The organism is Aquimarina spongiae, from assembly GCF_900141785.1.
GTDB lineage: Bacteria > Bacteroidota > Bacteroidia > Flavobacteriales > Flavobacteriaceae > Aquimarina > Aquimarina spongiae.
On the sequence record NZ_FQYP01000001.1, the window covers coordinates 748,287 to 863,629 of the forward strand.

A 115,343-nucleotide genomic window follows, 5' to 3' on the forward strand; every position below is an offset into this window, starting at 1 on the left:
ACCTTCATCTTCAAAACCGAACCACTCATATTTCAAAATCATGATCAAATTAATGATCAACAACAGTACACTTCCTATGTATCCCAAAGAATATCCTTTTGCGCTTATAGCATCCTGTTGTTCGGGGTAAGCGATATCCGGTAAATACGAATTGTAAAATACCAAACTTGCCCAAAAACCAATCAATGCCAGATAATAGCACAACAATCCAAACCATAGATCTTCTAGAGAAAACCAATACAAGCCTATACATGATACTGCTCCCAGGTAACAAAAGAACTTTAAGAAATTCTTTTTGTTCCCTACATAATCTGCTATACCAGATAAAAGTGGACTGATCAATGACACCGTAAGAAAGGCTAATGCCGTTACATAGCTTATCAAGGAATCATTATTAAAATCTATACCTAGAAAGCGAACAGTATCACTAATGATGTTGTCTTCATCATCTCGTACTATGGTTAGTGCTCCCCAAAAGATGGGAAAGATGGCTGAAGATATGGTAAGATTGTAAACCGAATTTGCCCAGTCATAAAAAGCCCAGGCGTTAAGTAATTTCTTGTGTCCTTTGGGTAGTGATTTGCTCATATACTATAAAAAAACTGTTCTGAAAAGGTTCAGAACAGCTCCTAAAATAAGTATAATCTTTGTAAGTTGGTGTACTTAACAATTATTTAAACGTGGTTACCCCAAATTTTTTGGCTTCAGCTCTAGCGGCTGGAGCCCATGCGGTAAGGTTCGCAATACGTGTATCACTAGAAGGGTGCGTACTCATAAATTCTGGTGGTGCTTGTCCTCCACTATTGGCTTTCATACGCCTCCAAAGATTTGCTGCTTCGTCTGGATTATATCCGGCAATGGCCATCAATTGTATTCCTATGCGATCTGCTTCTGTCTCATGACTTCTGCTAAAAGGAAGCATCACACCAAACTGACTACCTAACCCAAAAGCTGTACCTACGATTTGCTGTGTTTGGCTGTCCTTTCCACTTACCGCTACCGCTGTGGCAGCGCCTGCTACTTGCTGTAACTGCCCTGCACTCATACGTTGTTGACCGTGATTAGCCAATGCATGAGCTACTTCGTGTCCCATTATCGCTGCGATACCAGTTTCACCCTTAGCAATAGGAAGAATTCCTGTATAGAACACTATTTTTCCTCCGGGCATACACCATGCATTAACGGTTTTATCATCTACCAGGTTATATTCCCATTGATAATCTTTTAAATACCCTGCATAACCGTTGGCATTTAACCATCGTTCTGAAGCTTTTGCTATTCTTTGTCCTACTCGCTTAATCATTTCTGCATCAGAAGTACCTTTTACCACCTTATTTTCACCCAAAAACTGATTGTATTGTTGAAAAGCCATGGGCAATATTTGCGAATTTGGCACCAAGGCAAGTGTCTTCTTACCGGTAAAAGGGTTTGTCGCACAAGACAAAAACAACAGTATTGTGCCTAAAAAAACTATAGATTTTCTAGTATTCATGATTTGTACAATTTTGAAAGATAAAATTACGAAAATCTCTACTCTCCACTTTACATATCCTTATATTTTTATTGCATTCCTTCGATAAAAGTATTAATCTATCGTTGAGATACACTTTTTGACGAGCATACAATCTATTTTTTGCATTTTCACTCAAAACAAAATATCACTTTTATACAACTCCATTAAGGTTTTACCACAATCAAAATCCGCTAAAATACGGTTTAACAAAAGTGTATTAACTTATTTATTTACAGGTATTTAATTGCATTTTTTTAAGTGTTTTACTCCTTTAACTTTCCGTGATTTACACATTTCAAAAACCGCTTTTTGACTCCCAAAATATCCATACATCTTATAGAAATTTGAACTATCCAAATGGTGCACAATTTGGGGTACAACAGAATTTCAGTATTAACATTTAATGAATTGTATTATGAGTTTATATCAAGAAGTATATCATGGAGAGTCTTTTAGTGAAGAAGACTTTTATGATGCAGTCCGCTACATTTTTCAACCAGAAATAGGAGAATCTACTACAGAAGAGATCGATGATTTTTTGATTGAAACGGTAAGTGAAATGACTCCTGAACAAGCAGAAAGTTTTTGGAAGAAAATCGGAAACTTTGCCAAAAAAGTAGGATCAGGTGCATTAAAAGTTGTCTCCAAAGTTGCTCAGCCCGTAGGTACTGCGGTAGGTGCAGCTTATGGTGTGCCACAATTGGGGGGAATGATTGGTGGACTAGCCGGAAATCTAGCAGGTGCAGGATCTAAGGCACTAGACCGAATTCCTGATTTTAAAACCCGCCGTAGACGAAGAAGAACATCTCCTCGAAGAAACAGAAGTTCCTACCGAAGAAGATCAAGAAGAAATCCAGAATTGAGAAATGCATGGAGACAAACTAGAAGAACCCTGGGAAGAGCTGGAAAACATGCACTTAGAGCTGCAAACCGATACGCCGCTCAAAACCCTGTTAGACCAAGGTATAGAGAGGATATAGAATCGTTTGAAGACAATACTCCAGCAGCACTATCTAATGTAGTCAATAGCCCTGGTTTTCAAGCCTTGTTGTTCGGAAGAACCAATGGTAACATTCCAACAGAAAATATCACAGAAAGCGATTACGATTTTCTAGAAGCTGTTGAGGCGATCAACTATCTAACAGAAGGTATCATTGCAGAATACTATGAAAATGATTTGTTAGAGGATGACGAATATCTTGTTGATGATTATGGAGAACTGGTAATCAATCACCCAGAAGAGCGAGAAGAAAGAATCGAAGCACTAATCGAGGAATATAGTGCCTAATCGTTAACCATAAATCCCTGGGAAAATGAATCCAATGATTGCTTTTCTAAAAAAACAAAAGCCTGAATGGGAAGAGTATTTGAATATGATAGAAATGATGAATGCAGAGCATTCTGATATCGATGAAGATGATGAAGATACACTTTCTGAAACCGCAGCCTCCAACAATACACATAAGGCGTACAAAAACAAGATCATCAAACTTAAAAAAACGCAAAACAAGCTGCTCCATATGATCGAAGATCTAAAAGCAGAATTAGAAGACGAGCAAGAGCTCACTGAAGATCTTGCAGAAGCTTTGGGCGCATGCCCAGAATGTTTTGGCGAAGATGATATGTGCTCCTACTGCAAAGGAGAAGGGTTACCAGGATTTTTTGTACCAGATTTTACGCAATACAACCGATTTGTAGCACCAGCTAACAAAAAATTCAGTAAGCATTACCGAATTAGAAATTAATAACTCAAATTTTTAAAATTATGTACACAATAGAAGATTATTATGACCTAGAAGATAATATCTTAATAGAAGATCTCCTTGATGACGATTTACTCGAGGATGATTATTACGATGAAGATCTTCTTGAAGATGACCTGTTAGATGACGATCTGTTAGAGGACGATTACGACCTCTTGGGAGAGGATTTTGACGAAGACTTTGACGAGCGACGTAGACGAGGACGTAGAGGAAGACGAGGTCGACGAGGGTTTAGAGGAAGAAGAAGAAGAATTCGACCTAGACACCCTAGAAGAACAAAACGTAGATCTAACTACGGAAAAAGCGTGAGATCACCACGATCTAATAGTAGTGTGGTCTCTAAGAGCGAATTCAAAAAATCGTTGGATGCCATTTCTAAAGACGTGAATTCTTTAAAGAAAAGTTCTTTAATCAATGGTAAAGCAATCAAATCACTTGATGGTAAATATACCGATGTAGTAAGCAACTTATCCAGAAAAGATAAAAACCAAACCAAAGTTTTAAAGAATATGCAAACCATGAGTATGCTAGGTTCTTTACTAAACAAACCAAAGTTTGATGAATCGAATCTGGAAATCAGATCCAATGATACCGGACCTGATACTATCGTAGAAAAATCAGATAACAAAACCGTAAAGTTTGATCAAACAATGAGTTTGTTATTACCAATGATGACTACAATGGGAGATGCAAGCACTGGTAAATCATCAAGTAGCGATATGATGTTACCCTTAGTACTATTAATGAGCCAAAAAGACGGAGACAGCAGTGATGACAGTCTTTTGCCTTTGGTAATGCTCATGACAATGAACAAATAATTTCTAACGTATAAGGGACTTGCTTTAAGTAATTCTACAATCAAGTCCCTTTTTAAAAAACTTATAACAATGGAAAATAGTTTATTGACAGGGTTTCTCTTTCCTAAAATAATCGCTGAGAACTACAATCTGGAGGATCAAAATAATTTTATCATCACTTCTTTTTTGATTGACAAGATGAGTGATAATAAAAGTTTCTCTATGATGTTTCAGTTGCTTACTGCAAAAAATGCAGAGACCAAAAAAGAGGAGCCTACGCTTGTAGTCACTAATCCAACGATAGACGTTCCTGCAGATCCACCAAAGGATGAAACTCCAGATCCTTCTGAAGATAAACCTAAGGAGGATGAGCCCAAGGACGATCAGCCAAAAGATGATCAGCCTATAGCTGGAGATGATACGACCAATGAAGATGTAAAGAAGACCGTCGTTGCCAAGTTGGATACTATTAATTCCTCTATCAACAAGAAGTTTTCTGAGATTAGAGGTCATGTAGAACCCATCAAAACGGTACATACAGAGGTAACCGAATTAAAGGGGTATATCACAAAACCAAAAGATACTTTTGAAAACCAGGAGATTGCTGCAGTGTTTGACGCAAAGGGTATTGATGTAAAGGAGTTTAGAAATTCGATGTATGTAGATTACATTAATGATGTGATAGAGGAGATCAAAAGTGATAAGTTTAAAACTAATCTTGAGAAAATTAGCAAAAGTAATGCAGAATTGGTTAAACCGATCAAAACCAGAGTGACTAAATTTTCTGTATTCTTCGACATAGATTTTCTAAAGAAACTTAAGGAAACTTTTGAGAGTACTTCTGATCTGAGCATGCAGGATATAAGAATTTTTATATCTAATGTGATTTCACCTTTACTAGACTTGGTAAGAGATATCAAATATTTTGATTTTCCTGAAACCGAAACCGAAGTTGCTCCAAAAGCAACTACTCCTAGAGTTACAAAGGCTAGTAAAACCAGTAAAACTAAAGTAACTACATAAAAATGGATCCACGTCTTAAACTTATAGTAAAAGGAAATCCCAACGAAGAGCTGCATTTGTTAATGAGGCTTAAGGATAAAAATGTTATCCCGCCTCATATCAAACTTATCTCTCAATTTGGTGATATCATAAGCTGCAGGATTTTACGAAAATACCTAATGGTAGTGTATGATCATGTGGCTACCCGAAGTCTTAAGGCGCCACAGGTAATTCCATTAAACAATTATAGTTCAGATATAAATGACGCCAGCGAATATTCAAACTTTGCTGGCAAACCTAGAGTAATTTCCAAAAGGAAAAGCAACGTTGTTTTTGGGATCATAGACTTTGGTTTTGATTTTACACATCCAGATTTCTTTGATCCCCTGGGCAACACTCGTTTTGAAAAAATATGGGCACAACCCCTCAAGAATAAAACCCCCAACAAATATGGATATGGTCAAGTATTTACGCAAAAGCAAATCGATCATGCATTAGATACTGCTACCCCCTTTAGGACGCTAGGCTACCATCCTGGACGTGGAGATTTATTAGGAAGAGGGATGCACGGGACTCACGTTTTGGGGATTGCGGCAGCCACAGGAAATGTAGGTAAGAAAGGACACGCTGGCAATAGTCCAATTGTAGCGGTAGATATGGGCTCTAATTACGTAAATGGTTCTGATTTGTCCCTGGGAGATTCAGTAAAGCTGATCGAAGGAATTGACTTTATATTAGAGCAGGCAGGAGATCGTCCTTGCGTGATCAATATGAGTCTGGGAGGTCACGGAGATGCACATACAGGACAGACCCTGGTAGAATTAGCGCTTAATAATGCGTTAAGAGAACGCGCCGGATTTGCCATTGTACAGAGTACAGGCAATTACTTCAAATCCAAATGCCACCATTCTGGTAAACTACTGCAAGATGATGAGAATGAAATCGAATGGATTTTCAAGAAAAGAGATCGTACGCCAAATGAAATGGAAATATGGTATGAGGCAGGAGACGAATTTGCAGTTGAAATCTATAACGATGATGACGAGTACATTGGTGGAACAGAAGCTTTTGAAGACGCTACCTTAAATTTTGACGGTTCCAAAAACGGAATTATTTTCCATCGTAAAAGTGAACCCAATACAGGTAAAAACCATATCAATATCATCCTGGCAGGTAGTCCGGCATCCAAACGATTGGTGGTAAAGATCATAGGATCCAAAATCAAGAACGGCAGATATCATGCCTATATTGAACGAGATGATCGTGGGCAATCGCATTTTCACGAATCTGATGTCAATACCAATCATACGATAGGATCTATTTGTAATGCTCCACTCACCATTACCGTAGGTGCCTATAATCAAGCTAGTCAAGGAAAGGAGCTAATGTCCTTTAGTAGCGCTGGACCCACATTAGATCATAGAACCAAACCTGAAATCGTAGCTCCAGGATCCAAAATCCCGGCGGCACGATCGGCATCAAAGTTTGAAAGCTATGCTTCAGGGATGCTAACCAAAAAGAGTGGATCGAGTATGGCTGCTCCCTTTGTAGCTTCATTGGTCGCCAAAATCCTTGAGCAGTATCCCAAGATCAATATCTATACGCTACGGCATTACTTGCTGAAGTTTTGTAATCCGTATCGAACAGAAAATACCACGGTAAAGAACAAATCAGGACACGGGGTAATTAATGAAAAAAAGTTACTGCTGGATCTAGCCAAAAAGAAAATACAGCATGAGAACACCAAGATATTACGCAAACAGAAATTGGTATAATAACGGGCATCATGAGTATGCCGAGTTAAATACCTCTCATCAGGTAAAGGAAATTCAGGCCTTTTTATTAAAAAAGGGCTATGATCTGGGACATTGGGGAGTAGATGGGGACTTAGGGTCGAAAACAAAAAAGGCCATATATGATTATTTTAGGTCTCATTTTGGCGCTTCTAATCCGACCTCTCCTTCTACTCCATCTCCAGGAGTTAATGCTCCACAAATCGTTCAAACGTTTAGTGAGATCTTTAGAAAGAAAGGATATACCTTTTACAAAGATGAGCTAAAACCCAATATCATCGGAGTGAGAAACTTGGATTCTACCGCCAATCTTTTTAACGATACCATGTATGTGATCTGGAAAGAAAATGGAAGATATCACGCCAAAACCTATCTTATCACCACAGATCCAGGAAGTGCTTTTTTGGGCAAACGTATGATCAATAAAAATGGTACGGCGATTCTCAAGGTGGGACAATACCTCAATACCTATAAATTAGGATTACATAGAGGAAAATATACCGCTCTGGTACAACGAGGTGGAAAGGTAACCGTATATCGAGATAAAAATCAGGATCATAAATTGGATTTTCATGGTGGAAAAGAATACACCGGGTATTTTGGCATCAACATTCACAAAGCTGGCAGAAACTCTATAGATGTAAATAGTTGGTCGGCAGGATGCCAGGTATTTAAAAAGTCCTCGGATTTTGACGAGCTCATCGCTCTTTGTAAAAAGGCGGAGCGTAGATATGGTAAAGGAACATGGTTTACCTATACCCTATTAGAAGCTAGTAAAGGAAAAGTTTTATAAACTCAAGAAAATGAAAACCATTTACACATATTATCCCAATTTACGACCAGGGTATTCAGATATCGCTGAGTTAAACACCAAAAACGAAATCAAAGAGATTCAAACCTATCTGCGACAAGCCGGTTTTAATATTGGTAATGCTGGAGTAGATGGAATCTTAGGAAAAAACACCAAAAGAGCTATATATGAATTCTTTATGAAGGAAATCGGTGGTAGTGGTACAGGCGGTGGCGGTGGAACAACCACTCCTCCCAACAATCGACCTACTACTCCAACAAATCCTGGAGCCAAAGTAAAACTTACTCTTGATGTGATGAGGAACGTTCGTTTCAGAAATTCTAATGACATCAACATCTTCTTTCAACAAACTACGGGACAGGATTTTGTGGATTTCTTCAGAAGTAAAGTAGGAGGACGAAATCCCTATTGGAAAAAAAGAAAAATTCCTTCTGGAATCACCTACAAAAAGAACTTCAACAACATATTCAATCAAATTCCTGTGCTATACGGGGAGCAAAGTATTAATCTATTTCAGTTCCTTGGATTGGTTTCAGCTATGATTAATGAAACCGGAGGTAAATTTAAACCTATTCGAGAATCCAATTGGGTTTCTTTATTAGGGAGATTGAAATATGCTTATGGCACCAATGGAGGTAAAAAGAAAAGCTACAATGATTCCAAAAGCGCAAAATCTGTACATCAGTTGATTCATGATCCTGACTTTGTAAGGGCACATAAAACACCAGGAGTACGATTGAGCTACCTAAGAAAATTTAACTGGAGAGGAAGTACCTTCCCTAAAGTTAGCCTAAATGATGCCGAAGTTGAATTTTTATGCCAATGCGATGTGTATAAATTCTCTGGTCTAGGGTTAATCCAAACCACCTGGCGTCCCGCATACAAAAGGATCATCAATTATGTATTGAACTATCGAGGGACTAATCCAAGAATCAACAATGTAAAAATGAACTGGAGAATCCACGGAAATGCCGATAAGGTTGCTGATTTATCCAAATACCAGGAATGGGAATACCTATTCCAAGAACCTGAAGTAGCTTCCAAAGCGGTATTTCTGCACAACCAAAGATCGCGATACCTAAGTTTTTCAGTATCCGGTTTATCCTATCAAAGAATGTTAGACAAAGCTGGAAACATCGGTTATCGTATTGGTGGCACCAAAAGAGCGCGTGACAAAGTCAGAAATCGAGTGGATCAAATTATCCAGGCGATGAAAAGAAGTGGAAGATAATATATAACTATCCTACAATATGTAACTCGGCATAATCACTAGGAACCACTAAGGTGTTTTCCTTGGCGTTATACTGAATACTATCTAGAGATACTTTAACATTGTCTATTTCTACTTCCTTGATTTTGAAAGGAAGTCCCACAAACTCAATTTTGATGGTTTCATATTCGGTAATAAAACTACCGGTTTTATGATGCTGTATAATGGCTTCGTTTTCTTTTCCGGTAAATGAGAAGCTTCTCAGGCTAAATCGACCTTTTGCATAATCATAACCGTCTTGGGCGTCTTCATAGACTTTGGATTCTTCTTTATTACCCAATTTGTAATATACTTCCAGTTTCAGCTGATCGATTTTCTTTTCGCCAACATACTGTTGTATAGGATATTTAGGAATAATAGCGCCTTCTTTTACGAATAATGGAATAATATCTAACTCCGCATCTACCCATTGCTCCATTCCTCCTTTTACATACTCTCGAGTCCAGTAATTATACCAATTCCCTCTAGGGATATACATACGTCTCCCTTTAGAATTAGGTTCTTGTACTGGGCAAACCAAAATTTGGTTTCCGAAAATAAATTCGTCCGTTCTATAATGTGTTTGTGGATCATTTTGATCGTATAGCACCAATGGTTTCAGCATCGGGATACCCTCTTCTGCATACTCCCAGAACATAGTATACAAATACGGCAATAATTGATAGCGCAGCTCAACAAACTTTCGAGTTACATCAACTACCTCATCTCCAAAAGTCCAAGGTTCTTGATTACCATGATCTCCAGAAGAGTGTGTACGACAGAACGGATGAAAAACACCTAACTGTATCCATCGAGCATATAACTCTCCGGTAGGATGTTCTGCAAAACCACCGATATCACTTCCTGTAAATGACATCCCGCTCATACTCATACGTTGTGCCTGAATATTCGCGATCCACAAATGCTCCCAGGTAGCTACATTATCTCCAGTCCAGGAAGACGTATAACGCTGTGCTCCGGAATAAGCAGATCTGGTAATGATAAATGGTCGTTTTGGATAGGCAAACTTCTTAACTCCCTCGTAGGTAGCTCGTGCCATTTGAGTTCCGTAGATATTATGGGCTTTTCTATGACTACAAGGGTTACCATCGTAATTATGACGTACATCATTTGGGAATGTTTTTCCTGGCACTTCCATCACGGCAGGCTCATTCATATCATTCCAAACTCCTTTTACTCCTATTTCTGCGATAATTTCTTTAAACAATTCTGACCACCATTCTCTTACCTTTGGATTTGTAAAATCCGGGAAAAAACATTCTCCTGGCCATACTTTTCCTCTCATATAGGGTCCATCGGCACGTTTACAGAAATAATCCTTTTCCATAGCCTCTTGATACACCCAATAATCATCGTCGATCTTTATCCCCGGGTCAATAATCACCACAGTTTTAAAACCATCTTCAGCCAACTCTTCGACCATACGTTTTGGTTCGGGAAAATATTCTTTGCTCCAGGTAAAACAACGGAATCCTTCCATATAATCAATGTCCAGATAAATAGCATCACAAGGGATTTGTAGTTCTCTAAACTTGCTCGTCACCTCTTTTACTTTACTCTCTGGATAGTAACTCCATTTACATTGGTGATATCCTAATGCCCATAGGGGTGGTAATTCAGGTTTACCGGTAAGGTCCGTATATCTGGTAATCACATTCTGCATATTTGGACCATAGAAGAAATAATAGTTCATTTCTCCTCCTTGTGCCCAAAAACTGGTTACATTTCTGCGTTCATTGCAAAAATCAAAGAATGTTCTGAAGGTGTTATCAAAAAAGATCCCATACGCTCTTTCTTCGTACATACCGATATAGAAAGGAACACTCTTATACAATGGATCTTGATCTTTACCAAAGGCATACTGATCGGTAGCCCAGTTTTCAATGCGTTTTCCTTTTAGATTCAAGTGCATTGGCTTATCACCCAAACCGTAGTAACACTCCCCTTGTGGAGCAGCTTTACTCATTTTTACAATGTTTCCACCGTATTCATAGCTTTGTTCCCAATGAAACCCCCAATCATCTTTACAAATTACATTACCTTCTAAATCAAAAATGGTGGTTTTCAGGTTATTTTTGTCTATATGCAATTGAATTCTAGCCGTGATCACCTCATAGTGCGTGTCCTTCTCTTCTACTTCTAATTTGCTATACCCTCTCGCTCCATCTTCACTAATCGCATAAGAAAAATCATTTTCAAAATTGTTATCGGTTGCGTATCGAAAACGTATAACACTACCCCGAATAATTGTGAGCTGTAAAATAACGCCATTTTCGGTAGTGAAGTTTAATTTGTCAACATTTTGAGAGAAGGAAACTATCTTGCCAGGAAACAAATTTCCTTTATGCTCTAATTCAGTATTGGTGATCATATGTATCTCTTTTGTATTGGACTTGGGATTATAAAAAAACGATATCTAAATCAAATTCGGAATCATTTTTACCACTATTTATTAAGAAAATTTTACGAAAACGTTTGAAACGAAAATTATTAACACTTGTTTAAAATGCTAACGGTTCCAAATTGTACTTTTTGGGATATCAACTACAATTATTTTCTATGTAATAATCTCAAAAATCACTGCTCCCAATGGTGGAATTGTGATCTCTGCGGAGTGTTCACGATAGTGCCAATGTTTATTTTCAATTTTGATTTCTTTGGTATTAGAAACCCCACCTCCTCCATAACTTCTTGAATCGCTATTAAACAATTCTTTTAGTTTCCCTTTTTTGGGTAGTCCTATTCTATAATTTGTTCTGGGGATGGGTGTAAAGTTGCAAACTGTAACGAGTAAATCTTCTTCCCTATTTCCTTTACGGACATAGGCAATCACAGAATTTTCATGATCATCGTAGGTGATCCATTCAAATCCGGATATGTCAAACTGTCTATCATATAGTGCGGGATAGTTTCTATATAGACCATTAAGATCGGTCACAACTTGCTTGATCCCTTTATGGAAATCATATTCTAAAATATACCAGTCCAAACTTTCCTGAAAATTCCATTCTGCATGCTGTCCAAACTCGGCACCCATAAACAGTAAGTTGGTACCCGGATGCGTAAACATATAACTATAGAGCAATCTGAGATTAGCAAACTGTTGCCACTCATCTCCTGGCATTCTACCTATGATACTTCGTTTACCATAAACCACCTCATCATGCGATAGTGGAAGCATAAAGTTTTCGGTAAAAGCATAGGTCATACTAAACGTAAGGTCATTCTGATGGTGTTTGCGATAAATAGGTTCCTTAGCTATATACTGTAGTGTATCGTGCATCCAACCCATCATCCATTTCATTCCAAAACCTAACCCACCTACATAGGTCGGTTTTGATACCATTGGGAAAGAAGTAGATTCTTCTGCGATCGTCTGTACATCTGGAAAACTGGCATAGACCTCCTGATTCAGGTCTTTCATAAACGAAATAGCATCCAGATTTTCCCTTCCTCCATACATATTGGGTTCCCATTCGCCGTCTTCACGAGAGTAATCGAGAAATAACATGGATGCTACCGCATCTACCCGTAACCCATCAGCATGATATTGATCCAACCAAAAGATAGCGTTACTAATCAAGAAGCTCCGTACTTCGTTTCTACCGTAGTTAAAAATGAGACTTTTCCAGTCTGGGTGATATCCTTTTTTTCTATCGGGGTGCTCATATAAATGAGATCCATCAAAAAAGCCTAGTCCATGTCCATCTTCAGGAAAATGAGAAGGCACCCAATCCAGGATGATTCCAATATCATTTTGATGTAATTTATCGACCAAGAGTTTGAACTCTTCTGGATATCCAAAACGAGAGGTTGGTGCAAAATACCCTGTGATTTGATACCCCCATGACGGATCATAAGGATATTCCATTACTGGCATCAACTCTACATGAGTAAATTGCATTTCTTTGACATAGGCGACTAATTCGTCTGCCATTTCGGTATACGAAAGGGATCTGTTCTCCTGTTCTTTTCGTCTCCAGGAACCTAAATGCACTTCGTACACCGAAAAAGGAGCATCAATCGCATTATGCTTTTTGCGTTTCTGCATCCACTCTTCGTCTTTCCAGGTATACGTATTATCCCATACTACCGAAGCCGTCTTTGGTGGGTGCTCACAACGTCTGGCATACGGATCTGCCTTTTCGGTTACAATACCATCGTTGTGAGAGTGTATTTTGTATTTGTACACACTTCCTTTTCCTGCACCGGGAATAAAACCTTCCCAAATTCCAGAAGCATCCCAACGCACACTTAATTGATGTTCCCCTTCTGTCCAATAATTAAAATCTCCAATCACCGACACCGATTTTGCAGAAGGTGCCCAAACAGCAAAGTAGGTTCCTTCTACTCCATCTAATGTGAGGATATGAGAACCAAATTTTTCATAAAGTCGATAATGTTTACCGGACTTAAAGAGGTCAATATCAAAATCTGAAAAGAGGCTATGTACAATTACTTTATTCATTAATATGGTTAGTGTTGTTCTTGTATCGTTTTATTCGGTCTAGGTGGAGTTGTTACTTGATTACAAATCCATCAGGAATCACCGATCTACTTTTGATTACGACTACTCCTTCTTTAATTACATAGGTCTCTTCTTCTCTATTTTCAAGATGTTCGCCACCTTCGATATGTACATTATTTCCAATTCGGGCATCCTTATCGATAATGGTATTTGAGATAAAACAACCGTCTCCTACGCCAATCGCAGGGATACCCTCATTTTTATTTTTGGTTAATTCTGCAATATCCTGGTAGGAATTACTACCTATCATATAGGTGCTTTTGATTACTGTATCTTTTCCGATTCTGGAACGAATTCCTATTACGGATCGTTCTATTTCTTTGGCATTAATGATACAACCTTCAGCGATCATAGAACGATTTAATGATGTTCCTGATATTTTTGAAGGCGGGAGAATTCTAGGGCGTGTCAACACACTGTCTGTGCTGCTAAAGAGGTCAAACTCTGGCACCTCGTCTGTCAGGTTAATATTGGCTTCAAAAAAAGCACCTACGTTCCCGATATCCGTCCAATATCCTTCATACTGATAGGCCAACACCTTATGCTTGTCGATAGACTGCGGAATAATCTCTTTTCCGAAATCGATAGCATCCGGGTTAGACAATAAAAGATCAAGCAACAACTGCTTGTTGAATATATAAATCCCCATCGAAGCTAGGTAATGTCTGCCTTCATTTTTCATTTCGTCACTTACCTCAGATTCTAAACCTGGTAACTTATCGGCACTAGGTTTCTCAATAAAGGACGAAATAAATTTTTGTTCATCGGTCTTTAGAATCCCAAACTCTGTAGCTTCTTTAGCTTTTACTGGTAAAGTAGCGATAGAAATCTCTGCCCCTTTGTTGATGTGATCATTGAGCATATCATCAAAATCCATTCGATACAATTGATCTCCAGAGAGAATCAACGCATATTCAAACTCATGATTCAACAAATGATGAATAGACTGTCGTACCGCATCTGCAGTTCCTTGAAACCAGGTTTTGTTATCAGGAGTTTGTTCTGCAGCCAAAATATCAACAAATGCATCACTAAAAGAACTAAATCGATAGGTGTTTTTGATATGTCTATTTAAAGAAGCAGAATTAAACTGCGTTAATACAAACATTCTTTTAATATCGCAATGGATGCAATTAGAAATAGGAATATCCACCAATCGATATTTACCAGCGATAGAAACTGCGGGTTTAGAACGTTTTTCGGTTAGTGGAAACAGACGAGTACCTTGCCCTCCTCCCAATATAATTGCTAAGACTTTTTTGTTGATCATTTTTGTGTAATTAGGGTTTTATAAATAGTCATATATTCTGTTGCAGACTGTGTCCACGAGTGGTCAATCTTCATAATCCGTTTTTGTATATCACGGTATCGCTCCTGATCTTTATATAGCTTCGCTCCTCTTTCTATCGAGTAGCACACATCCCATACAATGGCTTGATTATGGCAAATTCCAAATCCGTCCTCTCCTATATCAATAACGGTGTCCTTGAGTCCTCCTGTTCTTCGCACGATAGGTATTGCTCCATAGCGTAACGCATACATCTGGTTCAATCCACAAGGTTCTACCCGAGATGGCATCAGTAAAAAATCAGTTCCTGCATAGATGATATGAGATAGTTTCTCACTATACCCTATATACGCATTATACCTACCTACAAATTCTTCTTTTAATGCATTGAGTTGGTATTCTACCTCATCATGTCCTGATCCTAAAATCAATATATTCACATCCATATGCTTCAAAGTATCCCGAATGATACTGGGCAACAGGTCGGCACCTTTTTCTCCCACCAGTCTACCGATAAAACTAAATAGTGGTAAGTCTTTATCCAGATTAAACTCTGTACACAACCAATTTTTATGTTCTTTTCGACCCGAAACAACATTGCTTACCTTAAAATTTTTAAGAAGCATGGGATCCGTCTCTGGGTTCCAGGTTTCGGTATCGATACCATTGAGTACTCCAAAACACTTCGCCTTTTCGTGTCGTAACAATCCTTCTAGTCCACTAGCCTGCTCTTGCAACTCCTCCATATAACTTGGCGAAACCGTGGTCACTCTCCATGCACACTTAATGCCAGTTGCCAATGGATTGATTAGATTCCCCCAATCCAACAACCCGATATGATTTTTGTCAAAATCAGGTAAATAATGCAATTTATCATATGGGATCTGTCCTTGATACTGCGCATTATGGATCGTAAATATGCTTGGAACCCGATTTAATCGATGATAGTCAAAGGCATACTGCATCATAAAAGGAATCAATCCAGTATGATGGTCATGACAATGCACCACATCGGGTAACTGCTCCAAAGTATTCATCCAATGAATTGCCGCTAACTGAAAACTCAAAAACCGTTCTTCATTATCTGGGTGATCATATATTTCTTTTCGATCTAAAAGGTGTTCTATATAGATCAGAAATACAGTAAAGCCGAGATCTGGAGTAACTACTTTTCGTACTTCGTACTCCTTATCCTCATTACCAAAGCGTATTGATCCTTTATGGATGATTTCAAGTTCGGCATCATCAGTAAAACTGTTGCTGTAATATGGGACTATGGCTTCAACAGTATGATCTAGGTTTTGTTGATATTTGGGTAAAGCTCCTACAACATCGGCTAAGCCTCCAGCTTTTGCAATAGGATAACATTCGAAACTTATGTGAGTAATATGCATTAAAATTAAGCGTATTAATGTTGCATGAAAAGCGATTTTTAAAATCGATTAAAGCTATGAAAAACCACGTAAAAACGTGTTGTAATTATCATAAAAAGAAGCGGGATTAATAATTAAATAATAAAAATTTAACTCAAAAAATGCCTTTTTGTCATTGAAACTTAAAAATACGTTTAAATATCCTCAACGATCTGGCTTTTCCATCTTAAAACCAACGTTACCTCTACATCAACGATATTGCCATTTTTTAGAAAACAAATTATTGACTAAGAGTTAACTATAAAAAAAAGATGCTATCATCGTATTTGGTTGATAGCATCTTCTTTTCATGAAGTTGATAAGGAATTTACTCCTCGAATTCGTTAAAAGCATCAAAGTGATACATTTGTACCGATTCTGGTTTGATCACTTCAAAAGCTTTGGCTGCTTTTTGATTTTGCATCACATCGGCAGCAGCGTCTTTGGCCGATTTCATATCTGTCCAATACACAATATCCACATACTTTCCGTCTCCATTATATGCTGTAGTACGTTTTACAAATCCGTAGTATAGTTTCACCACATCATTAAGCGATGATAGTGCTTTTTCGACATCTTGTGGACTATATCCTGGATTCGCTTCAAATAAAACGACTTCTACTACATTAGGTTCTTGGAGGGTTTGCATAGATCTTGAATTAGGTTTAGTGGTACAATTAAATAATAGATTTACCATGATGATAAGAATTAACTTGTTCATATGAATACTTTCATCAAAACTAAATCAGGAGAATGACAACCCTATGTCAGTAGAATTTTAAGAAGAAGAATTATTTGTTCGATATTGTTGTAAACGCCTATTATAGTAGTCTTCAAGAGTAAAACGTTGCGAAGTAAAAATCTCATGGCATTCGACCAAACTCTCGATTCTATCGGTTCTAAATTCCCTATAATCTTTTCGTAATTTACAGTATGCAATTACAATCCATGTATTGTTGGTAAAATACACCCCTAGCGGTTCTATACGACGCTTACTTGCTTCTTTATTCATATTGGTATATGAAATCTCCAATACTCTAAAATCCGTAATGGCTTGCTGTATCACAGACAAAGTATTACTTGGATGTGCAGCTCGTCTGTTATAGGTAAATACCCTTTGATCCAACAACTCCAATTTTTGCTTTTGTGAGGTTTTGAGTACCGCAATTACCTTGTCGATAGCTTCGTGATAAGCATCTATCAAAGATTGATCATTATTGGTTTTGATAATTTTTGAAGCCGTTAGTAAAGCATTAGCCTCTTTTTCGGTAAACATTACCGGAGGTAAAGAATATCCATCTACCAAAAAATAGCCTGTGCCCGCCTCGGCTCCTATAGGTACACCGGCATCTGTGAGTGCCTGCATATCCCTATAGATAGTTCTAAGGCTCACTTCGAACTTATCTGCAAGTTCTGAGGCCTGGACGATCTTCTTGGATTGTAGTTTTACTAATATTGCCGTAAGCCGATGCAAACGTTTCATTATTCCCCTGTATTTTCTGGATTGGCGGTACTACCACCATCAATATCACTTAGGTCGGTTGCGTTATTGATAAAAAACTCGGCCTCACCAGCAGCTTCTTCCAATTGTTCATCTTCTTCTGCTACAAGTTGTGGATTCTGTTTTTTATCCCGTATCATTCCCCAAGTCATGATCAAACTGGTACCTATAATTACAAATAATAATACTCCTGGTTCAAAGCCTTCTACCATTGCTTCAGCAGGTATTGCATAAAACAAGAGTACGGTAATTAACCCTCTTGGTGCAATAAACAACTGCGGAAAGATATCTTTTCCTAAGAAAAGTCGTAACAACCCATAGCGAATGGCATATATTGATACCAAAATCAAGATACTGATCAAGGTTACTTTCAAACTCAATAAAGATGATAGTACGATAGTGATCCCAAAAATGACAAAGAATAAGGTACGAACCACAAAAGCAGTTTCGGCAGTGATTACATGCAATTCGTGATAGATATGCTTGGCTTTTTCAACATCCAAATACTCTTTAAGGGGGCCTTGAAAGAACAATTTCATATTAGTGATTACCAATCCAAAAATTAGGATAATGATTAACGAAGACATGTGCAATTTCTTACCGATCGCATATAGCAACAGCAATACCGCTATCAAAAGAAACAGCTTAACCTGACTTTTGATCTTCTGAAAAATCAGAATGATTGCATAACTCGCTACTATTGAAATCACAATGGTTAAGATCAGGTTCAAAAAGAATCCTCCTACTCCTCCACTTTCTGAAGGGTTTAATGTACCTGCCAGAAAATAGAATAACATGATTCCTAAGATATCAGAGAAGGTACTCTCATAAATATGAAATTCCTTTTTAGCTTCAGACAAACCTGAAACACTAGGTATGATGATCGCACTCGATAGTATAGACAAAGGTGTAGCATATAACCAGGCTGATTGCATACTCATATCCTTTACCAATGCTTTTAGAATTACTGCCGCAATAAAGGTCGAGGCAACTAATCCTATCAGTGCTATGGCCAGGGATTTCAGTATGGGTATCAGCTTATCTCGTTTCAGTTCTAACTCTAGTGCCGCTTCAAGTACAATCATAATCAACCCCACAATCCCCAATATTTCAAGCAACGGAAGGAAATTAAACATATCTCCTCCTACTGCTTTCAAACTATATTGAATAATAATCCCCAATACAATAAGCATTAATACCGCTGGGATATTAGTGCGTTTGGCCACTTCATTAAAAATGAAAGACAAAATAATAATCAGAGAGATCTCAATGATAACATTGTATGAAGAAAAAATTTCCATGCGTAGGTTTTAGGTTGTTGTTAGTTTGTTTAAACGATTGAAAAGATAGTAAATTATTTTAAGTAAAACCGATCTCTAGAGCTTTCTCTGTATCTTACTAAAACCTAGCATCAAACATCTTTTTTTGACCTTAATATTTATTTAACGGATTGTTATTTTAAAAGCTATATTTTTAGGATATCGACAAAAAAACAAAGCAACATGTCCAACGAATCCTTAATTATTCCTGAAAGAAGCAGAGATATTGGTGACTTTTTGGTAGGTAGACTTATTCCGTTTAGAAAAAAGCGAATGGTAGGTCCTTTTATATTTATTGATCATATGGGCCCTACAGAACTCAAAGAAGGGCATTATATGGATGTAGATCAGCATCCACATATTGGTTTGTCTACCCTTACCTATATGCTAGAAGGCGAGTTGATGCACAAGGATAGTATAGGTACCGAGCAACGCATCTCCCCAGGCTCTGTAAACTGGATGGTAGCGGGTAGCGGAGTTACTCATACTGAGCGTACTCCAGATGACTTGCGCGGGACTAATTTTACTGCACATGGTTACCAGATTTGGGTAGCATTGCCTGCAGACCAAGAAGAGATTACTCCAGAGTTTCATCATATCGATGGCAACGAACTTCCTTTTTGGAAAGATGGTAGCACGGAGTTTAGACTTGTAGCAGGGCAAGGATATGGTAAAACATCACCATTGCCTGTTCATTCTGATTTGTTTATGGTAGAGATAAAAACCACAGATTCGTATGAGCTTGCTATCAAAGGAGAACTACAAGGGGAAATAGGAATTTGTATTGTAAAAGGTAGTATCTCTGCATGTGATGATACTATTGAAGCCGGAAATATGTTGATTTCAAAAACTGAAGATAGCTGTACCATCTCCTTACACCCCAACACCCATGTTCTGTTGTTTGGTGGGGAGCCTTTTCCTGAAGAACGTCATATCTTTTGGAACTTCGTTTCGGCAAGCAAAGAAAAGATTGAGGCTGCAAAGGAGCGATGGAGAAACAAAGCATTTCCCAAAGTTCCTGGAGATGACTCGTATGTGGTGATGCCAGAGCCTAAGTTTTAAACAACACTTATAACTCTCTTCGCAATTCGTTGAGAGAGATATTGCTATTGATCAATCGGGTCACTACTTCCTCACGGAACTCATCCAGATCATCATAATCATAATACTTAGCCCATTTATGAGTTTCCAAAAGATTCTTGATTTGTTTGATCAGCTTTCGGGTAGCATCTGCAGATCGTAGCACGGCTACTTCATCATAGTCTGGATTGTCCTTGTGCTTGTAGCTTACCTTTTTGATTTCGAAATCCACGGAAATGTAATAAGCATCCACTTCAGGATCTAGATTCTCTCTGAAATCTGCCCAATCTGCATATCCTAATCGCAAATCATCGATTTCTGCCGGAAAATCAGATACCAAACGCCATTGGCACTTGGCGATCCTTCCCCAATGATTAGACATGCGGTAAACCCCATGTTTGGTGTAATAGTACGTACTTCCCGATTCGCTACGGTAATTCGGTTTTCTTCTGGTGATCTCACGTAAGGTCGCTCCTCTAAAAACGCAATACGTTTTATTAAAGAAATTATACCGCGTATACGACTTCTTTTGCTCTTGTTCTACTTGCTGTTCCAATGATTGTATTTTTCCCAGCCGCAAATAAATCACAAATTTTTGAAAATGTAAAGGCGAGTTTTTAACAAAATATCACCAATGCACGATGATGCTATGAATATTTACGCAATTGACTCAAAAAGGGGATTTTACCTGTACAGAATTGGTTATTACACTCTTTTTCAAAATGTTACCTTCACATATCTTTGTAACACTTTCCATAAAATTTAGAGTTAATTTTAGCCAATCTAAAAAGCATCTTGCACTACAATCACAAGATGCTTTTTTGATCGTTATCCTATACTTTGATTATAATGACTAGGACTTATTCAAATGAAATCTATAGGTCAGTCCTACTTTTACAAAGATATTTCCGGTCATTTCGGGATTGAGTAATGTACGTCCGTCCCCAAATTCGAATGCTGAAAGACGAAAAGGTAAGGTATCCCCTTCTTCAAAAACCTCGTAGGATGCTGTAGAATATCCAGTTTGAAGTTTCATCAACAGACTTTCATCCAAAAGCGCATATTGTAGATATGGACCGATTTCAATATTTGCCATTTGTGTGTATAACTCTGGTGCATTGTCTTGTCGCTCCAGACTAAAGGTTCTTACAAACGCCTGAAACGCTAATCCTGCTTTAAACTTTCCTCCTAAACGCCGGTTGATATCTGCATTGATCGGCAAGGTCGCCGATACCTCCCATTTTTGATCTTCGCTTTGATAATACAATCCAAGAATGGGAGTAAAAAAGGTACCAAAGCCTTCGCTACTGGCATAGGCTCCAAAACGATATTGTAAGTGTTCTGTTTTTTGATATTTCAGCAAAGCTAAACCACCGAAGAAGAAATGATCCCCATCGGTATGTAAATCCTGGCTCGCAATTTTAGGCAATAGCACATAGGTTCCAGACCATTTCTCGCCATGTTTGATATTCAATCCAGCTTTCAGTGTAAGGTTATTCAAAGAAACTTGATCTCCGTTAGGTACCAAATCCAATTGATGTTGTACATAATCCACACCCGTTATAATGGCAATCTTTTCATTCAGTTTTATAGGATACGTCAGACTCACATCCAACTGGGGTACATTAGTAGTGGCATCACTATTCTCAAATCCAGCATCCAGAATGGATCCATAACTTACTTTTACAATGTCTATATAATCTTGTGCTTTAATTGACGATGAGCATATTACAAAAAGTAATAAGAAGTATAATCGGTATTTCATAAAACGGGTTACAGTGATTTTTTATTCAATAGGCAAACAAGTATACAATATTTCTTTTGAATGTTGCCAAGTCATATCCCTCCAAAAAATCTTAAAATTAAGTAAATCATAGGCTACGCCAGTCCATATAACTGTATATTTAACACCAATAACTACAAACACAAATCATGTCACAACATCATAGATTTTACGCGTTCTTTACAGTAATTACCATCATCGCTTTAAGTTTCAGCTCTTGCGCTACGGATACTACACAACAGGATCTAAAAGCTGCGCTTACCTTTTATGCTTCGTTTGATCAAGGAACTGATGCTGATTTCGCCCTGGGTGATAAGCAATTATATACGGTGCCTTCTCGCCAAGCCAGAGACTCTGCAAAAGCGGGATTACACAAACCCGACATCAAAGTAGACAAAGGAAATGGTCGTTTTGGAGATGGTTTATTCTTTACAGAAAGAAGCAAAGGATACATCTACTACCCTAGTGAAAAGAATATCGCTTATAATACCAAGGACTGGAGCGGTGCCATATCGTTCTGGATGAAATTAGATCCTAACAAAGATTTGGAACCAGGTTATTGCGATCCGATACAAATTACTGATGTAAGCTATAACGACGCCTCAATTTGGGTAGATTTCACTAAAGAAAATCCGAGAGATTTCCGTTTAGGAGTTATAGGCGATCGAGCAGTTTGGAATCCTAATCCCGAAGGTCCGGATAATGAAAACCCTATATTTATGGAGAAACTGACCGGAGTAAAAAATCCTCCTTTCTCTAGTGAGCAATGGACGCATGTTTTGATTAATTTCTCCAATCTGAATACTCCAAATGGTAAAGCTAGTCTGTACTTGAATGGAGAGCACAAAGGAGCACGCTCTGATATTGCTACGCCTTTTACCTGGGATTTACCATTATCCAATATTTATTTAGGATTGGGATATATCGGCCGTATGGATGAATTATCTATTTACAACAGAGCCCTTACAGATAAAGAAATCAATGCCTTGTACCAATTAGAAAACGGAGTGCATTCCTTACTATAAAGCAGAAAAACTACTACATTTGTAGGCAACAACCACTAGTTACCGATTATGAAACGTAGTATACAACAATACCTAAAACTGCTTTGGCAATCTGTATTGTTTTGGTCTATAGCTATGGCCATGTATTCTATTTTTAGATACTACGGTATCGATGAAGAAGAAGGATTTACGGTGATTAGAGAGTATAGTGGGATCCAGGGTACTTTAAGAGCCCTTTTGGGATTCGGAACTATAGGAGCACTGCTAGGGATTCTATATGCCACTATTGATTTTGTGTTTGACAAATATGTAGCCAATCGAATACTGCTTTTTTATGATGTGCTTTGCAGAACATTCTTGTACTTTATCACCAGTGTTATCGTTTTTACGATCATCATGAACATTTTTTCTGAGCTATATGGCATCAATCTGGATACGCAACCAGGTTGGTGGCAACATAACAAATCCTTTTGGGCTACTATTCTCTATATGGTTTTGGTATCTTTTGTGTTTACATTTATCAACATTGCCAAAGAGAAATTCGGGAAAGGTGTGTTCCTAAAGATGTTGATGGGAAAATACAGAACCCCACAAGAAGAAAAACGCATCTTTATGTTTCTGGATTTAAAGGACTCTACTACGATTGCAGAAAATCTGGGACATTTTAAATACAGTCAGTTCATCCAGGATTGCTTTTACGATTTAAATGAAGTTGTACCGAAGTACGACGCTGAAATTTATCAATATGTGGGTGATGAAGCGGTGTTGAGCTGGTCGTACAAAAAGGGATTAGCCAATAACAACTGTGTGGATCTGTTCTTTGCATTTCAGCAGAAAAAACAGCGCAAATCCCAATATTATATGGATAAGTATGGTGTGGTTCCCGAATTTAAAGCCGGACTACATGGAGGTAAACTTATGGTGACCGAAGTTGGAGTCATCAAAAAGGAAATCGCCTACCATGGGGATGTGATTAATACTTCTGCTCGTATACAAGCCCAATGCAATAAACACAAAGTGCGTTTCTTAATTTCAGAAAAATTACTACAAGATTTGAAAATCAAAACACACCTCACTACAGAGTTTTTAGGAAGTGTGCTCCTAAAAGGAAAACAGGAAGAAGTAAAAATTCATACCATCAATAAGGTAGGATAATCCACCGTCCTTTTTATTAAAATACTGATTCTTAATTCGATACTACTACCCTTTCAAAAATGTGAATATCTATTACTATAAATCGTATTGCCAATAGTTGATATCCAGTATATTTGCCGCCCTAACAAATACAAAAAGAAATGAGTGCAACCTGGTACGAATGCAAGATAAAGTATAGAAAAATAGATGAGTCTGGAGCTCAAAAAATGACGACAGAACCTTATTTGGTAGATGCCATCTCCTATACAGAGGCCGAATCGAGAATCAACGAAGAAATGTCGGCTTACATCAGTGATGAATTTAAAATTACTAATATTAAAGTAGCCAACTTTGCAGAGATACATCCTTTTGAAAACTCGGATCGTTGGTTTAAATCCAAAGTATCGTTAATCGCTTATGATGAAGAAAGCGGTAAAGAGCGTAAATCAAACATATACCTGCTAATCCAGGCCAATGATGTAAAAGAAGCTTTTGACAATACCAATGTGGCCATGAAGAACACCATGGGAGATTATACCATCCCAGCCATTGCAGAGTCGCCTATTATGGATGTATTCCCTTATTTTTCTGGCGAAGAAGAAGATTTAGGAAAGATCGAACGATTTAATGCGATCAAAAACTCTGTTCCAGAAGTAGAAGAAAAGGTTGTTGAAGAAGTTAACGAAGTAACTGAAGAGCTAGTAGCAGAAGAAACTCAAGAAGAAACAGACGAAGCCATCGAATCAGAAGAGACTCCATTTATCGAAGAAGAAGAAACCGAATTTGTACCGGTAGCTTTTGACGAAGAAGAGTAAGCAATACAACACATAAAAAAAGAGGGCGTTTTCAAGCCCTCTTTTTTTTATACTATCTACGGTCGATCATACCGTCTTCTATATTCTTTCTCCATTTTGCAAGATCATCTGTTGCGGTTTGACCTCCTGTAACTTTTCTCGCTGATATGGATTTTAGAGCAAATTGCTCAAATCCTTTTAAACCCTTTTGTTGATGTTTCATGTGTATTAGTTTTTATGATAACTCAATGCTCCAGATGGGCACTGATCAATTTGGTTCATTAATGCTTCACTACTCGCGTTTTCTGGAGTGATCCATGGTTTTGCCTTGGGATCATACACTTCTGGTAAGGTCTTGACACATACCCCAGCATGAATACATTTCCCAGGTTTCCAAACAACGGTAATTTCACCATTGCTATATTCTTTTCTAATTTCATTTTCAGCCATAACAATAAGAATAAGACTTGATTTGTATAAATATACAGTTTATTTTGATCAATATCAATGTAACATTTTGGGCTTTACTTCTTCTAATACACAAACACCTGCACATGTCCAAAAAAAGGGAACTCATCATTGCATTGCGAATCTACATCCTTCTTTGGGTACTCGTTATTGGATTTTTATCCATCTACCTATTGCGATTCTCATCATTTAAAGAGACCAAAGATTCGTTAGCAGAACTCCTTACCGACGCTCCTTTTTTGGTAGCCATGCAAATACTCTTTGTATTGGTGTATTTGTGCTTTCTATTGATACGTTACTTTATTCGTATGTATAGTTCTCGTGGGTTACAGTATATGGGCAAACGATTGGTGCTAGGTATCATTCTTCCTATTCTACTGATCATAGGAGTTTTAAAAACCATTATATATGTCAACGGAAATGAAGATTTTGATTATACCTGGGATCAAACTGTCGAAAATACTACTGGTATTGCCACTAATCGCTATCAAATGGATGGAAAACATCGCGGAATGAGTGTATTTGGGTGGACCCATGATAATGAAGGTAGAATCGATCCACTTATCCAAAACAATATTGAATGGATCGCTGTTATTCCTTTTTTATATCAAAAAGATGAACGCACTGTAGTTATGCGTACTCCGGAAGCTATTGGCCAATGGTCCCGTAGAGATTCTGTTTTTCTATCTACCATAACTGAACTACACGATAAAGGATTGCACGTACAGCTTAAACCCCATTTATGGACTAGAGACGGTTGGAGATCCAATATCAATCAACAATCTGACGAAGATTGGGATTTATGGTTTGATAGTTATCGCAAAAACATGTTGCATTATGCTACTATGGCCCAACAAACCGAAGTAGAATTACTGTGTATCGGTACAGAGTTGCGTACCTCCTTAAAACACCAACCTGACCGTTGGAAAGCACTCGTAAAAGAAATAAAAGCAATCTATAGCGGTAAACTTACCTATGCCGCCAATTGGGATGGAGAGTATGAACTTATTGATTTTTGGGATCAATTGGATTATATTGGTCTGCAAGCTTATTTTCCACTTACCCAAAAGACCAATCCCGATTTAGCTACACTACAAAAAGGTTGGGAGCAACATATCCCTATGCTAAAATCCTTATCGCAACAACACAATAAACCTATTTTATTTACAGAAGTAGGCTACAAAAGTGAAGCCGCTGCAGCCATCAAACCCTGGGAATGGGGATCGTATCTCAGCATTTTTTACCAAAAGAAATCCGATCGTACTCAGCAACTGGCCTACCAAGCCCTATTTGATCAACTATGGAAAGAAGATTGGTTTGCCGGTATGTACATCTGGCAATGGAACACTCATACCGATCCATCCGATGCCGAAAACAGTCTTAATTTCTCACCGAGATTTAAACCTGCACAGAATACGATTGCCAGGGAGTATGGGAGGTAGTCCTTCGACTTCCACTTCGGCAGGCTCAGTGCAGCGGCTCAGAGACCTCCTTTTCGTCCCCTTCGAGAGCACTTCGACAAGCTCTGCATCACACCTCAGGGTACGAATTCACCGTGGGTTGAGCGGAGTCGAAACCCGGAATACACCCTTCGACTCCGCTCAGGGTTCGGCACCATCGAGGGCTGCCCTTCGGCTCCGCTCAGGGTTCTGTAGAATTCGAATTCGAAGTCTGAGCGGAGCCGAAGACTGAATATCTTTGCAAACAGTGTGATTCATTCTTGCATTCAGAAAGTTGATGTAACTCCCCCAAATCCCCGCGCATTAATGCTTCTTTTTTGGCTCTGCTCCACCCTTGTATCTGTTTTTCTCTGTAGAAAGCGGTATCGATACGGGAGTACTTCTCGTAGTACAACAATTTAACAGGTAGTCGTCTTTTGGTATGGTTAGCTCCTTCTCCATTCTGATGTTGCGTTAATCGCCTCTTTAAATTCTTGGTACTTCCTGTATAATAACTTCCATCACTACATTCTAAAATATATAGGTATCCCATGGTGTATTCGTTTTTGCAATATTAGGTGGTAGGAGTTTTATTTTTTGGAACTCCCGTTCGTCCCCTTCGAGAGCCTCAGGGGCCTTCCTTCAGTGAGCTCTGCCCACGCCTTCGAACCCTGAGACGCTGCACTGAGCCTGCCGAAGTGGAAGTCGAAGGGTGAACACTCATATTATCTGGACTTCGACTCCGAGAATCCAGAGCCTCGTCGAAGGGCAGTCCACCGGCGAATCCTGGTCTTGCCTGAAGGGGGTTCCTGAGCCTGGCGAAGGAGCCCCCCGAAAACAGGGTATGTTTTTTTCACGGAATATAGTGTTCTCTAGCCTGTAGGAATGCTACATCTTTGTATCAGTAAATAATTATAAAAACAACTAATCGCTAAAAATCATATCATGAAAAGATCTATTTTACATTTCGCACTTATCTTATTAATAGGATTCACTTTCTCTTGTAAAGATAACAACGCTGCAAAAGCAGAAGAAACCGCTACTGAAGAAACAACCACCAAAGAAGAACCGAAAAAAGAAGAAACAAAAGCAGAAGCTTCATCTGACAGCGGTACTCCGTCTTTTGGAGATGCCAAAGTACAAGAGTACGTAGACGCTTATGAAGCTTATATCGCAGACTATAGAAAAGCAGTAGAGAGCAAAGACATGACTGCTTTTGCAACATTAGGTCAAAAAGGACAAGAACTAGGAACCAAAGCCCAAGAATTATCAAGTAGTATCTCGGCTTCTGATGCAGAAAAGCTAAACGCTTATATGCTAAAGAAGAGTGAGGAAATTCAGGAATTATCTCAAAAGTTAATGCAATAATCGTTAGTAATAAATAGTTAGTTAGTTTAGGTTGCATTATTGTGTTGCTTAATGAAAACACCTCGTGAATGGGCATGAGGTGTTTTTTTTGTTATTAAATGCTGGGAACTACCCTTCTGCTCCGCTCACCCTTCGAGAGCCTCAGGGTCCGCGGGGTTCGGGACCACCGAGGGCTGAGGCTCTCGAAGCCCGGCAAGCTCAGCACACATCTCGAAGCCCGGAAGGCTCAGGGTTCGAAACGTTACCGAGGGTTGAGCGGAGTCGAAACCCGGAATACACCCTTCGGCTCCGCTCAGGGTTCGATAAAAAATCCACTGCCAAACCTTTCTTAAGAATTTCTAAAAACATCTGGTAACATTTTTAAAATACATCTAATTGATGTATACTAGCGGCCTATCAAAAGGTAATAGCAATGGAAGACAATAAAATGCTCAAGTATATTGATAAAGTATTAGAAAATATGCCCAATGACTGGTTGAATCTAACTACGCATCGACTAGATATTTATGATGAAAAATTGGCGAAAGTTCAATTCTTGGAGCAGTTTGAAAACTTGTTTAATAACAATACTACTGACTCATCGGCGCTAAGTGAATTACCTACGGCTTTTGACTATATTCGATTAGGGCATCCATTGTCTTGCGTACTAGAATGGGTAATTGCTCATTCAAACAACCTACAACCAGATAATGTGATCAGTTTTGGATCGAAAACGGTTCCAATCTTGGCCGTTTTACGAAAGAATTTATTAGACAATAAAAACACCCAGATCCTTTATACCGATAAACTACCAGAATCCTTTGACGCTGAAATGCTAAGAAACGTTTATGGGTATACATTTGAACTGAAACGTATTGAAGAAGCATCTTCGGTTTCGGCCTTCGATGGAAGTACCATTTTTGTTTCGCAACAAGACGAAATTGATACTATTGATCTCAACCCAAATATTGACTTTTATATCAATACTTATGAGGGTTTAGGAAGTCTTATATTGGTGAATGGAAAACAAAACGAAAGCTATATTTCAGAAATTCAACATGTTCGAAGAAGAGAGACTGTTGCAATGACGCCTGCCAATTGTTTTACCGCCTTAAAGCTTTTGATAGACAAGTCGAATTCAGAACCCCATAAAAGTGATCTTGACACCAACAAAACAAAGGTTTTGGGTGCAATTGCGACGGTTACCGGCACAGATACAAAAGCATTGGTAGGTTCTAGCGGGTTATCGATTCAATATGCCATTTTGATGGGACTCGTGGACTATGCCCTGGAAAACCATACTGGAAAGGATATCAAAATCATAGTTCCCCCAAATTGCTATGGTGGAACAAATGACCAGGCAAGACGTGTTGCTGCCTGTATTGATAATGTCGAAATCGTGGATTTACCCGTAGATAGTGGTAATGATATGGTAGAAAGTATTGATACGGTTTTAGCAAAAATTGCTCATCAAGATGCTGTCCCTTATATTATTGCTGAAATCCCAACCAACCCGAGGGTTGAAGTCCCTAATCTTCTAAAATTAAAAGAGGTATTAAGTGCTGTACGCAAGACAGCAAGTGGTACTACTGCCGTAGATCCGGTTTTTCTCCTGGATCAAACCTTTTGTCCTAATGTACAATTTTTGGGTGAAGGTGAAATACTCTCGACCGTGAGGACCATTTCTTTTTCTAGCGGTTCGAAATTTCCAAGTGGTGGACTATGTACCGCCGGCTATTGTGTAGGAAATACAAAAACAGACGCTTTGATGCATAAGATTGAAATGCATCTAGGGCTTTGTGATAACGAGGCTACACCTCTTCAATATGAAATATTGGCAAAACAATTGCCTTCTATGAATCAACGCATTCGTGATGCGTACAAAAATACTCGTGAATTTGTAAACTTTATTCATGATACTTTACCAGAAGCAAAAATCAATTTTGTTTCGGAAGCACTAGCTAATCAGGGTTTTACACCCTCTGTTTTTTCATTAGACCTTCCAACCAAAGGAGCTACTGATGAAGAAAAGGAAACGTATAAAAGAGCACTTAATCATAAATTAATCAATTTAATGATTACCGAAATCCCTAACGAAAGTAAATACTGTGTAAGCTATGGACAATTAAAGGGATGTTACTGGACCATCCCCGCTACATCAACCCAAGGGACAACCAAAGAAGGCGACAAAGATTATATTGCTCGTGTAGCCCTTTCTCCTAATATGAACCTCGAACGTCATAAAGAGGTGTTTGCGAGTTTTGTGGAGGGTATTTGATTACCCTTCGACCCTTCGAGTAGCCTCAGAGTCCGAAGGGTTCGGAACGCTAACGAGGGCTGTACTTCGACAGGCTCAGCACACTTCTCGAACCCGGTAATAAATTATTAAGACCCCGCAGCAACAGCTACTACCTGTGGTTGGGGTTGAGGTTGTGGGTCGGTTTCTTTTATAGATTCTTTTGGGAGTTCCCGTGTTAACCAACCGCTTCTTCCTGCGGTGGCGATGGCGTATGGTGTGATCCAGAATAGTGTAAATGCAAAGAACAAACTATATGGGTATGCCCAAAGAGATTCTGCAGCATTGTGTTTCTTGGCATAAAACAACGCTTGGATACTCGAGAATATTAATATACTAGCAAATGTAGACGTAAAGAATAATAAAGGATACGTGAGTATAAAAAAGAACATCAACAATAAAGCCGGGTATGCCATTACCATTTTTAACCACTGATTCAATAGTAAGATTCTGGCTCCTACTTTTGATCCTTCTCTAAAATCGGTAAACGCAAAACGACTCATAGCGATGTTCTCGCGAATGTTGCTTCGTTCCCATCGTATAAACATCTTATACAAGTTCTTATATTTTTCTGGAGTATTGGTATATACCAAGGCATTGCGCTGGAAGAACACCTTATACCCTTGCTTTAAAATCATATTGGTCATCGCACGGTCCTCTCCTATTTTTGAAACTTGCCCCAAAAAGGTCTGGGTGATCCATTGTTCTAAACAATTAAAAACAGCTTCTCTACGATAAGCAGAGAGGGCTCCTGGGGTACATAACACAGAACCAATGGTACTTTGTGCAGAACGGATAAACTCAAAACTAAAGGCAAAACTCACATTCAACATCCTTGGGATGAGGGCTTTTTCCTTGTTCAACACACGAACATTTCCTGCTACGGCTCCACATTTCTCGTTCTTTACAAAAGGTGTGGTCATTACACGTAGCGTATCCTCATCTACTATAGAATCACTATCAACTGTAATAAACACATCACCAGTACCTAATTTGAATCCGCGATATAGGGCATGTCTTTTCCCCATGTTTTTGGGTTGTTGGTAGATTGCCACTCGATCCCCTAACTCGTCTTTGGCTTTACACATCCATTGCCAAGTATCATCTTTACTACCATCATCGATAGAGATAATTTGCAGTTTTTCTACCGGATAGTCACTGGCTACCAAACTCTTTAGAGTTTTATACACCAATTCTCCTTCGTTATAGGCTGGGACAATTACCGTACAAGAAGGCAACTCTTCATCAGATACCGAGTTCATGGGTCTGTATCGAAGGTATAATCTAAAAATAAAGATCAAGAAAGCGACTTTGAGGGTAAGTAGTGTTAATCCAAGGATCATTAAAGCAATACCTGATGGGGTGTTCATTCTTTCCAGGCGAATAGCTTCAAAATATGGATTTAAGAAATAAAATAAAGAAACGGCTCCAAAGAGTAATATAAAAGTACCTAGCAGTAGGAAGTTCGGAGAAGCAGTTGAAACAAATTTAATAATACGGTTGGTTAATCTAGTTGCATTTGGTTTTGATCCCATGATGTGTGTTTTGGTTATTTCCTCCACAGCAAGACCAATATTGATACCATTTTACCGTATCCTTGAAAAACAAGGGATTATGAATAATGCCATTTTCAAAAGTGTTGATATTTTACACACATTAGGAGTAATTTCCCCACTTTTTTGGGGACACTTCCACTTCGACTACGCTCAGTGAGCGTTCCCTATTCGTGCACTCAACCGTACACTGAGCTGCACACTGAGCTTGCCGAAGTGGGAGCCGAAGTGTACATCTATTAGTAGAAAACATTCTGCATAAAAAAAGAGATAACTGTTATGATTATCTCTTTTCCATGGCGATATGCCATGACTTGGGTTGCGTCTACTTTTCATTTTGATTATGTGCGTCTACTGGGGTACATGTAGCACATCTTTTAGGGGTTACTACTTTATAAACTAAAATTATTTGCTATTTGCGCATGGCATATCTGGAAGCGCCGGGTAACTCACTTATGAAATTGAAAATGTTAGACATACTAATTCCGAAAATATGGTAAAAATTTCTCATGACGGTTTACTTTAAATTAATAATTATTTACACTGACTGTATTATTTATTGAAGGTATAATCTGGGGCATCTGGTGTTTGAATTATCAAACGAACTATACTTAAAATACTTATTCCGAATATATTGTGAAAGTTTCTCATAACTACATCTTTTTTGTTTCCTTGTAGTAAAGGTACCACCAGAATACAGTTGTTTTTGTAGTTTTTCGACGAATGGTTTTCTCGGATAGTTAAATGGTAAGAAGGCTTAGACTAATGAATTTAGCAATATTAAAAGCAATCTATAACGTCCCAAAAACACTCAGATTATGCGCTTTTACCGTTGGATTTACTTTCGGTAGTATTGGTGACTTCTTTGGCCCAGGCAATCGCCTCTTCCAAATTATCAAAACTTTGGAAGGTACTACGCATAAAGAGCTTTTCGATCAAAGAAGTGATAAAGCCTTTTCTAGAATAGGTAACGATAGCATACCCTTTTAGCTTATATTCACTTTTGAAGAATTTGATCCAGTCGCTGGGTTTTACTGAATATGAATGTACTCGATTGGCAATAAGTACCAGGTTCTCCCCTTTTTGATCATACAACTCGCTTAGCTCCTTCACCACCGGAGCCGCATGGTCGTCCCAGGTATACACCACTCCTTCTTTAATTTCAGAAACAATGTAAGTGCTAAACATGTAATAATCCCCCCAGGGGTATTCTAATATTTGTATAGCGTCGTGATAAAAAGAAGAGTCTTTTACAAATCCCATAGTACAATCATTATATCATTCAAAACATGGTTCAAAGCCTTTGAACTACAGAGAAGAATTAATTGGCTTCAAAATTACTGATTAATTCTTTCTAAAACCAAGGAAAAAGCCCCATTTCTCTAACTTAATTTTTCAGTAATAATCTGTTTCTTTGTACTATAGAACCAAACAATAGTTGATCAATGATGCAAAAACACCACAACCAAAAATGGTTTACTTTTATTTTATTGTGTACCGTTTGTTTTTTTTCTTCCTGTTCGCAAAACAAGAGTTCTTTTTCTAAAGAAGATCTAGAAGCTCAACAGGCTTTTATTGATCTTATTGATTTGACACATAACACAATTGATAAGACTGCACTTATTGATTCGATACGTACCATGAAACTCCCTGCAAAAGAGCAAATCGTTAAATCCTATGAAACTGGTGGTTATGTAAACAAACACATTACGATTAGCGAAGAAGAACGACGTATCTATATGTATCATGATATCATTGCACTTATTAATGTAAAAGCAAAACAGTGTTTTCTACCTTCGGTGGATCATAATTTTAATGCAGGAGATTTTATATATAACATAGAACTTTGCTTGGGTGGATTATATCCAAAAATAAAAGATGATTTTTGGGCCAAATTCACCAAAGGGTACCCCATTGATAGCCGGATATTTTCTGAAATAAATACACTGCTGGCTCCACATGGTTCAGAAATGGGGATTGTGCACCTTTATGATGATCAGTTTTATTTTATCTTTTTTGAAACCAAAAACAAACCAAAAGTATATGCCATTTTTGATCGTCTAGGTCTTCAAATCGGAGATCAAAACACGTTTTTTAAAGATTTTAAGAGAGATTAGCGCCCTTTTCTCTGATCTTTCTTCTTCTTTCATAAAATAAATCTTGAAAGAATTGGTTATCAATATATAGGAGTTCACAACCAAATCTAAGAAACCATGAATAAGCTATTCACTTTTTTAGGTATTGTTCTTATCACTTCCATGTTATTGTACTGTTCTAGTGACGACAACGCTACCCCAAATCCAGATCCCGATCCAAATCCAACTGATGCTACCACAACCTTGATTAGTACCCTAAGTGTACCTTGGGAAATCCTATGGGGGCCCGATAATTTTCTTTGGGTAACCGAGCGTAACGGACGCATTAGCAGAATCAATCCCGATACTGGTGAGCAAATAGAACTCATTCGTATTGCAGCTGTAGAACAAGTACAGGAAAGCGGATTGCTAGGTATGGTTTTGCACCCCAACTTTGATTCGAATCCTTTTGTATATGCAGTATACACCTGCCAAAGTGGTAATAATTTGTTAGAACGTTTGGTACGCTTTACCTATGCCAATAATACATTGTCTGATGAAACTACCCTACTGGATAATATTCCTGCAGCGGGAATTCATAACGGATCACGATTGATGATCACCAATGATCTGCATCTTTTGATGACCACAGGTGATGCCGGGAATACCAGTTTATCTCAAAACTTAAATTCTCTGGCAGGTAAGGTCCTAAGAATTAACCTAGACGGAAGTATCCCTGCTGATAATCCTTTTACCAATAGTTATGTATATAGTCTAGGGCATAGAAACCCTCAGGGCCTGGTACGACATCCTAACGGAAATATCTATAGTTCAGAACACGGTCCGCAAAATGATGATGAAATCAATAGAATTGTTGCCGGAGCCAACTATGGCTGGCCAGAAGTGATGGGGGTTATCAATACTCCAGCCGAAGAAGCCTTTGCGGCAAGCACCACGGTGACCGAGTCTATTTTTAACTGGACACCAACCATAGCACCATCGGATTTAGCGTTTTATACAGGAACTGCAATCCCGCAGTGGACAAACAAGTTTTTGATGACTGTGCTGAAAGATCAAAAAATTGTTTCCCTTACGTTAAGCGATGATGGCAATACGATAACAGAAGAAGAATCCTTTTTTACAGGAACCTTTGGCAGGCTGCGAGATATCGCCATATCACCAGGTGGTAGAATTTTTATTGCTACCAACGGGGATTCTTATGGAGATACCAGTGCTACCCATCGTATTATCGAGATCAATAGTATTCCTTAATCGTTATACCAAATAACAGCTCAGTTGTAAGTAAGTTGAATAAATTTTATAGCTTTAGAACATAATTCACCTAAAACCATTGCTATGAAATTTATTTTACCTCTAATCTGTTGTCTGTGTATACAATCTGCTGTTTATAGTCAAAATACTGGAAAATCGGCTATAAAAGATGCAATTACAGTTCGCAGAACCTATATAAATATCTCTGCAGTTTCGGGAGAAGTTATTGACTCTATTAATAAAATTGAAAATAGAGCAGAAAGATCTATCTCACTAAAGAAAGATATATCTCAAGAAGATTTCGATAAGTTATGCAAGAACTTAAAATGGATCAAAAAACTCGATATACCTTATCTATCAAACATTACTAGTTTCAAGAGCATTTCTAATTTAACCGCTTTAGAAGAAATCTCTATAACAAATAGAAGATACAATAATTCGGATCGGGTATCTTTCGATATGAAACTTTTGTCTAAAGCACAACATCTGAAAAAGCTTAAGCTTTCAGGTTCAGCATTTACGAACATCGAAAGCTTGACTTCTTACAATAACATCGATTTTTTGAGCCTAAGCTCATTAGATTTAGAACAATTAGCGTTTTTAAAAGGTATGTCAAACCTTAAAAAACTTTTTATTTCTGGTGGCAATAAAAGATTAATGGATTATTCACCAATCGGTAGCTTGCAAGGCCTCGTTACTTTAGACATTTCTCAAAATGCTAACGCAAATGCCAATTCTTTAAAATCAATAAGTACTATCAGTTCTTTGGAAGAAATGAGTATGTTTGGCATAAGTGAATTAACTTCTTTAGATTTTCTTAATGGCAATGCGAATTTAACCTCTGTAACCATTAAAGCATGTCATAAACTTACCGATATCAAAGGACTTAAAGAAAAGACAAAACTTAAAAAAATAAACTTACGCGATAATACTAATCTTGTAGACATTACTCCACTACAAAGTGTCACTAATCTGGAAAGTTTACGTTTGGATCAAACCGCTGTAGAGGACTTAACTCCATTAACAGATTTGACTAAATTAGATTTTATCGACTTATCAAATACCAAAGTCACTTCGGTAGCATCTTTGGCAAAGGCTCCGGTACTAAGAGGTCTGATCCTAAAAAATACAGGTGTAAGTGACATTTCCCCTTTAGCTAACAAAAAGACCTTAAGACAACTTAATATCGTAAATACCAATGTAGAAGACGTTTCTTCACTACATGGTAGTCATGAGTATTTATCATTATATGTTAACTCTAATTTTGATCAAAATCAACTTGACGAGTTAAAAAAGGCTATACCTAAGCTAAAAGTCAGAAAATAATAACGATCAACTGTACCCTTACTATTATACAATAGGTGTAGGACCACCACCTGTAGGAGGTGGTGTTTTTGATAAACCGATATCCTTTAAAAATTTATTAGAAAATAGCACTGCCATCTCTGGTGATAACAACCTAGCACGTTGTTGTTCCCATTCTTTGGCTTTGCTACCAAACATATGATCCACTAGCCCGGGGAATGTCCAGGCGGCATTCTTACCCCAATGGATGGTAAACGGAATATTGTTCTGTTTCAACACCTGTATCATTCGGGCAGAGAACTCTTTTAAGCTCATCAGCTTATTGCTTTTTTTCCATAATACACCATCGATCTCTATCACACAAGTAATAGGAAACTTGGTAAACGCCAGCGTCGCCTCCGATTTTTTTACAAACCGCATTGCAAAGATCCCAGGTATTGGCCCTTCGTTTTTGGTTAGATCCGTTAGGATTTTTAAGGCTTTGGAAGAATGTTTATGATCTACTCCAAATGAACAAGCAAAAGCCGGACCTTGATAAGGTGCATCCCAAAAGGTTTCGTAGAGCGTCCCTGTGGTTTCTTCGTTTACGTCGGGTAAAATAGCATTTTCAAGTCGTTTAATAAACCACGGAATAGCCTTGGGGAATCGTTCGCTGATTTTTATCAATAGATAAATCAAATCTCTGTAAATCGATTTTTCTATGGTCGTAAAAGGATCTGGATATGGTGTTCGATACGGCTTTTTATACATCGCCTCTACCACATATTGACTGTCATTTATATAGGGATTGATAAAAACCTTGTAATGATAAGGTCGAAGTGGTTTGCCCGCTTGATCTACTTCCCCATCAATCTTAAACGTTGAGTTTTTAAAATCCATGGTATCCGACAGCTTCAATGCGGTCTGCTTATCTATTTTACGTACATAACGTTTCAACAAAAAACGATTTTCGGCTTCTATTAATACTCCATGTATAAAACCAAAAGAGCCTAACCCCACAACTGCGGCATTAAACAATGCATCATCACGAATCACCCGAGCCTTGATTTTTTGCGCAAAACTATCCTTGAGCGCAGGTTTTGTTTTTCTTTCCAGGTACACGATATCGGTATCCTTTGGTCCTACAATCAAGTTCAACCCTACTACATAATCTTGTATGGATCCCACGTCCAAAGCCGAACCATGTACTCCTGTTGCTATGCAACCGGCAATGGTTTGCCCGTTACTTGCTCCACTGGTTTTTAAGGATTTACCATGAGCTCCTAATGCTTTTGATATTTCCTTGATAGTGTTTCCACACTGAAAAAAGAACAAATTACTATGATGATATGGACTACTGGAGTGTACCTCTCCTGGTTGCACGGGCAAGTCGATATTCATATGACTATTAAAATGCATTCGATCTTTTTGATGTGCGATGCTAGACATAGACCAGCGTGATCCATACGGTCTAAACCCGTGACCATTATTATGAGCTTCGGTGATTAATCGCTGAATTTCTTTGGCCGCATCATTATATCGGTCTAAAGAAGATGGCATATTGGCCTTACCTTCTAGTTCTGTTACTTGTAATAGTTTGAGTGGAAATGGGCCATTGCGGTGTAATGTATCCCATTGTGTTTTCTGAAAATCTTTTGTTGTAGCCATGGTGGATTTAGTTTTCGGTTTTTGCACATACATATTTGATCCTTACTTTACGCTTACTTCCAAAAGTGACAAGGTATAATAAGGACCCTCCAAAAGTGTTTTTATATTCTACAGAATGTAGCTCCCCAGAGGCACAACCCTCTCTTTGTGTTTTGAGGCCTATTCCATCGGTAATTACTCCAGACTTAACGATGGTATCCAAAACAATCACTCGCTGGTTGCGATATCCATCATCGCTATCATTATTCGGATCAGGATTGGGTACACTATTTACCCCTACTATTTTTACCGAATAGCATGAAAAACATAAAAACAGAAGTGCGGCTGCCAGAAACATCGGTAGCCTTTTTGAAGCTTTTGACGGTGTCATATACATGGTTATTAAGTTTTAAAAACAACGAACTCTACCCTATCCTTGCCGGAAAGAGTGCATATGACGATTATAAATGTGGAGTATTGCTGATAAAAATAACAAGAAATCAAATCATATAAAACGGGGAAACACCCCTAATTCTGAAATTTTTCATCGAGAGATTGGGGTTGTTGAGAGAAAATTATGTTGATCTTGGTATAATTTGACGATATTACCACAGTTTTTACAGTCACACATAGACAGGGAACCCAAAATGACAATTAATGTTCTTCTTAAAAATAGAATCCTTAAACACACCCTATTTTGGATCATTTATCTATTGATCTGGATCTTACTGGATGTCTTATACGGATTTTCTTTTGAAAGAGCCACATACAACTATTTAGGATGTATTATAGAAATCCCATTCTATTACATCCATATGTATTATCTATGGCCGAAGTTCATTTCCAGGAAGAAATACGCTACTTATTTTATCATTTTTATTCCACTTTTGGTCCTGAATTCTTGGTTGGTACTGTTACTTCGGTATTATTTGGTTTTTCCATATCTATTAGAGCTAACCAACCCTCCTAAAGACTTTTTTGCCTTGCCAAGAATTCTTGGGTTAGCTAGATCTATACTATTATGGTTCGGACCCCCTACAGCCATCAAAATCTTACAAGATCATTTTACGAATAAGATCAATATAGAACGTTTGGAAAAGGAGAAGAAAATTAGTGAGTTGAATTTTCTGAAATCACAAATGAATCCTCATTTCCTATTCAACACCTTAAATAATCTATATTCGCTTTCACTCAAAAGTTCTAAGAAAACACCACAGGCCTTATTGCAATTATCAAATCTGTTATCCTATACCTTATATGACGCTAGTGAGGATCAGATTTCTTTGGAAAAAGAAATACAACACCTTAACGATTATATCGAGCTGGAAAAATTGCGTTTTGGAGATCGCTTGAATTTACAATTGGAGATGGAGGGAGATTTTAGTAAGGTGATGATTACACCGCTGATCATCATACCGCTAGCAGAGAATGCGTTTAAGCATTGTGCCTTGAATGAAAGAGGAATTGTGGATATATCCTTTAAAATTGCTGTAACCCAAAACCAATTACAGATCAACACTGTTAATCCTGTGGCTAATGTGCCCAAAGAAGACCATAAAAATGGGATTGGTGTACAAAATTTATCCAAGAGATTACAGATTATTTATCCCCAAAAACATACCTTTAAATTAGAAGAAAAAGCACAAAAGTTCTATACAGAACTGTGCATTGATTTGAATAACGCATGAATTCGATACGATGCATTATAGTAGACGACGAACCTCTGGCACAAGATGTCATATCAGGGTATATCGCAAAATTGGAATTCCTTACCGAGGTAGGAAAGTTTGATGATGCCCTATCCGCTATGGAGTACCTAAAAGATGATCAGGTAGATATTATCTTTTTGGATATCCAGATGCCGATGCTTAACGGTATTAATTTTTTGAAGACCCTGTCCTACACTCCGCATGTAATTTTTACTACAGCGCATAGAAACTATGCCGTAGAAGGGTTTGAATTGAATGCTATAGATTACCTAATCAAACCCATTCCTTTTTATCGCTTTGTACAAGCTGTAGAAAAAGTAAAGAAACAGTACACTGTTACCGAATCCAGCACTGTAGATCTTCCGGAAGCTGCATTTTTTAAGGTGGATAACAAGAAAGTAAAAGTAAAATACACCGATATCTTGTTTATTGAGAGTCTTAAAGATTATATCAAAGTAGTGCTTACTAATAGATCATTCGTTACTTATCAAACCTTATCTGGTATTTTGGAAATATTGCCATCTAATCAATTCGTGCAAATCCATAAATCATACATTATCAATTTTCATTACGTCAACGCGATCGAAGGGAATACTTTGGAAATTGAACACCATAAGATTCCTGTTGGGAGAAGCTATCGCGAAAAAGCACTGCAAAAAATATACAATACAGGTGACAAAGGTTGGAGATCCTAGTCTAGCTTTTTTCTGTTAATTCTCCTTCCACTCGACTCCCACCTTTTTGGCAAAATCTTGTATACTAGAAAGTCCTATTGCTGCCCTACGTTGATTAACGGATCCTGGTTCTTGAATCTCATAAAAAATCTTATTACCACTATCATCATAAGTGATTTGACTTCCATACCGCTGCGCTTCTCCCTGATTGATGAGCATTCGGTCGATAAGCCTGGCATAGTGTTGCGCCTGAGATTCCTTTTCTAATACCGAGGCTTTTAACAATGGAGCATATTTCTGTTTGGTAGCAACAGAGGCATGCTGCAAAATTGCCCATTGCGCTGTATTCCCTAAGCGGCCTACCTCTGTTATTCCTAACCAACCATATTGCTCTAGAATTGCAATAAGTTCTTTTTCTAAGATTTGATCTTGTTTTTCTACGACTTCCCAGAAGTATTCCGTTTCGTGAGAGGTGGATCCATATTGCTCTTCTACATCTTTGTACATCTTCCGAAAAAATTGATCTTTCATAAAAAGAATTTTGAGCTTGGTTTTTAATGAATCTTTGCTTTGATCCTGAGATATCACATTTTGACTATGCACAGGTAAAAAGTACATGCTAGCTAATAGTACTATGATGATTGTTCGCATTTTGATTGATGTTATCTTCCCTTTGGGTATCGATTGATGTTTTTGTACTGCCACAATAAGTTGATGATATTCCATTGTTCGTTGGTTTTAACCAAGTGCAGATATTCTACCCAATTATCTGAAACGAGTTTAACCGTAGCAATACGATGATAGACATCTAAGATAATGGCTTGGTTAGAAGGCTTTGGAGGAAACTTGGTCCCTGATTTGTTCCAGGATTCTGCAAAGGATACCATTTCCTTATAAGTAGTCTCATGAATACTATCTTTCTTGGTTTTCCAATCATTACGGAACGTCCTTTTTGCTAAATCAGGATGAAATACGCTACTCATCAGCTCTGGTTTTAACTCCTGCAAGGCTATCAAATATCCCAATGCCTTTTCTTTGATCTCCAAACTATCTTTTTTTGAAACCGAAGGTGCTATTTTGATTGCACTAGGAGCGGGAAAATTGACATCTCCCAAGAGTTTTCCATCTTTATCGTATCGTTGAATATGTACTAGTTCTCCTTTATCATTAAATTGCTGCACCGCTTTGGCATATTTCCATTGGTTGTTCGTTAATTTTCCCTTTTCATCCTGATAAGAAAACTCAACGTGATTCCCATTTTGATCATACACATCGCTATAGGAGGCTACTCCCACATTGTTCGCAGTAATCTTTAATTGTTCATTTAAATTGTAATTACATTTGGGAGATCCATCTTTTCTGTAGAGAATTCCTGTAATCCCGAATTCGAAGTAGGGCGAAATATCCATAAGGGTATTCCCTAAATCATATCGTTTTTCTATGACCAGCTTCTTATTTTTACTCCATCTATAGGTACTAATATTCCAATTAGAGTTCATCGGTTGATCATTTTCATCATAAAAATCCAAAGCGTACTTAAATCCTTTTTTATCATAAGTATAAACCTCTTTATACACTCCGCGATCATTGGTCATTCGATTTCCATTGATATCAAAAAACATACGTGTTTCTGAATTGGTGTCGTAGCTAAAAACCGTTCTATATGCCCCAATAGTAGCCAATGGATGCCTCTTGATTCTATGATAATTATGATTAATGATTTCGGCCAATTGATTGTCTGCAGTATACTTGAAAACATAATGGGCACTACGTGCAGCTTCTTGGGCATCTATTTCATGAATTCCTTTGATATCTACATGAGGAGAAACGTGATTGTAGCGTAAGTTTCGGAAATATCGCTCTTGTAGGTTTTCTTCAGCATGTATAGAAAATACAGACAATAGCAACATGAATAAGGATATCATTTTCATACAGTTTTGTTTATCGTTAGTATTGATAAACACCAAAGTAGATGAATAGCAGCTGGCAATTAAACTTTTTTGCTCAACTACGATGTTGGTATCCTAAAAAATATCAATATCTCGATATCCTGTTAGATGCAGTGAACTTTAGTTTTATCGAGATCATAATGACGTTTGTCCTTACTTTTGTGTAGAAGAGCTTTTAGCTGTGTAGTTCCAGTTCACTTTTTAATGCTAAATGATCCGTGATTTACTCTTTAATCAATTCTCCTGCTTTTTTGATTTTCTTGCCTGCCAGATTTCCTAGGCCATCATAACTAGCGTACTTATACAGATTATGCAGCGTGGGATAATTAAATACCGTACTGATGATATTATCCAACGTCTTCTTTTCTCGCACCAACTCCATCCCATAGTGGATAAGCTCTGTTGCGATATAACCAATAATGTGTACGCCCAGGATAACTTTGGTATTTCGATCAAAAATCAGTTTAAGATACCCGTTATCGGTATCTCCCATAATCATTCCTCTGGCTGTATCTCTAAAAAAACTATAACCTACACTGTATTCTATTTTTTGTGCAATCGCTTGTTCTTCGGTAATACCTACCATAGAAACTTCGGGGACGGTATATATGCCATAAGGAAATACATCGGTTAATGAAGGTAAATCCGCAGTATCAAACATATGGGTGATTGCTATTCTACCCTGCTCCATACTGGTACTGGCCAATGCAGGAAAGCCAATAACATCTCCAACCGCATAGATATTGGGGATGTTGGTTTGAAATTTATCATTCACCAAAATGGTTTCTCTTTTCCCTGTTTTGAGGCCAATTCGATCGCAATTCAACCCTTTGATACGCCCGCTTCTTCCTGCAGCAAATAGAAACATATCCACATTCAGAATCTCGCCAGACTTTAAGGTTAATCGTAAGGGTTTTTCATCATCTTCGGGTATTTCATAATCTACAATTGAATTATTAAACAAGATCTTGATATCGTTTTTCCGCATCTGATCCACTAATGATTCTGAAACTTCGGCATCCAGGAACCCTAAGATTTTATTTCTATCATTTACAATAAAGGTTTTGACTCCCATGGCTCCAAAGATGGTAGCATATTCGCAGCCAATCACCCCGGCTCCCAAAACACAGATAGATTTTGGAAAATGCTTGATGTTTAAGACCGTATCCGAATCCAAAATACGCTTGTTATCAAAAGGAATATTTTCTGGATGATAGGGATAGGATCCGGTAGCCACCAGAATAAACTTTCCGTAGATGATTTCTTCTATAGCTCCGGATATTTTGATATGATTTTGATCCTGAAAACTTCCGTACCCTTCAAATACCTGTATCCCATGCTTTTCTAAATTGTGCCCCACCGTTTTGTGCATATGATTGGTCACCACATTTTTACGATACAAAAAATCATGAACCCCAGTTTCTCGACCTACTTCCTTATCAACGCCAAAAACTCCTTTTTGATAAATCCCAGAAAGGTAGAGTGCGGTTTCTTTTAAGGTTTTTGAAGGCAAGGTTCCTGTTTGTACACCTGCCCCTCCATATTTTAGTTCTTTTTCGATTAAGGCTACTTTGTATCCAAAATAGGCAGCTTTTGCAGCGGCTTTTTCCCCGGCAGGCCCTGAACCGATAACAATAAGGTCAAACTTTTTCATATCGCGATTTATTTGGTAATCATATTCGTAATATCATCCCAAGAGGGAGTGTCTCTATTGATGTAATTATTGCATTTCTCATAGAAGATTTTGGCTGCTCCATCATCCGGATTTTGCTCCAATATCTTTGCAAACAAGGCTGTGGCTTCCTTTATTTTACTTTGTTCGATCAACTGTACTGCTTCATTGTACTCCTCCAAATAGGCTATTTTTTTTGTTTCCGAAGGAGATAAAAACTCATATACAGACAAAGTTTTGGTTTTTCCTTTTACCCGTACCTTATCCAAAAATCGATACTGAAATGCATCAGGTTTTTTTAGCTTCGAAATGGTAGCTTCGGTGCCAATGGTTTTTGCATGATAGAATTTGGTTAACCCTTCTACCCGAGAAGCTGTATTTACTGCATCAGAAATAACGGTCGTTTCCAAACGGTGATCATGTCCTATTGTTCCCAAAATCAAGTTCCCTGTATGTATACCAGTACCAATCTGAATGGCGGGTTTGTTTTCTTTTTTCAACTTAAGGTTAAAATCCTTTAGGAAAGCATCAAATTCGAATACTGTTTTGATAGCGTTGTCAGGATTTTTGGGAAATAAGGCCATTACCGAGTCCCCAATAAACTTATCAATAAAACCACCATTGGATCTGATGATGGGCACTACTCCATTAAGATAGGCATTAATAAAGTCAAAGTTCTCTTGAGGACTTAGACTTTCCGAGATTTTGGTAAACTCGCGGATATCTGAAAAAACGATGGTCATTTCTCGTTCCACCTGGTCTCCCAACATGACTTCTTCTATACTCTTTCTACCTAAGTTATTCAGGAACTCCTGGGGTACAAAACGACTATTGGCCTCACTTAATCGTAACAACCTTTTATTGGCATTGGCCAGTTCTTCGGTACGCTCGTCTACTTTTTGTTTAAAAAACTTCAATCGTGAAATCACTTCATCCTTCAAAAAAGAGAAGTTACGGGTTAATTTACCGATTTCGTCTTCTGTACGCACCATCGGATGCTCAGACTCGAGTGTAAACTTACTATCTACAAAGCGAGTGATATGATTAGTAAGCTCGGTAAGTGGTCGAGTTATCTTTTTTGAAATGTAGGTACTAATGAAAACGCTACCTCCTACCAAAACCAAGGTGATAATGATGAAATACCAGGTGAGGCGCCTAAACTCGTTTTGTTCCCATTGTTTGGTAAGGTCAATAATATAGTTAAAGTTAATTTCTGCCACATTTATTTCGTTATCCAACAGCTCCTTAAGCCCTGAATTGTCCCTGATCCCAATACGCTCGTCCAGATCTACTAATTGCAAGAATTTTCTTTGGTAACTATCCACATAAAACAGAATTTCTTCTTTTCGTTTCCTAGAAATCGGGCGTTGGGAGATTCGTGTTCGAATATCTCTTATCCTTCTTCTGAATCTGGATACATAACTTTTTTCATTTCTGATGATATAATCCTTTTCATGCCGTCTGAGATAGAGTACGTCTTTGGTGGGGATTTCTGGTGCACGCTCTAGCCAATGTGCATCTCTTCGCATAGAACCTTCTAGATTATGATCCTTATACCCTCTGGCTTGAATTTGAACAATAAGATCTAAGAAAATAGAATCTATCCGAGTGATATCTGATTTTATCTCGCCGATGACCTGATTTAACTCTTGCTCTTTTGAAAAATCAATTTGTTCTAAACCATATCGGGTGCTGTCTAGTAGTTTCAAGTAATAATTCAGGTATTCACTGTCTCCTGTTCTAAAAAACCTTTGGCTTTTGGTTTCATAACTAAAAAAATCCTGTTGTGCCTTTACACTTTTGAGCAACAATGCATAGGAGCGTTCAATTTCTTTGGTACGTGAAAGGATTCGTTCTCTTTTGTTGATATACGTAAATGACAACGTTATTATCAGCAAACTAAAGGTGATAAAAACCAGAAACCAAAATAACAAACGATGTCTAAAGGTCCGAAACATAGTAAACCGTCATTTATGTTTTATGTAATCATAATCCCTAATTATTTTAGCATTGATTAGGTTATCAGATCCGATATTGGTATCTTTTGATTATGAATTTTGGTCTATTATTAGTGGCTCATTGGATGGGGGATTATGTATTTCAGTCCTCAAAAATGGCTATGGGCAAAAGTCAGCACCTAAAATGGCTCTCTATTCATACTCTGGTGTATACTGCTGTTCTTCTTTTTTTCTGCATCTGGATCTTCGACATCAAAACAGCGATTCTCTACACATTGGTTAATGGAGTACTCCATGGGGTCACCGATTTTTTTACTAGTAAATTAGCCGCAAAATACAGTGAAAAACCCAGGATTTTCTTTCCGATACTGGGAATGGATCAACTGATCCACACGGCAATTTTATATTTTACCTTCCTCCACATAGATTTTCTGACTTCTCTAAGCCTTTAGAACTACATAAATCTAACGAATAATCCTCCCTTAAGCAAACTTATTACAAGGTTTCTATGTTAAGTTTTCACAAGCTAAGTGGCTTTCATTCAATAAAATATTGTTAAGGATTCTATAAAATTGATTTGGAATTTTTACGGTTTTTCCGTAATTTCATCATCCCTTAAATCAAAATATACCTGCTTATGCAAAAAATTACTCTTGAGCAACAGTTCAATGCTCGACATTTAGACGTTAAATACAAAGACATTTGGGATAGAGGAATCCATCTATTCACGATCAACGATCGCAATCGCGACTTTTATTACAGTATTTTTTATGTAGACCTCTTATTTGCTGAAGTTATTTATAACAAGCTTAACGGAGAGATTATGACCATAAAAAGCTTTAGTGATAAGTCCAAGATGCTATTTTACCTAAGAGAAGACTTCTCTTAACCCTTAGCTCTTTTTCCTATACCAAATATTAAGTATAAGTCCGGTAACCACCAATAGGGTTCCTACCAGACTTAGAACCGGATATTGGTCTCCAAACCAAAAAACTCCGGCTACCATGGTAAAAAGTACCTCTACATACTTTAGAGATACCACTTTATTGGTTGCCTGGGACTGGAATGCCTTTGTCATAAACAACTGTCCGAAGTATCCAAAAACCCCTAAGCTTAACAGTAATACCCATTCTATGCCCTTTGGTGTTGTCCAATCAAAAATGGATAACACACCTCCTACCACTACCGAGATCCACATAAAGTAGTTAACAATCACAACAGGATGGTCTCTTTGCCCAATTTTACTGATCAGTACATATACAATTCCACTAAAAAAGGCTGAAATCATGATCAATAGAAACCCGAAAGAATCGATATTAGGATCAAAGCCCTTGATCATTAATACTCCTGAAAACGCCATTAAGAAAAATAGCCATTGTACATGTTTTACGTGCTCTTTTAAGAAAACAACTGCAAGAATTGTAGCAAAGATTGGTGATAAGTACCGTAAAGACACTGCAGAACCGATAGGCAAGTAATTTACCGACATAAAAAACAATCCCATAGAAGTAACCCCTGCAAGTCCTCGTGATATCAATAATACCTTTTGATTTCCCAGAATAGGTATCTTATGCCATAGCAGATAACTCATCGTAAAAAACAGGGATCCAAAAGCCCTAAATAACACTAGCTGTCCACTACCGTAGTGTGCTAAGTATTTTACGAACAAATTCATTACTGTAAAAGACACAGCGCTGAGGAGCATAAAATAGATAGCTTTCTTCATACGGGAAGTAAAAATACACCTTCAAAAAAGATTATACCTGCTTTTTGGGTAGATTTTATGGTTTACAAATCAAGCCTAAACACCTTTTTCAATCTATTCGCCTGGTTCTCAGGAATCCCAGCTTTTTCGGCGTATTCATTCCATCGGGAGATCACCTCTTTTATTTGTGCAATTGCTTCTCTACTTCCTTTATAGCTGATCTTATCCCCTACAGCGATAAGATCTTCCAAAACAAAATCGTCTCTTTTACCATTAATGGACATTTGGTGCATGCTTGTCCAGATCCCAACAGGATTATAAGAATACGTAATATCATATGCTGGCGAGAGTCGCCATGTACCTTCCTGATCCATTAGAAAGGATATGTTTTTGGTATGATCATCCTGATTACGGGCAATAACATTAAACAGCATTCTTTTGTACAGTTGAATGGCATCAGTATGGGGTAATCGCAACTGTCGCATGATCTCAAAAGCATTTTCGTAAGAATACGCTCCAGGAGACTTGTAATCAAAATGTGCCAAAGAGCATAAGGTCTGCATATGCATCTTTTGATCATTCCCTACACGATCAAATCGTCTGGTCATAAAGTGCGCACGATCATTTTCTTCAAAAAGCAGGGATTTTTCCATCTCTATACCACAATCCAGTGCCATCAAATAGTATGCATATTCTATTCTACCATATCCTTGAGGATCTCCCAAGGCAGCATCATTTACTCCGTCAAACTTAAATATGTAATGTTCAAAACCATCCGGTGCTTTGGTTTGCCCGGATCGTATCTCATTGGTCTTATCATTGAAAGCAATGATCGCCTTAGCACGTTGTCCTCCGGCAGATGTACCTACTTTGATCAACTCATTAAGATGTTCGGTTTCTGCTAGATTAAGCTGTAGCTTTTCCCTTGTGTTTAGTATTTTTTCTGCCAGACCCGTTAATTTATCAACTTCCAGGACTGTTGTCTTGGCTTTACCAATGTTTTTTGCCGGTTGAAACTCCAAAGCTCCCATTCCTCTGGTACCGATATAACACAGGCGATCCAAAGGGGTAAACTCTGATTTTGGAATATTATTTAAAGCTAACCACTGATCAATTAATCGATTTCCGAAGTCGTCTGGTAATACATCAGACAACATTCCCGGCAAACCGCGATAGGTTTCCTGATTGAGGTTGGGAAAACTGTATATTCTATTTGTAGAGGTTTGTAAAGGCATATGTATGGGCGAAACATCTAAGTTTTTCGACAAAAACGAAGGAAAAAACTCAAAAGATCCAAAGTTTCTGGTTTTATCCCAACTTAATGCGCCTAATTCATTTCCCCATAAGGTGATCTTAATAACATCTACCATGATGTATCGTCATTTTTAGGTTTATTACTTCGAGAAGCTCTTTCTCGTTCTTTGCCTTTTAGTTTTAACAACTCAATTGGGCTAACACCTGGAACGGGAAGTAACTTATTTAAGGCTTCCAAATCTCCAAAGGCACGTAATATTTGAACGAAAGTAAGTAGCGTAGTAGTCTTTCCAGATTCAAAATTTTTGATGGTCTGCACATGAACACCAGCTCTTTTTGAAAGCTCATCCTGCGTGATATTAAGATTTAATCGTTTCTGTTTTATACGTTGAGTAAGCTCTATTAACACCTGCTCATCTGATAAATTATTCATATTCATAACAACTCAATAAAATATAGCATAATATACAATACAATCAATTTAATATTTCAAAGTATAAAAAAATATACTTTAGACAAAAATTCAATACAAATATAGCAAAGTATAATGAAATATATTTTAAAATAATATTAAATTATTAATGTATACCTAAATATACCTTAATAATTTGATTAGAATGAAATATTGCAATTATATACTAACAAACATAAATACGGCACTTATTAAAACGCTTTAGGTAACATCCCATAATATATTGTTTATCAATATTTTATATTAATTATAACTACAAAAAAACAGCATATAAACAAGCAACATTTAACGGTTATCATAATATTTATTACCTTCGCTACTGTAATCCCCCGAATTACTATTATGAAAAAGCTGATTGTTATTCTGCTGCTTTTTTTGACTCCTATTCTCACCTATTCCCAAATCCATAAAGTTTTGGATTCGGAGCAGGGTTCCCCTATTTCGTATGCCACGATCTCTTTTGGAAATGGTAACGGTACTTTTGCCGATGCCAATGGTAATTTTATGTTTTCCAAAAAATGGTATCCAGATATCGATTCTTTATATATCTCTGCCATGGGATATAAAGAACTAGCGCTTTCTACCCATAATATGCCTAAAAAGATATTTCTGACACAAGATGTCTCTGAGCTGAAGGAAGTAGTTGTGGTTGCTGAAAGAAAAAGAAAATACAAAACCAAAAAGATCAGTGCTGAGGTGCATAAAGACTATTTTAGATGTTGGTTGCCTACTGTAGAATCTGAAATTGCTGTGTTTTTCCCCAGAAATCCTGAAAAATCTACAAAAATAGCTTCGGTATACCTGCCTGTTAAAGTAGAGTCATCGAATAAAAATGCAACCAGAAATCAACGCTTTTCTACTTTGTTCAAAATGCAGTTTTACGCCAATAATAATGGTGTACCTGGCAAGCACCTTACCTATGAAGACATTATTTTCAGGGTAACCGATCAGGATAAACCTAATTTTGAACTGAACATTTCAGAATATAAAATTTACATCCCAAAGGACGGTGTCTTCATCTCCATTCAAGTTTTAGGATATACCGATAAAGAAGGTAAACTCCAGCAAACCAAGAAATATCATGAGGTAGAGACGCGCAAGGGAATGGTAAAGGTTTCTACCACGTTTAGACCCTTACTTCCATTTACTGACAAAATTGAAGGATATAAAACGTTTACCAGAAGGATATTTTATAAAAACCGCACTTGGCAACGATTTGATGAAAAGTACAGCGCTAACAATAATCTGATCAAAAACAATGATATGAATTATGGAATGGGGCTTAAATTACATCTCTACGAAGATGAGTAGTATAAATTGAAGCTAGTCTAGAAACGATCTTCTTTTCTCATTAAACTGCACCGCTACTTCTCTACTCTTTTCTTGCAATGTTCTATGCTCTGCATGAGCTACAGCATCAGATATGTTTAAGTAATGATGATTCTTACCCAATTTATCGGTAAATCCAGATCTCTTTAAAAAATCCCGTACAGGACCAATTGTCCCTGCAATTAATAATTGAATTCCCTGCCTTTCGAGATATTCATGAATGTCCTCAAACACATGCAAGCCTGTACTGTCCATATCATGCATATTGGTATTATCCAAGATCAAAAACTTGGGCATAACGTCCCTTTTGGAAACATACGACTGAATTGCATCTTTAAAAAAACCAGCATTTCCAAAATATAGTTGATTATCAAACCGTATGATCATATATTCTTGTGAGCGTTTTGCCTCAGGGAATCGATTTACGTTTCGATAATAAGTTGTACCAGGGATATTTACCAACTCTGCTATATGAGGCCTAGAGCTATAATACTGCAAAAAAACAAAAGAAAGGATCACTCCTATAAAAATCCCGTTTTCTACACCAAATACCAAAGTACCCACAAAAGTGATCATCATTACAAAAAAGTCTCTCCTCTTAACCTGATATAAATACTTAGCTTCGCTAACATTGATCAAACCAAAAACCGAAACCAAAATAATGGCGGCCAATACGGATTTTGGAATGTAGTAAAAGAATTGCGTAAGAAACAATAGCGATAGCACCACCATCAATGCAGCTATCATCGAGGAAATCGTAGTTTTAGCGCCGGCTTCGTCATTAATTGCAGTTCTACTATAACTCCCAGAAGAAGGTACCGCAAGAAAAAAAGCACCGATCACCTTTGCCATTCCCAAAGCAAAAAGTTCCTGATTGGGTCGCACTACATGATCCCTATTCTTCATCTCCATAGATTTGGCAATCCCTATACTCCCTACATACCCAATAAAAGTAACGGTCAACACACTAGGAATTAGTGCCATCATATCTTCATAACTCATAGGAGGAATTTGAAAAGAAGGCAATCCACTGGGGACCTCTTTGATTACCGAAACCCCTTTGTCATGCAATCCAAAAAAATAGGTCACTAAAGTAGTGATCAAAAGCATCAATAATGCTCCAGGAAATGATCTCTTCCATTTCTTAAGCAGCATAATCGCTAAAATCGAAAATAAGCACATCCCAAAGGTGATCCACTCTATTTCTCCAAGATGTAATAAAGCATAACTTACGGTTTGATACGTATGTTTTACATCAGGAATAGACATCCCTAGACTTTCTTCTAATTGTGATACGATAATTATTATGGCTGCAGCCGAGATAAAGCCAGAAATCACAGGTTGGGAAATCAAGTTAACCAAAAATCCCATTCGCAGCAGACTCATCAGTATCTGGGTAATTCCAATTAAAAACCCTAGAAAAAGAACTAGACTTACAAAGTGTTCTGAAAAAGGATCTGCCAGCTCGCTTACTCCGCTCATTACCAAAATTGCAGTAACTGCAACAGGACCAATACTTAACTGCTTAGAAGTTCCTAATAACGCATAGATGATTAACGGCACCAAACAGGCATACAACCCATAGATTGGGGGTACCCCCATTAGCAACGCATAAGCAATCGCCTGAGGAATCAGCACTACACCTACCGTTATTCCGGCAATAGCATCAGATCGAAAAACTGCAGATTTGTATTGCCCGTTCTTAAAGGTTTGAAGAAATGGAATTATTTTGTGTAAAGCTTTAACTGTAGTATGTGTTTATTAATATGGTAAATCTACAACAGTTAAGAATTTATCACAAAGATTTTCTTTTGGTTCTCACATTTTTTTGAAATACCTATTTTTGGAAATATCTAACACACCAAACATTCTTCATTTCCTTATGAATGATACACTTTTACTTTTTCTCTTAGCTGGTATTGGTTTTGTTGCCGGAGTGATCAACACCATTGCCGGCGGAGGGTCTTTACTAACTCTACCTATGTTAATCTTTATGGGACTCCCTCCTGCTGTTGCCAATGGGACCAATCGTATCGGGATATTTATTCAATGTATAACCTCGATGGCAGGATTTAAAAGCAAGGGCATCAAACCTTCTCTTTTTGGAGTATATCTAGGTCTTTCTGCATTGATCGGTTCTATTATTGGAGCGCAAATCGCCATAGATATCAAAGGGGAAGTATTTAATAAGATTCTAGCCATTGTGATGGTTTTTGTAGTTGTTTTTATGGTTTTTAAACCCAAGGTAAAAACTGAAGACCTTATGGATAGAATCCAAGGTAAGCATTTATGGCTTTCGGTTTTAGCTTTCTTTTTTATTGGAATCTATGGAGGATTTATACAAGCCGGAGTTGGTATATTTATTTTATTGGCATTGAGTTCAATCAATCATCTAAGTCTTGTGAAATCAAACGCCATTAAGGTACTGGTCGTTTCCATATACACCGTTGGAGCTTTGACCATATTCATTTATAACCAACAAATTGATTTTCTGTACGGATTCATACTGGCAATCGGTAATGCAATAGGCGGTTGGGTTGCCAGCAGATGGGCAGTAAACAAAGGTGATGGCTTGGTCAAAGTATTTTTGATCATTATGGTGATTGCTATGGCTTTAAAGCTTTGGGTAGACAGTTAAACTCTATGCGATTTCATTTTTTTAGAGATCTTGTTGTCTATATAGTTCTTCCTTTTACCTTGTCTAACAAGAAGGAGTTTCTTTGTTTTAGCACTCTTTATACGTATCTTATACTCGCAATACACAAAATCGTCTTAAAATGAAAACTTTATGTCAATGCATAATTATTTGCCTTGTAATTATAAGTTGTAAATCTCAAAAAAATGAAGATGCTGAAGTGCTAAATGACAGTGATTTTCAGGAAGCCCCTACTAAAGAGCCTGTAAAAAAAGAGAGTGACATCAAAATAGATCCTATAGGACATGCCACTGCCATTTTGGAATGGAAAGGAAAGACTATCTATATCGATCCTAATGGAGGACCCAAACCTTTTGAAGGAAAAAAGACAGCGGATATTGTGTTGATTACCGATATACACCAAGATCACATGAATATTGACACCCTAGATAGCCTGGATCTTTCCACAACTGAAATGGTCGTTCCACAGGCTGTTGGTGAACGGCTACCCGCAGAATACACAGACCGATTGATCATACTTAACAATGGCGAAACCAAAGAAGTACAGGGAATTACCATAGAGGCCATCCCCATGTATAATTTGAGGCAAGAAGCCCTAAAGTTCCACCCCAAAGGAAGAGGTAACGGATATATCATTACGTTGGGTAAAGAACGGGTGTATTTTTCTGGTGACACTGAAGATATCCCAGAGATGAGGGCTCTAAGGTTTATAGACAAAGCTTTTATTTGTATGAATCTCCCCTACACCATGACTGTAGAAAGCGCTGCAGATGCCGTGTTAGATTTTAAACCAAAACAGGTCTATCCTTATCATTATCGAGGTTCAAATGGTTTCAGTGATGTCAATAAGTTCATCTCTATTGTATCCAAAGATCCCGATATAGAAATTGTACAATTAGATTGGTATCCTGAGTAGGGTTGAATATAAAATTGTCTATTTGATAAGAATGATTTTCTTTGCACAAAGTTCTTTCCTCTATTTGTGTGAGAACTACTAGTAACAAAAACAATCAATGGATATCAATTCCAGAATAGAACAACACTTCCATTTTGCGATATACAAACCTTTTGGATATCTAAGTCAGTTTGTGAATAATGGACAAAAACAGAACAGCAAAAAGCTATTAGGAGAGTTACACGATTTCCCACTTGGTACCATGGCCATAGGCAGACTTGACGAAAAATCTGAAGGTTTACTATTACTAACTACCAATGGCAAAGTATCTAACGCTATCTGTAGCGGAAATGTTGAAAAGGAGTACTATGCACAGGTAAATGGAGACATTACAAAAGAAGCTATACAACAATTACAAAAAGGTGTAGAAATAGGTTTCAATGGTAAAAAATACATGACAAAACCATGCAAAGCCTTTAAACTATTCGATATTCCCAATTTCCCAGAGCGTTCCAAAAAAATAAGGGATGATAGACATGGACCCACGAGTTGGGTAAGCATTACCCTTACTGAAGGAAAATTTAGACAAGTACGAAAAATGACGTCGTCTGTCGGATATCCTACATTAAGGTTGATACGAATTCGTGTTGGAGATATTTACCTAAACGATATGGGCATTGGAGAAGTAAAACAAATGGAAGATTTACCCTCTTATATATGATCTAGTGAACCGCATACTATTGATAATCTCTTTGAGACACACTAACAAGACAGATTACAGACATTTTTTCTCCTAAAAAACCACCTTGTACTATGTGTACTATGCTATTAAAACCTTAAATACTAGAAATGGTAGAAACTTAACAAAAATGCTCCCGGAAATGTGCTTTGATTACATTTAACTGTGATCTTCTGATTTGTTTGTTTACGGTAAGAGATAAAGTGATTTTGGTAAACAAAGGCGTCATAAAATTGAAGCTAATCCAACCAACACAAGAATTCGTATTCTGAAATCGGTTTGACGCTTCGCTTTCTTCATTGGGATTAGGTTTGAATTCATCTGTATCCTCTAGAATTATTCCAGAAAAATGATCAGCATCCGGATCAAAAACTACTATTGGAAAGTTCAAATCCTCGATCAGATGTAACATCACTCCCTCTAATTTTGGCAGTACTTCCTCTAATTTCTGCTCAAAAGGTTTGTCTGCTTCTTTAAAATAGTTAGCAATGTAGTGTGGATCTTCTTCAGGGTTTGGTGGCATCGCAATGCTTACGGTCATCCCGGAAGAATAAAAAATCCTAAAATAGGTAGATGATGCTCCTGCTCCCGCCTCTCCACTCATGGGTTATTGACCTTTAATCGTTTAACAAGCGTTGAAATTCTTCCAGATATTCTCCTAAATGATATCCATCCATTAATCCATGATGCACATTCACTGCTATAGGCAAAATCATTTCTCCATGCTTCTTGGTATACTTTCCAAATGAAATTTTTGGAACACTATCCTTATATTCAAAATGTCGGGCATGCGTCAATCCGGTAAAATTATACCAGGGTATGGATGAGTAATGAATTGTATCCATTCTTTTGGTAGAATCTATATGCCGTAACCCCTTACTATTCTGTACTTCGGTAATCTCTAGTTTTGCCATTTCTACAAAACGATCAAAATCTTTAATATACTCCAAAAATGAGAACCCAAACGTATGATCTTCTCGTCCAATTGTAGGAGACGCATGTATGACATCATAAACCACCACTTGATTTTCCTCTATTCGATATCGAAAAGGTTCGATGGCATTTGCCGCTTGTAATGATTTATGTAAATAGAATAAAAAATAAGGGTATCCAAAATCCTTAATCTTTTGATATCCTTTGGTAAAGTCTACTGTTGTTGTAATTCCAAAAAATGGCTCATCAAAACCATTAAAGAATTCAAAATGTTCTTTTCGGTTCCATTGGTCGAGATCGATTACCTTTTTCATTGACTGTATTAGTTTTCAAAGGAATTCATTATACGTTATTTCAGTAGATAATACTTCAGAAACAAACGTTACCACTACAATATTTCTAAAAGCTCTGTGGCTTTTACAAAACTTCTAAAATTAGGGTGTTTTACTTCCTCATCCACCATTTCATGTACCCAAGTGGTGTGAAAAGGGATATGAAAAGCGTGTGCTCCAATATTGAGCACTGGTAAAATATCTGATTTCAAAGAATTTCCTACCATCAAAAACTCCTCTTCCTTTATATCCAGATGTTTTACCAATTTACGATATTGCTTTTCTGTCTTATCAGATACAATTTCAATATGGTGAAAATACTTTTCTAATCCAGATTTAATCAGCTTACGTTCCTGATCCAGCAAATCCCCTTTGGTAGCCATGACTAGCTTATACTTTTTCGACAACTCCTCCAAAGTTCGATCAATACCATCGATTAATTTTACAGGCTCCTGGAGCATTTGTTTCCCTATGTTAATCAAAGCCTCCAACAAATCCGTATGCAGATTACCATCTGTTATTTTTATCGCAGCTTCTATAAGGGATAGTGTAAAAGGCTTAATCCCATAACCATACAACGGAAGGTTTTGCATTTCTACCTCAAAAAGCAGTTTATGTGCTTCTTTTCTTGGTAAATAAGCCTCCAAAAGATCACAAAACTCCTCTTCTGCACGTCTGAAAAAAGTCTCATTTACCCAAAGGGTATCATCAGCATCAAAAGCAATTACTTTTATATTATGTAATGACATTTTTTCCTTTATTATCGTACTAGCTTTTTGTACTTGATTCGTTTTGGCATCAGATCTCCTCCTAGACGTTTTTTCTTATTTTCTTCGTAGTCAGAGAAACTACCTTCAAAGAAATACACTTGAGAATCGCCCTCAAAAGCTAAAATATGTGTACAAATTCTGTCCAAGAACCATCTATCGTGAGAGATCACTACAGCACATCCCGCAAAGTTCTCTAAACCTTCTTCCAAAGCACGTAATGTATTTACATCAAGGTCATTGGTAGGCTCATCCAGAAGCAACACATTACCTTCTTCTTTTAAGGTCATTGCCAAATGCAGACGGTTACGTTCTCCACCGGATAAGGCAGATACTTTCTTGTTTTGTTCACTACCACTAAAATTAAACCTACTTAAATACGCACGAGAATTTACTTGTCGTCCTCCCATCATCACTAACTCCTGTTCATCACTGAAGTTTTGCCAGATCGTTTTTTCCGGATCGATATTGCTATGCGATTGATCTACATAAGCGATTTTTGCAGTATCTCCTACGGTAAAGGTTCCTTTATCTGCCTGCTCTTCATTCATGATCATTTTGAAGATCGTTGTCTTTCCTGCACCATTTGGACCGATTATTCCAACAATACCCGCCTGTGGTAAATTAAAGTTAAGATCTTCGTATAACAATTTATCTCCAAAGGCTTTGCTTACTCCGTTAGCTTCAATGACATTGGTTCCTAATCGTGGGCCATTTGGGATATATATCTCTAACTTTTCGTCGACCTGTTTTTGATCCTGACTCATTAACTTATCGTAATTGCTAAGACGGGCCTTTTGCTTTGCTTGTCGTCCTTTTGGAGCCATGCGTACCCATTCTAACTCTCGCTCTAATGTTTTTTGACGTTTAGACGCTTGTTTTTGTTCTTGTGCCAAGCGCTTGGCCTTTTGATCCAACCAAGAAGAGTAGTTCCCTTTCCAAGGTATTCCTTCTCCTCTATCCAATTCTAAGATCCAACCTGCCACATTATCCAAAAAGTAACGGTCGTGCGTTACTGCGATTACCGTACCTTTATATTGTTGTAAATGATGCTCTAACCAATGTACAGATTCTGCATCCAAGTGGTTGGTAGGCTCATCCAGTAGTAATACATCTGGTTCTTTTAGCAATAATCGACATAAGGCTACCCTTCTTCGTTCCCCTCCTGATAATACGCTAATCTTTTTATCAGAATCTGGAGTACGTAGCGCATCCATAGCTATCTCTAACTTGGTGTCTAGCTCCCAGGCATTACTAGCATCGATCTGATCTTGCAGTTTTGCCTGCTTATCCATCAACTCTTGCATCTTGTCTGCATCCTCATACACCTCTGGTAAGGCAAACATATCGTTGATCTTATTGTACTCATCCAGCACAGCTACCGTCTCGGCCACACCTTCTTTTACTACCTCGAGTACAGTCTTTTCAGGATCTAGTTGCGGTTCTTGTTCTAGTAATCCCACCGTATATCCAGGAGCAAATACAACATCTCCTTGATAGTTTTTGTCTACACCTGCAATAATCTTTAATAAAGTAGATTTACCAGAACCGTTAAGTCCTAGAATACCAATCTTCGCTCCGTAGAAAAAGCTGAGATAGATGTTTTTAAGTACTGGAGTATTTGCCGTTTTAAACGTTTTGGTTACCCCAGACATGGAGAAAATAACCTTTTTGTCGTCTGACATATGTCTTTAAATTAGTTTGATTAGATGATTTGAGTTCTGAAAGATTACACTCTTCCTTTTAGTGCATTAAACACCCATGCAATTGCAAAAAAACCAACACCAACAGCTGCAAATCCATATCCTGAAACATCTCTATATCTGAAAGCTCCTAGTGCTATTAATGATAGTCCAACTATGATCATTATAAAAGTTGCCCATGCAAGCACGGTGTTTTTATTCATTCCCATAAAATGTTATTTAGTACAATACCTTGTGTATTTATTAATAATCGAATAGCAAATATCGGTATTTTCTCTACAAAAAATAGTTTTTTAGGGTTCAGTTAAGATATTAAAAACAATTATTGTCTGTTTTACAGTTTATTAAAGATTAACTTTTACAAAAAAACGAGTACAATTTTGCAATCATACTCGTTTGTGCAGATAAAGAATTTAAACTAGATGGATTGATTATCCACTCTGGATTCTAACACGGATTCTATGGAGTTTGGAATATTTTCGAAGAGATCATATCCCGTAAGACTTTCTATAGTGTTTACCGATGTTCTAAAACGTGTCCAATCACTGCTAATTCCTTGATCGTTGGGTACATTAATCGCTATGATTCGAGTAGATGTCGTTACTCGGTTAATATCATTGGTACCGTTAGGTAATACTAATGCCACTTTCCAAAAAGAATCCGGCACAGTTATATTTCCATTATCTATCGTGCTAGCAAAACCGTTACTCCCTGTTCCACCACTACCAATCACTCCCGAAACAATATGGATTTCATTCCCGGCATTGACTAAGGTTCTCAGGTAATTTTCGAAATTCACCCAGGCTCTTCGGTTATTATCAGGAGCCTGCGGAGCTATATTGGTCATAAAATAAGTATTCTCATTAGAATCTGCGCTCCCATTTCTATCGGCAGATGGGCATATATGACCTCTATCAAACCCAGATCCTGTATAGTCACTGGTGGTCGCTCTGAAGAAATTACTAGGTAGTGTTCGATCTTGTTTAAAACAATTACATCTTGGGGTATTGCCCAACCAGGCAGTACTCAAATGCCAACTTACCCAATTAGGAGTTCCTGTACTGTTGTTATAGGACAATACAAAATCAGGTTTTGACACATAATAATTGTTTGCCGAAGATCCTGCATTAGAGGGATTACCAAAAGTAAGATTACTATCTCGAGCAGGAGTTCCCCCTCCTCCATTATCGTCTCCTCCTGTAGATCCAGTCACGATTTCTACATTATCGATATTGATTCTGTTAGAACCACCGTCAGTTTTGTAGATTCCATAACGAACAGATTCTGTTTCGTTAACGCTGAAATTGACTGTATTTAATGTAGTTGATGTAGTATTTACAGTAGCTCCAGCATATACCCACGAGGATCCATTATCATAAGAAGCGATTAATCGCCAGGAAGAATTACCATCGTTCCCATATTTTGCATGGCGAACTCTAACGGTTTGCGCACCATTATCCATATTAAAGGACATAATAATATAACCGCCATTACGGATACGAACCGACTTAGAACCAAACTTTCTATCATTAGATAAGGTTCCGATGAGCGCATCATTAAAATACCAGCTTCCAGAAGAAAGGTTAACGCTAGCTCCTGCATAGCTGCCTTTGGAACCAGATTCGTAGGTCTCTGTGAAGCCCGAAGCTCTTTTACCAATAAAATCATGTTCGTGCGGCCCCATATTATCATAAAAATGGGTGTCGACCTTTAGTTCGCCGTAAACCTCCAACGAAATGGCTTCTACCGGTTCATAAATAAGTTCATCATCGGTACTACAACCAACGAAAAATAACAAGAGTAAGCTAAGAAGAATAGAATGAATGTGTGAATGTCTCATAACTGAAAGTTATATTTAGGTTTATGAATACTTCAAATTAATCATAAGCATGTTATGAGATTGTTAATCAGATAGAAACAAAAGTTATTTTTATCAACAGCTTATCAATATTTGATAATAGATCGACACATTCATTGGTTAAACATTTCTAAATTGAGCAGGGATCCTTTATTAAATTGGTGTTTTTTGTATTTTCGTGCAAACAATACACACAAATGGATTTAAACTTCAATAAGAACGAAGATCACAATAAGTTACTGGTTTCAGAATTACGCCAAAGACTAGCTAAGGTGAAATTAGGAGGTGGCGAAAAACGCATCAAAAAATTACATGACAAGGGCAAAATGACGGCTCGAGAACGTATCGATTATCTTTTGGATAAAAATGCCAAATGTATCGAGATTGGTGCCTTTGCAGGAGATGACATGTACCAGGAACATGGAGGTTGTCCTAGCGGTGGTGTAGTGGTAAAAATAGGATATGTAGCTGGCAAACAGTGTATCGTTGTAGCTAACGATGCAACCGTAAAAGCCGGAGCCTGGTTTCCGATAACTGGAAAGAAAAACCTAAGAGCGCAAGAACTTTCTATAGAAAACAAATTACCGATTATCTATCTGGTAGACAGTGCTGGGGTGTATTTACCGATGCAAGATGAAATTTTTCCGGATAAAGAACACTTTGGAAGAATTTTTCGCAATAATGCAGTGATGAGCAGTATGGGAATCACCCAAATCTCTGCCGTAATGGGAAGTTGTGTTGCCGGAGGTGCTTATTTACCCATTATGAGTGATGAAGCTCTAATCGTTGACAAAACAGGAAGTATATTTCTTGCTGGTAGTTATTTGGTGAAGGCTGCTATAGGAGAAAGTATTGATAATGAAACATTGGGTGGTGCTACTACCCACTGCGAAATCTCTGGAGTGACCGATTACAAAGCCAAAGATGATAAAGATGCATTAGACACGATACGTAATGTGATGTCAAAAATTGGCGATTTCGAAAAAGCAGGTTTTAATCGCACTGATGCAATAGCGCCAAAAGAAAATCAAGAAGATATTTACGGTATCCTTCCTAAGGCTAGAAATGAGCAATACGATATGATGGAAATCATTAATCGTTTGGTTGATGATTCTGATTTTGAAGAATATAAGGCTGGATACGGACAAACAATCATTACCGGATATGCCAGAATTGATGGTTGGGCCGTTGGTATCGTGGCTAACCAAAGAAAAATAGTAAAAAACAAAAAAGGCGAAATGCAATTTGGTGGAGTAATCTACTCGGATTCTGCAGATAAGGCTACACGTTTTATTGCGAATTGTAACCAAAAGAAAATCCCACTGGTATTTTTACAGGATGTTACTGGATTTATGGTAGGTAGCAAAAGTGAACACGGTGGTATTATTAAAGATGGAGCCAAAATGGTAAATGCGGTAAGTAACAGTGTGGTTCCCAAATTTACGGTGGTTGTAGGGAACTCTTATGGAGCCGGTAATTATGCGATGTGTGGAAAAGCTTATGACCCAAGATTGATTTGTGCCTGGCCAAGTGCAGAATTAGCCGTAATGGGTGGTGCTCAGGCTGCCAAAGTGTTACTGCAAATTGAAACTGCTTCTCTAAAGAGCAAGGGTGAAGCACTTTCTGAAGCCGATGAAAAGGCACTGTTTACCAAAATTAAGGATCGTTACGACAAACAAACCTCCCCATATTATGCAGCAGCCCGTATATGGACCGATGCTATTATCGATCCATTAGAAACCAGAAATTGGATTTCTATGGGTATAGAAGCTGCGAACCACGCCCCTATCGAAAAGAAGTTTAATTTAGGGGTAATCCAGGTTTAAGTAACATAATGAAAATAAAAATTGTAGTTCTATTTTTAGCTTTATATAGTTTTAATCAAATAGAAGCCCAGTCGGATGAAGGGTTAGTTCAGGAAATTGAGAGCCATCTTAGTCGTTCCAAAGAATTGAGTCAAAAGAATATTGATAGTTCTCTATACTATTCGGATCAAGCACTAGAACTGGCCAAAAATATATCTAATGATACCCTATTGGCAAAATCTAATTTGCAGAAAAGTAGTGTGCTCATTCTAAAACGAAAGTTTAGTGAAGCAGATTCGCTATTACAACGTAATTTAGCAAAAAAACTACCAGAACATATTGCAGGTCAAACCCTGCATAACTTGGGTACCATTCAGTTTTATCAACAAGACTTTCAGAACGCTTTGGACATTTACCTAAAAGCTGCTAAAGTATTAGAAAATGCCAAGAGTAATAAACTATTAGTCAACACCTACTCCAATATTGGGTCCATAAATGCACATCTCAAAAATTATAAAAACGCTCAGGTATATCTCGAACGTGCATTGCCGTTAAGTGATTTTAATCAGATATTGAGATTGCAAATTCTGGTGAACCTTAATAATATCTATAGAGAACAAGGCTTACATTCAAAATTCGAAAGTACTGCATTTGAAGCCGAAGGCCTTGCAAAAGAATATAACGCACAAAGTATTCTGTCTGTTATCTATAATAACCTCACTACGTATTACAGCGATGATGTGCCTGATTTTGAAAAAGCAATTTTTTATGGTAAAAAGAGTCTTGCTTTAAAGAAAGCTATCAATAAAGCAACGGATCTTAGCATCAACTACAACAACATGGGAGATGCCTACCTTAAAAAAGGAGAGTATCGTCTAGCTATTCGCTATTTGGATAGCGCATTACCAACTGCCAAAGGCGTACTGAAATCCTATGTTTTGAACAACCTGAAAGAAGCGTATACGGGATTAAATGATTTTAAATCTGCTATTCAATATGCTGACTTAAAGGACGAAATTAAGGATTCGATCACCAGCGCCCAACAAAAAGAAAAAGTGGCAGAGCTAACCGAACAATTTGAGTCTGAAAAAAAGCAACAGCAGATTGATATTTTGGACACCAAAAATGAGCTTCAGGCCTTAACGATCAGACAGCAAAGAGGAATGCTCATTGTATTGGGGGTTATTGCGCTATTGATTCTAATCTTAGGGTATTTTGGATTTAAGAACTACAAGACCAAACAACAGCTAGACAAAGTCTTATTGCAACAAAAATTGAGAAAAACACAACTAAATCCTCACTTTTTGTTCAATGCACTACAAAGTATTCAAAATTTTGTCTACCAAAATGATAAAGATAAATCCGGTTCGTATTTATCAAGTTATTCCAAATTGATACGGCTCGTCTTGGAGAATTCTGAAGATAATTTTACTAGCATCGCTGATGATAAGTTAGCTCTAGAATCCTACCTCAAGCTTCAACAACTTACACACAACGATTCTTTTACCTATCAGATAGAAATTGAAGAAAGTGTTGAGGAGGATTTTGATCAAGTCCCCTCTTTAATCACACAACCTTTTGTAGAAAACGCCATTTTACACGGTATCAAAGATGTTCCTGATGGCAAAGTGTCAATAAAGTATTATAAAGAAAATGATCAATTGCATGTCGTGATTGCGGACAATGGAAAAGGAATATCTTCTAAAAAAGAGGTCTCAAAAAAATTACACAAGTCAATGAGTTCAGAGATTATCAAAGAACAACTCAAAAACTTGAATAAAGCTTCCAAAAACTTTAATGGTGACCTTACCATCAATTCTTCGTCTTCGGGTACAGAAGTGATTTTAACTTTTACTGCAGCTTAATAATCTATTGTATATTTAGAGTATGAATCAAAATATCAGCTGTTTTATTGTAGAAGATGATCCACAGGCTCTTGAGTACGCTACCACCATTATACGAAAACATGAAGAAATAGAAATACTCGGAAATTCGGATACAATCGAGGAAGCTGCAAAATGGGTAAAAGAACTGCAACCGGATTTTTTGATTCTTGATGTGTTTTTGAGTGATGGTAATGCCTTTGAGTTCTTGGCCTTGTTTGACACTATCAATTTTAAAATCATTTTTACGACCTCTTTTGCCAAATATGCGGTTGAAGCTTTCAAATTCAGTGCGCTGGACTATTTGTTGAAACCCTATGAAGAAAATGATTTGATGAGAGCATTAGAAAAGGTTAAACAGGATATGCATTCCAAAAATTACGAACTTCAACTCAAGACTTTGTTGCAGAATTTTTCGGATAACAAACCTCCTCAAAAAATTGTACTCAAAAATGCGGACACTATCAATGTGGTACATACCGAGGATATTCTATATGCAAAGTCTGATAATAACTACACGACTTTCAAACTTAAAACAGGAAAAGAAATCTTGGTTTCCAAACCTTTAAAATCTTTTGACCAAAAATTAACTCCCTACAACTTTTTCAGAGTGCATCAAAGCTTCCTTATTAATTTGAGTTATGTTTCCGCATTTAATAAAAGAAACGAAGAAGTGGTGTTACAACAAGCCCACACTATCCCAGTTGCACAAAGTAGAAAGAAGTATTTGTTGGATTATATCGAAGGGCATTTATAAAATTCTCACGTTTCTACTGCTATTTCTAAAATACTAAGGGCAAATTCTCATTGTACAACTTTTGTGTGTCATCATGGTGTACCTTAGTTCTTACGAACTAATGTATAAATAACAATTCTACAGCAATGACACGAATTATCATCACCACACTCTCTATCTTTTTTCTGATTTCTTGCGGAAAAAACAAGGAAAAAGAAGAACCAGGTTTACTAAATGTGATTGAAGGGGTTTCTGACTTAAATCAAATAGCGAAAGAAGCAGAAAAAATTGAAGAAGAAAATGATCAGCTCATAGCTGCTACGCCAATTTCTAATGAAAACATGAAGAAAAATCTTCCGGAAACTATTTTGGGATATCCAAGAACCAAATTTTCGGTAGGTAATCAGTTTATGCCGGATGTATCTATGGGAGAGGCCGAATATGAAAGTGAGAATGGAGCATTTATTTCACTTTCCATACTAGACGGAGCTGGAGAAACAGGAAGCGCCATGGTGACTTTGGCCAGACTAGGGTTTGCCAGAGATTTTGAAGAACAAACGGACAGAGGATATCGCAAATCAACCACAATAAAGGGGTATAAAGCTGTTGAAGAAGTAGAAAAAGATCCCTATGACAACCGAGAAACTTCAAAAATCGACCTCATGGTGGCGAATCGCTTCTTAATTTCTTTGGAAGGTGATGCTACTATAAAACAATTAAGAGAAGCTGTTGGAGAGGTGAATCTTGAGGCTTTTGAAAACTTAGCAGAATAATAACAAATCACACAAAATCAATTAATAAAAAGGAATATGAAAAAAGTAATTAGGATACTTTCTGTGTTTTTGATCATCAGTACATTTCAATCTTGTTATGTGGTAAAGAAGTCAGACCAATTTTTTGGAATTGAAACCTCTACCAAAAACACCTTATATCTCATCGATATATCAGGAAGTATGGAGGGAATAGATGAAGGGTCTATCAAAGATCAGGTAATGCGAGAAGCTGGAAATAAAGCTGGTAGCGCAGTTAGTAATGCTATTGGAGGAAAAATAGGAAGTATTTTAGGAAAACAGGTAACCAAACAAGCTACCAAATTGGGAGCGGTAAAACGTAAACTAATCCCAGCAATCAAAGGACTTCCTGATGGTAAAAAGTTTGCCGTATTTGCCTACAACAATGATGTAACCAAACAATCCGTAGAACTTCGCTTAGCTAGCAATATGTCTAGAACTTCTGCCAATATTTTTGTGGAGAATCTTAAAGCCGGAGGTGGTACCAATACTGCTGGAGGTTTGGTAGAAGCAATCTCTACTCCAGGAGTGCAAGAAATTGTATTGATGAGCGATGGTCTTCCAAATGGTGGTCCAGAGGTTGTTCTTGAAGAAATCCGAAAAGTCAATACCAATAATATCATCATTCATACCATAGCCTTTGGAGAAGATGCTGACCACAATTTTATGAGAACCCTGGCCCAAGAAAACAATGGAATCTTCATAACTTCAAAAATGTAGTACCAATGATTAGGTTACAAAAAAACAAGCTATTTCTTTATGCTTTTGTATTCTTGGTAGGAATCATCATGTCCTTTGGACAAGAGTGTAATGCGGTGCCTTTCATGAAGAAAGGAGCTGTACTCACCTATACCAATTATAACAAAAGAGGAAAAAAAGAAAGTACGACCATTCATGAAACTATTTCAATTACTGGAGATGGTAATACAGTTTCTGCTATTATCAAAGCAACAGTAAGCGATGAGAAAGACAACAAAACGTTTGATACCGAGTATAAAGCCAACTGCGACAATGGGCTATTCAGTTTGGATATGCTAAGGTTTTTTAATTTTGATAAACTTTCTGAGCATAACAAAAATAACCTCAGTCTTAAAATCGACGGCGATGTTTTGGAATTTCCAGTTGGGATGCAACCTGGAGATGATCTTAACGACGGAAATATTTCTATAAAAGTGAATAGTGAAGCTTTTACTCTGGTTACAATGACTTTTGACGTGTTTAACCGAGAAATTGTTGGAGAAGAAACCATTACTACTCCAGCAGGAACCTACAAGTGTAAAAAGGTAACTTTTGATTTCACTTCCAAATTTGGAATTATTAATGTAAAAGGGACTGGGGTAGAATGGTATTATAACGATGCGATGGTCGTCAAATCCGAATCGTACAATAAAAAAGGAAAACTCATTGGATATCATGAGTTGACAGGAATTCAATAAAAAATAATCTATAACAACAATTTATTATGATAGTTTGGTCAGGAAGAGGGTTTCTCTCGGTTTTAGTACTAGCCATAGTACTTTTTGGATTAAGTAACATATTACCTAAAGAACAAAACAATTTATCATTCGCTATTAGTCTGTTTATTGCCGCCATTTTTAGTTGGATCATGGGAAAGAAATGGAATGAATCCAATCAAAAAACAATGGTAGACAAAGAAAGTGGACAAGAAATAGTGATTAAGCCCAACCATAGTTTGTTTTGGATCAAAATGCAATATTGGGGTCCAATTTTTGGTATCCTGGGAACAATTATGTTGGTCAAACAGTTTTTATAAAAAACGAATTAGCATTTAAACAATAAAAGTAATCATCAATTAGAAGTTACAACCACTTCTAATTCTTATCAAGGGAAAATCACCTCAATTCAGTTCTTAAACCAGCTGTTTTGAGGTTTTTTATTTTGAATTTTGTAAAGTCAAATTCATAAAAATGAATACACAACATTTTACAAAACAAGCATTTACATATAGTTTCGCCAAGAAATTCTGAAGTAAACCCTTCTTTAAAATTAAAAAGTATGATTCAACAAATTCTACAAAGGAATTTCATCAGGTATAAAAGGGATTTAAGATAAGGGAATACATTGTTGTTGAGATTTTACTTTTATAAAATATCCAAAATAATTACACAATTATTTGAACACAGGTATATTAAAAAACTGTGTTTTCTTTTATACGATTTAGTTCTGAAATATTTCGAAATTCTTGAATAACCATCGAAATTCGGGAATACCGTGTAACATGATTTGCGTTGAAGTGAAGCTAAAAATATGTTTGCTTATAATCTTAAATCATCAGAACTAATGCACGCAAATCAACATTACTCTTCAAAAGAAATCGCTGATATTAATATCGCGGATGATAGAATACAAAGCATCATCCAAAAGCTTGATGAATTAGAAAAAACAGACTTCTTCTTTTCTTCAGAATGCAACCTTTACAATACAGCAAAGACCATTAATTCGAACACATCTTACCTATCAAGAATTATCAATATCTACAAACTAAAAACATTTAACGAATATGTAAATCATTTGAGGATACAACACTGCATCAAAAAATTAAAAACTGATAGAAGATTTAAGTTATATACGATCAAAGCGATTTCGAATGAACTGGGGTATAAAAGTGTAAATACTTTTATAGTTGCTTTCAAAAAACAAACAGGTTATTCGCATGCTGTTTACCTCAAAGGTCTTAGGTAAATGCTGTAAGAACAAAAAAAGCAGTTTCAAAAACATCAAATATATAAAATTGACATACTACACTTTTAAAAACCAACTTTTTACACATAAATTGATCTTTAATTCATACTTAGTCTATTTCTCAATATAAAAACAAAATATCATGTCAAACCATCTTAGGAATTTAAATTTCAAACCTATTACCAAATCAGAACAGCTGCATATCAAAGGAGGATATACTCAAGAAAATTGGGCTTGTAACAGTTCAGGAGATAATCCACATCAATACCTTCCTTCTGGTTGTCAAAATAGTTAATAAACTAATATTCACACACAAATTAAAACATCATGAAAAAAACACTCTTAAAACTACTCTTTTTAGGCCTATTCTTACATTTGGTAGGTTGCCAAACTGAGGATGATGTCATTCTTGAAGAAGAAAACAGCATCCCAACAACTATTCTATATGAAAACCCTGTAGACTTAGGTAAGTCTTCAACACCAGCAACGTTTATTTGTGCTGGCACTCCCCTGCCTAATGGTTATAAAATCGTTGGATATTTGAATCACATAAATTGCAGTTCTAGTTTTGGGCTATTTCTTGGGTTTTACAATGCTGCGATTATCGTACCCATTGGAACCCCTATTCTTTCGAGTGCAGGTTCTGGATGCGATGACAATTTTTGCATCTGGATTGTAGGAAATGATTTCGAATCTAACGCATACGTCGATATTAGAACCACAACAGGAAATGAAATTATAGGAACTTATAGAGGGAATGATAGAGTGCAATATATCAATGACTCCGGCCAAGATGTAATCACTTTAAGACTAGCATCTGATTTTGAACGAAGTGAATTTGCAAGTAGAGGATTACGTATTTGGGTGGTCAACCCCGACGCCAGAAAATGGGGAGATGGACGAACCGTAAGAAGATCCGCTGGCAGCAATCCAAACCAGGATTGTGGGCAAATTGAATGTTTAGATCCTTGAAAAATCATAAATACTGGACCTGTTGTAAAATCAATTTATTCTAAAACAAAATGAAAAAATTAACCCTTAAACACACATACAATGATTAAAAACATTTTAAATCTCAACGGTGTGACCGTTCTTAAAAAAGGGACGCAAAAATCGATTAATGGCGGTTTCTTTGGATGCGAGCCCAGTCTTTTTGAATGTAGATCAGATAGTGATTGTCCATGTGGTCCATGTGGAATTACCATCAATAATGGAGGTAACCCTATTTTTGTTTCTGGAGTTTGTGCTTTTTAAGCACAAGTCTTAGACACACAAATATGATATTACTATCAAGTATAATTGAATAAAAAAACGGTAGTTCCTTTTGAACTACCGTTTTTTAATAAGTTAATCACTTGGTTCGCTTAGGTATTGTAATCAATTCTGTTTGTCTTTCATTTACATATCTAAAACCATCCTTGCCCCAAAATCCAGCTTCTTCCAGCATGATTCTAACATCTTTTTTCCATTCAGGGATAGTAACTGTAGTATTTAGTTCTATGGCATAAACCGTATCCTCATATAATGGATAATCTCCAGTACCTGGAACACCTCCCTGCGAATCCCACATACCTATAGTTGGCCCAGAAGAATGTCCATAGAGCCCCAAAGGATGTGTATAAATAGAAGGTTTAAATCCTTCTGCTCTGCCCTGCTCTAGGGATCGTAATAAAATTTCGTTTCCAGTTTTACCAGTCTTAAAGTTAGACGTCAAAATATCTTGTACACGATTCCCATCCGCAAATGCTTTATTCAAAAAATCAGGAGGAGACGTTTCTTCATTCTTCAAAATGTATGCATGTTGCTGGCAGTCAGTATTGAGACGTAAATAGGTAATTCCAAAGTCGCAATGAATTAAATCTCCCATTTGGATTATTTTTTCTTTGGGTCGGTCCGAAAAGGAAACGATATGACTTTGCAGGTCCTCTCCTGTTCGCTGAATATCTACGGTAGGATGAAACCATGTTTCTAACCCCAAATCAGTTGCTTTTTGACGTAACCACCATACAACATCATCTGTTGTGGTTTCCCCAGGTTTGATCACTGAAGTACTAAATGCTTCACCAATAATATCATGAGTTATTTTTACCAACTCACGATAAATCTCCATCTCTTGAGACGTTCTGGTCTCTATCCAAGCAATTGCTAATTTCTCTGCAGAGGTGATTCTTAACTTAAAATCCTCAGGGAGAACTTCCATAAATTCATTATAGTCGGTTTTTACTATTCCGTCAGCAATTCCAAAATCTTTTGAATAATTAATTCCTATGGATTTCGGATTTCTTGTGGAAATGATATCTACCAGGGCTTTCCATTGATCAGGTTGCTTTTCTTTGTCCCAGGCAGAGTCTATATTTTTACCAACATTATATCGGGCTACTGCCAATTTTTCGATAGTATTTTTGGATTGATCTCTGTAGAAAACTAAGATCGTTCTACGTCTTGCATTCAACCAGGTTGACGGCAACATTGTTTTAAGCACGGGATCTTCGTTATATTCTCTGGAAATCAGAATCCACATATCGAGTCCAGTTCGATCCATTAATTTGGGTAACAAATCATTAAATCTGGCTTCCAGAATCATATCAATAACCGCAGCTCGCTCCCGTTGCGGAAGAATTTGAGCCTGTATCGAAGTAGAAAGAGTAAGCAAGCCAACAATAAGAATCTTTTTCATAAGTGAGAAGAGGAAAATAGGGTTTAATTAGTAGAACTAATGTATTACAAAAAAGAGACACCTGCAACAAAGCAAAGTGCCTCCTTATGAATTAGCCAACACTAACTCCTAGTTTTATAAATCAATATAACTGGACATTAAACAAACAAATTCTGATCGGTATCCTTCTTTATCCTCATTTTTATTACTTTTTGCAAGAGAAATAATATCTTCCACTTTTTGATTTTTGATGTATTTAGAATTTCTAAGCTTCATTCCAAACCAAGCTACGGAAGCTGCAAAGTTGAAATCATGAGTTGTTTCATGGTTTTCTGTGTCCACTATATGCACCATTTCTATGCTCTTATTTTTGCTAGGTTTTTTATATCTAAATTTTACCGTTAATAATTCATTTCCAAAGCCCGTTTTTACATTAGTTCTAGTGTATTTCAAATTGGGGATATCAATGACAAATTCGCTTTGTACTCCCGCAGGTATGATTTCGTAAAGTGCTGTAACCGTATGCCCGCTCCCTAGCTCTCCTGCATCCTTGGTATCGTCCACAAAATCTTCGTCATTTAACAATCGATTCTCGTAACCGATAAGGCGATATGCTTTTACTTTTGAGGGATTAAATTCCACTTGAATCTTTACATCTTTGGCAATAGTATATAGTGTACCTCCAAATTCCTTCACCAAAACTCTTTGCGCTTCTTGCATTGTATCTATGTATGCATGATTTCCATTGCCTTTATCAGCAAGTGTTTCTAGTTTACTGTCTTTATAATTACCCATTCCGAAACCTAGACATGTTAGGAATACTCCTGATTTACGTTTTTCTTCAATCAATCTTTTCATATCCGTATCAGAACTCATCCCTACATTAAAATCTCCATCTGTAGTAAGTATTACTCTGTTATTACCTTCTTTAATAAAATTTTCTTGAGCAACCTTGTAAGCCAAAGCTATTCCTTCTCCTCCAGCGGTTGCTCCTCCCGATTCTAGACGATCAAGAGCGTTAATGATTTTGGTTTTATTCGCTCCAGAGGTAGGCTCCAGCACAAGTCCTGCGGCACCTGCGTATACTACAATTGAGACTTTATCCTTTTCTCTTAATTCTTTTACCAATAGTGAAAATGCCTTTTTAAGTAGTGGTAACTTGTTTTCACTACCCATCGAACCCGATACATCAATTAAGAAGATCAAATTAGATGCAGGTATTTCACTTTTCGGCACTTCCTTTCCCTTTAAACCAATCTTCACAAGTTGAGAATTTTGATTCCAAGGGGTTTGACCGTATTCGGTGTGTATTGCCATTGGGTGCTCTCCTGTAGGTTGAGCATAATCGTAGTCAAAGTAATTAATCATTTCTTCCACTTTTACTGCATCTTGAGGAACTTGAGTCCCGTTATTTATCATTCTTCTTATGTTGCTATACGAAGCCTTATCTACATCTATTGAAAAAGTAGATAGCGGTGATGTTTGTACATGCTTAAAAGTATTTTCTTCAATTTCTGTATAGGATTCATTATCTTCTATTTTAAACTTTCCAGTATGCGTTGTTACTACAACTACGCCGTTATTAGCCTTTGCACCATAAATCGATGAAGCACTCTTACCTTTAAGAACATTGATACTCTTTATTTTGGAAGGATCCATTGCTTGAATACCAGCCATATCTTTTTTACTCATAACTACTCCATCTACAACAAATAATGGTTGTTTATTCCTATCAACACTACTTGTTCCTCTGATGATGACATTACTGTTCCCTCGAGATTTCTGATTACCCTTCGAAATCACTACTCCGGCTGCTCTACCCCGTAAAGCTCTTACCTTTCTTCTGCGTTTGGATTTTTTTATTGAAGAAGCCGTTATAGTAGAAACGCTATACCCCAATGAGTGTTTTTGTCTTTTTGCTGCATACCCTGTGACTACTACTTCTTCTAACTCGCTAGCCGATACTTCAAGAGTCACATCAATAGTACCTGAAGCAATTACTTGTATTTCTTTGGTCGCAAATCCTACATAAGAAAACACCAATGTATCTCCTTTATTCACTAAGATATTGTACACACCATCAAAATCTGTTTGTATTCCTTTGGTTGTCCCTTTGATAATGACACTTACTCCAGGTAATGGTAAATTTCGGTTGTCTGTAACCGTTCCCGTTACATTCAGTTGTTGTGCTTGAGTATATCCAATACTCAAAATAAAACACATAAAAAACCCTAATAATTTCATAGTTGATCCTTTTAGATTATGACCTGAAATTATAGGTTGTTAAGATTGAAGGCAATCAACAATGAGGGAAACCTAATTTTGAATGAGGGAAATAAAGAGTCTAGAGGTTATGAGCTGGAGCTCATCACCAATTCTAGTGTCTGGGTACGTTGTACTTTTCCGTTTTCAGTTTCTATAAACTGAGGAAAAAAATAAATCTCTTTAGGGTTTTCGTATTTGCTAAGGGTATTCAGATCGTTTATAGCCTCTTTAATACTTAGATAGGCTACTTCCTCATAATCTCTTTCTATAATGAGCACCAATTTATCCCCAAGAAGGTCATCTGGTATTCCTGCAATAAAAAAACGATGCCCGATCAAAAGTTGTAGCTTAGTTTCAATCTCTTCTGGGTATAGCTTTACTCCTCCACTATTAATCACATTATCATAGCGTCCTTTCCAAACAAATTTCTTGTAGGTTTTAAGATCTACTACATCGTTGGTGACTAGAGTCTCACTATATAATTGAGGAGCTTTAATGATCAGACAATTACGGTCATCAAGGTTTAATGTGATATTTGGTAAAGCCTTGAAATAATTCGCTTCTTTTTTATCTTTTTTCTTTGGGTTTATCCTTCTGGCTGCGATATGGGATACGGTTTCTGTCATCCCGTAGGTTTCATAAATTTTTGTTTTTACGCCTTGGATAAGTTCTTTTAAATTTTCTGAAACAGGACCACCACCTACAATTAGTTTTTTGATAAGGTGCAATCGGTTTAAGGAGTTATCGAGTTGCAAAGGAACCATAGCACAAAAATCATACTGCTTGTAAACGGTATCCAAAGGATTTGTTTTTGGAGGTACCAAATCAATTTTCCACCCTAATACCATTGCGCGGACCAGCATCATTTTGCCAGCGATATAGTTTGCAGACAAACAAAGTAACGCAGTGCTTCCTTCTTCTACCTTGAAGAATTTGCCAGTCGCTTTGGCACTATTGATCATATGTTGCTTAAGGACCTTTATTTTTTTAGGTTTTCCGGTAGACCCAGATGTTTGTACAACAATGTGATCTTTTTCATTTAACCAATCCAGCAAAAAACTACCTGCCTCCTGCTCATAAACCTCTCCTTCTTTAATGAAGGCATACGCAAGTCGCATCAACTCGTCTCTATCGGGATTGCGTTTATTGATCGAAAACTTTTCGTGTATTTTGGGGGTAGAAAATGTATTCCTTGATTCCATAGTCAAATTTCAATTTTCTGCCATATCCAAAGGTTATCTATACGTAAAGAGTAGATTAATCTTTTGTTACCTCTTGTGCAATAGGGGTTACATCTACCTCTCCAAGAAGTTTACCCTTCCAATCTGTCCATTTGTACTTTTTAGAAAGTATCAACAGAAACAATGGGAAAATTACAAAAACAGGAATTAATATTTGATATCCGGTCCCAGGATCAGAGATATCAATCAAAATAGAATCTGTTTGCAGTGCTGTCCAATCTGCCGTAACCAACAACACAGTTATCAAATTATTAGCAGCGTGAAACCCTAATGCTAACTCCATTCCCTCATCCATCAAGGTGATGATTCCTAAAAATAATCCAGTACCTATATAATATACCATAATAATTGGCCCTAAGGTTCCCACTTCAGGATTTGCTGCATGTAACAGTCCAAAAGTAATAGAAGTGAAGACTAAGGCAACCCATCTCTTTTTGGAAGCCAAACCAACACCTTGCATCAAATATCCTCTAAACATGTATTCTTCAAAACTAGTCTGAATAGGCACCAGGATTATCGCCAATATCAACAATTTAATGAAGGATGTTGCTTCAAAATTTAATTGATAATCTTCTGGAGAAAAATAATAATCGGCTCCTGTTGAAATGATAATAAAAGAGGCCATCAAACCAAATACGAAAAATATTCTTTTCCAATCCACTTTTTTTCTGGATGTAGTAAGTGATAGAATAGACTGTTGATGTACAAACTTGACCCAAAGTAATAACCCAACCAAAAAGATCACAAAAGGAATCATTAACTGAAGAAACAACCCTGTTTTTCCTACCATCTCAATTTGTTGTTTGATCACTGTATCAGAGTCGATATCCATCAATAAAGTAACCAAATAGTTAAGCCCCATAAGTCCGAAAAAACCTAGCGGCAAAGGGAGATATTTCCACATCCCCAAATTTCCTTTTTTTCCTTGTTCTATATACATATTTAATGATTCTCATTTAGGTATTCTACTACCCATTCGATATTCTTTTCGTATTTCAATTCTCCTTTTGTAACCAGCAGCGGAGCTTCGAAATTATTGGTAAACAAACTTCCTGTTCCTAGTCCTTGAGGCATTGTACTATTCAGGGTAAAGGTGTATTGTGCAATGGCATTGAGACCAATATTACTCTCCAGAGCACTAGTAATCCACCACCCTATCCCCAAACTTTCTGCTATTTGGATCCACTCATTTGTTCCTTTAATACCACCTATTAAACTTGGTTTTAGAATAATATATTGTGGTCGTATAGTTTGTAGCAGTTTTTGCTTTTCTGTTACATCAAAAACTCCGATTAATTCTTCGTCCAGAGCTATTGGCAAAGGAGTAGTTTTACATAATCGCTTCATTGCCTCATATTGGCCCTGTCTGATAGGTTGTTCAATACTGTGTAATTCTAATGCTGAAAGACGTTCTAATTTATGCATAGCTTCCTCCGGAGAGAAAGCTCCGTTGGCATCTACACGCAGTTCAATAACATCTGGATTGTATTTCGACCTTATAAAAGATAACAACTCCAGTTCTGTTTCAAAATCAATGGCTCCGATTTTCATCTTAATGCAATCAAAACCAGTATGTAGCTTTTCATTAATTTGAGTTTCCATAAATTCCTTATCCCCCATCCAGATCAAACCATTTATTGGTATATTTTGTTTCCCCTCTGTAAAATCTGAAGGAAACAATAAAAATGGATGCTCACTTTCCAAAGATCTAAATGCTATTTCTAACCCAAACTGTATACTCGGAAACTCGCGCATCTCCTCTAGTAATTGATCTAATCCCAAGTGGATATTATTGCATACCCATTTTAATTTGTCCTCGTAGTCTGGACGATCATCAATACATAATGTTCTTAGAATACCACACTCTCCTATGCCCTTTTTATTGTTATCCGAAAGGACAATAAACCAGGTCTCTTTCTGCTTTAAGACTCCTCGAGAAGTACCACTAGGCCTCTTAAAGTCTAAAATATATTTATGGTACGTTGCTTTCATTTACAAATCAATACTAGCTCCTATCTCCAAGAACATTAGATCCTTGTTTTTATCAAAAAACTTACGTTTCGCTTCTTCATGATCGATCTCTATGTATCCAAAGGTATCATAATGAACCCCCAAAACCTTATCACATTCTACAAACTCACTAGCAAGGATCGCATCATCAACTCCCATTGTAAAATTATCGCCAATAGGTAAAATCGCGAGATCCAGAGTATGAGACATTGGGATCAGCTTCATATCCATGGTTAGTGCCGTATCTCCGGCAATATAAATGGTCTTATGTTCTCCTTCTATAATGAAACCTCCTGGTTGTCCTCCATAGGTGCCATCAGCAAAACTGCTGGTGTGAATAGCGTTTACGTACTTTATTTTACCAAAATCAAAATTCCAACTACCGCCATGATTCATAGGATGTACTTCAATTCCTTTTGCTTGATAGTACATCGCAATCTCGTAATTAGAAATAATAGTTGCTTCATTTTGCCTAGCCATTGCTTCGGCGTCCAAAACATGATCTTGATGTGCGTGTGTGAGTAAAATATAATCTGCCTTGATTGTGGTGATATCAATCTTATCTTTTGTCAAAGGATTACCAGTAATAAAAGGATCTACCAAGACATTGATATCTTCAACCTCTATCAATAGTGTATTATGACCGTAAAAGGTAATTTTCATGAGTATGCATTTTTGATGATTTGTGTTGCTGAAATTATAAAATCTGTCCCAGACTAAATAGCAACGCCAGTAAAAAAGTAGATAATGCCACTTTTTTTAACTCAGGATCCAATAATTCGGTATTAGCAGTCTTGTATACTTTTATTAAATGAATCGTTAGGGGAACGAAAGCAATAAGAAACAACGTATCATTTATGTCTTGATAGGTTCTCCATAAGAATATGAGCATGGCAATCATAGCAATACCTATAATTGTAAAATGATATCGCCTGGCTTTGTCAATTCCCAGCTTAACCACCAAGGTGTTCTTTCCTACTTTTTGATCATTTTGAAAATCACGCATATTATTTAGGTTCAGTACTGCAGTACTCAACAAACCAATAGTGATCGCAGGTAAAAATACCAGACCATTCAATTGTTTGGTAAATAAGAAGTAGCATCCTACTACACTTACCAACCCAAAGAAAATAAAAACAAATACATCTCCCAAACCTCTATAGCCATATGCAGAATTACCAACAGTATATTTTATAGCCGCAACGATGGCTCCTATACCTAATACAAAAAAGAACAAAGAGTAAAAGAAGTTTTCTTTCCCAAAAGACACATAAATTAAAGCAATAGCCATACATAATGTTACAACTGTTGTACACACTATCCCTGTAAACATTGCTTTTTTGGTAATTGCTCCACTTTGGATGGCTCTTTCTGGTCCTACCCGATCTTTATTATCTGTTCCTTTTACTCCATCTCCATAATCATTGGCAAAATTTGATAAGATTTGCAGACCTAATGTGGTGGCAATAGCCAACCAAAATATAAGCGTAGCATAAAAAGGAGCTGCTCCTTCCAGATTACCGATTACCTCTTTATCACTATCATAAGAATTCAATACAACATTATTAAACATAGCCGATCCGGCAATAATTCCTGAAACGGATAAAGGAAGTGTTCTAAGTCTAGCTGCCGAAATCCAGGCTTTTAGTTTGCTCATGGTAATCATTTAGATGTCAAAGGAACATCATTTTCATTTAAAAAAAAACAAAAATTAAATTTTCAATTCTTTAAATTAGCAGTATGCAGCAGATCCTATTTTTTGAATTTCCTTCTTTTAATCTGTACAGCACACCACTTTTGCTATTAGTGTTACAAGCCTATGTCTTTGCAGTATTGCTTTTGATGCGATATTTTAATCAAAAATATCTTCCTGCATTACTCTTAGCGCTACTTATTTTCATAACAGGATATCATAGAACTACCTATACTATTGGTTTTATGGAGTGGTATGACACCTATCGAAATACCAAAATCAATTACTGGCTGATTGCACTTAGTCTGGCTGTAGGGCCTTTATTATATTTTTATGTAAAGTCCATTACTACTTCAAATTTTAGATTTAAGAAGAAAGATTTTTTTCATTTTGTCCCTGTTAGCCTTTTTGTGATTTATAAAATATCCATTTTTGTTTACGATGCCTCCTTACCAGGTTTTGATGAAACTCAAAATGGATACTTAAAAATACATCTGGATGAAAAGTACGTTCAACCATTAGTTGGGATTGTAGAAAGTCTGCAAATGCTATTGTACTTGACCTTTACGCTACAACTATACTATGCCTATAAAAAGAAAATTCAACATTTCTTTTCGAATACCTACGCGCTAGAACTCAATTGGATACGTAACTTTTTGTTCATCTACTCTTTTCTTTTTTTATACAGCATTTTTGAAGGTGTGATTGGAGATTTGATTGTTGACCTGCACTGGACCCAACGATGGTGGTATCAGTTCTTCTCGGCTTTGGCGATTATTTATATTGGCATAAAAGGGTATTTTACGGATACCAATACGCTCAAGAATTTGAATTTTGAGGTCGTTCCATCTTCCGAGAAAAAAACTCCCGACGCTCCCAAAGACAATAACATTCTGGAAAATAAAACCAAACTCGAGCAGTTTATGAATGACGAAAAGCCCTTTTTGAATCCAGATTTGAATTTGAAGGAACTATCTAAAATGCTAAAGATAAGTGTTCCTGTTCTTTCTGAAACTATAAACAGCGGTTTTCAAAAAAACTTCAACGATTTTATCAACGGATATAGAGTAAAAGCAGTACAGGATATGCTTAAGGAAGGAAAACAAAAACAACTATCCTTGTTAGGAATTGCCCATGAATGCGGTTTTAATAGTAAAGCAACATTTAACCGGGTATTTAAAAAATTGACCAATTCTTCTCCATCAGAATACGCCATGCAACATCTGTAATTGCTATTTTCATTTTTATCAATATCGCAATTCATCTTCTACCGATTTTTGTAAGAGTTTTTATAGATTAGCGTTTTAAACCACCTAGAACTTATGAATAATTTTGCAAGAATCACTTTGTTTGCGCTGATGTGCGTTCTTTTTGCGTGCAAAAGCGATTCCAAAAAAGAAAAAAAGGAACAAGAAAATGTTTCGGATACGGCATCTACTACTAAAAAGAAATCAGAACCTTTCATTTGGGAAGGTGCAAACGTCTACTTCCTCCTAACCGATCGTTTTAATAATGGAGACACAGAAAACGATGTTGTATTAGAAAGAACCAAAGAGACCGGAAAACTAAGAGGGTTTCAGGGAGGAGACATCAAAGGGATTATTCAAAAAATAGAAGAAGGATATTTCAAAGACTTAGGCATCAATGCCATTTGGTTTACTCCAGTGGTAGAACAAATCCATGATAGTGTGGACGAAGGTACCGGAAACACATATGCTTTTCATGGCTATTGGGCCAAAGACTGGACCAAAATTGATCCCAATTATGGCACTTACAATGATTTGAAACAATTGGTTAAAATAGCACATAATAATGGTATTCGAATTTTGATGGATGTTGTTCTGAACCACACAGGGCCCGTAACCGATAAAGATCCTGTATGGCCAGATAATTGGGTACGTACAGAACCACAATGTACCTATAAAGACTATAACAGTGCTACGGTATGCACACTAGTAAAGAATTTACCCGATGTAAAAACGGAAAGTAATGAGGAAGTAGAATTACCTAAAGCACTGATTGACAAATGGACTTCTGAAGGCAGATTAGAGATAGAATTAGCTGAATTAGATATCTTTTTTACCAAAACCGGGTTAAAACGATCTCCTAAAAACTATATTATTAAATGGCTTACGGATTACGTGCGTGAGTTAGGAATTGACGGATATCGCGTAGATACGGTAAAACATGTTGAAGAAGATGCTTGGAAGGCGCTGGAAGAACAAGCCAAAGTTGCGTTTGCCGAATGGAAATCAAAACACCCTAATGAAGTATTGGACGATAATGAATTTTATATCCTTGGAGAATTATATGGCTATGGAATTGATAGCAAACGATATTATGATTTTGGAGATAAGAAAGTAGATTATTTCGCTCATGGTTTTGATAACATGATTAATTTTCAGTTTAAGTATGATGCCAAACAATTGGATTATGAAACGCTTTTCAGCAAGTATAGCACAATATTAAGCACTAGCTTGATCGGGAAAGGTGTCATGAACTATATCAGTTCTCATGACGATGGTGATCCATTTGATAAGGAAAGAAGTAAAACCTACGAATCGGCAACCAAACTTTTGCTTACTCCAGGAATCTCTCAAATATATTATGGAGATGAAACGGCAAGATCGTTAATCATTGAAGAAACCGAAGGTGATGCTACTTTACGCTCTAATATGAACTGGGATGCCATGGAAGATGAAGCAACAAAATCTTTATTAACTCACTGGCAAAAACTGGGAACGTTCAGAAAAGAGCATCCTTCAGTAGGTGCCGGTAAACACAAAATGATCTCGAATGCTCCATATGTGTTTTCGAGAACGTATAAACAAAATGGCATTTCGGATATGGTTGTTGTAGGGTTAGAACTTCCAAAAGGGGAAAAAACGTTGATGACCAATACCCTTTTTGCCGAAGGAACTGCGGTAATCGATCATTATTCAGGTATAGAAGCAAAAGTTACCGATGGTAAAGTAACACTAAGCACTGATGAAAACATTGTTCTCTTAGCCAAGAAAAAATAAGGGGTTACAGACGAAGTCTCAAAAGAATAAGACGGCTCAAATCATAATTTGAGCCGTCTTATTTTGTTATGAGGCGTGGGTATCATTGAGGTTTTGGACTTTTGAACTGTTCAATCATCAAAATCTAAAACAATGAAAAAAGTACTTAAAACGATAATCACGCCTACCTTAATGAAACATTGGTCAATCGATCTGGCTTTTGCTATGCCCAGAGTAATCTGTGGGCTTGCCCTAGCCATCAATTTTGGTGGTAGTAAATTTGGAGTACCCTGGAGTCCTGAAGGGTCTCCAGAACTAGGTTTATTCGAAGTAGTAGATTGGTTTCCTGAAGATATCGCGGCATACGGAGGTATTTTTGCCATGTTCCCTGTATTTTTTGCATGGATAGGTGCTGCTAGCGAAGCTATAGGTGGAGTATTTCTTGCTCTTGGCTTAAAAACAAGAGTTGCATCATTCTTTATCATGTGTACCATGCTGGTTGCCATATTCTTTCAAAAATGGGACGATGGTCTTTGGGGAATGCTTCCTGCCATGGGGTTCTTATGGCTTTCTATGTATCATCTCATATTAGGTTCTGGCAGGTTCGGTCTGGATTATCTACTCTCTCGGCAATGGTTCCGAAACAAGACTAAAGTATCTACTCATATTCATTTCATCTAAAAAAACAATAATTCAAAATCAAAATATCATGAGAACACTAACATTTTTATTTTTCCTTATGGGATGCGTTGGATATACTCAAATAAAGGGTAACGGAATCATCGAAACTAAAAAATTTGATATCAACAATGTACATACAATTAAGATCAACTTTTATGCTGATGTATTGATCGATACTGCCCAAGAAGAATCGCTAACTATTACCACAGACAACAATCTATTCCAAAACATCGATAAAGAAGTTGTAGATGGTGTGTTATCTATAGGACAACTAGAATGGATTCAACCTACAAAGAAAGCCAAAATCATTATTGGTGCTCCTGGACTAAAAGCTGTAGAGCAAGGAACCCATGATACCACCAAAATCATTAACCTGAATACTCAAGAGATACGATTAATGGCATTGGTAGGTAAAATAATAGTAGAGGGTAAAACTCAAGAGCTACGTATCGGAAACGAAGTAGGTACTGTAGATGCGTCGGGCCTTATCGCAGAAAACGCAACTATCCAAATTTGGAGTTGGGGAAGGGCCAAGGTAAATGTGATGAACAGCCTGGATTCTGATCTAAATGACAATGCAAAGTTAATCGTAACCAATACCCCAAAAATCTTGAAAGGAGATAGTAAACGAATGATTGCAAAATCTAGTATTAAGAAAGATGCTTCTATCGAATACATCAATTTCAAAATTAAGAATAACTCATTCTCTAGAAATAACTTTTTTGTTGTTGGACCAAAACCTGATGGTTCTAAGTTCGGATACGGTTTTCCAATGATGCCAGGTTCGGTAAGAAAAGAAAACTGGACAACAGGTACCAAAGTATACAAGGTTAATTCGCTTGGATTTAGAAAACTTTTGGTCACTATCAAGGCCGAAGATAAAGACCAAATCGTAAAACTTTTTTAAAACCGATAGGTATAAAGAAGAACTTACCTCCTTAGGACTAAGGAGGTAAGTGTTGGGGAAAACAAAAAAAGTAAGGGAAAAATTGTAATTGGAATACTTTTCAAAGATAAAGAGGTTTGGGGTATAAACGGTTACGGTTTTACCTCAAACTTTAGCAGGAATACTAGTATTTGTTAAAATAAAATAGTTTAAACAACTGACAATCAATAGTATACACAAAAAACCCGTTTATTGTTAAATTATCGTAAACAGAAAAATAATTGTAATGTTTGAATAAAATACTGGTTTAGTGGTTTCAAAAGTTCAGGAAAAAATTAAATTTGCAGTGATAATTTAATTAACCATCATATAATTAATATCATTGGAAAATAAAAAAGCCATCAAATTAGTAGACAAGATTGTTGCAGATCTTGATAATACCGGAATCAATTCAGATGCTCTTATTGAAGATCTAAAGTCGCTTAGAGAGTATGCATTACAGGAAGAGGTACCTTTGGTAGTAAAAGTACTTAGATACACCTACGAACATATCGAGGAGCATAATTCTTTTCTGGTTCCCATCCCAGATGACGAACCTATAGAAGATGAAGAAGCTGCTAACGAGAGTACAGCCGGATCTGATCCCGTAGAAAGTCTAAAATATCTTGTGTCGCTTACCAAAAGTTTAAATAACAAAATGAACATCTCTGATTTGAGAGAATATAGAGATGCGTTGAATAACTTTTAGGACCTATCTCTTAGTTTCCTAATGCACTATCGATAGTAGATAAGTACTCTTGATATAAAATTAGATTATTGTGGGATCCGTCGGGTACCACAATAAACTTTTTATTTTTGTTGAGTATGCTTTCATATAATCGCTTTCCGGATGGAAAAGGCACTACCTGATCATTAGTTCCATGGTAAATCGTAATTGCACAACGTACATCTTGAATCATCTCATGAGATGGGATTCGATATTTTAGAATGCTCGAAGTAGGAATGAATGGGAACTTTGTCTCAGCTATCTCCTGTATGCTGTAGTATGGAGTTTCTAATACCAGTCGTTCAGGTTTATTATCTGCAGCTACTTTAATCGCTACTCCTGTCCCCAATGACCTCCCGTATACAATGATTTCATTTTCCGAAAACTGTTTTAGGACATACTCATAAAATAGTTGTGCATCGTCATATAATCGCTGTTCAGTTAAAGCTCCAGTACTTTTGCCATACCCGCGATAATCCATAATTACCACATCATAATTTTTTTCCACAAAAAAGGTGGTGAGTTCTCCCCAGCGACGAAGACTCCCACTATTACCATGAAAATATAGAATTACACCCTTTGGATTTTGGTTTTTAAAATGAATTCCATGAAGTTCTGCTCCATCTTCAGAAGGTAGATAAACTTCCTCAAATACATGATCAAATTCAAAAACAAAATCTTTGGGTAATACTTCTGGATGAAATAGAATTTTTTCCTGAAAAAGATATAGTAGCAATATCAGGACAGCATAGAAACCCACCAGCCAATAAAATATGGTTCTCAGTCTACGCATTAACTTGTTTTGAAGAATGATTAACTCCAATACTAGTTTCGGAGAAATTAATTCTTTTCATTCTGGAATTAATGATTTCACCCAACATTCTATGGTATGATTCAAAATTATTCAAATTTTTGTGCCCTCCTCCAATAACAGTATACAATCTGGTAAGTTTAGGACGAATCTTGGATAATTTTACGCTGGATTTAAAGGGAATTAACTTATCATGCGTCCCATGAATGATATGTATAGGGCAATTTACATATTTCAGCCACTTGTACGTTGGTATGGGGTACCTCATGATCAAAGATACAGGCATAAAAGGAATAAATTTGGCAGCCACTTTGGTCAAACTATAATACGGCGCATCCAGAATCAACATTTTGGGATTATTGATAGAAGCTAGTTTGGCTGCAAACCCTGACCCCATCGAACGGCCATATAGAATGATATATTTCTCATTTACTTTTTCCTTAATCTTATTGTAGACAAATTGAAGATCACGTTTTAACGCTTTAAAAGAGCGTCTTCCAGTACTTTTACCAAACCCTCTATAATCCAACATCACTACTTCATAACCATGTCTGGTAAAATCTACGGCAAATTTCCCCCAACCCTTTATACTTTTAGAATTTCCTTTAAGGTATAACACCACACCTTTGGGTTTTTCTACCTTGAAATGTAACCCATTAATAATGGCACCATCTCTTGTCTTTAGGTTATATTCTTCTACAGTTTGGTTGTTGTAATAAAACTCGAAATCTTTGTCTAATTTTTCTGGCTTGAAAATGAAATACTCCTGCAGATAATATAGTGCAACACTAATAATGATATAGATCACAACAACGGCAAGTAATATGTATACCCAACTAAACATCCCAAAAAAACTTTTGTAATGACCTAATTTACAAAAATTTAAACAAAAAAGAATAAGAAAAATCCCGCCGAAGCGGGATTCTGAATATTTTTTAAGATGTCATTATTATTCTTTATCGTCTAGCATCATAGATTCTGAAACGAACCCCTACTCGTGCATAGAAATCAAAAAACTTACTATCGGTATCTGTAATATTGTCTACAAAGTCATTCATAGCCCCTACTTCTGCCATGATATCAAACATCTCACCAACCATTTGCGAGAATCCGATACCGTATACCCCACCAATAACTAACTTTTCATAGGCATCATCTTCCAACTCTTCTCCTCCTATTTCAAAATTAGTATTTACTCTAAAAGACGGACCTACATTAACAAATCCTCTGAAACGATCTTTACCCTCTCCAGTAAGGTATCGAAATTTTGGATTAAATCCGATTTGCAAAGCTTTTACATCTACACTTGCATTGCTACCAGGAATACTTACACCAGGAAAACTCCCAGAAGTAAGATCTAACTCACTACTTCTCTGTAAAATTTCCAAAGAAAAAACAATACTGGTTCTAGCTCTTACTCCCATAACATACCCATAACCGGCATTCAAAAAGAATCCTGTGCCCGTGCTGCTATCGATATTATCTAGGTTTAATTTAGAAAAAGTGGCTCCACCGGATATTTCCCAGCGGTATTGTCCATAAAAAGAGGTAGTGCATCCTAACACTAATAAAAAGAAAACGATTTTTTTCATAACTATGGTTTTGACTTGAGGTTGTACTTAGCGACGAAAATACTAAAATTTAAAGAACAGCCATAAAAAAACCTGCCTTTAAGAGACAGGTTATAGGATATGCATCATATTGAAGTATTATTCTTTATGCATAAATGCTTGTTTCTGTAATAAGAATTCTTCTGTTTCTACCACATCTTCATCTGGCACACAACAATCCACTGGACATACCGCCGCACACTGTGGTTCCTCATGGAAACCTTTACATTCTGTACATTTATCAGGGACTATATAGTAGATCTCATCGCTAACTGGTTCCTGTGCTTCATCAGCATTCACCGCTTTCCCTCCAGGCAAAACTACGTCTCCGTCTAGATCGGTTCCATCAGAATATCTCCAATCGTCTGCGCCTTCATATATTGCTGTATTTGGACACTCTGGCTCACATGCACCACAGTTTATACATTCATCTGTTATTATAATTGCCATAGCTCTTTTTTATTCTAAATTTGCAACACAAAAATAACTCCTAAACTAGTGATAAACAAATAAGAGATGGTATTAAATGATCGAATTAACGCTTTTGCAAAACTCGGAGAGTTTCTAAGTCAATTTAAATCTACTGGTTATGAGAAAGTTAATACCTATCATGCCGATGATTCATTTTTTGATGAAATGATCCAAAAAATTGAAAGCGCAAAGCATTACAACGGGTGGTTTACCAAGGAAAACGTCCTTTTTGCTGTTGATGAATGGAGTAACGCATTAACCGAAACAAATCTAAAGCAGTGGTTATCTGCTTATGAGCTATCCAATATGACTCCAAAAACTATCGGAGTAATTATGGCAGGAAATATCCCTTTGGTCGGTTTTCATGATTTTCTTTGTGTTTTGATTTCTGGTCATAAAATACTGATCAAGCAATCCACAAATGACAATCAACTACTCCCATTTCTTGCTTCTTATTTGATTGCAATAGAACCTCGGTTTAAAGAATACATTTCTTTCACTACAGAACAGTTTTCTGATTATGATGCTATTATCGCTACCGGAAGTAATAATACATCGAGGTATTTTGAACATTATTTTGGCAAGGTACCCCACATCATTAGAAAAAACAGAAATTCTGTAGCCGTTCTTACTGGTGAAGAGACCGAAGAACAGTTGGAAGCCTTAGGAAAAGATATTTTTACTTACTACGGTTTGGGATGCCGCAATGTTTCTAAAATATATGTCCCTGAAGACTATAATTTTGATACACTTTTTAATGCTTTGTACGGATATCATGCAATTATTGATAGTCAAAAGTATGCCAATAACTACGATTATAACAAAGCGGTTTATCTAATGAGTAACTACAAATTGTTTGATAATGGATTTTTGATGATGAAAGAAGATCCTAGTTACTCCTCTCCTATTGCAACACTATTTTATCAAAAGTATGGATCGGATGAAGAAATCTCACAAATTCTAAAAGAAGATAATGATAAAATACAATGCATTGTAGGCGCAAACAAAACCCAAAAAACTGTTGATTTTGGACAAACTCAAAGTCCTGGTCTTGGAGATTATGCTGATGGTGTTGACATTATTGAATTTTTGACAAAAATTAACTAAATAATTTATCATTTTAATAATGCATTTGTATAAGATTATTAGCACCTTTGTGGTGTTTTTTTCAATCTTATTTGAAACAAAACTCAAGACGAAATTTGGAATAATAAATCATAACAAAAATTACGATGAAGAAGCATAATTTTAGCGCAGGACCATGTATCTTACCCGAAGAAGTTTTTAAAGAAGCATCACAAGCCATTTTAGATTACAATAACTCTGGCCTTTCGGTAATCGAGATCTCCCATCGTAGCAAAGATTTTGTTGATATTATGGAAGAGGCCCGCAGCCTGGCTTTAGAATTACTGGGCCTTGAAGGAAAAGGATATAAAGCACTTTTCTTACAAGGAGGAGCGAGTACTCAATTCTTAATGGTAGCCTATAATTTACTGCAAAATAAAGCGGGATATATCAACACTGGTAGTTGGAGTGATAAAGCGATCAAAGAAGCAAAACTTTTTGGAGATGTGATAGAACTTGCTTCTTCAAAAGATGCTAATTTTAACTATATCCCTAAAGGTTATGAAGTGCCCGAGGATTTGGATTATGTACACTGTACAAGTAATAACACTATTTTTGGAACACAAATCAAGGATTTTCCAAAATCGAATGCACCTTTAATTTGTGACATGAGTAGTGATATCTTCTCTAGACAAATGGACTTTTCTAAGTTCTCATTAATATATGCTGGAGCCCAAAAGAATATGGGACCTGCAGGAACTACACTAGTAGTGATAAAAGAGGATATCTTAGGAAAAATCAACAGACAAATCCCATCAATGCTTGATTACCAAGTACATCTTGGTAAAGCAAGTATGTTTAACACACCTCCTGTTTTTGCAGTGTACACTTCTATGCTCACCTTACGATGGCTAAAAAAGCTAGGAGGATTGGCTACTATCGAAGAGCTGAATGAGAAAAAGGCCAATCTTATTTATTCTGAAATAGATGTAAATCCATTATTCAAAGGATTTGCTGCCAAAGAAGATCGCTCTGTAATGAATGCCACTTTTACACTGGTGAATGAAGACCTAAAAGAAACATTTGATGCCATGTGGAAAGAAGCTGGAATTAACGGTGTTAACGGGCACCGTAGTGTAGGCGGATATCGTGCTAGTATGTACAATGCGATGACTATAGAAAGTGTAGCCGCATTGGTAGACGTAATGGGCGATTTAGAAAGAAAAGCATAAAACCAACATTTAAAACTTAAAAATTAATAATGAAAGTATTAGCAAACGACGGAGTATCACAAAGTGGTATTAATGCCCTCGAAAAAGTAGGGTTCGAAGTATTAACTACGACCGTCGCTCAAGACCAGTTGGTGGATTATATTAATGATAACGAAATTTCCGTTTTATTAGTAAGAAGTGCCACCAAAGTAAGAACTGATATTATCGACAACTGTCCTTCGCTAAAAATCATTGGACGTGGTGGTGTTGGTATGGATAATATTGATGTTGCCTATGCTAGAGAAAAAGGATTACATGTGATCAATACCCCTGCAGCCTCTTCTGGTTCGGTTGCAGAATTGGTTTTTGCACATTTGTATGGTGGAGTTCGTTTTTTACATGACTCCAATAGAAATATGCCGTTAGAAGGCGATAGCAAATTCAAAAATCTTAAGAAATCTTATGGTGGAGGAATTGAGCTTAGAGGAAAAACTCTTGGTATCATCGGAATTGGACGAATAGGACAAGCTACTGCCAAAATTGCAATCGGTGTTGGAATGAAAGTAATAGCCTTTGATCCATTTATTGAAGAAGTAGATATCCCATTGGAATTCTTTGATGGACAATCAGCAAACTTTAAAATCAAAACCGTATCCAAAGAAGAAGTACTTAAAAATGCAGACTTCTTTACTCTTCACGTACCTGCACAAAAGGAATATGTGATCGGAAAAACTGAAATCGCGCAAATGAAAGATGGTGCTGGACTTGTAAATGCTGCCCGAGGTGGCGTGGTAGACGAAGTTGCATTGGTTGAAGCTTTAGAAAAAGGAAAATTAGGCTTTGCAGGACTTGATGTATTCGAAAATGAGCCTAGCCCTGCCATCAAGGTACTAATGAACAGCAAAATCTCTTTAACTCCGCATATCGGAGCTGCTACTGGTGAAGCTCAAGATCGTATCGGAGTAGAACTTGCAGATCAGATTATTTCTATATTGAAATAATAAGGTAAAAAGTAATATTAAAAACGCCATTTCTTTACGGGAATGGCGTTTTTTATTCTTTCATCCTTGAAATATGTCTTTCGTCGAATTGTAGACAAAATAAAGTAGTAGCATATTTTTAATTCTACATAGAAAAGATGTAATTTTAGTTATCATTAATAAAAACTAAACTACTATGTCAGGAATTCTAGATCTTTTAGATAGCCCAATGGGCAGACAAATCATTAACGGTGTAAGTTCTCAAACCGGGCAACCTGCTAATAAAACAGGGGATTTGTTAAGTATGGCTATGCCAGTACTTATGGGCGCAATGCAACGTAACGCTTCTACTCCAGAGGGAGCTTCTGGTTTACTTAATGCTTTATCAGGAAAGCACACTGGAGGAATTTTGGACAACCTAGGAGGTTTATTTGAAGGTGGTGTTGATCAGAGCGTTTCTGATGATGGTGCAGGAATATTAGGACATATCCTTGGAGGTAAACAACCAGCAGTTGAAAATGCATTAAGCCAAAAATCTGGAATGGATGCAGGTTCTGTTGCACAAATTCTGAAGGTCGCAGCTCCAATTTTGATGGGCGTGCTAGGTAAGCAAGCTTCTCAAAGTAATGTAAGCGATGCAAACGGATTACTAGGTATGCTAGGTAATATGTCTGGTGGTGGTGCTGGATCTAAGCAACAATCATTAATAGAATCTTTTCTTGATGCAGATGGAGACGGAAGTATTCTTGATGATGTAGCAGGTATGTTATTAAGCGGTAGCGGTAGCAAGAAAGGCGGACTTGGTGGTCTACTAGGTGGATTATTTGGAAAATAAAAACAGATCATAAATAATGGTTAAAGCCGAAGAGAAATCTTCGGCTTTTTTGTATTTTAAGCGTAGTATGCGGAAAAATATAATGTATATCATTGTTTTGGGAGTTTTTATCTATAGTTGTTCAACTACTAAGGACAGAAACCTCTTGGCGACCAATGATAACCAAACGTCTGATACGCTCAGAATAGCCAATGACAGTCTGGAGTATGAAATTATTATCATAGAACCTGGATTTAATGCCTGGTTACTCACCCAACGCCCGAGAGGGTATTATTCAGAAAATTTCTTAGAAACACGTAATAACCTTTTTGTAATAGAATACAATCAAAGGGTACAACAACCGCTGCGTTTTGATCCCAATTTGTACATGCAACCCATTAACTATGAATCGGGAATTGCATATGGTTATGAGGTAAATTATTTACTGTACAACTATTTCTTATTCTTTCAACAACAATATCGACAACGTTTTACCTTTGCTCGTGGGCAAACGTTTTGATTAACAGATTTTTTAGTTGTATTTTTGCTCCATGCAAAAATTTAAGGATCGCTGGCAAATAACGTCCAACTGGCAATTACTATTTCCGTTTTTGGGCTTGACAAGCCTTGTACTTTCTGGATATCTTATTGGTAAAAGAATCATCAGTCTTTTTGAATTGCAACCTAATGATGTGGCTTATCTGGGTATTTTATCTTCGCTAAGCATTTTATTTGCTGCAGTTCTTCTTTGGATTACGCTTAAACTTTTTAGTGTACTAGAAAAAAAATGGGAAGTCACCTACCGATGGGAATTGATCGCTATTTTTATTGCTTTTGCCATCACAGGATCTACTGCAGCACGAATATCTGATCCTATCATCTCATTAATAGGACTCAGCAAAGAAACCACCAGTGGTTGGATTTACTGGCCACTACGTATATTCTTGATTTTCCCAGTATATCAAATTATATTATTGATTGTAGGATGGTTGTTTGGGCAGTTCAAATTCTTCTGGAATTTTGAAAAGAAAATGCTTTCTAGAATGGGATTTGCTCGTTTTTTAAAGAATTAAGATATTTCTGCATCGATAATATCCTTTACTTTTTCTTTTTTGAATACATAGGTATACAACCACATAATAGTAAACGTAGGGATCACATCAAATCCTGGCAAAGCCTCTTCTACAAATGTGACAAAACCTGCAGCTTTACCAACATTTCCTTTATACATTCTTGTCATAAGATAAGCTGCCAATGGAGCCCACACCACATCTCCAAATTCCCCTATCATAGGAATCACAAAGGTTACCATTCCCATAGCGTCAAATAGAAGACTTAGTGCTAATTTTTTATATTTTTCTTTTGCCATAAACTTATAATTAGGTTATTACTAATTAATTAGCAAATTGTATTCCAAAAAAATTAAGTCAAATCTGAGGTAATCAATCTTAGGAATTCTGTGCGAGTTTCTATTTTTTCAAATTGCCCTCTAAATCCAGAAGTTGTCGTAACAGAATTCTGTTTTTGAACTCCACGCATCATCATGCACATATGTGAAGCTTCAATAACCACAGCTACTCCCTTAGGTTTTAAGGTATCATTGATACATTCTAAAATATCATGAGTTAATCGCTCTTGCACTTGTAGTCTTCTGGCAAAAACATCCACAATTCGAGGCAATTTACTCAACCCGACAATATGTCCGTTTGGGATATAGGCAATATGAGCTTTACCAAAAAATGGGAGCATATGATGTTCACAAAGCGAATACAGTTCGATATCCTTTACAATCACCATATCATCATAATCCTCTTTAAACATGGCTCCTTTTAATATTTCTTCAGGGTTTTGATGGTATCCTTGAGTCAAAAAAAGCATCGCTTTGGCAGCTCTTTCCGGAGTTTTTAGGATTCCGTCACGCTCAGTATCCTCACCAATATCCTCAATGATTGATTTGAACTTTCCTTTTACTTCTTCTGTGACCTCAATATTATACTCTTCAAAATTTTTATATGGCATCGTGACTAATTCTGTATTTCTTTTTTCAATTTGCTTCTAAAGGTAGTGTATAATTTATTAAGTTTTGGATTTATCACAAATTGGCAATACCCTTGTTGGCTATTTTGATTGTAGTAATCCTGGTGATATCCCTCTGCGTTGTAGAAAGGTCCTAATGCCATTACCTCTGTTACAATAGGTGCATCAAAAACATTTTGAGTTGTTAATTCTTCAATAATCCCTTCGGCTATCTGCTTTTGTTCTTCGTTATTATAGTAGATACCACTTCTATATTGTGTTCCTTTGTCCGCTCCCTGTCGATTAAGTGTAGTAGGATCGTGTGTAGCAAAGAACACTTCCAATAACTCTTTGTAAGTAATAATAGTAGGGTTATACTCAATTTTGATGGCTTCAGTATGCCCGGTTCTACCTGTGGTTACTTCTCGATACGCGGGGTTTTTGATCGTACCACCAGTGTAACCAGAAGTAACACTGATCACTCCTTCCAAACGTTGAAAAACAGCTTCTGTACACCAAAAACAACCTCCTGCAACAACTGCAATATCTGTATTCATTTCTTTATCCATTTTGAAAAATCAATTAGTTTTTAAGCTAAAATACGGTGATCCCGAAAATCACTTTTACTTTTTAACTTTTCGTTAGTACGCCATGCGTTTCAACAATCCTAGATTTGCAAAAGATCAAAAAGTAAGGATTTTAGTACAATTTATGAATATATCACTATGCTTCAAATTTAGTGTCTTTTTCTTTTTGAGCACCATGCTTATGATGGCTCAGGAAAAGAAAGAAATACATGCCAAAAGAATATCCAATCCCCCAAAGATAGATGGCGTTCTTTCTGACGAGGTATGGCAGGATATCCCTGCTAGCGGTAATTTTCATATGTGGCAGCCTGGTAATGAAGGTACCATTCCACAAAACCTGCAATCTGAAATCAAAATGGCCTACGATGATAAAGCCGTGTATTTTGCTGCCTATTTATATGATAATGAACCTGACAAAATATTACGACAATTTAGTCAACGAGATAATGTTTTTGTACAATCCGATTTCTTTGCCGTTAGCATCAATACTTATAATGACGGTATTAATGAAACTCGTTTCTATATTACTAGCGCTGGTACTATAGGAGACTCAAGAGCGGATCAGTTTAATGAAGACTTCAGCTATAATGTAGTATTTGATGCTAAAGCTTCTTTTGACGAAAAAGGATGGTATGCAGAATTTAAAATCCCATATAACGCATTGCGTTTCCCAGAGGTTGACGTGCAAGATTGGAGCATAAACTTTTTCAGACGGTTACAACAACGCAATCAATCCCATAGCTGGAATTTTATCAATAATGAGATTGGGCAGCGAACCCAATATAATGGATTGGTTACAGGTGTGAAAGGAATAAATCCTCCTGTACGATTGACCTTTTTCCCGTTTTTACAAGGATTGGTTTCTACTGTTGATGGAGAAACAGAAACCGATTTTAGTGCGGGTATGGACGTTAAATATGGCTTGAGCGATAGTTTTACGCTCGATGCAACCTTGATTCCTGATTTTGGACAAGCTGCTTTTGATGAAGTTCGATTAAACCTAGGCCCTTTTGAACAGACCTTTGGAGAGAACCGACAGTTCTTTACCGAAGGGACAGAACTTTTTAACAAAGGAAATATTTTCTTTTCCAGGCGGGTGGGTAATGGCCCTAGTAGTTCTGTAACGGACGATGATCTTCAGGAAAATGAAGTTGCTGAGGATAACCCTTCAAAAGTGAACCTACTCAATGCATTAAAAATTTCAGGAAGAACCAAAGATAATTTGGGGATTGGAGTATTTAATGCGATTACCGAAAAGACAGAGGTAAGAATTACAGATACGATTACCGGCAACGTTAGAAAGCAAGTGGTAGAGCCTTTGGCCAATTATAATATTTTGGTATTGGATCAACAATTCAACCAAAATTCTTCGGTTTCATTAATCAATACCAGTGTGATTCGTAATGGAAGTGGTTTTAGAGACGCCAATGTAACGGGTCTAGCCTGGAATCTAGCGAATAAGGCTAATTCCTATCGTTTTACAGGAAGGACTATCGTTAGTCAAATCAATTTACCTGGAGATAATATTGGTGGATTTGCTTCAGAAATAGATTTTGATAGAATCAAAGGGAATTTCCGTTTTGGTTTTGGTCATGACTTGGCCAATAAAACCTATGACATCAATGATTTGGGAGTGAATTTCAGAAATAACTTTAATAATTTCAGAATAAGCGCTTCTTACCAAATTTTTGAGCCTAAGGGAATCTTCAACAACTATCGTATCAGCACTTTTATAAGGCACCGCAGGCTATACGATCCAAGTGTCCAAACCAGAAACAGTGCCGGAATAGATTGGTTCTTTGTGACCAGAGAACGATTTGCTTTTGGTGGTTTTTCCAGCTATAATTCTGATAATGACGATTATTTCGAACCTCGTGTTCCTGGAAGGTTTGTAACATTCAGTGAAAACCTTGGGGGCAACATGTGGGTGTCTTCTGACTATCGCAAAAAATTCGCTTATGACGTCAGAGCATTTTATCGTAACTGGTTTGCCGATCCACAAGAAAGATATGGTATCAATATATCTCCCCGATATCGTTTCTCAGATAATTTTTTAGTGATATGGACTACCGATTATTCGGTAAGAAAACGAGATTTTGGATTCATCGATCTTGAAGATGATAATGTTTTTCTGGGGCAAAGAGATATCACCACTGTAGAAAACAGTCTAAGTGCCAGTTATAATTTTGATTCGTATAAAGCCATTAATCTAAGGTTTAGAAACTTTTGGAGTGCTGCAGATTATACAGAGAACACTTTCTTCCTATTAAATGATGATGGGACAAGAGATCTAACCGATTATGATACTACAGAAAACGATCCTAACACCAATTTTAATATCTGGAATCTGGATTTAAGCTTTAACTGGAGATTTGCTCCTGGTAGTGAAGCTACCCTACTCTATAGAAATCAAATTTTTAATCAGGATAATTTCTCAACTCTCAATTATACGGATAGTTTGAATAACCTATTTGATCAACCCATACAACACACATTGTCGCTAAGAGTGGTATATTTTATTGATGTGAATAACTTAAAGCGTTCTTCCAAAGGATAATGTTGGGGATTGTACGGATATTGTTTACTTTCACTGCTCGTAACTTGAAAATACATGATCAAAGCAAGTAACATTCATAAAAATTATGGGGACCTACATGTACTAAAAGGTGTAGATCTACATATTAAAAAAGGGGAAATAGTTTCGATTGTAGGAGCCTCTGGAGCAGGAAAAACTACCCTACTGCAAATTTTAGGTACGTTGGATCGGGCCAATGAGATAAAAAACAGTGACCTTAGTATCAATAGTACCAACATTAATGGGTTATCCCAAAAATTACTGTCTAAGTTTAGAAATGAACAATTAGGGTTTATTTTTCAGTTTCATCAGCTATTACCCGAGTTTAATGCATTAGAAAATGTGTGCATCCCTGCTTTGATCAAAAAAACTCCAAAAGCCGATGCAGAAAAGCGAGGTAAAGAGTTGCTGGATTTTTTGGGACTCTCTCATCGTTACGATCACAAACCCAGTGAACTTTCTGGTGGAGAACAACAACGAGTGGCTGTAGCCAGAGCCTTGATCAATAATCCTAATGTGATTTTTGCCGACGAACCTTCTGGAAACCTGGATAGTGAAGCTGCCGAGAAACTGCATAAGTTGTTTTTTAAACTTAGGGATGAATTTGGACAAACCTTTGTTATTGTTACTCATAATCAGGAATTAGCTGATATGGCAGATCGCAAATTGGTAATGGTCGACGGTAAAATAATTAGCTAGCGATTTGAAAAAGTTGAAAGCATCAGAACTTAAGGATTTTCTGGATGAAAAAGCTGCTTTGTATGAGCAACCCAAATTCATCGAAACAGATCCTGTACAGATTCCACATTTATTTACGGAAAAAGAAGATATTGAAATTGCAGGTTTTTTGACTGCTACTATCTCTTGGGGGAATAGAAAAAGTATTCTTACCAATGCGCACAAGCTGATGCATCTTTTGGGAAACAGCCCATATGATTTTATAATGCATCACGATCAAGACCACTTAGGTAGTTTGGATGACTTCGTACATCGCACTTTTAACGGTATAGATCTTCGTTATTTTTTAACCGCTTTGCAACATATTTATACCAAGTATGGGGACATGGAGACTTTTTATGTACAATATGCGAGTGAGGCTCATCTTCAAAATGCAATTCACAATTTTAAAAAAGAGTTTTTCTCTTTAGAACACCCTGCCAGAACTCAAAAGCATATCAGTGATCCGGCAAAAAATTCTGCAGCTAAACGTATCAACATGTTTCTACGATGGATGATACGTAGCCCAAAGGCAGGTGTAGACCTTGGGATCTGGCATACCCTATCCCCTGCTCAACTCTCTTGTCCACTGGATGTACACTCCGGTAATGTGGCCAGAAAATTAGGATTGCTTAAACGGAAACAAAATGATGGAAAGGCCCTACTAGAATTAGATAAAAAACTGCGTTCTTTGGACGCTTTAGATCCTGTTAAATACGATTATGCTTTGTTTGGATTAGGAGTTTTTGAAAAGTTCTAAAACTTAAATTCATCTTAATTGTCCTTATATATCCTGTCTAAAGGCCTAATTTTGTGTTAGTTTTTGAGTTCATAACCGTCTAAATCTCAATAATTATAGGATTTTCTAGTTTAAGTATAAGAGAATACTATGAAGATTGATCTTATGAACAGAAGAGATCATTTACCTTAACAACGTAAAATTTGGAATACGAAAATGATAGCCCCAGCTTTTCCACATAATGAATTAAAAAGACAACGAGAGGTTGAAAAATACGGCCTTTTAGATTCTCTACCCGAAGAAAGTTTTGATAATATCACAAAACTAATAAGTTATATTTGCGATGTTCCTATTGCATTAATCACTTTGTTAGATAAGGAACGTAATTTCTTGAAGTCCCATCACGGTATTCCTTTTAACGAATCTCCTAGAGAAATCTCATTTTGCGGTCATGCTATCAATGCAGAAGGCCCTATCATGATTGTAGAAGATTCACGTAAAGATGAACGATTTCATGGAAATCCTCTAGTTGATGATTATAAAGCTATTTTTTACGCTGGTGTTCCTTTGGTTAATAGTGAAGGTTATAAATTAGGAACCCTTTGTGTATATGACCATAAGCCAAGAAAACTAGACGAAAAACAAATCAACACCTTGATAGATTTATCAAAACAGGTGGTGAGTTTGTTTGAACAGAATTACAATAATATTCAGTTAAAGAAAGCACAAGAACATCTGCAAGAGAGAAATGAGAACCTAAGAAAATTTGCAAGTGTGGTGTCTCATGATCTTAAATCTCCATTGGCAAATATTGTAATGCTTACAGATCTTTTGGCAGAAGAAAATAAAAACACCCTTAATTCGGATTCTGTAGAATATCTGCATCATTTAAGAAGTTCTTCTTTATCCCTTAGAGATTACATCGATGGTTTGTTACAGTTTTACAGAAGTGATCATTCTATAGAAAAAAGAGAAACAGTCGATTTAGTGCCTTTCTTCGAGAACATAAAAGAACTTACTGCTACGGGAGGTGACATACATTTTGAGTATCCCCAAAACCCAAGAAGTATTTACGTTAATAAGTCAGGTTTAGAACAAGTTTTTGTCAATTTGATCACCAATGCCATCAAATATAACTCTAAAGAAAATGTAGAAATAGGAATTACCTTCGAGGAACAAGGTGACCGATATGCCTTTTCTGTAAAAGATAATGGTGATGGTATTTCTGAAGAACATAGATCCAAAATCTTTGACCTTTTTACTACTTTAGGAAAAGAAGACAGAAATGGTAATATGGGAAGCGGAATTGGTCTGGCAACCGTAAAAAAAGTGGTGTCAAACCTTGGCGGATGCATTCAGGTAAACTCTGAAATAAACAAAGGAAGTGAATTCAATTTTACGCTATCCAAACAATAAAACACAAGTTAAGAAGCTGTAAATCTTTCACTTACATCGATTTACATTATCCTGCCGTTTAAATCTTTTCCTTTTAATTTGTTTAGATTGGTTCTAAAGAATAATAATTCCTTTACAAACTAAACATTAGGGTCACATTTCTTTAATAAACATAAAACATCTTCGTAAAGTTGTTCAGCTGGGGCTTGAGTTACATTTGTCTAAACAAAAAAAACTCACACAACCATGAAAAATCATTTTATAATTGCTGCTCTAGCATCGGCATTACTTGTTACTTCTTGTGATGTTGATGACTTTTCGGGCAACCCTAAACCACCAACAGGACAAATCGAATTTGCTAACCACTCTATTTCTCCTGTGTTATTGAAAACTACTTCAGAATTTTCTGATGTTGAGATCTACAACATCCTTTCTTCTGAAGATACTTATGTTCCTGATTTTGTATACGGTTCTATGGCCGATGGTGCTGGACTTTTAAGAAGTAAAAACGGTACCTATACCCTTATCAACAACATCGAGGCTGATTACTCTGTTGCTAGAATTACACTAGACGAAACTTTTAAGCCAGTAAAAGGAGAGCACATTTTGAATGCTGTTGCAACAGCTAACACTGCTCAGTGTTCTGGTTCTATGATTACACCAAGAGAACACGGGTTTGGACCACTTTACCTATCTGGTGGTGAGTGGGGAGGAAACTCAAAAGGGGTTTTCGCTACAGATCCATTTAGAATGACAGAAGCTGCATCTGTACCAAGAATGCTACCAGCCATGGGGCAATGGTCTACAGAAAATGCTGTAGCGCTTAATATGCGTGCTTATCCAGGAAAAACTGTTGTATTTATTGGAGATGATAACAGTGATAACGAAATACCTTCTGGACAATTAGGAATGTACGTAGGTAGAATCGGCGACCTAGAAGGTGGTAAATTATACGGTCTTAAGGTTACTGCCCCAGATGTTACTTACGAAGTAGACATGAAAGAAGGCGTTGAATACGATATGGAATTCGTAGAATTACAAGAAAGAGATATCGATTTGTTAGATGCCGAAGCTAAAGAAAAAGGTGTAATGGGATTCTCTAGATTGGAAGACCTTGACTGGAGAAGAGGAAACAGAAAAAACAACCAGGAGCTTTACTTTGCAGTAACAGGAAGAGAAAAGCCAGGATTAGTAGGAAGAGGTACTATCGCAGGAAGAATCTACAAGGTAATCCTTAACCCAAGAGATCCTGCAGGTCCAGGAAAAATCGTATGTGTTCTTGATGGAGACGTTGAAGGAGGAAAAGCTGAAGCTTTCCATAGTCCAGATAACATCTTGGTAACAGAAAATTATGCATACATCCAGGAAGATCCAAACGGAATCTCTAAGCCAGCTGCAGATCACTTTGCTAGATTATACCAATATGACTTAAACACTGGGGCATTAAAAACTGTTTTAGAGTGTGATCAAATCACAGCAGAGTCTCTAGGATACGGACCATCGACCAGAACTTGGGAAATCACTGGTATGATCGATATTTCTGAAACTATCGGTGTAGATGAAACCTTTTTATTAATTACTCAAAACCACGGATGGGAAAGAGAAGATGGAGTTCCATTTACTGATCCTACTGCTAATCCTGACTTGGCTAATAGCCGTAAAGAAGGAAGTATGTTGTATGTGGTTAGAGGATTAGAAAGATAACCTATGATTATCAAGAATTTTCTAAACATAAACAAAGGGGCTTATTTTATGATAAGCCTCTTTGGCATATTAAGCTTTTGTTCTTGCAACAAAGAGAAGTCAAAAACCGAGAATATATCCCATAAGGAACAGCTTAAAAATCAGTTTGATCAGGACATTTCGATGGCTATTCTATTTTTGGATAGTGCCGCTACAGATCAAAGTAAACTAAAACAGCATTTAACTGCTTCAAGAACATATTTCAAAAAAATTGAACCCGTATTGGCTGCTTTAGATATCGAGAACTATGGTTTTTTGAATCAACCTAATATTTTGAAAGTTGAAGAAGATGACTATACCGACATTAAAGTCAAAAAAGCCAGTGGGTATCAGGTGCTAGAAGAAGAAGTATATGCTGATGAAATGAACACAGAGGTCATACAAAAACACTTATCTCTTGTAGCTAACCGATTAAAGTTAGTCAAAGAAAATATTAGTTTTACGCATGTAAAGCCTTATCACTTTTTATGGCTATTCCGAAAAGCCATTGTTAGAATTGGGATCACAGGAACAACGGGATTTGATTCTCCTGTGCTGGAAAACTCTCTTGAAGAGTCCAAAATCGTGTATCAGAGCTTACAAACCTCTTTATCGTATTATCAGGATCAATTCAAGGATCAAACGCTTTTTGACGAATGGAATGCAGAAATTGATGCAACGACGAAGGATTTATCTGGTGATTTTAATGCCTTTGATCGATACCACTTTATAAAAAACCATACACACAAACAATTAGTATTGTGGAATAAAATGGCTGAAGATTGGGGTACTACCTTCCCTTTTGAATTGGCTATCAAGAATGAAGCTAATTCTCTGTTTTCTGATGCTACCTTTAATCTTACGTTCTTTTCTGATCAAAACTCTGGACCAATAACTCCAGAAAAAGTAGCTCTAGGGGAAAAATTGTTTTATGACACCAATTTATCGTCTGCAAACCAAATAAGTTGTGCCACATGCCACCATCCGGATAAAGCATTTACCGATGGTCTAAAAATTGGGAAAGGAGTTACCCGCAACACCCCTACTCTTTTGTACGCTGGATTACAAAAGGATTTCTTCTATGACAAAAGAGCTGGAAGCTTGGAAGGGCAAATTGTATCTGTGGTAGAAAATGAAAATGAATTTCATACGGATTTAGAAACTCTTAAAAATGTAGTGAGCAATGATAGTGTTTATGCAAATGCCTTTAAAGAGGTATTTCATAGAAATGAAATCACTGACGCACATATCAGAAATGCTATTGCCAGCTACATCAGAAGCTTAAATCCGTTTAACTCTAAATTTGATCGTAATATCAATAATTTGGAAAATTCGTTGACACAAAGTGAGATCAATGGGTTCAACCTGTTTCATGGCAAGGCAAAATGTGCTACTTGCCACTTTGCTCCTCTTTTTAACGGTACTGTTCCACCAGATTATAAAGAATCGGAGATAGAACTCATTGCAGTGCCAGAACAAAACGACACCATTAATGCAACAATTAGTCCTGATTTGGGGAGGTATTACGTATACAAGACACCAGAAAGAAAACATTTTTTCAAAACCTCTACGGTACGAAATGTAAGTAAAACTGCGCCTTACATGCACAACGGAGTATATAACACTTTGGAAGAAGTTGTTGATTTTTACAACCGTGGCGGAGGAGCTGGAATCGGTATTGACCAGGAATACCAAACACTACCTCCGGATCCGTTGAACCTTAGCCCACAAGAAATCAAGGATTTGATTGCTTTTATGGAATCTTTAGAAGATATAGACACCTCTTATTCTGAAACCAAAACAGAAAAGTTGGCTTCAACAACAAACTAGAACTCTTATGGTTCTTTCCTCATAATTAGATAAGTGATAACGTTAATACTATCCTAACAAATTTAGCGTTATCACTTTTTAAATACCTTCTTACAACACCTTTTTTACGGCTATTACATAAAAAGAACATATTCAATCAAATAAAACCTTTTATCTGAGTATTTTTTGTTAATTTTATTAAGAATTGTTCTAATTAATTCAATTCTCAAAATTGCAATGATATTACCTGCTGTACCGATTAATGAAAATTTTAGACTCGAGGCCTTAAAAGCTCTGGAAGTTCTTGATACCGAAACAGAAAAAGAATTTGATGAGATTACGGCCCTGGCTAACTTTATTTGTGATACCGAGGTAGCACTGATTTCTCTTGTAGATAAAAGCAGAATGTGGTTTAAATCCAAAAATGGAGTTTCCATTTGCGAAACGCCCAGAGATAACTCCTTGTGCTCACATGCAATTTTAAATCCAGAAACACCACTACTCGTCAAAGATACTAGAGAGGATGAACGATTTAATAAAGAAACTATTCAATTAGAAGACAAAGTTGTGGTTTTTTATGCAGGTATTCCATTGGTTAACAAAGATGGTTTTGCACTTGGAACCTTGTGTGTTATGGATAGTAAACCGAGGGAGCTTTCAGAAAAACAACTAGAGTCTCTGAACTCTCTAGCCAAACAAGTAGTAATCCTCTTTGAGTTAAACAAAAAGAATAACGATCTTCAAAAAATTCAACGAAAGTTAAAGAAGAAGAATGAGGCGCTAAAGGATTTTGCAAGAGTAATTTCTCACGATCTTAAAATGCCATTGGCAAATATCATTACCACTACAGATCTATTAAAGTTATTACTAGACAAAAAGTTAGATAAAGAAAGCTTGCAGTATTTTGATTATATCAAAACGTCTTCTTTCTCTATGAGTGGATACATAAGTGATGTATTAGATCACTATGAAAGTGAAAGTTTGATTCACAATAAACCAGAAAAGTTCAGTTTGAATGAACTGCTTAAAGAGATTATTGAATTACTAAGCATAAAGCCTGATATTTCGTTTAATTTTCCAGAGAATGCCCCAGTATTAGAATCTAATCGCTCCGCTCTGAAACAGATATTCTTCAATCTAATCGGAAATAGTATAAAGTATAACGATAAAGAACGGATTGAGATCACTATTGATCACAGTCAAGATGCTAACTTTTATTATTTCAGTATTACTGATAATGGAATGGGTATTCCAGAAAACCAAATAGAAACTATTTTTGATCTTTTCACCACTGCGGGGATGGCAGACCGAAGCGGTAATAAAGGTAATGGCATTGGACTATCTACAGTAAAAAAAATAGTTGAAAATCTAGGCGGATCTATCAGCGTTAACTCTAAAGAAAAAGTAGAAACTACTTTCAATTTTTGTATCAAAAAGAAGCTTTAATCCATTATTTTCTTTATTGTCTGTATACAGGCTTCGGCACACTTTTCTCCATCGATAGCTGCAGAAATAATCCCTCCTGCATATCCAGCTCCTTCACCACAAGGATATAAACCTTTGATCTGAATATGTTCTAAAGATACCCGATCTCTTGGTATTCTTACCGGTGAAGAAGTTCTTGACTCTGGTGCATGTGCAACAGCATCATTGGTTAAATATCCGGGCATACTCTTATTAAACATGCTGAACCCTTTTTGTAAAGTTTGATGGATAAATTCGGGAAATACTGCTTTCATATCTACAGCAGTCAATCCAGGTTTATACGAAGTATCAGGCAAATCAGAAGATATTTTACCCTCAACTAAATCTTGTAAACGTTGAGCAGGGACTTTTTGGGTCTCTCCTGCCAGCATCCATGCTTTTTGTTCTATTTCCTTTTGAAAATACATCCCAGACAGTGGTCCGAACTTCTCATACTCTTTAAAATCCTCAAGTTTTAACTCTATAACGATACCACTATTGGCAGTTGGTTGATCTCGTTTGGAAGGAGACCATCCATTGGTTACTACTTCTCCTGGACTTGTGGCACAAGGAGCAATTACACCTCCTGGACACATACAAAAAGAATACATCCCTCTACCATCAACCTGTTTTACAATACTATACGGAGAAGGTGGTAAATACGGGCTCCGTACTTCACAAGAATATTGTATTTGATCTATCAATTGTTGCGAATGTTCTACCCTAACCCCCAGTGCAAAAGGCTTGACTTCTATAGCAATTTTCTTTTTGTAGAGCAGTTCAAAGATATCTCGAGCAGAGTGTCCTGTGGCCAAAATCACTTTACGGGTATCGATAACGGTTCCATCTTTGAGCTCTACCCCTTCGATTTGAGAATTTTTGACCCTCAGGTCAACTACTCTCGAATTAAAACGTATAACTCCTCCTCTCTCGATAATCATTTCTCGTATTGCAGCAATAATACCTGGTAATTTATTGGTCCCTATGTGGGGATGAGCCTCTACCAATATCTGATCGGTAGCACCAAAACCTACCAAAAGTTTCAATATCCGTTGCACATCCCCTCGCTTACGGGATCTTGTATACAATTTACCATCGCTGTAGGTACCAGCACCTCCTTCTCCAAAGCAATAATTGGAGTCTTCATTAACGATATGATCTCTGTTAATTGCTTTAAGATCTCTTCTTCGCGTTCTTACATCTTTACCTCTTTCCAGTACTACAGGTTTACAACCTAATTCTATACATCGCAATGCAGCAAACAATCCTGCCGGTCCTGCTCCAATAATTACTATTTCTGGGGCATTGGTAACATCTGGATATTCGGGTAATGGTATAGGAACATCGGTGTATTCCTCCTGTACATATACCTGGAGTTTTAAATTGACCTTTATCTGGCGTTGCCTGGCATCTATAGATCGTTTCAAAATCCTGATATGGCTAATTTCATGAAACGGGATACCATTTTTCTTGGAAACAGATCGTTTTAGAAGTTCTGGGTTCGACGCAGTTTCTGGAGAAACTTGTATGCTAAATTCGTGTTGCAATGGATACGGTTAGTTAAAACATTTTGACGAAGATACGACAAACTTTAGATCATTTTTATCGATAAAATAGTCTATTTTTAGGTTTATTGGATAGATTGGTAAAACAACAACCCATCTAAACTTTTTGATAGTTTAACCTTTTGTTAAGGTATTAGTTCCTATATTTGGTTGAAACAAACCTTAAATTTACAATTATGAAAAAGCTATTTTTATTAGCGATTGCCGTAATCGGTTTCACATTTACTACCAATGCACAAGACATCAAATTTGGTTTTAAGGGAGGGGTTAACTTTGCCACTTTAAATGGAGATGATGTTGATGATGCATTAGATGGAAGAACAGGTTATCATATTGGAGCTGTGGCTCAAATAAGCCTGTTAGAGACTATTGCACTTCAACCTGAACTTATCTATTCTGCTCAGGGTCTTGATGATTTGGATATCGATTATTTAAATCTTCCTGTGCTATTTAAATTGAAATTCGCTGGTATTGCAAGTGTAGAAGCAGGTCCACAATTCGGTTTTGTAGTAAACGATGGTTTTGAAGTGGGTGAGCCAGAAAGCTTTGACTTGAGTGGAGCTGTTGGTGCTGGTGTAGAGTTTGGTGGATTCTTCGGGCAAATTCGTTACAACTTTGGTTTAACAGATGTTGTAGAAGATGCTGAAGCTAAGAACTCTAATTTCCAGGTTTCTGTAGGATATTACATCTTTTAATTAAAAGATATACAATAATGATAAAAAAAGCGGGAAGATACCTTCCCGCTTTTTTTATATCCAAGATTTTGATAAACATTCATATTATAGTTTTAGATCCTTAAAAATTCCTAAATGCTAAATCGTAATTCATAAATGTTATAGTATATTTGAAAAACACTAAAAACGAATGCAGTTTAAACACCCAGAATTTCTTTATGCTCTTTTTGCCCTTATCATTCCCATTCTGGTGCATTTATTTCAATTAAGACGTTTTCAAAAAGTAGCATTTACCAACGTACAGTTTCTAAAAGCAGTAACTATACAAACTCGTAAAAGTTCACAACTCAAAAAATGGCTCACCTTACTTACCAGACTTTTAATATTAGCCTGTATTTGTATAGCTTTTGCTCAGCCTTTTTTGGCTTCAGAAGATACAGTTGGTAAAAAAAGTGATACTGTAATCTATCTTGATAACTCTTTTAGTATGCAAGCCAAAGGTGCTAAAGGCCCTCTCTTGAAACGATCTGTACAGGAAGTACTAAGTGAGTTTTCTGAAGAAGAAACTTTTTCTCTGTTTACCAATACAGAGACTTTTATTAAGGTCACTAAAAAGGATATTCAAAATGAGCTTTTACAACTAGAATACAGCTCTAACCAACTATCCTATCGTGCAGCATATTTAAAAGCCAAGCAATTATTAGGAAATTCTGAAGAAACTATAAATAGAATCGTATTGGTATCTGATTTTCAGCAAAAGGAAGGTGCTTTTGAATTACCAATAGATGCAAGTACCAGAACACATCTTGTACAAATGCAACCGGTTACTCGACAAAATATTGCTGTAGATAGTCTTTATCTTCAACGAAATACAAATAATGAGCTCTTACTTAAAGTAGAAGTAAGTAATACCGATAGCAATGGAGAAAACACATCAATCGCATTGTATAATAATGAAAAACTAATCGCCAAAACTTCCGTTTCGATTCCTAAAAATGGAAAAACAAATACTGAATTTCGTTTACCCGAAAATACCAAAATAAATGGTAGAGTAACGCTCGAGGATCCCGCCATCACTTTTGATAATTCTCGATATTTTACCATCAACACTCCAGAAAAAATCAAAGTAGTAGCGGTTAATGAATCAGACGATAGTTTTATCAAAAATATTTTTACTCCAGACGAGTTTGAATTGGTGAGTAACTCAACACAAGAGCTTAATTATAATGATATTGCTAACGCCAATTTGGTAATTCTTAATGAAATTTCTCAGATTCCGATCTCTCTAATTAATGCGCTCAAACCTTTTGTAGATGAAGGAGGGACTGTTTGTTTTATCCCTGCTCAAAATGGCGATATCACTTCTTACCAACAATATATCGGTTCCTTTTCTTCTCAAGCATTATCCAATTCGGTGAATCAAGAAAAAAGAATCACGAAAATTCACTTTTCGCATCCGTTGTATTTGGGAGTTTTTGATAAGGAAGTAACGAATTTTCAATATCCAAAAGTGAATAGTTTTTATCAAGCGCAAGCTCCTAATGCTATTCTTTCTTTTGAAGATAATACGCCTTTTTTATACAAAACCAATAACGCATATATCTTTACGGCAGCTCTCAACACAGAAAATTCTAATTTCAAGAATTCTCCGCTAATTGTTCCAACATTATATAATATTGGGAAACAGAGTTTACAGCTTACAGACATATCCTATACTATAGGACAAAATAATTCGTATGATGTTCCGGTATCTCTAGGACAGGATGGAATTTTATCTTTGGTGTCTGCACAGGAGCAAATCATTCCGTTGCAACAAAGTTTTTCGACAAAAGTTCGCATCACTACAGACGAAGTCCCAACAAAATCTGGGATCTACAGTCTTCAAGATAAGGATAAGGATAATGTTATTCAACATGTAAGTTATAATTACGACAGTTCTGAAAGCGACTTACAGTACTACCCACTGGGTACAACAGAAAATTATGATGTCAAAAATTCGTTGTCCGAACTTTTTTTACAAATAAAAGAAGAAACGAGTGTGAATGAACTTTGGAAATGGTTTATTATTTTTGCGCTGATATTCCTGTTGATCGAAATATTATTATTAAAATATCTGAAATGAACGTATTACTAAAGGACGCTACCATCATTGATCCATCTTCATCTTTTCATCAAAAAACCGTAGATATTCTAATCGAAGATGGGACAATTAGTAAAATAGGTTCGAATATTTCTAAAGAAGATCATATAGACGAAATTACCCTTCCCAATCTTCATGTATCACGAGGTTGGTTTGATAGCAGCGTATGTTTTGGTGAACCAGGATATGAAGAAAGGGAAACTATAGCCAACGGTTTGGAGGTAGCTGCAAAAAGTGGTTTTACCAGTATTGCGCTTAATCCAAACACTTTACCTATAACTGATACTAGCGCTTCTGTAGGTTTTCTTGATAGTAAAGCAAAAAATCACGCTGTACGTCTCTACCCTATTGGGTCATTAACTACAAAATCCGAAGGAAAAGACCTTGCTGAGTTATACGATATGCAACAAGCCGGAGCAATAGCCTTTGGGGATTATAAAAAAGCTATTCAAAATCCAAACTTATTGAAAATTGCCTTGCTGTATGCTCAAAACTTTGATGGCTTGGTTCTATCTTTTCCGCAGGACAATAGCATTGCAGGAAAAGGAATGGTAAATGAAGAAGAACAAAGTACATTATTAGGATTAAAAGGGATTCCCTCTTTGGCAGAAGAGCTACAAATTTCAAGAGATTTATTTTTGCTGGAGTATACAGGTGGTAAACTGCATATCCCAACCATTTCTACTGCAAAATCGGTAACTTTGATTAAAGAGGCGAAAGCAAAAGGGTTACAGGTAAGTTGTAGTACAACGGTGCACCATCTTACCCTAACCGATCAAGAGTTACAAACTTTTGAGACATCTTATAAGGTACAACCTCCTCTTAGAACTCAAAAAGATATCGATGCACTAAAACAAGGAATCAAAGAAGGAACCATAGATATGGTGACCAGTGATCACCAACCTATGGATATCGAAAATAAAAATGTGGAGTTTGATAATGCCAAATATGGAACAATAGGTCTAGAAAGTGCATTTGTTGCTCTTAATTATCATTTTGATCTGGATCAAATAATTTCGTTACTTACCAAAGGAAAAGATATTTTTAAATTAGAAAATCAACCTTTGGAAGAAGGGAGTATTGCAGATCTATCGCTTTTTAATCCTGAAGGTGAAACAACTTTTGAAACTGACCATATTTTATCTACTTCTGCTAACAGTGCTTTTGCAGGTAAACCCGTAAAGGGTAATGTATACGGAGTACTTGCAAATAAACAACTGGTATTGAAATAAATATAATTTTAGGTCTTTCTCAATTACATATCTTTAGAAAACAATTACGAAAAACATCATTATGGAATCAGACTATGCCAAACAAGGAAAAACTGCAGCCATCGTAGCTTATATCACTATTATTGGTACTATTATTGCCTTTTTCATGAATAATGATGATAAGAATCAATTTGCCAGCTTCCATATTCGACAAGCATTAGGTGTCAATATTAGCTTTTATGTATTGGGAGCCTTGGTTACCATCTTTGATTCATGGCCAATTTCTACTGCATTTTATGTGTTTATCATGGTGCTTTGGTTTTTTGGTTTGATCACAGCCATTAGAGAAGAACAAAAAACAGTACCATTACTTGGGCCTTTCTTTCAAGATTGGTTTGGCTTCATAAAATAATATAAAAAATGCGATCCTGATAGATCGCATTTTTTTTATGATTGTATTATCCTTAATCCTGCTTAGGGCTCCACTTTAATAAGTTTGGTTTTACAACTAGCATTGCCCATGCCCAGTTTTGTGTGCTTGCTGGGTCAGCAACACCTTTTAGGATTTCCATAGAGTCTGAAGCAAACATATGAGAGTATCCTATCTTCAAGGTAGCAAAAGGAAGCACTTTTTGAGTGTATACCAGATCTACTTCTGTTCCCAGATAGTCATCAATTCCTTCACCCAAGCTTTCTGCAGCAGCAAAATAGTGAGCTTTGATCAAAAGACTTGATTTTTCTCCGGTTTTGATCACTGTTTTCCCGTAGAGGTCATTCAATCCTACATTATTAGCATGATTCCCTACAAAAAAGTAATCCATATACCCATTGAACTTGTGGTTGGTACCAAAAATTGGGAAGAAAGATTCTATTTTTCCATCGGTTCCTCCATTTTCATCTCCACTCAAGGTTTCAAATCCAAGTCCGAATAATGTTTTCCCTGGCTTATAGGTAAGTTCTAATAATGCATTATAAGCAGATAACTCAATATCTTCGGTAAAATCTCCTGTTTGTCCATAGATATTGGCTGCAATAGAAAATCCTTTTGCAGGTTTGGCTACCAAATGAGTACCAAAAGTTTGTCTACGTACAGTACCATCTACAGGTGTTTGTCCATCATTAGGATCTAGATTTTGGTAAGAGTTATTGGCAATTAATAAACTTCCAGAGAATTTCTCCCAGTCCTTATGCAACCAGGCATAGATCATTCCTTTGTAATCGAATACCGCTCTTACATTTCCTCCATTATTAGGGTCAAATAGTGTAGTTTGTGTTCTCACACCATTTTGGTTAAACGCAAGACCTATATCTAGTTTTAGCCCTTTGTCATTGGCGTATTTTAATAAGGCCGCATCATGGAATCGACCTTGCATTGCCCAATCCAATCCTCCAAAGATTCGTTGATCATCATAGGATAAGGCTTGTCTTCCTAGTTTGGTAGACCATCCTTTTCCGAATTTAAAATCAATCCAGGCTTGTGCCAATGAGAAGCTATCATTACCATCGGTAGGTGCAATTTGTGGAGTATCTCCCCAGATACTAACATCTTGCACACTAATAAAGGCAGAGAATTTTTCTTGTTTGTACCCTAGTTTTAATCGAGTACGTTGTTGTACAAATGTTCCGGCATCCACACCATCAGGAATTAGCGTGCCAAAACCATTTAAATATTCCAATCGAGGTCTGATATCTGCATCGATACTGAATTCTTGTGCATTTATAATAGTAGGCATCGCTACTATCAACAATACTATAAGTAGTTTTTTCTTCATAATCAAAATTTAAAAAATGGAACAAAAAAATACGTATTAACGTTAGAAACAATTAATACGCATTTTCCTTAATTAACCTCAAATTATAATTTCACTTTTTCGTAAAGTGTCGTTACATCGTTAAAGGCCTTTGTAAGTTCATTACTTAATCTATACATATCTGCGGGTTTGATGGTATGATTGAATAATTTTTCTTTATTCGATTTTACCTGGTCCCACTTAGACATGGCCACTCCTAATTTCTCATCAATTCGAGAGTTGTTAAATTCTGATATCAATAACATGCTTATAGCACCATCTAATTCGTTATATACATTTTTGAGCATCTGCTCGTTGTTTTTATCCTTTAGTGTAGAATTATTGGCGAAGTAGTATAATGCTAATCGTTGCGCTAACATCCTTTGTCTTCCTGAAAGGTTGATGATTTTTTTCAATTCACCGTCTTCTTCTCCTAAACCTTCATCTTCTAATAAAGAATCATTACTATTGTTAGCTCCTTTAGACTCTGTGATTACCGCCAAAACTACACTGTTTGAAGCTTTCAAGAGATCTGTATTGGCTTCAATAATCTTTTTGGCATTATCATAATTGGGTTTTCCATCTACCATTTTCTTAAATGCTGCCCATAACTCTTCAACCTTTGCAAGTCGATCTTTGGTTATTTTGTAATCTGAATTTTGCAGTAGGATATTATTTTGCTTTTCAAATATCAATTTACTGGTTAATAAATCTCTTTTGGCCTTTGTATCACTCGGGTTTTCTAATGCGTACAGATAGGCTTTGGCAATTTTTTGACCTAACATTCTTTGTTTTCCAGAAATGTTCACCGCTTTATTAAAAGTTAACATTCCGAAAGATTTACTACTCTGGGATTTTATATCATTAGTAGTGACTAGCATAACAATTAAGAGTATAAAAGCTCTTAACTTATAAGTAAAATTATAGTTTTTCATAGGGTATAAATAAAAGGTTAATTGGGTAATAGTTTCTTAATATTCTTCCAGCGCCAGCTGGTTAATTTTGTTATCTGCGGTAAGTTTAATGATCAAAATAGATGATGCATTCTCAAACTCAGTTAAATACCGCTTACTTCCATTATCATCTAGTAGAAAAGAGGACTCCCCCATTGTCCCTTTTGTAGATTGATTTTTCGAAATAAAAGTTTTTACCTTGTCCAAGGTAAATGACGATTGTAAATCTGCTGAGAATGCATCAAAGATTTTTTGAGCATTGTTAGAATTGTATCCATCAGAAACTATTGCAATGGCATTTTGGTAGTCACTATCTGATTGCGCCAAAACAAATTGCATAGAAAATAACAGTACAATTAAGTAGGTAGTTTTCTTCATAAGAAATTGGGTTTAGTTACATAATTAATTGACATTTTTATGCTTCAGATTGGGTAGTAAATTGCAAAAAAATACCATATTGTCTTTTTCAATGTAAATATTTTTACGGTTAAACCACAAAAAAATTACTGTTTTTTAACAAAAAATTAACAAATGTTAAAAATATTTAAAAACTTACAAATCAGAATATTAACCCACTTATATACTAGGATAGCTTATAAACATTAACAAAAATTTAAAATATTTAACTATAATTCGTCAAACAAACTTCAAAAAGCTTCTTTAACAATTTTAAAAAAATTATTTTTGACCCTTACATTTTATAGGATGACAACAAAAACACTTTCCCTTCACCATATAACTAAAGTGCCTGCAGTTAAAAAAGACAAAACTCCAGTGCTATTTATGTTTCATGGTTACGGTAGTGATGAAAACGATCTTTTTTCTTTCTCATCAGAATTACCAGAAGAACTTTTCATTATTTCCGTAAGAGCTCCATATCAATTACAACCCTATGGCAATGCATGGTATGCAATCTATTTTGATGATAACCAAGGGAAATTTAGCGACGATCAACAAGCGATTTTATCTAGAGATAAAATCGCAACATTTATAGACGAAGCTATCGCTGCTTATGATTTGGACAAAGAAAACGTTACCATTTTAGGTTTTAGTCAAGGTACTATACTGAGTTATTCTGTGGCTCTCTCCTATCCGGATAAGATTAAAAACGTGATTGCACTAAGTGGATATCTTAATGAAGATATTTTAAAAGAAGGCTATGAAAAGAATGATTTTTCTGGTCTTAACATTTACTGTTCCCATGGTAGTGTAGATCAGGTCATTCCTTTGGTATGGGCACAACGCGCTCCTTCTTTCCTGGCAGAATTAGGGATAGAGACATCGTTAAACGAGTTTCCTGTCGGACATGGTGTTGCCCCCCAGAACTTCTATCAGTTTAAAGATTGGCTGATCAAAAACTTATAAAAATACAAAGACCTCCTACATTAATAAGAGGTCTTTTTTAATAAGAGTGTTTTGTATGATTTCGTAATTATTATCGTGCCGGACTATATTCCTTAAGCGCTGGTAATATCTTCTGCTCAAGTGTTAAATACAAAGATCTCATCACATCCATTTTTGTTTTTCGGATAAAAACAATTGCCAAATTCTTAAAATCAATGGGTACAATGCTTAGTAGTCCTTTGTTAGATTCGTTATGATTTATCTTAGCATTGAAATATTTGATAAATACATTCTCACTGTTTAGAATTTCAGGTTTTTGTTTGATCTCTTCTACTTCAGTAATGGTAAAAGGAACACCGATAACATCAGTGCTTACTTCATTTAAATGAAACCTTTCTATAATTCTTCTTTTCACCGCAGTAATGGCTTCTGTATTTTCCATTTCCGGACTTGGATATGAGTATTTCCAATACTTACAGGTAGCCGAATATACAATAGGATTCATCGTTATACCGACCATATATACATTCTTCCATATATTCAACAGTTTTGCACGAATCATGGTCTTCATGATTAATCCTTTAGGAAAATAAGAGCTCATACGTTCTTCTTTTATAATACCAAATCCAAGGCGCATGTATATATCTTTTCTATTTTCTGGATTCTTACAGTACATAAAATAAGCTACCCCTATATCCAAATTGTTTTTCTTCATGAAATACAAATCCATTTTCGAACATTTCGAAAACAATTTTCTAAAATCATCTAGGGATACCTGGTCACTAATTGAGGATTTGAAAAGTGCATAAAATCGATCTTCTAGCAGAGAATCCTTTTCAATTTCTTTAATGCGGTGGTGCTCTAACTTTGTCATATTTTGGGGTTTTGGATGAAGTAGTTTTTCACAATTGTTAAAAAAATCCTACAACTATATCACATTACAAAATTATGAGTTTTGCCGTTCAAAAAAAGAGAATTCAAAAGTTTAATACCTCCTTAACTTTCTATACTAAAACAATGTTAAGTCATTAAATAACAGATATTTAAAACTAAAAATAACATCAAAAATATGGTTTACGCGTATCAATTTTGTTGCTAAAACTCTCGTTTTTATCGGTGCTTTTTTAGTCTATTACGAAATTGATAAAATACCACGCCTCCTATTAAATTTTTGTTAACAAATAAGAAAGTCCAAATTAGGGACACTGATCAATGAAGTATTAAAAATTTTAGAACATAAAGATTAGTAGAACATCAAATCAACAGGTATCTTATCGATATTTATCACTCAATCCAATTCCTTGAAGTATCATTGGGGTTATTTTTTCTAAACGCGAGATACGAGTGGCTTCTCGTTTGGCAGTAGCTATATGCTCTATATATTCTTTTTGTTTATATGGAGGTAGGTTATCAAACGCTTTTTTAAGTGTTTCATTTGAGATAAAAGCCTCTTTCAGATCTTCTGGCATCGGTATATCTTTTATCTTGCCAGGTTTTACCTCTTTTCCATCCTTTTGATTTTGTGCCGCTTCCTTTACATATTGCAATACCAGCTCTCGGTCAATTTCTTCAATAGTGCTAAACCTCCATTGTCGTAGACCCTTTGTTTTCCCTTCTTGAGCATTTATTAATTTCTTTTGATCATCTTGCAAAAAAACTCCATTGTAGAACCAAATCCCTACATACGATTTAAAAGCTCCTATCCCCACTACATTTTTGTTGTTTAAGGTATACACGGGCATCCCCCATTTTACAGTTTCTTCTAACTCTGTAGTTAAGATGAT

Annotated in this window: 110 protein-coding genes and 1 pseudogene (2 of these 111 cut by a window edge); 59 read left to right on the forward strand and 52 right to left on the reverse strand. The window is 36.7% G+C overall.

Going from position 1 to position 115,343, the window contains the following annotated elements; all coding sequences use genetic code 11:
• Together BUE24_RS03425 and BUE24_RS03430 are read right to left on the reverse strand one after the other, a co-directional pair.
• Positions 1-588, reverse strand: partial view of an MFS transporter gene (locus BUE24_RS03425; RefSeq protein WP_073313904.1) — the 5' portion only. The gene continues 735 nt to the left of window position 1, outside the view; 588 of the gene's 1,323 nt are visible here — the first part of the coding sequence; the start codon lies at positions 586-588; its stop codon lies beyond the left edge, outside the window.
• Positions 589-670: 82 nt separating this feature from the next.
• Complete coding sequence (locus tag BUE24_RS03430; protein WP_073313906.1) at positions 671-1,492, reverse strand: M48 family metallopeptidase; 822 nt, start codon at positions 1,490-1,492, stop codon at positions 671-673.
• A gap of 436 nt (positions 1,493-1,928) precedes the next feature.
• On the opposite strand from BUE24_RS03430, the gene BUE24_RS03435 reads away from it, so the two are divergent.
• The 7 genes from BUE24_RS03435 to BUE24_RS03465 all read left to right on the forward strand — a co-directional run bounded on the left by BUE24_RS03435 (position 1,929) and on the right by BUE24_RS03465 (position 8,910).
• Positions 1,929-2,801: a hypothetical protein gene (locus tag BUE24_RS03435; protein ID WP_073313908.1), complete on the forward strand. Its 873-nt coding sequence runs from the start codon at positions 1,929-1,931 to the stop codon at positions 2,799-2,801.
• 25 nt (positions 2,802-2,826) lie between these two features.
• A complete protein-coding gene (locus tag BUE24_RS03440; RefSeq protein ID WP_073313910.1) occupies positions 2,827-3,258 on the forward strand; it encodes a hypothetical protein in 432 nt (143 codons plus the stop codon).
• A gap of 20 nt (positions 3,259-3,278) precedes the next feature.
• The gene (locus tag BUE24_RS23820) at positions 3,279-4,094 is read left to right on the forward strand and encodes a hypothetical protein (protein WP_073313912.1); all 816 of its coding nucleotides are present in this window, start codon (positions 3,279-3,281) and stop codon (positions 4,092-4,094) included.
• Between the two features lie 69 nt (positions 4,095-4,163).
• The gene (locus BUE24_RS03450) at positions 4,164-5,096 is read left to right on the forward strand and encodes a hypothetical protein (RefSeq protein ID WP_073313914.1); all 933 of its coding nucleotides are present in this window, start codon (positions 4,164-4,166) and stop codon (positions 5,094-5,096) included.
• A 2-nt stretch (positions 5,097-5,098) separates the two neighbouring features.
• A complete protein-coding gene (locus BUE24_RS03455; RefSeq protein WP_073313916.1) occupies positions 5,099-6,850 on the forward strand; it encodes a S8 family serine peptidase in 1,752 nt (583 codons plus the stop codon).
• Positions 6,810-7,661, forward strand: a complete 852-nt coding sequence (locus BUE24_RS03460; protein WP_084549379.1) for a peptidoglycan-binding domain-containing protein — start codon at positions 6,810-6,812, stop codon at positions 7,659-7,661. Before BUE24_RS03455 ends, BUE24_RS03460 begins: the two co-directional genes overlap by 41 nt.
• Positions 7,662-7,671: 10 nt before the next feature.
• Positions 7,672-8,910 (forward strand): peptidoglycan-binding domain-containing protein, encoded by a 1,239-nt coding sequence (locus tag BUE24_RS03465; protein WP_073313918.1) that lies wholly within the window; start codon positions 7,672-7,674, stop codon positions 8,908-8,910.
• A 7-nt stretch (positions 8,911-8,917) separates the two neighbouring features.
• On the opposite strand, the gene BUE24_RS03470 is transcribed toward BUE24_RS03465, so the two are convergent.
• The 7 genes from BUE24_RS03470 to BUE24_RS03500 all read right to left on the reverse strand — a co-directional run bounded on the left by BUE24_RS03470 (position 8,918) and on the right by BUE24_RS03500 (position 18,979).
• Positions 8,918-11,320, reverse strand: a complete 2,403-nt coding sequence (locus BUE24_RS03470) for a glycoside hydrolase family 31 protein (RefSeq protein WP_073313920.1) — start codon at positions 11,318-11,320, stop codon at positions 8,918-8,920.
• A gap of 186 nt (positions 11,321-11,506) precedes the next feature.
• The gene (gene glgB / locus BUE24_RS03475) at positions 11,507-13,417 is read right to left on the reverse strand and encodes a 1,4-alpha-glucan branching protein GlgB (RefSeq protein WP_073313922.1); all 1,911 of its coding nucleotides are present in this window, start codon (positions 13,415-13,417) and stop codon (positions 11,507-11,509) included.
• Between the two features lie 52 nt (positions 13,418-13,469).
• Positions 13,470-14,747 (reverse strand): glucose-1-phosphate adenylyltransferase, encoded by a 1,278-nt coding sequence (locus BUE24_RS03480; protein ID WP_073313924.1) that lies wholly within the window; start codon positions 14,745-14,747, stop codon positions 13,470-13,472.
• Positions 14,744-16,159 (reverse strand): glycogen synthase, encoded by a 1,416-nt coding sequence (locus tag BUE24_RS03485; RefSeq protein ID WP_073313926.1) that lies wholly within the window; start codon positions 16,157-16,159, stop codon positions 14,744-14,746. The genes BUE24_RS03480 and BUE24_RS03485 overlap by 4 nt, the downstream gene beginning before the upstream one ends.
• Before the next feature lie 346 nt (positions 16,160-16,505).
• Positions 16,506-16,826, reverse strand: a complete 321-nt coding sequence (locus tag BUE24_RS03490; RefSeq protein WP_139241905.1) for a hypothetical protein — start codon at positions 16,824-16,826, stop codon at positions 16,506-16,508.
• A 129-nt stretch (positions 16,827-16,955) separates the two neighbouring features.
• Complete coding sequence (locus BUE24_RS03495) at positions 16,956-17,660, reverse strand: helix-turn-helix transcriptional regulator (RefSeq protein WP_073313930.1); 705 nt, start codon at positions 17,658-17,660, stop codon at positions 16,956-16,958.
• Positions 17,660-18,979, reverse strand: a complete 1,320-nt coding sequence (locus tag BUE24_RS03500) for a cation:proton antiporter domain-containing protein (protein WP_073313931.1) — start codon at positions 18,977-18,979, stop codon at positions 17,660-17,662. Before BUE24_RS03500 ends, BUE24_RS03495 begins: the two co-directional genes overlap by 1 nt.
• Positions 18,980-19,180: 201 nt before the next feature.
• On the opposite strand from BUE24_RS03500, the gene BUE24_RS03505 reads away from it, so the two are divergent.
• Positions 19,181-20,059: a pirin family protein gene (locus BUE24_RS03505; protein ID WP_073313950.1), complete on the forward strand. Its 879-nt coding sequence runs from the start codon at positions 19,181-19,183 to the stop codon at positions 20,057-20,059.
• Between the two features lie 7 nt (positions 20,060-20,066).
• Here the strand turns inward: BUE24_RS03505 and BUE24_RS03510 are convergent, their stop codons facing one another.
• Both BUE24_RS03510 and BUE24_RS03515 read right to left on the reverse strand, forming a co-directional pair.
• A complete protein-coding gene (locus tag BUE24_RS03510) occupies positions 20,067-20,633 on the reverse strand; it encodes a hypothetical protein (RefSeq protein WP_073313952.1) in 567 nt (188 codons plus the stop codon).
• Positions 20,634-20,930: 297 nt separating this feature from the next.
• On the reverse strand, positions 20,931-21,842 hold the full coding sequence (locus BUE24_RS03515; RefSeq protein ID WP_073313953.1) for a DUF6268 family outer membrane beta-barrel protein: 912 nt from the start codon (positions 21,840-21,842) through the stop codon (positions 20,931-20,933).
• A 167-nt stretch (positions 21,843-22,009) separates the two neighbouring features.
• Between BUE24_RS03515 and BUE24_RS03520 the strand changes: the two genes are divergently transcribed.
• The 3 genes and pseudogenes from BUE24_RS03520 to BUE24_RS03530 form a co-directional block, all read left to right on the forward strand.
• The gene (locus BUE24_RS03520) at positions 22,010-22,885 is read left to right on the forward strand and encodes a LamG-like jellyroll fold domain-containing protein (protein ID WP_073313954.1); all 876 of its coding nucleotides are present in this window, start codon (positions 22,010-22,012) and stop codon (positions 22,883-22,885) included.
• 48 nt (positions 22,886-22,933) lie between these two features.
• Positions 22,934-24,019: an adenylate/guanylate cyclase domain-containing protein gene (locus tag BUE24_RS03525; RefSeq protein ID WP_073313956.1), complete on the forward strand. Its 1,086-nt coding sequence runs from the start codon at positions 22,934-22,936 to the stop codon at positions 24,017-24,019.
• A 140-nt stretch (positions 24,020-24,159) separates the two neighbouring features.
• Positions 24,160-24,696: pseudogene (locus BUE24_RS03530) on the forward strand (DUF4494 domain-containing protein); the annotation flags it as partial.
• 169 nt (positions 24,697-24,865) lie between these two features.
• Here the strand turns inward: BUE24_RS03530 and BUE24_RS23825 are convergent.
• Positions 24,866-25,015, reverse strand: a complete 150-nt coding sequence (locus BUE24_RS23825; protein ID WP_170864542.1) for a hypothetical protein — start codon at positions 25,013-25,015, stop codon at positions 24,866-24,868.
• Between the two features lie 5 nt (positions 25,016-25,020).
• Entirely contained in the window at positions 25,021-25,242 is a 222-nt protein-coding gene (locus BUE24_RS03535; RefSeq protein ID WP_073313958.1) for a (4Fe-4S)-binding protein, read from the reverse strand.
• A 104-nt stretch (positions 25,243-25,346) separates the two neighbouring features.
• Here BUE24_RS03535 and BUE24_RS03540 point away from each other — a divergent pair, with 104 nt between their 5' ends.
• On the forward strand, positions 25,347-26,702 hold the full coding sequence (locus tag BUE24_RS03540) for a glycoside hydrolase family 113 (RefSeq protein ID WP_073313960.1): 1,356 nt from the start codon (positions 25,347-25,349) through the stop codon (positions 26,700-26,702).
• Between the two features lie 199 nt (positions 26,703-26,901).
• On the opposite strand, the gene BUE24_RS03545 is transcribed toward BUE24_RS03540, so the two are convergent.
• A complete protein-coding gene (locus tag BUE24_RS03545) occupies positions 26,902-27,252 on the reverse strand; it encodes a GIY-YIG nuclease family protein (RefSeq protein ID WP_073313962.1) in 351 nt (116 codons plus the stop codon).
• 392 nt (positions 27,253-27,644) lie between these two features.
• Here BUE24_RS03545 and BUE24_RS03550 point away from each other — a divergent pair, with 392 nt between their 5' ends.
• Together BUE24_RS03550 and BUE24_RS03555 are read left to right on the forward strand one after the other, a co-directional pair.
• Positions 27,645-28,067 carry a hypothetical protein gene (locus BUE24_RS03550; protein ID WP_073313964.1) on the forward strand — a complete coding sequence of 141 codons (423 nt, stop codon included), beginning with the start codon at positions 27,645-27,647 and terminating at the stop codon, positions 28,065-28,067.
• Positions 28,068-28,479: 412 nt separating this feature from the next.
• A complete protein-coding gene (locus BUE24_RS03555) occupies positions 28,480-30,324 on the forward strand; it encodes a PLP-dependent aminotransferase family protein (protein ID WP_073313966.1) in 1,845 nt (614 codons plus the stop codon).
• Between the two features lie 107 nt (positions 30,325-30,431).
• Here the strand turns inward: BUE24_RS03555 and BUE24_RS03560 are convergent, their stop codons facing one another.
• Both BUE24_RS03560 and BUE24_RS03565 read right to left on the reverse strand, forming a co-directional pair.
• Positions 30,432-31,877, reverse strand: coding sequence for a glycosyltransferase family 2 protein (locus BUE24_RS03560; RefSeq protein WP_073313968.1), 1,446 nt, complete (start codon positions 31,875-31,877; stop codon positions 30,432-30,434).
• An 834-nt stretch (positions 31,878-32,711) separates the two neighbouring features.
• A complete protein-coding gene (locus tag BUE24_RS03565) occupies positions 32,712-33,158 on the reverse strand; it encodes a hypothetical protein (RefSeq protein ID WP_073313969.1) in 447 nt (148 codons plus the stop codon).
• A 182-nt stretch (positions 33,159-33,340) separates the two neighbouring features.
• On the opposite strand from BUE24_RS03565, the gene BUE24_RS03570 reads away from it, so the two are divergent.
• The 3 genes from BUE24_RS03570 to BUE24_RS03580 all read left to right on the forward strand — a co-directional run bounded on the left by BUE24_RS03570 (position 33,341) and on the right by BUE24_RS03580 (position 36,568).
• On the forward strand, positions 33,341-34,012 hold the full coding sequence (locus BUE24_RS03570; protein ID WP_073313970.1) for a hypothetical protein: 672 nt from the start codon (positions 33,341-33,343) through the stop codon (positions 34,010-34,012).
• A 96-nt stretch (positions 34,013-34,108) separates the two neighbouring features.
• Positions 34,109-35,242 carry a PQQ-dependent sugar dehydrogenase gene (locus tag BUE24_RS03575; RefSeq protein ID WP_084549381.1) on the forward strand — a complete coding sequence of 378 codons (1,134 nt, stop codon included), beginning with the start codon at positions 34,109-34,111 and terminating at the stop codon, positions 35,240-35,242.
• An 84-nt stretch (positions 35,243-35,326) separates the two neighbouring features.
• On the forward strand, positions 35,327-36,568 hold the full coding sequence (locus tag BUE24_RS03580; RefSeq protein WP_073313971.1) for a leucine-rich repeat domain-containing protein: 1,242 nt from the start codon (positions 35,327-35,329) through the stop codon (positions 36,566-36,568).
• Between the two features lie 24 nt (positions 36,569-36,592).
• Here BUE24_RS03580 and BUE24_RS03585 read toward each other — a convergent pair whose 3' ends face one another.
• Positions 36,593-38,194 carry an FAD-binding protein gene (locus tag BUE24_RS03585; protein ID WP_073313972.1) on the reverse strand — a complete coding sequence of 534 codons (1,602 nt, stop codon included), beginning with the start codon at positions 38,192-38,194 and terminating at the stop codon, positions 36,593-36,595.
• 7 nt (positions 38,195-38,201) lie between these two features.
• Positions 38,202-38,564, reverse strand: a complete 363-nt coding sequence (locus tag BUE24_RS03590; protein ID WP_139241906.1) for a hypothetical protein — start codon at positions 38,562-38,564, stop codon at positions 38,202-38,204.
• Between the two features lie 256 nt (positions 38,565-38,820).
• On the opposite strand from BUE24_RS03590, the gene BUE24_RS03595 reads away from it, so the two are divergent.
• Both BUE24_RS03595 and BUE24_RS03600 read left to right on the forward strand, forming a co-directional pair.
• Positions 38,821-39,861 (forward strand): sensor histidine kinase, encoded by a 1,041-nt coding sequence (locus BUE24_RS03595; RefSeq protein ID WP_073313974.1) that lies wholly within the window; start codon positions 38,821-38,823, stop codon positions 39,859-39,861.
• Positions 39,858-40,577: a LytR/AlgR family response regulator transcription factor gene (locus BUE24_RS03600; protein ID WP_073313975.1), complete on the forward strand. Its 720-nt coding sequence runs from the start codon at positions 39,858-39,860 to the stop codon at positions 40,575-40,577. The genes BUE24_RS03595 and BUE24_RS03600 overlap by 4 nt, the downstream gene beginning before the upstream one ends.
• A 15-nt stretch (positions 40,578-40,592) precedes the next feature.
• Here BUE24_RS03600 and BUE24_RS03605 read toward each other — a convergent pair whose 3' ends face one another.
• The 4 genes from BUE24_RS03605 to BUE24_RS03620 all read right to left on the reverse strand — a co-directional run bounded on the left by BUE24_RS03605 (position 40,593) and on the right by BUE24_RS03620 (position 46,075).
• Positions 40,593-41,282 carry a DUF6624 domain-containing protein gene (locus BUE24_RS03605; RefSeq protein ID WP_139241907.1) on the reverse strand — a complete coding sequence of 230 codons (690 nt, stop codon included), beginning with the start codon at positions 41,280-41,282 and terminating at the stop codon, positions 40,593-40,595.
• A complete protein-coding gene (locus BUE24_RS23580; RefSeq protein WP_170864543.1) occupies positions 41,219-42,481 on the reverse strand; it encodes a nuclear transport factor 2 family protein in 1,263 nt (420 codons plus the stop codon). The genes BUE24_RS03605 and BUE24_RS23580 overlap by 64 nt, the downstream gene beginning before the upstream one ends.
• A gap of 247 nt (positions 42,482-42,728) precedes the next feature.
• Positions 42,729-44,159, reverse strand: a complete 1,431-nt coding sequence (gene sthA, locus BUE24_RS03615) for a Si-specific NAD(P)(+) transhydrogenase (RefSeq protein WP_073313978.1) — start codon at positions 44,157-44,159, stop codon at positions 42,729-42,731.
• Between the two features lie 8 nt (positions 44,160-44,167).
• Positions 44,168-46,075 (reverse strand): adenylate/guanylate cyclase domain-containing protein, encoded by a 1,908-nt coding sequence (locus tag BUE24_RS03620; RefSeq protein ID WP_170864544.1) that lies wholly within the window; start codon positions 46,073-46,075, stop codon positions 44,168-44,170.
• A 152-nt stretch (positions 46,076-46,227) separates the two neighbouring features.
• Between BUE24_RS03620 and BUE24_RS03625 the strand changes: the two genes are divergently transcribed.
• Positions 46,228-46,587, forward strand: a complete 360-nt coding sequence (locus BUE24_RS03625; RefSeq protein ID WP_073313982.1) for a DUF3307 domain-containing protein — start codon at positions 46,228-46,230, stop codon at positions 46,585-46,587.
• A gap of 185 nt (positions 46,588-46,772) precedes the next feature.
• The gene (locus BUE24_RS03630; protein WP_073313983.1) at positions 46,773-47,024 is read left to right on the forward strand and encodes a hypothetical protein; all 252 of its coding nucleotides are present in this window, start codon (positions 46,773-46,775) and stop codon (positions 47,022-47,024) included.
• Positions 47,025-47,027: 3 nt separating this feature from the next.
• Here the strand turns inward: BUE24_RS03630 and BUE24_RS03635 are convergent, their stop codons facing one another.
• The 3 genes from BUE24_RS03635 to BUE24_RS03645 all read right to left on the reverse strand — a co-directional run bounded on the left by BUE24_RS03635 (position 47,028) and on the right by BUE24_RS03645 (position 49,527).
• Complete coding sequence (locus BUE24_RS03635) at positions 47,028-47,861, reverse strand: DMT family transporter (protein ID WP_244548109.1); 834 nt, start codon at positions 47,859-47,861, stop codon at positions 47,028-47,030.
• Between the two features lie 62 nt (positions 47,862-47,923).
• Positions 47,924-49,210, reverse strand: coding sequence for a type II toxin-antitoxin system HipA family toxin (locus BUE24_RS03640; RefSeq protein WP_073313987.1), 1,287 nt, complete (start codon positions 49,208-49,210; stop codon positions 47,924-47,926).
• Positions 49,204-49,527 (reverse strand): helix-turn-helix domain-containing protein, encoded by a 324-nt coding sequence (locus BUE24_RS03645; protein ID WP_170864545.1) that lies wholly within the window; start codon positions 49,525-49,527, stop codon positions 49,204-49,206. The genes BUE24_RS03640 and BUE24_RS03645 overlap by 7 nt, the downstream gene beginning before the upstream one ends.
• Before the next feature lie 381 nt (positions 49,528-49,908).
• On the opposite strand from BUE24_RS03645, the gene BUE24_RS03650 reads away from it, so the two are divergent.
• Complete coding sequence (locus tag BUE24_RS03650; protein WP_073313991.1) at positions 49,909-50,877, forward strand: carboxypeptidase-like regulatory domain-containing protein; 969 nt, start codon at positions 49,909-49,911, stop codon at positions 50,875-50,877.
• A gap of 12 nt (positions 50,878-50,889) precedes the next feature.
• On the opposite strand, the gene BUE24_RS03655 is transcribed toward BUE24_RS03650, so the two are convergent.
• Positions 50,890-52,623, reverse strand: a complete 1,734-nt coding sequence (locus BUE24_RS03655; protein WP_073313993.1) for a sulfate permease — start codon at positions 52,621-52,623, stop codon at positions 50,890-50,892.
• Between the two features lie 154 nt (positions 52,624-52,777).
• Here BUE24_RS03655 and BUE24_RS03660 point away from each other — a divergent pair, with 154 nt between their 5' ends.
• From BUE24_RS03660 to BUE24_RS03670, 3 genes are all read left to right on the forward strand, one after another.
• The gene (locus BUE24_RS03660) at positions 52,778-53,533 is read left to right on the forward strand and encodes a sulfite exporter TauE/SafE family protein (protein WP_073313995.1); all 756 of its coding nucleotides are present in this window, start codon (positions 52,778-52,780) and stop codon (positions 53,531-53,533) included.
• 139 nt (positions 53,534-53,672) lie between these two features.
• A complete protein-coding gene (locus BUE24_RS03665) occupies positions 53,673-54,467 on the forward strand; it encodes an MBL fold metallo-hydrolase (protein ID WP_073313996.1) in 795 nt (264 codons plus the stop codon).
• Positions 54,468-54,564: 97 nt separating this feature from the next.
• Positions 54,565-55,167 carry a pseudouridine synthase gene (locus BUE24_RS03670; RefSeq protein WP_073313998.1) on the forward strand — a complete coding sequence of 201 codons (603 nt, stop codon included), beginning with the start codon at positions 54,565-54,567 and terminating at the stop codon, positions 55,165-55,167.
• A gap of 139 nt (positions 55,168-55,306) precedes the next feature.
• Here the strand turns inward: BUE24_RS03670 and BUE24_RS03675 are convergent, their stop codons facing one another.
• The 6 genes from BUE24_RS03675 to BUE24_RS03700 all read right to left on the reverse strand — a co-directional run bounded on the left by BUE24_RS03675 (position 55,307) and on the right by BUE24_RS03700 (position 60,760).
• Entirely contained in the window at positions 55,307-55,789 is a 483-nt protein-coding gene (locus BUE24_RS03675; protein ID WP_073314000.1) for a hypothetical protein, read from the reverse strand.
• A 13-nt stretch (positions 55,790-55,802) separates the two neighbouring features.
• Entirely contained in the window at positions 55,803-56,432 is a 630-nt protein-coding gene (locus tag BUE24_RS03680; RefSeq protein WP_073314002.1) for a chloramphenicol acetyltransferase, read from the reverse strand.
• A 74-nt stretch (positions 56,433-56,506) separates the two neighbouring features.
• A complete protein-coding gene (locus BUE24_RS03685) occupies positions 56,507-57,199 on the reverse strand; it encodes an HAD family hydrolase (protein ID WP_073314004.1) in 693 nt (230 codons plus the stop codon).
• An 11-nt stretch (positions 57,200-57,210) separates the two neighbouring features.
• A complete protein-coding gene (ettA, locus tag BUE24_RS03690) occupies positions 57,211-58,902 on the reverse strand; it encodes an energy-dependent translational throttle protein EttA (protein WP_073314006.1) in 1,692 nt (563 codons plus the stop codon).
• Between the two features lie 44 nt (positions 58,903-58,946).
• The gene (locus BUE24_RS03695) at positions 58,947-59,129 is read right to left on the reverse strand and encodes a CAL67264 family membrane protein (protein ID WP_073314008.1); all 183 of its coding nucleotides are present in this window, start codon (positions 59,127-59,129) and stop codon (positions 58,947-58,949) included.
• Positions 59,130-59,338: 209 nt separating this feature from the next.
• Entirely contained in the window at positions 59,339-60,760 is a 1,422-nt protein-coding gene (locus BUE24_RS03700; RefSeq protein ID WP_073314010.1) for a DNA/RNA non-specific endonuclease, read from the reverse strand.
• Between the two features lie 215 nt (positions 60,761-60,975).
• On the opposite strand from BUE24_RS03700, the gene BUE24_RS03705 reads away from it, so the two are divergent.
• The 11 genes from BUE24_RS03705 to BUE24_RS03750 all read left to right on the forward strand — a co-directional run bounded on the left by BUE24_RS03705 (position 60,976) and on the right by BUE24_RS03750 (position 69,950).
• The gene (locus BUE24_RS03705) at positions 60,976-62,604 is read left to right on the forward strand and encodes an acyl-CoA carboxylase subunit beta (RefSeq protein WP_073314019.1); all 1,629 of its coding nucleotides are present in this window, start codon (positions 60,976-60,978) and stop codon (positions 62,602-62,604) included.
• Positions 62,605-62,612: 8 nt separating this feature from the next.
• Entirely contained in the window at positions 62,613-64,448 is a 1,836-nt protein-coding gene (locus BUE24_RS03710; RefSeq protein WP_073314020.1) for a tetratricopeptide repeat-containing sensor histidine kinase, read from the forward strand.
• 22 nt (positions 64,449-64,470) lie between these two features.
• Positions 64,471-65,223, forward strand: a complete 753-nt coding sequence (locus BUE24_RS03715; RefSeq protein ID WP_073314022.1) for a LytR/AlgR family response regulator transcription factor — start codon at positions 64,471-64,473, stop codon at positions 65,221-65,223.
• 125 nt (positions 65,224-65,348) lie between these two features.
• Positions 65,349-65,975: a hypothetical protein gene (locus BUE24_RS03720; protein ID WP_073314025.1), complete on the forward strand. Its 627-nt coding sequence runs from the start codon at positions 65,349-65,351 to the stop codon at positions 65,973-65,975.
• 36 nt (positions 65,976-66,011) lie between these two features.
• Positions 66,012-66,713 (forward strand): VWA domain-containing protein, encoded by a 702-nt coding sequence (locus BUE24_RS03725; protein WP_073314027.1) that lies wholly within the window; start codon positions 66,012-66,014, stop codon positions 66,711-66,713.
• 5 nt (positions 66,714-66,718) lie between these two features.
• On the forward strand, positions 66,719-67,429 hold the full coding sequence (locus tag BUE24_RS03730) for a TapB family protein (RefSeq protein ID WP_073314029.1): 711 nt from the start codon (positions 66,719-66,721) through the stop codon (positions 67,427-67,429).
• Positions 67,430-67,455: 26 nt separating this feature from the next.
• A complete protein-coding gene (locus BUE24_RS03735; protein ID WP_073314030.1) occupies positions 67,456-67,767 on the forward strand; it encodes a hypothetical protein in 312 nt (103 codons plus the stop codon).
• A 527-nt stretch (positions 67,768-68,294) separates the two neighbouring features.
• Positions 68,295-68,696, forward strand: a complete 402-nt coding sequence (locus BUE24_RS03740) for a helix-turn-helix domain-containing protein (RefSeq protein ID WP_170864546.1) — start codon at positions 68,295-68,297, stop codon at positions 68,694-68,696.
• A gap of 142 nt (positions 68,697-68,838) precedes the next feature.
• A complete protein-coding gene (locus BUE24_RS23830) occupies positions 68,839-68,991 on the forward strand; it encodes a hypothetical protein (RefSeq protein WP_170864547.1) in 153 nt (50 codons plus the stop codon).
• Positions 68,992-69,023: 32 nt separating this feature from the next.
• Entirely contained in the window at positions 69,024-69,668 is a 645-nt protein-coding gene (locus BUE24_RS03745; RefSeq protein WP_073314034.1) for a hypothetical protein, read from the forward strand.
• 81 nt (positions 69,669-69,749) lie between these two features.
• Entirely contained in the window at positions 69,750-69,950 is a 201-nt protein-coding gene (locus BUE24_RS03750) for a hypothetical protein (RefSeq protein ID WP_073314036.1), read from the forward strand.
• Positions 69,951-70,047: 97 nt separating this feature from the next.
• Here the strand turns inward: BUE24_RS03750 and BUE24_RS03755 are convergent, their stop codons facing one another.
• The 7 genes from BUE24_RS03755 to menA all read right to left on the reverse strand — a co-directional run bounded on the left by BUE24_RS03755 (position 70,048) and on the right by menA (position 78,525).
• Positions 70,048-71,373 carry a M24 family metallopeptidase gene (locus BUE24_RS03755; RefSeq protein ID WP_073314038.1) on the reverse strand — a complete coding sequence of 442 codons (1,326 nt, stop codon included), beginning with the start codon at positions 71,371-71,373 and terminating at the stop codon, positions 70,048-70,050.
• Positions 71,374-71,487: 114 nt separating this feature from the next.
• Positions 71,488-73,596: a VWA domain-containing protein gene (locus tag BUE24_RS03760; protein ID WP_073314039.1), complete on the reverse strand. Its 2,109-nt coding sequence runs from the start codon at positions 73,594-73,596 to the stop codon at positions 71,488-71,490.
• 107 nt (positions 73,597-73,703) lie between these two features.
• A complete protein-coding gene (locus BUE24_RS03765; protein WP_073314041.1) occupies positions 73,704-74,819 on the reverse strand; it encodes an AMP-binding protein in 1,116 nt (371 codons plus the stop codon).
• 55 nt (positions 74,820-74,874) lie between these two features.
• Positions 74,875-75,798, reverse strand: a complete 924-nt coding sequence (locus BUE24_RS03770; protein WP_073314043.1) for a CPBP family intramembrane glutamic endopeptidase — start codon at positions 75,796-75,798, stop codon at positions 74,875-74,877.
• 2 nt (positions 75,799-75,800) lie between these two features.
• A complete protein-coding gene (locus tag BUE24_RS03775; protein ID WP_073314044.1) occupies positions 75,801-76,850 on the reverse strand; it encodes an o-succinylbenzoate synthase in 1,050 nt (349 codons plus the stop codon).
• Positions 76,851-77,531 carry a metal-dependent hydrolase gene (locus BUE24_RS03780; RefSeq protein WP_073314046.1) on the reverse strand — a complete coding sequence of 227 codons (681 nt, stop codon included), beginning with the start codon at positions 77,529-77,531 and terminating at the stop codon, positions 76,851-76,853.
• A 34-nt stretch (positions 77,532-77,565) separates the two neighbouring features.
• Positions 77,566-78,525 carry a 1,4-dihydroxy-2-naphthoate octaprenyltransferase gene (gene menA, locus BUE24_RS03785; RefSeq protein ID WP_073314452.1) on the reverse strand — a complete coding sequence of 320 codons (960 nt, stop codon included), beginning with the start codon at positions 78,523-78,525 and terminating at the stop codon, positions 77,566-77,568.
• A gap of 83 nt (positions 78,526-78,608) precedes the next feature.
• Between menA and BUE24_RS03790 the strand changes: the two genes are divergently transcribed.
• The 5 genes from BUE24_RS03790 to BUE24_RS03810 all read left to right on the forward strand — a co-directional run bounded on the left by BUE24_RS03790 (position 78,609) and on the right by BUE24_RS03810 (position 83,878).
• Positions 78,609-79,790: a helix-turn-helix domain-containing protein gene (locus BUE24_RS03790; RefSeq protein ID WP_244548110.1), complete on the forward strand. Its 1,182-nt coding sequence runs from the start codon at positions 78,609-78,611 to the stop codon at positions 79,788-79,790.
• 93 nt (positions 79,791-79,883) lie between these two features.
• On the forward strand, positions 79,884-81,584 hold the full coding sequence (locus tag BUE24_RS03795; protein WP_073314048.1) for an alpha-amylase family glycosyl hydrolase: 1,701 nt from the start codon (positions 79,884-79,886) through the stop codon (positions 81,582-81,584).
• A gap of 132 nt (positions 81,585-81,716) precedes the next feature.
• The gene (locus BUE24_RS03800; protein ID WP_073314050.1) at positions 81,717-82,244 is read left to right on the forward strand and encodes a DoxX family protein; all 528 of its coding nucleotides are present in this window, start codon (positions 81,717-81,719) and stop codon (positions 82,242-82,244) included.
• A 28-nt stretch (positions 82,245-82,272) separates the two neighbouring features.
• Entirely contained in the window at positions 82,273-83,151 is an 879-nt protein-coding gene (locus tag BUE24_RS03805) for a GIN domain-containing protein (protein ID WP_073314052.1), read from the forward strand.
• A gap of 361 nt (positions 83,152-83,512) precedes the next feature.
• Complete coding sequence (locus BUE24_RS03810) at positions 83,513-83,878, forward strand: hypothetical protein (protein ID WP_073314054.1); 366 nt, start codon at positions 83,513-83,515, stop codon at positions 83,876-83,878.
• Positions 83,879-83,888: 10 nt separating this feature from the next.
• Here the strand turns inward: BUE24_RS03810 and BUE24_RS03815 are convergent, their stop codons facing one another.
• The 4 genes from BUE24_RS03815 to BUE24_RS03830 all read right to left on the reverse strand — a co-directional run bounded on the left by BUE24_RS03815 (position 83,889) and on the right by BUE24_RS03830 (position 86,767).
• Entirely contained in the window at positions 83,889-84,689 is an 801-nt protein-coding gene (locus BUE24_RS03815) for an alpha/beta hydrolase (RefSeq protein ID WP_073314056.1), read from the reverse strand.
• Positions 84,682-85,551: an alpha/beta hydrolase gene (locus BUE24_RS03820; protein ID WP_073314058.1), complete on the reverse strand. Its 870-nt coding sequence runs from the start codon at positions 85,549-85,551 to the stop codon at positions 84,682-84,684. The genes BUE24_RS03815 and BUE24_RS03820 overlap by 8 nt, the downstream gene beginning before the upstream one ends.
• A 112-nt stretch (positions 85,552-85,663) precedes the next feature.
• Entirely contained in the window at positions 85,664-86,299 is a 636-nt protein-coding gene (locus BUE24_RS03825) for an outer membrane beta-barrel protein (protein WP_073314060.1), read from the reverse strand.
• A gap of 117 nt (positions 86,300-86,416) precedes the next feature.
• A complete protein-coding gene (locus BUE24_RS03830) occupies positions 86,417-86,767 on the reverse strand; it encodes a 4Fe-4S dicluster domain-containing protein (RefSeq protein WP_073314062.1) in 351 nt (116 codons plus the stop codon).
• Positions 86,768-86,833: 66 nt separating this feature from the next.
• Between BUE24_RS03830 and BUE24_RS03835 the strand changes: the two genes are divergently transcribed.
• The 6 genes from BUE24_RS03835 (at position 86,834) to BUE24_RS03860 (ending at position 91,931) form a co-directional block, all read left to right on the forward strand.
• Positions 86,834-87,895 (forward strand): acyl-CoA reductase, encoded by a 1,062-nt coding sequence (locus BUE24_RS03835; RefSeq protein ID WP_073314065.1) that lies wholly within the window; start codon positions 86,834-86,836, stop codon positions 87,893-87,895.
• 125 nt (positions 87,896-88,020) lie between these two features.
• Positions 88,021-89,085, forward strand: a complete 1,065-nt coding sequence (gene serC, locus BUE24_RS03840) for a 3-phosphoserine/phosphohydroxythreonine transaminase (protein WP_073314067.1) — start codon at positions 88,021-88,023, stop codon at positions 89,083-89,085.
• A 29-nt stretch (positions 89,086-89,114) separates the two neighbouring features.
• On the forward strand, positions 89,115-90,065 hold the full coding sequence (locus BUE24_RS03845; RefSeq protein WP_073314069.1) for a D-2-hydroxyacid dehydrogenase: 951 nt from the start codon (positions 89,115-89,117) through the stop codon (positions 90,063-90,065).
• 175 nt (positions 90,066-90,240) lie between these two features.
• Positions 90,241-90,879: a DUF937 domain-containing protein gene (locus BUE24_RS03850; RefSeq protein ID WP_073314071.1), complete on the forward strand. Its 639-nt coding sequence runs from the start codon at positions 90,241-90,243 to the stop codon at positions 90,877-90,879.
• Between the two features lie 16 nt (positions 90,880-90,895).
• Positions 90,896-91,378 (forward strand): DUF6146 family protein, encoded by a 483-nt coding sequence (locus tag BUE24_RS03855; RefSeq protein ID WP_244548111.1) that lies wholly within the window; start codon positions 90,896-90,898, stop codon positions 91,376-91,378.
• 31 nt (positions 91,379-91,409) lie between these two features.
• On the forward strand, positions 91,410-91,931 hold the full coding sequence (locus BUE24_RS03860; protein WP_073314073.1) for a DUF6787 family protein: 522 nt from the start codon (positions 91,410-91,412) through the stop codon (positions 91,929-91,931).
• Here BUE24_RS03860 and BUE24_RS03865 read toward each other — a convergent pair.
• The 3 genes from BUE24_RS03865 to msrA are packed head-to-tail and all read right to left on the reverse strand — an operon-like array spanning position 91,928 to position 93,431.
• Entirely contained in the window at positions 91,928-92,227 is a 300-nt protein-coding gene (locus BUE24_RS03865) for a hypothetical protein (RefSeq protein WP_073314075.1), read from the reverse strand. The two genes, BUE24_RS03860 and BUE24_RS03865, sit on opposite strands and share 4 nt — an antisense overlap.
• A 53-nt stretch (positions 92,228-92,280) precedes the next feature.
• Positions 92,281-92,877, reverse strand: coding sequence for a GTP cyclohydrolase I FolE (gene folE / locus BUE24_RS03870; RefSeq protein WP_073314077.1), 597 nt, complete (start codon positions 92,875-92,877; stop codon positions 92,281-92,283).
• Between the two features lie 5 nt (positions 92,878-92,882).
• Positions 92,883-93,431, reverse strand: coding sequence for a peptide-methionine (S)-S-oxide reductase MsrA (msrA, locus tag BUE24_RS03875; protein WP_084549404.1), 549 nt, complete (start codon positions 93,429-93,431; stop codon positions 92,883-92,885).
• A gap of 154 nt (positions 93,432-93,585) precedes the next feature.
• On the opposite strand from msrA, the gene BUE24_RS03880 reads away from it, so the two are divergent.
• The 7 genes from BUE24_RS03880 to BUE24_RS03910 all read left to right on the forward strand — a co-directional run bounded on the left by BUE24_RS03880 (position 93,586) and on the right by BUE24_RS03910 (position 103,864).
• Positions 93,586-96,018 (forward strand): DUF5916 domain-containing protein, encoded by a 2,433-nt coding sequence (locus BUE24_RS03880; protein WP_073314458.1) that lies wholly within the window; start codon positions 93,586-93,588, stop codon positions 96,016-96,018.
• Between the two features lie 54 nt (positions 96,019-96,072).
• The gene (locus BUE24_RS03885; RefSeq protein ID WP_073314081.1) at positions 96,073-96,735 is read left to right on the forward strand and encodes an ABC transporter ATP-binding protein; all 663 of its coding nucleotides are present in this window, start codon (positions 96,073-96,075) and stop codon (positions 96,733-96,735) included.
• A 13-nt stretch (positions 96,736-96,748) separates the two neighbouring features.
• Positions 96,749-97,513: a TIGR02757 family protein gene (locus BUE24_RS03890; RefSeq protein WP_073314082.1), complete on the forward strand. Its 765-nt coding sequence runs from the start codon at positions 96,749-96,751 to the stop codon at positions 97,511-97,513.
• A 195-nt stretch (positions 97,514-97,708) separates the two neighbouring features.
• The gene (locus BUE24_RS03895) at positions 97,709-98,908 is read left to right on the forward strand and encodes a sensor histidine kinase (RefSeq protein ID WP_073314084.1); all 1,200 of its coding nucleotides are present in this window, start codon (positions 97,709-97,711) and stop codon (positions 98,906-98,908) included.
• A 225-nt stretch (positions 98,909-99,133) separates the two neighbouring features.
• Entirely contained in the window at positions 99,134-100,591 is a 1,458-nt protein-coding gene (locus tag BUE24_RS03900; RefSeq protein WP_073314086.1) for a PhoX family protein, read from the forward strand.
• Between the two features lie 48 nt (positions 100,592-100,639).
• Positions 100,640-102,439 carry a cytochrome-c peroxidase gene (locus tag BUE24_RS03905; protein ID WP_244548112.1) on the forward strand — a complete coding sequence of 600 codons (1,800 nt, stop codon included), beginning with the start codon at positions 100,640-100,642 and terminating at the stop codon, positions 102,437-102,439.
• 216 nt (positions 102,440-102,655) lie between these two features.
• A complete protein-coding gene (locus tag BUE24_RS03910; RefSeq protein ID WP_073314089.1) occupies positions 102,656-103,864 on the forward strand; it encodes a sensor histidine kinase in 1,209 nt (402 codons plus the stop codon).
• Here the strand turns inward: BUE24_RS03910 and BUE24_RS03915 are convergent.
• Entirely contained in the window at positions 103,861-105,429 is a 1,569-nt protein-coding gene (locus tag BUE24_RS03915; protein ID WP_073314091.1) for an NAD(P)/FAD-dependent oxidoreductase, read from the reverse strand. The two genes, BUE24_RS03910 and BUE24_RS03915, sit on opposite strands and share 4 nt — an antisense overlap.
• 194 nt (positions 105,430-105,623) lie before the next feature.
• On the opposite strand from BUE24_RS03915, the gene BUE24_RS03920 reads away from it, so the two are divergent.
• The 4 genes from BUE24_RS03920 to BUE24_RS03935 all read left to right on the forward strand — a co-directional run bounded on the left by BUE24_RS03920 (position 105,624) and on the right by BUE24_RS03935 (position 109,884).
• Entirely contained in the window at positions 105,624-106,142 is a 519-nt protein-coding gene (locus BUE24_RS03920) for a porin family protein (RefSeq protein ID WP_073314093.1), read from the forward strand.
• Between the two features lie 169 nt (positions 106,143-106,311).
• A complete protein-coding gene (locus tag BUE24_RS03925; RefSeq protein WP_073314095.1) occupies positions 106,312-108,243 on the forward strand; it encodes a vWA domain-containing protein in 1,932 nt (643 codons plus the stop codon).
• Positions 108,240-109,493, forward strand: coding sequence for a dihydroorotase (locus BUE24_RS03930; RefSeq protein ID WP_073314460.1), 1,254 nt, complete (start codon positions 108,240-108,242; stop codon positions 109,491-109,493). Before BUE24_RS03925 ends, BUE24_RS03930 begins: the two co-directional genes overlap by 4 nt.
• Positions 109,494-109,554: 61 nt before the next feature.
• Positions 109,555-109,884 carry a DUF4870 domain-containing protein gene (locus BUE24_RS03935; RefSeq protein WP_073314097.1) on the forward strand — a complete coding sequence of 110 codons (330 nt, stop codon included), beginning with the start codon at positions 109,555-109,557 and terminating at the stop codon, positions 109,882-109,884.
• Positions 109,885-109,936: 52 nt separating this feature from the next.
• Here BUE24_RS03935 and BUE24_RS03940 read toward each other — a convergent pair whose 3' ends face one another.
• From BUE24_RS03940 to BUE24_RS03950, 3 genes are all read right to left on the reverse strand, one after another.
• Positions 109,937-111,244, reverse strand: a complete 1,308-nt coding sequence (locus BUE24_RS03940; protein ID WP_073314099.1) for an alginate export family protein — start codon at positions 111,242-111,244, stop codon at positions 109,937-109,939.
• An 83-nt stretch (positions 111,245-111,327) separates the two neighbouring features.
• Positions 111,328-112,092, reverse strand: a complete 765-nt coding sequence (locus BUE24_RS03945) for a type IV pili methyl-accepting chemotaxis transducer N-terminal domain-containing protein (RefSeq protein WP_170864548.1) — start codon at positions 112,090-112,092, stop codon at positions 111,328-111,330.
• A 141-nt stretch (positions 112,093-112,233) separates the two neighbouring features.
• A complete protein-coding gene (locus tag BUE24_RS03950) occupies positions 112,234-112,593 on the reverse strand; it encodes a hypothetical protein (protein ID WP_073314103.1) in 360 nt (119 codons plus the stop codon).
• 327 nt (positions 112,594-112,920) lie between these two features.
• Between BUE24_RS03950 and BUE24_RS03955 the strand changes: the two genes are divergently transcribed.
• Positions 112,921-113,580: an alpha/beta hydrolase gene (locus BUE24_RS03955; RefSeq protein ID WP_073314105.1), complete on the forward strand. Its 660-nt coding sequence runs from the start codon at positions 112,921-112,923 to the stop codon at positions 113,578-113,580.
• 70 nt (positions 113,581-113,650) lie between these two features.
• On the opposite strand, the gene BUE24_RS03960 is transcribed toward BUE24_RS03955, so the two are convergent.
• Both BUE24_RS03960 and BUE24_RS03965 read right to left on the reverse strand, forming a co-directional pair.
• Positions 113,651-114,433: a hypothetical protein gene (locus tag BUE24_RS03960; protein WP_073314106.1), complete on the reverse strand. Its 783-nt coding sequence runs from the start codon at positions 114,431-114,433 to the stop codon at positions 113,651-113,653.
• Between the two features lie 397 nt (positions 114,434-114,830).
• Positions 114,831-115,343, reverse strand: partial view of a YdeI/OmpD-associated family protein gene (locus tag BUE24_RS03965; RefSeq protein ID WP_073314108.1) — the 3' portion only. Its footprint extends 78 nt past the window's final position; only the last 513 of its 591 coding nucleotides appear in the window; its start codon lies beyond the right edge, outside the window; the stop codon is at positions 114,831-114,833.

Excerpts from the sequence above, each read along its gene's own strand:
- BUE24_RS23830 (WP_170864547.1), top strand. The coding sequence starts at position 68,839 with ATGTCAAACCATCTTAGGAATTTAAATTTCAAACCTATTACCAAATCA.
- BUE24_RS03590 (WP_139241906.1), bottom strand. The coding sequence starts at position 38,564 with ATGACACCGTCAAAAGCTTCAAAAAGGCTACCGATGTTTCTGGCAGCC.
- BUE24_RS03860 (WP_073314073.1), top strand. The coding sequence starts at position 91,410 with ATGCAAAAATTTAAGGATCGCTGGCAAATAACGTCCAACTGGCAATTA.
- BUE24_RS03685 (WP_073314004.1), bottom strand. The coding sequence starts at position 57,199 with ATGTCATTACATAATATAAAAGTAATTGCTTTTGATGCTGATGATACC.
- BUE24_RS03570 (WP_073313970.1), top strand. The coding sequence starts at position 33,341 with ATGATGCAAAAACACCACAACCAAAAATGGTTTACTTTTATTTTATTG.
- BUE24_RS03790 (WP_244548110.1), top strand. The coding sequence starts at position 78,609 with ATGCAGCAGATCCTATTTTTTGAATTTCCTTCTTTTAATCTGTACAGC.
- BUE24_RS03765 (WP_073314041.1), bottom strand. The coding sequence starts at position 74,819 with ATGGAATCAAGGAATACATTTTCTACCCCCAAAATACACGAAAAGTTT.
- BUE24_RS03560 (WP_073313968.1), bottom strand. The coding sequence starts at position 31,877 with ATGGGATCAAAACCAAATGCAACTAGATTAACCAACCGTATTATTAAA.
- BUE24_RS03660 (WP_073313995.1), top strand. The coding sequence starts at position 52,778 with ATGAATGATACACTTTTACTTTTTCTCTTAGCTGGTATTGGTTTTGTT.
- BUE24_RS03900 (WP_073314086.1), top strand. The coding sequence starts at position 99,134 with ATGAAAAATCATTTTATAATTGCTGCTCTAGCATCGGCATTACTTGTT.
- BUE24_RS03505 (WP_073313950.1), top strand. The coding sequence starts at position 19,181 with ATGTCCAACGAATCCTTAATTATTCCTGAAAGAAGCAGAGATATTGGT.
- BUE24_RS03670 (WP_073313998.1), top strand. The coding sequence starts at position 54,565 with ATGGATATCAATTCCAGAATAGAACAACACTTCCATTTTGCGATATAC.
- BUE24_RS03880 (WP_073314458.1), top strand. The coding sequence starts at position 93,586 with ATGAATATATCACTATGCTTCAAATTTAGTGTCTTTTTCTTTTTGAGC.
- BUE24_RS03430 (WP_073313906.1), bottom strand. The coding sequence starts at position 1,492 with ATGAATACTAGAAAATCTATAGTTTTTTTAGGCACAATACTGTTGTTT.
- BUE24_RS03525 (WP_073313956.1), top strand. The coding sequence starts at position 22,934 with ATGAAACGTAGTATACAACAATACCTAAAACTGCTTTGGCAATCTGTA.
- BUE24_RS03600 (WP_073313975.1), top strand. The coding sequence starts at position 39,858 with ATGAATTCGATACGATGCATTATAGTAGACGACGAACCTCTGGCACAA.
- BUE24_RS03855 (WP_244548111.1), top strand. The coding sequence starts at position 90,896 with ATGGTTAAAGCCGAAGAGAAATCTTCGGCTTTTTTGTATTTTAAGCGT.
- BUE24_RS03935 (WP_073314097.1), top strand. The coding sequence starts at position 109,555 with ATGGAATCAGACTATGCCAAACAAGGAAAAACTGCAGCCATCGTAGCT.
- BUE24_RS03930 (WP_073314460.1), top strand. The coding sequence starts at position 108,240 with ATGAACGTATTACTAAAGGACGCTACCATCATTGATCCATCTTCATCT.
- BUE24_RS03665 (WP_073313996.1), top strand. The coding sequence starts at position 53,673 with ATGAAAACTTTATGTCAATGCATAATTATTTGCCTTGTAATTATAAGT.
- BUE24_RS03815 (WP_073314056.1), bottom strand. The coding sequence starts at position 84,689 with ATGCGTAGACTGAGAACCATATTTTATTGGCTGGTGGGTTTCTATGCT.
- BUE24_RS03795 (WP_073314048.1), top strand. The coding sequence starts at position 79,884 with ATGAATAATTTTGCAAGAATCACTTTGTTTGCGCTGATGTGCGTTCTT.
- BUE24_RS03865 (WP_073314075.1), bottom strand. The coding sequence starts at position 92,227 with ATGGCAAAAGAAAAATATAAAAAATTAGCACTAAGTCTTCTATTTGAC.
- BUE24_RS03955 (WP_073314105.1), top strand. The coding sequence starts at position 112,921 with ATGACAACAAAAACACTTTCCCTTCACCATATAACTAAAGTGCCTGCA.
- BUE24_RS03845 (WP_073314069.1), top strand. The coding sequence starts at position 89,115 with ATGAAAGTATTAGCAAACGACGGAGTATCACAAAGTGGTATTAATGCC.
- BUE24_RS03640 (WP_073313987.1), bottom strand. The coding sequence starts at position 49,210 with ATGGTAGATGTTATTAAGATCACCTTATGGGGAAATGAATTAGGCGCA.
- BUE24_RS23820 (WP_073313912.1), top strand. The coding sequence starts at position 3,279 with ATGTACACAATAGAAGATTATTATGACCTAGAAGATAATATCTTAATA.
- BUE24_RS03895 (WP_073314084.1), top strand. The coding sequence starts at position 97,709 with ATGATAGCCCCAGCTTTTCCACATAATGAATTAAAAAGACAACGAGAG.
- BUE24_RS03565 (WP_073313969.1), bottom strand. The coding sequence starts at position 33,158 with ATGGGATTTGTAAAAGACTCTTCTTTTTATCACGACGCTATACAAATA.
- BUE24_RS03435 (WP_073313908.1), top strand. The coding sequence starts at position 1,929 with ATGAGTTTATATCAAGAAGTATATCATGGAGAGTCTTTTAGTGAAGAA.
- BUE24_RS03580 (WP_073313971.1), top strand. The coding sequence starts at position 35,327 with ATGAAATTTATTTTACCTCTAATCTGTTGTCTGTGTATACAATCTGCT.
- BUE24_RS03800 (WP_073314050.1), top strand. The coding sequence starts at position 81,717 with ATGAAAAAAGTACTTAAAACGATAATCACGCCTACCTTAATGAAACAT.
- glgB (WP_073313922.1), bottom strand. The coding sequence starts at position 13,417 with ATGAATAAAGTAATTGTACATAGCCTCTTTTCAGATTTTGATATTGAC.
- BUE24_RS03910 (WP_073314089.1), top strand. The coding sequence starts at position 102,656 with ATGATATTACCTGCTGTACCGATTAATGAAAATTTTAGACTCGAGGCC.
- BUE24_RS03645 (WP_170864545.1), bottom strand. The coding sequence starts at position 49,527 with ATGAATAATTTATCAGATGAGCAGGTGTTAATAGAGCTTACTCAACGT.
- BUE24_RS03825 (WP_073314060.1), bottom strand. The coding sequence starts at position 86,299 with ATGAAAAAAATCGTTTTCTTTTTATTAGTGTTAGGATGCACTACCTCT.
- serC (WP_073314067.1), top strand. The coding sequence starts at position 88,021 with ATGAAGAAGCATAATTTTAGCGCAGGACCATGTATCTTACCCGAAGAA.
- BUE24_RS03830 (WP_073314062.1), bottom strand. The coding sequence starts at position 86,767 with ATGGCAATTATAATAACAGATGAATGTATAAACTGTGGTGCATGTGAG.
- BUE24_RS03920 (WP_073314093.1), top strand. The coding sequence starts at position 105,624 with ATGAAAAAGCTATTTTTATTAGCGATTGCCGTAATCGGTTTCACATTT.
- BUE24_RS03750 (WP_073314036.1), top strand. The coding sequence starts at position 69,750 with ATGATTAAAAACATTTTAAATCTCAACGGTGTGACCGTTCTTAAAAAA.
- BUE24_RS03940 (WP_073314099.1), bottom strand. The coding sequence starts at position 111,244 with ATGAAGAAAAAACTACTTATAGTATTGTTGATAGTAGCGATGCCTACT.
- BUE24_RS03720 (WP_073314025.1), top strand. The coding sequence starts at position 65,349 with ATGACACGAATTATCATCACCACACTCTCTATCTTTTTTCTGATTTCT.
- BUE24_RS03835 (WP_073314065.1), top strand. The coding sequence starts at position 86,834 with ATGGTATTAAATGATCGAATTAACGCTTTTGCAAAACTCGGAGAGTTT.
- BUE24_RS03760 (WP_073314039.1), bottom strand. The coding sequence starts at position 73,596 with ATGAAATTATTAGGGTTTTTTATGTGTTTTATTTTGAGTATTGGATAT.
- BUE24_RS03540 (WP_073313960.1), top strand. The coding sequence starts at position 25,347 with ATGTCCAAAAAAAGGGAACTCATCATTGCATTGCGAATCTACATCCTT.
- BUE24_RS03465 (WP_073313918.1), top strand. The coding sequence starts at position 7,672 with ATGAAAACCATTTACACATATTATCCCAATTTACGACCAGGGTATTCA.
- BUE24_RS03700 (WP_073314010.1), bottom strand. The coding sequence starts at position 60,760 with ATGAGACATTCACACATTCATTCTATTCTTCTTAGCTTACTCTTGTTA.
- BUE24_RS03730 (WP_073314029.1), top strand. The coding sequence starts at position 66,719 with ATGATTAGGTTACAAAAAAACAAGCTATTTCTTTATGCTTTTGTATTC.
- BUE24_RS03550 (WP_073313964.1), top strand. The coding sequence starts at position 27,645 with ATGAAAAGATCTATTTTACATTTCGCACTTATCTTATTAATAGGATTC.
- msrA (WP_084549404.1), bottom strand. The coding sequence starts at position 93,431 with ATGAATACAGATATTGCAGTTGTTGCAGGAGGTTGTTTTTGGTGTACA.
- BUE24_RS03630 (WP_073313983.1), top strand. The coding sequence starts at position 46,773 with ATGCAAAAAATTACTCTTGAGCAACAGTTCAATGCTCGACATTTAGAC.
- BUE24_RS03635 (WP_244548109.1), bottom strand. The coding sequence starts at position 47,861 with ATGAAGAAAGCTATCTATTTTATGCTCCTCAGCGCTGTGTCTTTTACA.
- BUE24_RS03605 (WP_139241907.1), bottom strand. The coding sequence starts at position 41,282 with ATGGAATATCATCAACTTATTGTGGCAGTACAAAAACATCAATCGATA.
- BUE24_RS03820 (WP_073314058.1), bottom strand. The coding sequence starts at position 85,551 with ATGTTTAGTTGGGTATACATATTACTTGCCGTTGTTGTGATCTATATC.
- BUE24_RS03520 (WP_073313954.1), top strand. The coding sequence starts at position 22,010 with ATGTCACAACATCATAGATTTTACGCGTTCTTTACAGTAATTACCATC.
- BUE24_RS03625 (WP_073313982.1), top strand. The coding sequence starts at position 46,228 with ATGAATTTTGGTCTATTATTAGTGGCTCATTGGATGGGGGATTATGTA.
- BUE24_RS03545 (WP_073313962.1), bottom strand. The coding sequence starts at position 27,252 with ATGGGATACCTATATATTTTAGAATGTAGTGATGGAAGTTATTATACA.
- BUE24_RS03745 (WP_073314034.1), top strand. The coding sequence starts at position 69,024 with ATGAAAAAAACACTCTTAAAACTACTCTTTTTAGGCCTATTCTTACAT.
- BUE24_RS03650 (WP_073313991.1), top strand. The coding sequence starts at position 49,909 with ATGAAAAAGCTGATTGTTATTCTGCTGCTTTTTTTGACTCCTATTCTC.
- BUE24_RS03775 (WP_073314044.1), bottom strand. The coding sequence starts at position 76,850 with ATGAAAGCAACGTACCATAAATATATTTTAGACTTTAAGAGGCCTAGT.
- BUE24_RS03440 (WP_073313910.1), top strand. The coding sequence starts at position 2,827 with ATGAATCCAATGATTGCTTTTCTAAAAAAACAAAAGCCTGAATGGGAA.
- BUE24_RS03470 (WP_073313920.1), bottom strand. The coding sequence starts at position 11,320 with ATGATCACCAATACTGAATTAGAGCATAAAGGAAATTTGTTTCCTGGC.
- BUE24_RS03780 (WP_073314046.1), bottom strand. The coding sequence starts at position 77,531 with ATGAAAATTACCTTTTACGGTCATAATACACTATTGATAGAGGTTGAA.
- BUE24_RS03725 (WP_073314027.1), top strand. The coding sequence starts at position 66,012 with ATGAAAAAAGTAATTAGGATACTTTCTGTGTTTTTGATCATCAGTACA.
- BUE24_RS23580 (WP_170864543.1), bottom strand. The coding sequence starts at position 42,481 with ATGATATCCTTATTCATGTTGCTATTGTCTGTATTTTCTATACATGCT.
- BUE24_RS03710 (WP_073314020.1), top strand. The coding sequence starts at position 62,613 with ATGAAAATAAAAATTGTAGTTCTATTTTTAGCTTTATATAGTTTTAAT.
- BUE24_RS03450 (WP_073313914.1), top strand. The coding sequence starts at position 4,164 with ATGGAAAATAGTTTATTGACAGGGTTTCTCTTTCCTAAAATAATCGCT.
- BUE24_RS03695 (WP_073314008.1), bottom strand. The coding sequence starts at position 59,129 with ATGGGAATGAATAAAAACACCGTGCTTGCATGGGCAACTTTTATAATG.
- BUE24_RS03515 (WP_073313953.1), bottom strand. The coding sequence starts at position 21,842 with ATGAAATACCGATTATACTTCTTATTACTTTTTGTAATATGCTCATCG.
- BUE24_RS03490 (WP_139241905.1), bottom strand. The coding sequence starts at position 16,826 with ATGCAAACCCTCCAAGAACCTAATGTAGTAGAAGTCGTTTTATTTGAA.
- BUE24_RS03555 (WP_073313966.1), top strand. The coding sequence starts at position 28,480 with ATGGAAGACAATAAAATGCTCAAGTATATTGATAAAGTATTAGAAAAT.
- BUE24_RS03925 (WP_073314095.1), top strand. The coding sequence starts at position 106,312 with ATGCAGTTTAAACACCCAGAATTTCTTTATGCTCTTTTTGCCCTTATC.
- BUE24_RS03770 (WP_073314043.1), bottom strand. The coding sequence starts at position 75,798 with ATGTATATAGAACAAGGAAAAAAAGGAAATTTGGGGATGTGGAAATAT.
- BUE24_RS03455 (WP_073313916.1), top strand. The coding sequence starts at position 5,099 with ATGGATCCACGTCTTAAACTTATAGTAAAAGGAAATCCCAACGAAGAG.
- BUE24_RS03740 (WP_170864546.1), top strand. The coding sequence starts at position 68,295 with ATGCACGCAAATCAACATTACTCTTCAAAAGAAATCGCTGATATTAAT.
- BUE24_RS03715 (WP_073314022.1), top strand. The coding sequence starts at position 64,471 with ATGAATCAAAATATCAGCTGTTTTATTGTAGAAGATGATCCACAGGCT.
- BUE24_RS23825 (WP_170864542.1), bottom strand. The coding sequence starts at position 25,015 with ATGAAACATCAACAAAAGGGTTTAAAAGGATTTGAGCAATTTGCTCTA.
- BUE24_RS03495 (WP_073313930.1), bottom strand. The coding sequence starts at position 17,660 with ATGAAACGTTTGCATCGGCTTACGGCAATATTAGTAAAACTACAATCC.
- folE (WP_073314077.1), bottom strand. The coding sequence starts at position 92,877 with ATGCCATATAAAAATTTTGAAGAGTATAATATTGAGGTCACAGAAGAA.
- BUE24_RS03675 (WP_073314000.1), bottom strand. The coding sequence starts at position 55,789 with ATGAGTGGAGAGGCGGGAGCAGGAGCATCATCTACCTATTTTAGGATT.
- BUE24_RS03735 (WP_073314030.1), top strand. The coding sequence starts at position 67,456 with ATGATAGTTTGGTCAGGAAGAGGGTTTCTCTCGGTTTTAGTACTAGCC.
- BUE24_RS03755 (WP_073314038.1), bottom strand. The coding sequence starts at position 71,373 with ATGAAAAAGATTCTTATTGTTGGCTTGCTTACTCTTTCTACTTCGATA.
- BUE24_RS03705 (WP_073314019.1), top strand. The coding sequence starts at position 60,976 with ATGGATTTAAACTTCAATAAGAACGAAGATCACAATAAGTTACTGGTT.
- BUE24_RS03535 (WP_073313958.1), bottom strand. The coding sequence starts at position 25,242 with ATGGCTGAAAATGAAATTAGAAAAGAATATAGCAATGGTGAAATTACC.
- ettA (WP_073314006.1), bottom strand. The coding sequence starts at position 58,902 with ATGTCAGACGACAAAAAGGTTATTTTCTCCATGTCTGGGGTAACCAAA.
- BUE24_RS03460 (WP_084549379.1), top strand. The coding sequence starts at position 6,810 with ATGAGAACACCAAGATATTACGCAAACAGAAATTGGTATAATAACGGG.
- BUE24_RS03950 (WP_073314103.1), bottom strand. The coding sequence starts at position 112,593 with ATGAAGAAAACTACCTACTTAATTGTACTGTTATTTTCTATGCAATTT.
- BUE24_RS03595 (WP_073313974.1), top strand. The coding sequence starts at position 38,821 with ATGACAATTAATGTTCTTCTTAAAAATAGAATCCTTAAACACACCCTA.
- BUE24_RS03485 (WP_073313926.1), bottom strand. The coding sequence starts at position 16,159 with ATGCATATTACTCACATAAGTTTCGAATGTTATCCTATTGCAAAAGCT.
- BUE24_RS03905 (WP_244548112.1), top strand. The coding sequence starts at position 100,640 with ATGATAAGCCTCTTTGGCATATTAAGCTTTTGTTCTTGCAACAAAGAG.
- BUE24_RS03805 (WP_073314052.1), top strand. The coding sequence starts at position 82,273 with ATGAGAACACTAACATTTTTATTTTTCCTTATGGGATGCGTTGGATAT.
- BUE24_RS03500 (WP_073313931.1), bottom strand. The coding sequence starts at position 18,979 with ATGGAAATTTTTTCTTCATACAATGTTATCATTGAGATCTCTCTGATT.
- BUE24_RS03585 (WP_073313972.1), bottom strand. The coding sequence starts at position 38,194 with ATGGCTACAACAAAAGATTTTCAGAAAACACAATGGGATACATTACAC.
- BUE24_RS03850 (WP_073314071.1), top strand. The coding sequence starts at position 90,241 with ATGTCAGGAATTCTAGATCTTTTAGATAGCCCAATGGGCAGACAAATC.
- BUE24_RS03480 (WP_073313924.1), bottom strand. The coding sequence starts at position 14,747 with ATGATCAACAAAAAAGTCTTAGCAATTATATTGGGAGGAGGGCAAGGT.
- BUE24_RS03885 (WP_073314081.1), top strand. The coding sequence starts at position 96,073 with ATGATCAAAGCAAGTAACATTCATAAAAATTATGGGGACCTACATGTA.
- BUE24_RS03680 (WP_073314002.1), bottom strand. The coding sequence starts at position 56,432 with ATGAAAAAGGTAATCGATCTCGACCAATGGAACCGAAAAGAACATTTT.
- BUE24_RS03945 (WP_170864548.1), bottom strand. The coding sequence starts at position 112,092 with ATGTTAACTTTTAATAAAGCGGTGAACATTTCTGGAAAACAAAGAATG.
- sthA (WP_073313978.1), bottom strand. The coding sequence starts at position 44,159 with ATGAAAAAGTTTGACCTTATTGTTATCGGTTCAGGGCCTGCCGGGGAA.
- BUE24_RS03960 (WP_073314106.1), bottom strand. The coding sequence starts at position 114,433 with ATGACAAAGTTAGAGCACCACCGCATTAAAGAAATTGAAAAGGATTCT.
- BUE24_RS03575 (WP_084549381.1), top strand. The coding sequence starts at position 34,109 with ATGAATAAGCTATTCACTTTTTTAGGTATTGTTCTTATCACTTCCATG.
- menA (WP_073314452.1), bottom strand. The coding sequence starts at position 78,525 with ATGAGCAAACTAAAAGCCTGGATTTCGGCAGCTAGACTTAGAACACTT.